This window comes from Kineococcus sp. R86509 (assembly GCF_042466365.1).
In the GTDB taxonomy this organism is placed as follows: Bacteria; Actinomycetota; Actinomycetes; order Actinomycetales; family Kineococcaceae; genus Kineococcus.
Genome location: NZ_JAXHCE010000001.1, coordinates 2177682 through 2293024, shown reverse-complemented (window position 1 = coordinate 2293024; position 115343 = coordinate 2177682). Strand labels below are relative to the sequence as shown.

Below are 115343 nucleotides of genomic sequence, written 5' to 3'. Positions count from 1 at the left end.
CGCGGACCAGGGCCGGTCGCGGTGCGGGCCCCGTCGCGGGGGGTGCCGTCGTCTGCGTGCTCACCCGCCGATCGTGGCACGCGACCCCCACCCCGGGGATCCCCCGAGCGCCGGAACCAGGGTCGACTCAGGGAAACCCCGGATGTGCCCGGGGTGTCCCGGCGAGCAGTCTCGAACCATGACCACGAACGAGAACACCCAGCAGACCGACCCCCGCCCCGAGACCCTGCAGGTCCCGGCCGCGCAGAACTCCGCCGACCGCTTCTTCGCGGCGATCCGCCGCTCCGGCCTCGTCCGCAGCCAGGACCGCTGGGTCGCCGGGGTCGCCGGCGGCATCGCCGGACGCCTCGGCATCGACCCCCTCGTCGTGCGGATCGCCTTCATCGTGCTGAGCCTCTTTGGGGGACTCGGGCTCGGCCTCTACGGCCTCGCCTGGGCCCTGCTGCCCGACGCCTCGGCGGCGGCCGGGCGCATCGAGGCCCAGGCGGCCCAGCGCGGCGACGTCTCCGGCGCCCTGGCCCTCGCGGTCGGGCTCGTCGTCCTCGACCTGATCCTCGGCCAGGGGCTGCTCGGCCTCGGCTGGATCTTCTGAGACCCCCTTCCCCCGTCCCGCTGCCTACCGGGAGAGTCGACCCGTGACCAGCACCACCGCCCCGCCGGAAGGACCCGCCCCCACCGGGCCGGTCCGGGACTGCCGGGCGACGTTCTTCCGCTCCGTGCGCGAGCTCGGGGTCGTCCGTGGCGAGGACCGCTGGTTCGCCGGGGTCTGCGGCGCCGTCGCGGCCCGCACCGGGTACGACCCCCTGCTGGTGCGGGGGACCGTCGCCGCCCTCACCGCCGTCGGCGGTCTCGGTCTGGCCTGCTACGGACTCGCCTGGTTGCTGCTGCCCGACGCACGGAAGTCCGGGCGCATCGAGGCCGAGGCGGCGACCCGGGGCGACGTCTCGGGAGCGGCCTGGCTGGCCGGTGCCCTCGTCGTCCTCGACCTGTTCGTGCCGCGGGCCCTGGTGGGGATCCTCACCACCGGCCGGGCCGGGCCGGGCTGGGGTTTCCTCATCACCACCCTCGTCGCGCTGCTCGGCTGGTGGGTGTTGCGCGACCAGCGCTTCACCCAGTTCGCGCCCCCGCGCCCCCGCCTCTCGCTGGTGAAGACCCCGAAGGCCCCGCCGTCGTCGGCCCACCGGGACCAGCCCGAGCCCCCGCCCGCCGTCGAACCGGGACCCGTCCGTGAACCCGTCGCCGGGTTCGGGTCCGCGACCGAACGCAGCGCCGCCGCCCGGGCGGAGAAGCACCGCCTCGTCCAGGAGCGCGCGCGGGAACGGGCGGCCGCGGCCAAGGCCCGCCGTCGCCCCGGATCGCCCCTGCTCACCACCGCCGTCCTCGGTCTCGCGCTGCTCGCCGCCGGGGCCGTGGTCGTCCTCGGCCTGCTGGTCGACCTCCCCGGTCGGACCGTGCCGCTGGCCTGCTGCGCCGCCGTCGCCGTGATGGGGTTCGGGGCCGTCCTCGCCGGGGTCCGGGGCCGGCGCACGGCCCTGGTCGGGCTCGCCTGGCCCGCGGCGTTCTGCGCCGTCGCCACCTCCCTCCTCCCGCCCGCGACGGGCTGGACCTGGCAGGTGCAGAAGACCTGGAGCCCCACCGGCGCGACGGCGCTGAGTTCCGCGGTGGGACAGCTCAGCGTCGACCCGTCCCGCCTCGACGGGGGACCGGCCCGGGCCACCATCGCCGCGGGGCGCCTCGACGTCCTCGTCCCCGACGACGCGACGGTGCTCGTCGAGGTGCGCGTCCTCGCCGGCTCGGTCCGGTGGCAGGACGTCGACGTCGTGGCGCTCGACGGCACGGCCGCGCAGCGCTCCGTCGAGGGCGCCGACCTCAGGCAGGTCTTCGCCGTCGGTCCCGACGCGGCCGCCCTCGCCGACACCGTGGTGGTCCGCGGTGACGACCCCGCCGACTGGACCGTCCCCGCGGGGACCCCGGAACTGCAGGCCGTCGCCTGGACCGGTGAGGTCCGCCTCGCCGCCGCCGGTTCGACCCTCCTGGAGGACCGGTGAACCCGCGGGGCCCCGACGTCGGGGCCGTCCTCGGTGGTCTCGTCCTGGTGGCCCTCGCGGCGGCCGTCGCGGCGCACGAGGTCCTCGACCGCAGCTGGGACTGGAAGTGGTACGCCGCCGGAGTTCTCCTGCTCACCGGCGTCGCGGTCGTCACGACCGCGGCGGTGGGGGCCCTGGGGGCCGCGCGGGCGGCTCCCCGGGCCGAGGACGACCCGCCCCGGTAACCTCGGGCGCGTGGAGAACCCGGTGGGAACCGTGACCGTCGAGCAGGCCTGGGGAACGTTCGAGGACGGAACCCCGATCGCGCGCTGGGTCCTGGACGACGGGAGGGTGCGGGTCGGCCTCGTCGAGCACGGCGCGAGGATCCAGTCGGTGCTCGTCCCCGACCGGGACGGGAACCTCGTCGACGTCGTCCTCGGGTTCTCCGACCTTGCGCCCTACACCGCCAAGGGACGCTCCTTCGGGGCGACGATCGGGCGGTTCGCCAACCGCATCCGGGGCGGGACGTTCACCCTCGACGGGATCAGCTTCGCCGTCCCGCCGACCGACCGCGGCAACGCGATCCACGGCGGACCGCACCCGTTCTCGGAACGGCGCTGGAGCGCCCACCCCGTCGAGGGGGCCTGCGGGGTCCGGTTCTCGCTGCTCAGCCCCGACGGCGACAACGGGTTCCCCGGCAACCTGTCGGTGCACGTCAGCTACGTCCTGCGCGGTGGTGTCCTCACCGTCCTCGCGAGCGCGACCACCGATTCGACGACCGTCGTGAACCTCACGAACCACGCCTACTGGAACCTCGCGGGCGACGGAGCGGGGACGGTCGACGCGCAGCTCGTGCAGGTCGCCGCCGACCGCTTCCTCCCCGTCGACGACAGCGGACTGCCGACGGGTGAGTTCCGTCCCGTCGAGGGCACCCCGTTCGACCTCCGCGAACCCGTTCCGGTCGGCTACCGCGTCGACCTCGAGGACGAGCAGCTGGCCCGCGGTAAGGGTTTCGACCACTGCTTCGTCCTGGCCGACGTCCCCGGCGGGCGCCGTGACGTGACGTTCGCGGCCAAGGTCGAGGAACCCGTCTCCGGGCGGACCCTCGAGGTCTGGACCGACCAGCCCGGGGTGCAGTTCTTCACCGGGGGCTCACTGGCCGGGACGCTCGTGGGCAAGGCGGGGCAGACCTACGGGCCGCGGGCCGGGTTCGCCCTGGAAGCCCAGGGTTTCCCCGACGCCCCGAACCACCCCGAGTTCCCGACGACCGTCCTGCAGCCCGGCGAGGAGTTCCGCACCGTCACCGAGTTCCGCTTCGGCCTGACCTGAGCGCTCCCGGACCCCGGTGGTCACCCCCGGGCCCGGCGGTAGGTCCGCGTCTTGTGGCGGTTGCCACAGACCTCCATCGAGCACCACCGTCCGCCACCGTTGCGGGAGGTGTCGTAGAACGCCCAGCGGCAGTCCTCGGACGCGCAGAGCTTCAGCCGGCTCCAGCGGCCCGAGGCGACGCTGACGGCCACCGTCTCGACGAGGGTGTCGAGACCGTCGACGCCGGTCTGCGCGGCCACCCGCAGACTCCCCGACGGGTCCGCGACCAGGCGCAGCGGGAAGCGGTCCAACGCGGGTTCGCTCCCCAGCAGGGCCGCGCGCAACGCTGAGCGCAGCGCCCTGGCCGTGGTCACGTCGGCCGGGCGGACCGGGTCCCCGGCGAGGTCGCGGTCGTCCAGCCAGGCCGACAGGTCCTCGGGCGAGGTGAGTGCGTCCCGACGGAGGTGCTGTTCGCCGTGCCGGCTGAACGTCCGTTCGTCGAGGGTGTTGAGGAACTGCTCCACGACCTCGAGGTCCACGACCGGTGCGTTCACGACACCAGCTTACGGCGTCACCGGTGTTGCCTCGCGGCGACACCGGCTATAGCCTCCACTGGTGTCGACTTCACGGCTGTCCCCGGACGCCCGCCCGCTGCTCGCCGTCCCCGACGCCGAGCTGGAGGACCTCCGATCGCGCCTGCGCGCGACGCGCTGGGCCGCGGCCTGGCCGCTCCCCGCCTGGCAGGCCGGCACCGACGGCGGCGAACTGCGCCGCCTCGTCGCCCACTGGGCCGACGGGTACGACTGGCGCGCCCAGGAGGCGGCGCTGAACGCCCTTCCGTCCCGGTTCGCCGAGATCGACGGGACGCTCGTGCACCACCTGGTCTTCGAGGGCGAGCGCGCCGACGCGTTGCCCGTCGTCCTCACCAACGGCTGGCCGAGTTCCTTCCTCGAGCACACGGAGTTCGCCCGGCGCCTGACGCACCCGTCGGAGTTCGGCGGGGACGCCCGTGACGCCCTCACCGTGGTCGTCCCGTCCCTGCCGGGGTTCACGTTCTCCGGACAGCGTCCGGACCTCGAGAACTCGCTGCCCACGCACGAGCTCTGGCACCGGCTCATGCACGACGAACTCGGCTTCGAGCGCTACGGCGCCCACGGCAGCGACCTGGGGGCCGGCGTCACCGGCCGGCTCGGTCAGGCGCACCCCGAGGCCGTCGTCGGCATCCACCTCCTCGACGTGGACTCCCGCCACGACGAAGCCGACGGGGAACTCGACGAGGACGAGCGGGCCTACCTCGACGGTCTCGCCGCGTGGCGGGAGGCGGAGGGGGCCTACGGCCACCAGCACAGCACCCGTCCGCTCACCCTCGCCCAGGGGTTGAGCGATTCCCCGTCCGGGCTGCTGGCCTGGATCCTCGAGAAGTACCGTGCCTGGAGCGACGGCGACGGCGATCCCGCCGCGAAGTTCGGTGACGAGTTCCTGCTCACCCAGGCCTCGTTGTACTGGTTCACGAACTCGATCTCCACCTCGTTCCGGCCGTACTACGAGAGCGGCAACGGATTCCTGCCCCCGCTGGAACGGGTCACCGTCCCGACCGCGGTCGCCCTGTTCCCCGCCGACCTCGGAGCCCCGCCGCCGCGGAGCTGGGTGGAACGCCGGTACCACCTCACGCGGTACACGCGGATGCCGCGCGGCGGTCACTTCGCGGCCCGCGAGGAACCCGGGCTGCTCGCCGAGGACGTCCTCGCCTTCTTCCGCGACACGGTGGGGTGACGGCGGTTCAGGACGTCCGGACGGGGAGGGTGACGTCGAGGTCGTAGAACCGGGTGGTCTGGGTGGGGCGCTGGTTGTCGTCGCTGACCAGCAGCAGGTGCAGGCGGCGGTCGCCCTGGTTCGACACCAGGGCCATGCCCTCGACGTTGTCCAGCAGCGGGTTCAGCTGCGGTTGTTCCGCGACCGCCCCGAGCGTCGGGCAGGTCACGAGGTCGGCCAGCAGGGTCTTGGCCAGCACGGGGCTGTCGGTGGTCAGGCTCTGGACGGAGCCCACGTCGGTCCCGGTCGCCGGGTCCGCGACGTAGAGGCGGACCGTGTTCCCGACCTGGGCGATGAACTCGCGTTCGACCAGGACCAGCCGGCCGTCGGGGGTCGCGATCAGCTCGGGAACGCCGAGACCCGGGTCGGCCTGGTAGGCGTACTGCGCAGCGAGGGCGAACGGAGCGGTCAGGTCGGCGCGGTGCCAGGTCTGGATCCGCAGCACACCGTCGGCGTCCCCCAGCAGTTCCTGCTCGTCGTCGGCGAAGAGCGTGAGCCCGTCGGCCGACAAGGTCAACCCCTCGAGGGACAGGTTCTCCTGAGCCCGCCCGGCGGGGGCGACCTGCAGTTCCGGGGGGAGCGGCAACGCACCCAGGAGCGTCCCGTCGGCCGTGTAGTGCCGGACCGAGGGACCGGACTCCGAGGACACCCAGAGGGTTCCGTCCCGGTCGGCGACCAGGCCTTCGCTGTCCAGTTCGGCGCCCTCCTCGTCGCGGAGCGCCACGACAGCGGTGGGGTTGCGGTCAGCGTCGAGGGTGAACAGCTCCGAGCGGTCCGAGAGGGCCAGCAGCGAGCCGTCCGGCCTCGGGGCGAGGGCCGACAGGTTCGCGACCGGCGTTCCCGCGAACGTGGTCTCGTCGAGGTGGTCGTCGAAACCCGTCAACGCGACGGCGGTGCTGCACCGGGCGGTGGTGGCGGCGGCCTTCCCGGTGGTGCCCGCGTTCGCGGCCCCGGACGCGGCGAGGGTGCAGACGGTGGCGAGGACGACGGCGGACGCGAGGGATCTCTTCACAGGCGAGCACGCTAGGAGCTGCGGGGCGGGGTCCTCGGCGACCTCCCGGGGAACGTCGGGCGAAACCTCGCCGACGCTCAGTCGATCGAGGAGTCGGTGGACCAGGCGGGGGTGGCGACGAGCGAACCCACCGCCGCCGCCCGCCGCTGCAGACCGACCACCGAGAACGACGACAGCACGGCCCCGGCGACGACGAACCCGATCCGCAGTCCCAGCGGCCACGGCCCGCGGTCGACGTCGCCACCCGCGACGAGCTGCGCCCGCGGCAGCAGGGCCGTCGCCAACGTCACGTCCCGCACCGCGTAGCGCGCGCCCGCCGTGGGCACCGACGCCCACACCGAGGTGTCCCCCTCGGCGAGGTCCGCGCGCAGCAGCCGCTGGTCGCCGTCGCCGACGGACGTCAGGGGGGCCGGGACGAGCAGTTCGGTCCGGGAGAGCCAGCCCAGGACCCGACCGCCGGAGGGCACCGGCGCGGGGACCACGGCCGTCGCCGCGACCGGGACGAACCTGACCTGGTCACGCACGTCGTCGAAGACGGCGAGCAGGGACCCGTCGGGGGACCAGGCGGCGCCCCCGGCGATCCGGGCGCGGTCCGGGGCGAGGAGCTGGTCCACCGTCCGCCCCGAGCGGTCCAGCACCCGGATCCGCGGTGACCCTGGGGACTGCACGGCGACCCGCGACCCGTCCGGGGAGAACGCGGCCGCGGTGACGTCGTCCGTGAGCACTTCCGAGCGGCCGCTGCGGGTGTCCAGGACGAAGAGCGGACCCGCGACGGCGGACTCGACGACGTTCGTGGCGTCCGCCCCGACGTAGGCGAGGTAACGGCTGTCCTGGCTCCACGCCACGGGCACGACGCCCCGTGCCGCCGGCAGTCGAACCACGCGCTCGGCCCCGGTGGCGGTGGTGATCTCCACGAGGTCCGTCGCGGCGGGGGTGGCGCGCCGCTCGCCGACGACGACGAGCGACCCGTCGGGGGACAGCGTCGCCGGCGCCGGGTCGCCGAGGACGTCTCCCCGTCCGCGGTCGAGGGCCACGTCCACCGTGCGGGTGCCGCGGCCGTCACTGCCCTGGACCAGGACCTGCGGGGTCCCGGCGATCCCGACGCCCGCGCCCTGCCGGTAGAGGGCGACCCCCCGACCGAGCGGGGACCGGGTGGAGTCGGCGGTGAGGTGGCTGGAACCGGGGAAGACCCGGGGGACCGAGACCCGGGCGGGGACGTTGCGTCGGCCGGCACCGGCACCGACCGCCAGCACGACCGCGATCCCGAGGACGAGGACCAGGAACCCCACGAGAGCGGGCAGCCGGCGCGAGGTCATGCCCCAGCTTCTCCCCGTGAGGCGGCCGTGGCCATCCCGTCGGCGTGCGGATCCGTCGCCGGACCCCCACCGTGGTCGGGTGCCCGAAGGAGACACCGTGTACCGGCTGGCCCGTCGCCTCGACGCGCAGCTGTCCGGGCACCGGCTGACCTCGGCCGACCTCCGCGTCCCCCGCTTCGCGACGCTGGACCTGACGGGTGCCGTCGTCCTCGGGACCGTCTCCCGGGGGAAGCACCTGCTCACCCGCTTCGACGTCGGTGGGAGTTCGCTCACCGGACCGACGACGTTGCACACCCACCTCCGGATGGACGGCGAGTGGTCGGTGCTCGGCCCCGGGAAGCGACTGCCGCAGCGGTTGCTGCCCGACGTCCGCGTCCGGCTGAGCACGGAGGGTCCGACGGCGCTGGCGTTGCGGATGCCGGTCGTCGAGGTCCTGCCCACCGACCAGGAGGCGAGCGTCGTCGGCCACCTCGGACCGGACCTGCTCGACGCCGCGACCCCGGTCGAGGACCGGGTCCGGGTCGCGGTCGAGAACCTCCGCCGGCGTCCGGAGCGCGGCCTCAAGGCGGCCCTGCTCGACCAGCGCAACCTGGCGGGGATCGGCAACCTCTGGGCCGACGAACTCTGCTACCTGCGCGGTCACGACCCCTGGACCCCGGCCGGGACCGTCGACCTCGAGCGCATCGTCCGCCTCGCCGTGAAGCTGCTGACGTTCTCCGTCAGCCCGACCGGCGCGATGCAGGTCACGACGGGGGACACCCGACCCGGCCACCGGCACTGGGTCTCGGGACGGGCGGGAGCGCCCTGCCGCCGCTGCGGCACCCCGATCGCGGTCCGCGCCGAGGTCCCGGGGGACCCCGAGCAGCGCCGCACCTGGTGGTGCCCCAGCTGCCAGCGCTGACGCCCCGGTGAACCGCCGGTGACGTGCGGGCACCCCGGGACGGGGTCAGGTGAACAGTCGATGTCCGTTGCCCGGAGGCCCTCCGGAATCGTGGGGCGGGCCCCCGGCGCGAACTAGTGTTCCCAACGTCCAGCTCACTCCTTCCTGGGAGGAGGTCGCCTTGACGACCCTCCACCAGGTTCCCGCCCAGCGCCAGCGCTCCATCCCCTGGCGCTCGTGGGGAACCTTCCTGCTCCTCGCTGGGCCCAACGTCGCGCTCCTGGTCCTGTTCGTCTACAAGCCGCTGATCCAGAACGTGCAGTACTCGCTGCTGCACTGGAACCTGGGTTCGGACACGGCGACGTTCATCGGCCTGCAGAACTACCTGAACTACTTCCACGACCCGAAGACGCCCGCGGTCCTGCTGACGACGGCGATCTTCGCGGTCGTCACCGTCGGCGGGTGCATGTCCATCGGTCTCGCGCTCGCCCGCCTCCTCGACCGGAAGCTGCACGGACGGACGTTCGTCCGCGCCGCGGTGTTCGCGCCCTACGTCCTGTCGGGTGTCGCCGTCGGCATGTGCTGGCTGTTCGTGTTCGACCCCCAGTACGGCCTCGTCTCGGGGTTGCTGCGGGGACTCGGGATCACGTCGCCGAACTGGTACAACGACCCGCAGTGGTCGCTGGCCATGGTCTGCATCGTCTACCTGTGGAAGTACGTCGGCTACGTCGCCATCATCTACCTGGCCGCCCTGCAGTCGGTCCCGGACGACATCCTGGAAGCCGCCCAGATCGACGGGGCCTCCCCGCTGCGGACGTTCTGGTCGATCATCTTCCCGCTGCTCTCGCCCACCACGTTGTTCCTCACCGTCACGGTGTTCATCGAGTCGAACTCCGGTGGCTCGTTCGACATCATCCGGGCGATGACCAAGGGCGGGCCCCTGGAGGGGACGACCACCATGGTCTACCAGGTCTACCAGGAGGCGTTCGTCGACGGTTCCGCCGGGTACGCCTCCGCGATCGCGACCCTGCTGTTCGTCGGGTTGCTGCTCGTCACCCTGGTCCAGATGGTCTTCGTCGAGCGGAAGGTGCACTACCGGTGAGCGTCGACGTCCCCCGCAAGACCTCCGCGGGCGCACCGCGGATCCCCGCCCAGCGCGGCGCCCGGCCGGCCGCCGGTGAACCCCGGCGCCGGGTCGACGTCGTCGGCTACGCCTGCCTCGTGGTGGCGGCGCTCATCATGGTCGTGCCGTTGCTGTGGATGGTGTTCGCGTCCTTCAAGCAGCGCAACGAGATCTACACGATCCCGACCCGGTGGCTGCCGGAGTCCCTGGACCTCGCGAACTACCTGGACGTCTTCGCGACCGTGCCCTTCGGGCACTTCCTGCTGAACAGCGTCATCACCACCGTCCTCGGCGCCGGGCTCAAGGTCGTCCTCGGGCTGATGTGCGCCTACGCCCTGGTGTTCGTGGAGTTCCCCGGGAAGCGCCTCGTCTTCCTGCTGGTCCTCGCGGCCCTGATGGTGCCGCCGCAGGTCACGCTCATCCCGAACTACACCCTCACCGCCCAGCTCGGCTGGTTGAACACCTACCAGGGGATCATCCTGCCGGGCCTGGCCAGTTCGCTGGGGACCTTCCTCTTCCGCCAGCACTTCCAGACGTTCCCGGTCTCCGTCCTGGAGGCCGCGACCCTGGACGGTGCGGGCCACTGGCGCCGGCTGTGGGGGTTCGTCGTACCGCTGTCCGCGCCGACCGTCTCCGCCGTCGCGCTCGTCTCCGTCGTCAGCGAGTGGAACCAGTACCTCTGGCCGCTGCTGGTGACCGACAGCGGGAGCATGATGACCCTGCCCGTGGGTCTGACCCTGCTGCAGAACAACGACGGCATCACCAACTGGGGCGTGCTGATGGCCGGCACGGTGCTCGTGATGCTCCCCATCCTGCTCGTCTTCGTCTTCTTCCAGCGTCGACTCGTGGCCGGTCTGGCCACGGGCGCGCTCGCGAACTGACCACCCCGTAGAACTCAGGAGAACCCCGTGAACACCTCGTCCCACGTGCTGCCCCGACGCGGCGTCCTCGCCCTGGCCGGAGCCGGTGCGGCCGCTCTCGGCCTCGCCGCCTGCTCCGGCCCCTCGACCGCCTCCACCGGCGACTCCGCCGCGTCCGTCGCGGCGAAGACCGACTGGACCAAGGTGACCCCGGCCGACACCGTGACGGTGTGGACGAACCACCCCGGTTCCTCGCAGGCCGTCGAGGCGGAGTTCCTCAAGCGCTTCGCCACCTCGAACCCCGACATCACGGTGAACTTCGTGACCGCGGGCGCGAACTACGACGAGATCTCCCAGAAGTTCCAGGCCGCCCTCACCGGTGACGACCTCCCCGACCTCGTCCTCCTCAGCGACGTCTGGTGGTTCCGCTACGCCCTCAACGGCCAGCTCACCCCGCTCGGCGACGTCCTGTCCGGCGCCGGGGTGGACGTCGCGAACTACAACCCGGGCCTCCTGGGGGACTACCAGTACGCCGACGCGCAGTGGGCGGTCCCCTACTGCCGTTCGACGCCGGTCTTCTACTACAACAAGGCGCACTGGAGCGCGGCCGGTCTGCCCGACCGCGGCCCCGACACCTGGGACGAGTTCCAGCAGTGGTTGCCGAAGCTGGCCGCCGCGGGTACCGGCGCGCAGGCGCCCTACGGTCTCGGCAAGGGCACCGGGAACGCGAGCTGGATCCACCAGAGCATGATCTGGGGCATGGGTGGCGCACTCAGCGACGACTGGAAGATGACCGTCGACAGCGACCCGGTCCTCAAGGCCAGCGACTACCTGCGCAACTACGTCACGCAGGGCTGGGCGGCCGTCTCCTCCTCCGACCAGGCCTCCGACTTCGGTGCGGGCCTGTACTCCTCCGTCATCGGTTCCACGGGTTCGCTGTCCGGCATCCTCAAGGCCGCGAACTTCGAGGTCGGCAACGCCTTCCTGCCCGGCGGCGCCGCGGGCCGGTTCACCCCCACGGGTGGCGCCGGCTTCGCCATCCCGGCCAAGCGGTCCCCCGAGCAGCAGCTCGCGGCGGCCACGCTGCTGAAGTTCCTCGCCGAGGACGACAACACCGCCTACTTCTCCCAGAACACCGGGTACATGCCCGTCACGACGGGCGCCGTGAACTCCTCCACCATGCAGGAGGTCTACGCGCAGACCCCGCTGTTCAAGACCGCCGTCGACCAGCTCGAGAACGTGCGCAAGCAGGACAACGCCCGGGTCTTCGTCCCCGGCGGCGACCAGTCCACGGTCACCGCGTGGGAGAAGGTCATGCTGCAGGGCACGGCGTCGAAGGACGCCTGGGGCACCGCCCAGGACGAGATCGAGCGCTCCTACGAGTCCGACGTCAAGCCTCTCGTGAAGGCCTGACCCGATGGCCCGCCCGCTCGTGATCGCGCACCGCGGGTACTCCGCGGTGGCACCGGAGAACACGCTCGCCGCCTTCGAGGCGGCACTACGGGCCGGCGCCGACCTGCTGGAGCTCGACGTCCACCTCGACGCCGACGGGGTGCCGGTGGTCGTGCACGACGGCACCCTGGACCGCACCACGGACACCCGCGGTTCCGTGGAGGAACTCGGCAGCGCGCGCGTGCGGGCGGCCGACGCCGGGGCGTGGTTCGCCCCGGCGTTCGCCGGCCAGCGGGTGCCGACCCTGCGGGAGGTCGTCGACGTGGTCGCCCGCTACCCGCAGGCCGGTCTCCTCGTGGAGTTCAAGGGGGCCTGGGGCCCGGCAGCGGCGTCCGGTGCCGTGGGGTCGTTGCGCCTCGCCGGGGTGGCCGGGCGCAGCATCGTCCAGAGCTTCGACCGGTCGAGCGTCGCCGCGTTGCGCGACGTGGCCCCGGACGTGCAGCGGGCCCTGCTCGTGTTGCAGCCCGGTCCGCCGATGGGTTGGGCCGAGCTGGAACAGTCCCTCCGCGACATCGCCCAGAACCCGTTCACCGCGTTGTCCACCCCCACCGGGGTGGCCTACGAACAGGCCAGGCGGGCGGTCGCGGAACTGGGGGTGGTGGCGGTCAACCCCTACGTCGCCAGCATCGTCGCCAGCCCCCACGTCGTCGCCGAGTACCACGCGGCCGGCGTCGCGACCTACCCCTACACCGTCGACGAACCCCGGTTGTGGAGCGATCTGCTGCACCACCGCGTCGACGGCATCATCACCAACGACCCCGGCCGCCTCCGCGGTTTCGTCGACGCCCGCGAGGTGCGCCTCGTCCAGGACGGCGCGACGGAGGAGCGGCAGGAGCTGACCGTCGCCGCGACCCGGCAGGGCCACGCCGCCCGCCGCCTCACCTCCGCCTGACGGTTCCCCGGACCTGCCTCAGGAGGTCGTGAGGTCGCTGGGGTCGCCGAACTCCAGGGTCCCGTCCTCGGCCACCCGGGCCCGCACGACCCGGGAGTACCCCTCGGCGACGAGCGCGTCGAAGAGGGGCTGCATCCGCTTGGCCTGCTTCACCAGGGCGACCCGGGCGCCTGCGGCGATGAGTTCCTGCTGCTTGCGCAGCAGTTCCCCGGGGTTCGCCCCGGCCGGGTGGACGAGGGCGATCGCGGGGGTCTCCTCGTCACCGGAGGACAGTTCGTCCACGATGCGCTCGAAACCGATCGAGAACCCCGCGGCCGGCAGGTCGCGGCCGGAGAACCGGCCGACCATGTTGTCGTAGCGGCCGCCGCCGGCGATCGAGGACGAGCTGCCCGGCATCGACATCTCGAAGATCGGGCCCGTGTAGTACCCCATCCCGCGCACCAGGGTGACGTCGAACTGCACGTCGAGGCCGGGGGCGGACAGGGCGAGGGCGTCGGCGATCTCGCGGAGCCGGACGACGACCTCGGTGGGGACGGCCTCGGGCAGCGCGGACTCGAGGACGCCCGGGGTGCGGACGTCGCGCAGCGGCAGCAGTTCGGTCAGCGACTTCTCCAGCGCGGAGACCGACCCCTCGTCGAACCCCTTGGACCGCAGTTCCGCGAGGACCCCGTCGAGCCCGACCTTGTCGGCCTTGTCGACGGTGATGAGCACACTGCCGTGGGTGTCCTCGGCGAAACCGCACCCGGTGAGCAGTCCCGTCAGGACACCCCGGTCGTTGAGGCGCAGCGTCGTGCCCGTGAGGCCGAGGCGTGTCAGCGCGGTGTGCGTCGCGGTCACGAGCTCGACCTCGGCCAGGCTGCCGGGTTCGCCGACGATGTCGATGTCGCACTGCACGAACTGGCGGTAGCGACCCTTCTGCGGACGCTCCGCCCGCCAGACCGGCCCGATCTGCAGCGCCTTGAACGGCATCCGCAGCGCCGCCGCGTTCGAGGCGACGTAGCGGGTGAGGGGCACGGTGAGGTCGAAGCGCAGACCCAGGTCCGCGGCGTCGCCGGGCAGCAGGGCCTGCTCGGCCGCGAGCCCCCGGCGCATGACCTTGAACAGCATCTTCTCGTTCTCGCCACCCTGCCCCGACTCCAGCCGGGACAGTTCCTCCAGCGCCGGCGTCTCGACCTCGTCGAAGCCGAAGGAGCGGTAGACCTCGCGGATCACGTGCAGCGCGTGCTCCCGGCGGGCCTTGTCGACGGGGAGGATGTCACGCATGCCCCGCGCGGGGACGACCTTCGCTGCCATGCCCCCATCGTAGGAGAGGCGACCGGAGGCTCCGTCCGCGCGCGTGGCGGGGTCAGGGCTGGGCGAGGACGGCGCGCGCCAGGGAGGTGTGGGTGATCAGGGTCGAGACGATGCCGCTGCGCAGCGCGGTCGCGGTGGCCTCGCCGCGCTGGTCGCCGCAGGCCATCGCGATGACGTCCGGGGTCGCCCGCAGCTGCGGACCGGTCACCCCGATGACGCGGTCGGTGAGGGCGTCCACCTCCTTGCCGTCGCGGTCCAGCAGGACCCCGGTGATCTCGGCGACGACCCCGGCCTGGGAGAGCGCGTCGCGATCGGCGTCCCCGAGGGAGTCCAGCGCCGTGGACTCACCCGGGCGCCAGGCCCCCACGGACACGACGGCCTTCGTCAGCCGGTCGAGTTCGGCCAGCGCCTCGCTGATGCCGGACTGCGAGCGCAGCCCGTCGGCGGTGGCGGCGTCGGGGACGGCGAGGGGTGCGTAGAAGGTCGTGGAGGAGGATCCCGTCGCCTCCGCCATCCGCCGGACGAGCTCGACGGCGCTCTCCTCCACGTCCGGGCGCGGCAGAGCACCGGAGAGCTGGACGAAGCGGCAGCCGATGTTCGCCCCGACGGAGGCGGCCAGCAGGGAGATCGTGCGGCCCCAGGCGAGCCCGACGACGTCCTCGGCCGTGACGCTCTCCTCCAGCAGGCCCGCGGTGAAGTTCGCGACGGCCCGGCGCTGACCCACCACGGTGTCCTCGTCGGGTTTCACGACGTAGACCGCCCGCACGCCGAAGCGCTCGCGCACCGCGTCGGCGAGCTCTCCGTCCAGGGAACTCGGGACGATCACCTCGATCTGCACGAGACCGGCCTCCTGGGCGTCCGCCAGCAGGCGGGCGACCTTGAACCGGCTCACCCCGAGCTGCTTGGCGATCTCGACCTTGGTCAGGCCCTCGACGTAGAAGCGCCGGGCGGCGGCCGCCGCGAGTGCGAGCGCACTCGTGGACATCCGTCGCGAGGCGGTACCGCGGGCCGGCGTCTTCGCCATGGCACCTCCTTCGCCGACCGTGGTGTCCGGCCGGGCTGACGTCGGGTGGAGAACGGGCAGTACGAGTTGACAGCTGTGTGCGACGCGGGTCACGATCAGCACAGCTGAGAGTAGCCCGCTCATTTGAGCGGTTGCAACGGCCGCGAGCCGGAGCACCTTGTCGACGAAGACACTGGAGGGGACACGATGGCTGGACGTCAGGGCCTGTCGAAGAAGGACGCCGCACCGGGCGCGTCCACGTCGGCGGCGAACTCGCCGCTGAGCCGCCGCGCAGCCACGACACTGAGCCGCCGCGCAGCCACCACACTGAGCCGCCGGGCAGCTCTGGGTGGCGCGGCCGGTGTCGGTACCGCCGCTGCGCTGAGCGCCTGCTCGGGCGCCGGCGGCGGGACCACGGGCGGCGGCGGTGGTGGCGGCGACAGCAAGACGATCAACGTCATCATGGTCAACAACCCGCAGATGGTGGACCTGCAGAAGCTCACCGCGGACAACTTCACCAAGGACACCGGCATCACCGTGAAGTACACGGTCCTGCCCGAGAACGACGTCCGCGACAAGATCAGCCAGGAGTTCTCCAGCCAGGCCGGTCAGTACGACGTCGCGTCGATCTCCAACTACGAGGTCCCGTTCTACTCCAAGAACGACTGGCTCGCCCCGATGGACGACTTCATCAAGGCGGACTCCGCGTTCGGTCAGGACGACATCCTCAAGCCGCTGGCCACCGCGCTCACCGGCGACGACGGCAAGGTCTACGGCGAGCCGTTCTACGGCGAGTCCTCGTTCCTCATGTACCGCAAGGACGTCTTCGAGGCCAACGGCATCACCATGCCGGACAAGCCGACCTGGGACGAGGTCGCGGGTTTCGCGGCCCAGCTCGACGGCAAGACGCCCGGCATGAAGGGCATCGCGCTGCGCGGCCAGCCCGGTTGGGGCCAGGTCTTCGCCCCGCTCACGACGGTCGTCAACACCTTCGGTGGCACCTGGTTCGACGAGGACTGGACCGCCCAGGTCAACGCCCCGGAGTTCGTGGCCGCGACGAAGTTCTACGTCGATCTCGTCACGGCCCACGGCGAGTCCGGCGCCCCGCAGGCCGGGTTCACCGAGTGCCTCAACGGCATGACCCAGTCGCAGGTCGCCATGTGGTACGACGCGACCTCCGCCGCCGGTTCGCTGGACGCCAGCGGTTCCCCGGTGGCCGGCAAGATGGGCTACGTCGCCGCGCCGGTCAACCAGACCGACTCCTCGGGCTGGCTGTACACCTGGGCGTGGGGCATCCAGAAGGCCTCCAAGAACCAGGAGAACGCCTGGAAGTTCGTCTCCTGGGCCTCCAGCAAGGAGTACGAGGAACTCGTGGGCAAGCAGGTCGGCTGGGCCAGCGTGCCCGCGGGCAAGCGCACCTCGACCTACGAGAACGCCGACTACCAGAAGTCGGCCGCCCCGTTCTACAAGGCCACCCAGGACGCCATCAACGCCGCGAACCCGGAGGACCCGGGTGTGCAGAAGCGTCCGGCCGCCGGCATCCAGTTCGTGGCCATCCCCGAGTTCGCCGACATGGCGACCCAGGTCTCCCAGCTCGTGTCCTCGGCCATCGCCGGTCAGATGAGCGTCGAGGACGCCCTCGACCAGGGCCAGGACCTCGCGACCAAGCTGGTCAGCGACAAGTACAAGAAGTGAGTCGTCGCCGCGACCCCCGGGTTCCCCGGGGGTCGCGGTCCCTCGTTCGGCCCCGGCCCCGTCAGTGGGTTCCCCTCCCCGGAAGCACAGAGGACGTCCTTCCATGAGCACATCGAGCACCACGGCTGACAACCTCTCCAAGGTGGGGCCGGACAGGCCCCAGCGCAACGCGGGTCAGGCGCGCAGAGCCGCCGACTGGGCCCGCCGGGCGCCCCTCCTCCCCGCGCTGCTGTTCACGATCGTCGTGACGCAGTTGCCGTTCCTGGCGACCATCGTCATCTCGTTCATGAACTGGAACTCCTACTACCCGCAGGACCGCGGGTTCGGTGGCATCTCCAACTACGTCTCGGTCTTCACGAACGCCCAGCTCCGCGGTGCGGTGTGGAACACCGTCCTGCTGACCGTCACCGTCGTCGCGGTCAGCCTCGTCCTGGGCATGCTCATCGCCCTGCTGCTGGACCGGAAGTTCATGGGCCGCGGGGCCGTCCGCACGATGATGATCGCGCCGTTCCTGGTCGTCCCGATCGCGGCTGCGCTGCTGTGGAAGCACGCCCTGTTCAACCCGAACTACGGCCTGCTCAACGGCACGCTCAACGCGATCTGGAAGCTCTTCGGCTCCGACGGCGCACCCCAGGTCGACTGGCTCTCGACCGCCCCGAAGATCGCCATCGAGGTCTCCCTCATCTGGCAGTGGACCCCGTTCATGATGCTGATCCTGCTCGCCGGCCTGCAGTCCAAGCCGGCCGACGCCGAGGAGGCCGCCCGCATGGACGGCGCCACCGGGTTCCAGATCTTCCGCTACCTGACCTTCCCGCACCTGCGCCAGTACCTCGAACTCGGCGGTCTGCTCGGGGCCATCTACATCGTGCAGAACTTCGACGCCGTGTTCACCATCACCGCCGGTGGTCTGGGCACCGCGAACCTGCCGTACACGATCTACCAGACCGTGTTCTCCGCCCACGACTACGGCCTCGCCTCGGCGATGGGTGTCGTCGTCGTCATCGCCACCATCATCGTCGCGAACTTCGCCCTGCGCGTCGTCGCGAGCATGTTCAAGCAGGAGGCCGGTCGATGAGCACCATCGCGAACAGTGGGACGCTCAAGGCGAACACCAACGCCCACGTCCCGACCTCGAAGCGGGAACAGCGTGCCCGCGAGATGAACCGCAGCAAGCCGATCTGGGGTCTCATCGCCTGGATCGTCGGCATCCTCTTCGTGCTGCCGGTCCTGTGGATGGTCCTCACCTCGCTGCACTCCGAGACCGACGCGGCGACCAACCCGCCGTCGATCGCCGCCGGGCTGACCCTCGACGGGTACCGCTCGTTCTTCTCCGCGCAGCCCGCCGCACCGCTCATCAACTCGGCGATGGCGTCGGTCATCTCGACCCTGATCGTCCTGGCCCTGGCGATCCCCGCGGCGTTCGCGCTCTCGATCCGTCCGGTCCAGAAGTGGACCGACGTCATGTTCTTCTTCCTGTCGACGAAGTTCATGCCGCTCGTCGCCGGGCTGCTGCCGTTGTACCTGTTCGCGACCAAGACGGGCACGCTGGACAACATCTGGCTGCTGATCGTCCTCTACACCTCGATGAACCTGCCCATCGCGGTCTGGATGATGCAGTCGTTCCTGGCCGAGGTCCCCGGCGAGATGCTCGAGGCGGCCTCCATCGACGGCGCCGGGCTGATCCGGATGCTCTGGTCGATCGTCCGTCCCGTCGCCATGCCGGGGGTGGCCGCCACGGCGCTCATCTGCTTCATCTTCAGCTGGAACGAACTGCTGCTGGCGCGGACCCTGACCGGGACGATCGCCGGCACCGCCCCGGTGTTCCTCACCGGTTTCGTCACCAGCCAGGGCCTGTTCCTGGCGCAGCTGTGCGCCGCGGCGACCGTCATCTCGCTGCCGGTCCTCGTGGCCGGGTTCGCCGCCCAGGACAAGCTGGTGCAGGGTCTGTCCATGGGTGCCGTGAAGTGACCCGCCCGTCCACCGCAACCCCTGGAGCGCTTCCGTGACCTCCACCACCACCGCACTGCCGCTGACCCCGGAGAACCTCGCCGCCATCGGCGAGCGCGTGCCCGTCCCCGGCTACGACCGGTCGCAGGTGACGCCCGGGATCGTCCACCTGGGGGTCGGTGGTTTCCACCGTGCGCACCAGGCGATGTACCTGGACCGCCTGATGAACGAGGGCAAGGCGCTGGACTGGGGCATCCGCGGCATCGGCGTGCTGCCGCACGACCGGCGGATGAAGGAGGTCATGGACGCCCAGGGAGGCCTGTACACCCTGGTGCTGAAGGACCCCGACGGTTCCCGCGAACCCCGCGTCATCGGTTCCATCCTCGACTTCATCCTCGCCCCCGAGGACACCGAGGGGGCGGTGGAGGCGATGGCCGACCCGCAGATCCGCATCGTCTCCCTCACGGTCACCGAGGGCGGCTACAACATCGACGCGGTCAGCGGCGAGTTCGTCCTCACCGAGGAGAAGGTCGCGGCGGACCTCGCCGACGACGCCGTCCCGCAGACGTCGTTCGGTCTGGTCACCGAGGCGCTGCGCCGTCGCCGCGACCGCGGGATCCCGCCCTTCACGGTGATGTCCTGCGACAACATCCAGGGCAACGGTCACGTCGCGCACCAGGTGTTCGTGGCGTTCGCGAAGGCCAAGGACGCCGAGCTCGGTACCTGGATCGACGAGCACGTGAAGTTCCCGAACTGCATGGTCGACCGGATCACCCCCGGCACCACCGACGACGACCGCGCCGAGGTGCGCGAGGCGTTCGGCGTCGAGGACGCCTGGCCCGTGGTCTGCGAACCGTTCGTGCAGTGGGTCCTGGAGGACGACTTCGGCCTCGGCCGGCCGCCCTACGAGGACGCGGGCGTCCAGGTCGTCGACGACGTCGAGCCCTACGAGCTGATGAAGCTCCGGCTGCTCAACGCCAGCCACCAGGCGCTGTGCTACTTCGGCTACCTCGCCGGTTACCGGCTGGTCCACGAGGTCGCCCAGGACCCGCTGTTCGCGACGTTCCTGCTCGGGTACATGGAACGCGAAGGGTCCCCGACCCTGGCCCCCGTCCCCGGGATCGACCTGGACGCCTACCGTCACGAACTCGTCAGCCGGTTCTCCAACGGCGAGGTCCGCGACACCGTGGCTCGGCTGTGCAACGAGAGCTCCGACCGCATCCCGAAGTGGTTGCTGCCGGTCGTCCGGCACCAGATCGCGCACGGCGGTGAGTTCTTCCGCGCCGCCGCCGTCGTGGCCAGCTGGGCCCGCTACGCCGAGGGGGTCGACGAGCAGGGCGAGCAGATCGAGGTGTCGGACCGCATCGCGGACCGCCTCGTGGCGACGGCCCAGCGCAACCGCACCGACCCGACGGCCTTCATCGCCGACCGGGCCCTCTTCGGCGACCTCGTCGACGACGAGGCGTTCGTCGCGGAGTACACCGCCACGCTGGCCTCGTTGCACGCCCACGGCGCCCGCGCGACCCTCGAGGCGATCGTCGCCCGCTGACCCCGTCCCGACTCCTGGGGAGCTCTCCACCCTTCCGGCGCTGCCGAAGGGTGGGAAGCTCCCCAGAAGTCGTTTCGGGGGGCGGGTGGGGCTTCAGAAGCCGGCGACCTCGTGGGGTTCGTAGGGGGCCTCGAGCTCGGCGACCTCGTCGGCGGTGAGCTCCAGCTCGATCGCCGCGAGGGCGTCCTCGAGGTGCTGGGGCTTGGTGGCGCCGACGATGGGGGCGACCACGACCGGGTTCTGCGCGACCCAGGCCAGCGCGACCTGGGCGCGGGAGACCCCGCGGCGCTCGGCGACCCGCGCCACCGCCGCGACCACGTCGGCGTCGGAGTCGCGGTAGAGGGTCTTGCCGAACTCGTCCTTCTCGGAGCGGTTCGTCGTGGCGTCCCAGTCGCGCGTGAGCTTGCCGCGGGCCAGCGGGCTCCAGGGGATGACCCCGACGCCCTCGTCGGCGCACAGCGGCAGCATCTCCCGCTCCTCCTCGCGGTAGAGGAGGTTGTAGTGGTCCTGCATCGTCGAGAACCGGGTCCAGCCGTTGAGGTCCTGCAGGTGCAGGGCCTTGGAGAACTGCCACGCCCACATCGAGCTGGCGCCGAGGTAGCGGACCTTCCCGGCCGCGACCACGTCGTGCAGGGCCTGCAGCGTCTCCTCGAGCGGGACGGTGGGGTCGAAGCGGTGGATCTGGTAGAGGTCGACGTAGTCCGTCCCGAGGCGGCGCAGCGAGTTGTCGATCTCGGTGAGGATCGCGTTCCGGGAGAGCCCCGCACCGTTGGGTCCCGGGCGCATGCGGCCGTGGACCTTGGTGGCGATGACGAGGTCCTCGCGGCGCGCGGCCTTGAGCAGGACGTCGCCCAGGATCTCCTCGCTGGAACCGTCGGAGTAGACGTTGGCCGTGTCGAAGAAGTTGACGCCGGCGTCGAGCGCGCGGTGCAGGAAGGGGGCGCTCTCCTCCGCGGGCAGCGTCCACCCGTGGTTGCCCCGGGCCGGGTCGCCGTAGCTCATGCACCCGAGGACGAGCCGGGAGACCTCGAGGCCGGTGTGACCGAGTTTCACGTAGTCCATGACGCGATCGTGCCCGATCACCCGTTCGGCTGCCTGCGCGGGCGGAGGAACGGGCGATCGAACGATCCGTGGTGATCGATCGATCTTGACCCTCGTCGGGGCGCTCCGGCACGGTGACGCCACTCGACGAGGAGTCCAAGCATGCCCCTTCCCCAGCACAGCAGAACCCGTTTCGCCGTCATCGGCGCGGGCGTCATCGCCCGTCAGCACGGCGCCGTCCTCGGCCAGCTGGCCGAGGAGGCCGAACTCGTCGCGGTGGTGGACCCGGTCGCGGAACGTGCCCAGGCCTTCGCCGCGGAGCACGGGGGTCAGGTCCACGCCACGCTGGCGCAGGCCCTGGCGGGCGTGCCCTTCGACGTCGCGGTCGTCTGCACCCCGACTGGTACCCACGGCGAGCTGACCGTGCAGGCGCTGGAGGCCGGCAAGCACGTCGTGGTCGAGAAGCCGGCGGAGATCTCGCCCGAGCGGATCGAGCAGATGGTCCGGGCCCGCGACCGCGCCGGCACCCTGGTCTCGGTCATCTCCCAGCACCGCTTCGACCCGGCGGCGGAGATCGTCGTGGCCGCGGTGGCCCGCGGGGAGTTCGGCCGGCTGACCTCCGCGACCGCCTCGATCGACTGGTGGCGCGGGCAGAGCTACTACGACTCCGGCGACTGGCGCGGCACGTGGGCGCTGGACGGCGGCGGGGCCCTCATGAACCAGGGCGTGCACACCGTCGACCTCCTGATCGCCACGATGGGCCGGCCGGTGGAGGTGTTCGGCTGGACGGCCGTCCGGGCCCACGAGCGCATCGAGGTCGAGGACGTCGCGACGGGTGTCGTGCGCTTCGAATCGGGGGCCATCGCGACCCTGCACGGTTCCACCGCCGTGTACCCGGGCCTGAGCACCCGGTTGCAGGTCCACGGCGACCGCGGCTCGGCCGTGATCGAGGACGACCGTCTCGTCTACTTCCACGCGACGCCGCCCGGTGGAGCACCGCAGGAGACGCTCATGGGCGCCCGCGGCACGGGCACCAACCAGGTCGAGCGCTTCGGTGGACCGGAGGCGACCGCGCCGGTGACCAGCCTCCCCGGCCGGATGTCCGACGCGCACCTGGCCCAGTACCGCAACGTCCTGGCCGCCCTGCGGGGTGAGGCGGAACTGCGGGTCGGCCTGGAGGAGAACCGCCTCGCGGTCGCCGTGATCACCGGCCTCTACGAGTCCGCCCGGACGTCGCGTCCGGTGACGCTGGCCCCCTCCCTGCAGAGAACCCCCTGACCGTCAGATCGAACGAGGAGAGACGACGATGACGTCTGGACGACCCGGCCGCAGGGTCGCGGCGAACCCCATCCCGTACTGGTCGCAGGCCGGGAAGACCCGGGAGGTCTTCGAGCAGGCCTTCCGCGACTTCCAGCAGATCGGTTTCACCGCGGTGAAAGCCGACCTCCCGGCCGGGATGAGCACGGGGGAGTACGCGGACTGGATCGCGGGTTTCGGGCTCAGTCCCTCGATCGGGCTCTTCAGCAGCGCGCTGGACGAGACCGTCGAGATGGCCGACGTGCTCGAGCAGGCCCGGCGCTTCGGCGCCGAACAGGCGGAACTCGGTCTCGACCGCACGATGCTCTCGTCGATGTCCCTGCCCGAACGCCTCGAGCGCCCGGCCGTCGGGGCCGAGTTCGACCAGGGCCGCCTCGACCGGGCGATCGAGAACGCCGGCCGGGTCTGCGCGGTGCTGATCACCGAGGGGGTCCGGCCGCTGCACCACTCCCACGTCGGGGGTGTGTTCGAGACCGAACACGAGATCACCTCCCTGCTGGACGACCTCGGACCCGACCTCATCGGTTTCGGGCCGGACACCGGGCACCTGCGGTGGGCGGGGATCGACCCCGTCGCCCTCGTCCGGCGCTACGCCGACCGCACCGGCGGGATCCACCTCAAGGACCTCTACCCCGACCACCTCGACGGGGCCGGCGGCGGTGGGACGTACCGCGAGAAGGCGAGCAGCGGGCGGTTGTGGGCGGAACCCGGACGGGGCGTGCTCGACCTCGGGGCGGTGCTCGACGCCCTCCCCGACGACTACGACGGGGACTACATGATCGAGGTCGACCACCCGAGCGTGGGTTCCCTCCACGAGTCCCACCGGATCTCGTGGGAGTGGGCGCGGGACCACCTCGCCGCGGTGACCGTTCCGTGACCTGAGGATCCCCGGATGCGTTGCGGCAGAGCATGACGCGCCTCGGGAAACCTTCCGTTGCGACCCCAGCCGTGCTAGCGTCGGAACGGCGATCGAGGTAAGCGTTTACCGCGGTGGTCGGGTCCCCAACGCCGGGAACCCGACCCGCAAGAACTCGGTACCCGAACTCGGACTGTCCGGCCAACCCCCGTGCAGGTGACGTGGCAGGAGCTCAATGGTGAGGTTCAACTCGACACGAGAGAAGACGGCGGGCGTGACGGCCTCGGCCGACCCGACCGTCTCGAAGTCGTCCGTGCCGGTGACGCGGAAACCGCGTCGGCGGCTGTCCCGCGACAAGTTGCTGCTGGTGGCGCTGGGGCTCCCCGGTGCGATCGCGCTGGTGGGGTTCCACTACGTCCCGCTGCTCGGCAACGTCATCGCGTTCCAGGACTACCAGCCCTACCTCGGCATCACCGAGGCGGACTGGGTGGGCTTCTCGAACTTCTCGTTCCTCTGGGACGGCAACCCCGAGTTCCGCAACGCGCTGTGGAACACGGTGATCCTCACCATCATCCAGACGGTGCTGATCTTCCCCGTTCCACTGGCCCTGGCGCTGGTCCTCAACAGCCTCGCCGGGGAGCGCCTGAAGCGGACGCTGCAGTCCATCCTCTACCTGCCGCACTTCCTGTCCTGGGTGATCGTCGTCGCGCTGTTCCAGCAGATGCTGGGCAACGCGGGGATGCTGAACACGTTCCTCGTCCAGCACGACTTCCCAATCGTCCAGATCATCGGGGCGCCCGAGCTGTTCAAGGCCCTCGTCACCAGCCAGGCGATCTGGAAGGACGCCGGCTGGGGGACGATCCTGTTCCTCGCGGCGATCTCCCGGATCGACCAGGAGCAGTACGAGGCGGCCGCCGTCGACGGGGCGAACGCACGACAGCGGTTGTGGTCCATCACGTTGCCGGCCCTCAAGGGCCTCATCATCCTGCTGCTCATCCTGCGCCTGGGCAGCAGCCTGTCCGTCGGTTTCGAGCAGATCCTGCTCCAGCAGGGCCCGGTCGGCCTGCAGGCCAGCGAGGTCCTCGACACCTGGGTCTACAACAACGGCATCCTCGGCGGGAACTGGGGGACCTCAGCGGCCGCCGGGCTGATCAAGGGGCTCGTCGGGGTGGTCCTGGTGATCGGCGCGAACAAACTGGCGCACCTGTTCGGTGAGAGAGGGGTGTACGAGAAGTGACCACCCTCGAGAACGCGACGATCGGTGACACCACCGAGGTACGCCGGGCGGACGGCAAGCGTCCCCCGTGGATGGAGAAGCCGAACGCCCTCACCCAGACGCTGAAGTTCATCGTCCTGGGCGTCGCGGTCGCCGTCGTCATCATCCCCTTCTGGTCGGTCATCGCGACCTCGCTGGCCGACCAGAAGACGATCAACGACGCCGGTGGCGGCATGGTGATGTGGCCCAAGGGGGTCAGCTTCGACGCCTACCACGCCGTCCTGTCCGGTGGGGTCGTCACCCGCGCGGTGGCGATCTCCGTGGGGGTCACCGTGGTGGGCACGCTGCTCTCCCTGGCGGCGACCGCCGGCCTGGCCTACTGGCTGTCGCGGCCGGGCGCGTTCGGGGCGAAACCCGTCCTGATGCTCGTCCTGGGCGCGGTGCTGTTCTCGCCCGGTCTGATCCCGAGCTACCTCGTGGTCAAGGAGTTCCACCTCCTGGACTCGTTGTGGTCGCTGATCCTGCCGGTGCTGGTCAACGCGTTCAACGTCATCGTCATGCGCGCGTTCTTCCAGGAGCTGCCCAAGGAGCTGTTCGAGTCGGCCGCCATCGACGGCGTGGGCGCGGTGACGACCCTCACCCGGATCGTGCTGCCGCTGTCCAAGGCCGTACTGGCCGTGATCGGGTTGTTCTACGCGGTCGCGTACTGGAACGCGTTCTTCAACGCCTTGCTCTACATCCAGTCCAGCGACAAGTGGCCGATGGCCCTGGTGCTGCGGACCTACGTCGTCAACCAGACGACGATCGGCGGCGACTCCGCCGGTGAGGCCCTGCCCCCGCAGCTGCCGTTGCAGATGGCCATCCTGGTCATCGCCATCGTGCCGATCCTGCTGGTCTACCCCTTCCTGCAGCGCCACTTCGCCAAGGGCGTGATGATCGGCGCCGTCAAGGGCTGAACGACCGCCCGCACCACCCACCAGCTTCGCAACGGGTCGAGGAGGATCCATGTCAGAGAGTGCATTCAGCCGCCGCAGTCTGCTCGCAGGGGCGGGGGGTGCTGCCGCCCTCGCCGCGGCGGGCGGCCTCGCCGGTTGCTCCAGCGGGGACAGCGGGTCCGGTGGGGGCGATTCGTCGGAGAACACCGCGGTCCTGCCCACCTACGTCGCCTACACGGGTCTGCAGCCGGACCTGCCGGGGACCGAGCAGGGCGTCGACCCGGCCTTCCGGAACTTCCCGGCCGACAACCCGAAGGCGGTGGCGGAGAAACCCGGGACCGGCCAGACCCTCACCGGGATGGCGAACATCTACTTCGCCGTCCCGCCCGGGGTGAGCAGCAACAGCTACTGGAAGGGTCTCAACGACCGGCTGGGGGTGGACCTGCAGCTGCAGATGGTCAGCAACGCCGACTACCTGCAGAAGTTCCCCACCACCATCGCCGGCAACGAGCTCCCCGACCTGCTGCAGGTGCCGAACGGTTCGCCGCCGCCCGTGCCGAACATGCCCCAGCTGCTCGAGAAGCGGTTCAGCGACCTCAGCGAGCACCTGTCCGGAGACGCCGTCAAGGAGTACCCGAACCTCGCCAACATCCCCACGCGGACGTGGAAGTCGACGGTCTACAACAACGGGATCTACGGCATCCCGATCCCCCGCGGGGCCATCGGCAGCTACCACTTCATCCGCGAGGACCTCTTCGAGAAGGCCGGGGTCTCGCCGGCGCCGCAGAGCTACGACGAGTTCGTCGACGCGACCAAGGCGCTCACCGACCCCAAGCAGCGCCGGTGGGCCTTCGGCCTGGTGAACCAGCCCCGCCAGCTCCTCGGCCGGATGAACGACGAGCCGAACATCTGGGCCGAGGAGGGCGGCAAGCTCACCCACATGTACGAGACGGAGCAGTACGCCCAGACGATCACCGACCTGATCGCGATGTGGAAGTCCGGCGTCATGCACCCCGACTCCTTCAACACGGCGAACCCGTTCAAGCAGTTGTTCAACGCCGGTACGGTCGCCATCAACGCCGCCGACGGGTACCCGGGCTGGATCCAGTACCAGCTCGACAACGCCTCGAACCCGGACTTCAAGCTGGGGCTCATGCCGGTGAACCTGCGCGACGGCAGCGGGCTGGCCCGCTGGAACTACGGCAGCGGCGTCTTCTCCATCACCCTGCTGAAGAAGCAGGACGACCCGGAGAAGCTGAAGCTCGCCCTGCGCGTCCTCAACTGGCTGGCCGCCCCGTTCGGCACCGAGGAGTACAAGTACCGCCTCTTCGGCCAGGAGGGCGTCGACCACACCGTGGACGCCGGCGGGAACCCGGTCCTCACCCCGACGGGGACGGCGAACACGGTGCTGCCGATCCGCTACCTCGCGGACAGTCCCTACAACATCTACGTCCCCGGCCGTCCGGACGACGCCGACACCCAGCACGAGTACCAGTCGCTGGAGATCCCCACCGGCGTCGCGAACCCCACGATCGGGCTGTACTCGAACACGGCCTCGACCGACAACGCGACCGCGGACAAGACGTTCAACGACAGCGTCAACGACATCATCCAGGAACGTCGTCCGTTCGCCGACCTCAAGACCCTGATCTCGACGTGGAAGAACTCGGTGGGGGACAAGATGCGCACCGAGTACCAGGACGCGCTGCAGAAGGCGGGGGCGATCGCCACGAGCTGACGACACGGAGGTTTCGCCGGGAACCCCGCCTCGACCAAGGTCCCGGGCGGGGCCCTTCCACCGTCGGCGAACGGGGGAAGTGAGTCGAGGGGACTCAGGTTGTGTCCCTCGAAGGCGCTCACCCCGAGCGCCGGGAACGTCCGAGGAGGACACTCATGAACACGCTGTCCGTGTGGCGCCGCAGCCCCTTCGAGACCCAGGCCCAGTTCGACTCGCTGGTCCGCAACAGCTTCGGGACCTCCACCGGGTTCCACCCGGCCGTCGAGGTCGGCCGCGACGGGGACGACGCCGTCGTGAAGCTGGAACTCCCCGGCATCGCCGAGGAGAACCTCCTGGAGGACGTCACCGTCGAGGTCGAGAAGGGCGAGCTCGTCGTCCGCGGTGAACGCAAGGACCCCCGCGAGGAGTCCGCGCGCCGCCGCACCGAGATCCGCTACGGCACCTTCCGCCGCAGCTTCACGCTGCCGACCTCCGTCACCGCGGAGTCGATCAGCGCGAGCTACGACGCGGGTGTCCTGACCGTCCGCGTCGCCGGGGCGCACACCACCGCGCAGCCGACCCGGATCGAGATCACCACCGTCTGAGCCGGCGCGCGCTGACGACCACCGGTCGTCAGCGCGCCAGCCGGAGGGAACTCGAGAGCAGTGCGGCGTGCACGAACGCCTGGGGGAAGTTCCCGCGCAGCTGGCGTTCGCGCACGTCCCACTCCTCGCTCAGCAACGCCGCCGGACCGCACGCGGCCCGGTTGCGCTCGAAGAAGCGGAACGCGTCGACCTCCTGGCCGTCGGCGTGCAGGGCCTCGGCGACGACGAAGCCGCAGAGCAGGAACGCCCCCTCGGTGGTGCCCAGCGGCATCGAGTCGGGGGAGTAGCGGTAGACGTGGTGGTCCTCGACGAGGTCGCGCCGCACCGCCGCGAGCGTCGCCCGCGACCGCGGGTCCTCCACCGCCAGGGCGCCGTGCAGGACGGGACGCAGCAACGCCGCGTCGACCCCGGGCTGGGTCGGGCTGCGCTGCCACCGGCCCTCGTCGGGGTGCAGGCAGTCCCGCGAGGTCCGCGCGAGGATCGTGTCCGCGAGCGCCGCGTAGCGCGCCGCCTCGCCGGGCGAGGACACCGCCGCGATGCACTTCAACCCGGCGACGCACTCCAGCCGGGAGTGCGTCCACCAGTCGTCCTCGATCTCCCAGATCCCGGCGTCGGGTTCCTCCCAGCGCTTCTCGATCGCGGAGACCGCGACGCCCACGGCGCGCCGGCCGTCGGTGTCCAGGACGTCGAAGCGCGCGGCGGAGGCCAGCAGTTGCAGCACCTCGCCGAACGCGTCGAGCTGGAACTGCCCGCGGACGTGGTTGCCCGCGATGTCCCACCCACCGGGGTAGCCGGGGACACCGGTGTGCCGTTCGTCGGGGACGGGAGCCCCCAGCACGGTGTAGGCGGGCACCAGGTCCGGCCCGTCGGCCAGGACCCGTCGGACCACGAAGTCCACGAGCGTCCGGTACAGCTCGCTCGGTTCCCCGCACTCGGCGAGGGCGAGCCCCGCGTAGCACTGGTCGCGGATCCAGGCGTAGCGGTAGTCGTAGCTGCGGCCCTTGTCGGCGTGCTCGGGCAGCGACATCGTCGCGGCGGCGACCATCCCGCCCGAGTCCGAGGTCAGCCCACGGATCAGCGCGAAGGAGTGCCGGGCCTCCTCGGGTGCGACCGAGTGCGGGATGTCGGGCACCGCCGACCTCCAGGTGTGCTCGGTGGAGGTCCAGGAGTGCACCGGGTCCGGGGGTTCCTCGCGCAGGCGGGTCCCGACCTCCAGCACGAGGTGGTGGGAGGTGCCGGCCGGGACGCGCAGGTGCGCCCGCAGCATCCCGTCCTCGACGTCGGCGGAACCCAGCCCGCTCAGCCGCACGTGCAGGTCGCCGGACCGGGCGCTCCAGCGGCCGGAGTCGTCGCGGCGCAGGTTGCGCAGCGCCTTGGACCCGAACTCGGCCCGCAGGTCGAAGAGGACGTCGACCTCGCCGTCACCCTCGACGGCGACCACCTCGCGCAGCAGGACCGCGCAGTGGGGGTCGCTGGGCATCGCCATGGCGTCGCGGCAGTCGATCGTGCCGTCGCCGCGCGAGGTCCAGTGGTGGCGGAACACCAGCGTCGCCGGTTCGTAGTGACCGCCCCAGACGAAGGGGTGCGACGGGGTGACGGAGAACGCGCCCCGGCCACCGAGCAGGGCGGCGAAGACGGCGTCGTCGTGCCAGTTCGGGGCGCACATCCACACGACGTCACCCCGTGGGCCGACGACCGCGCCGCGGGCGCCGTCGGCGACGACGGCGTAGTCGCGCAGGACGTGCGGCGGGAACTGCTTCGTGAACTCGTCGGGCGTCACCGGGGCGCCTGCGCCCCCGTCGTGAGCAGGAGCTTCCCCACGTGGGAGGAACCCTCCATGACCTCGTGGGCGCGCGCGGCCTCGGCCAGCGGGAACGTCTCGTGCACGACGGGACGCACCCCGCCGTCGGCGATCAGCGGCCACACGTGGTCGCGGACGCTGGCCACGATCGTCGCTTTGTCGTCGGCGTCGCGGTAGCGCAGTCCGGTGGCGTGCAGGGAGATCCGCTTGCGCATGAGGAGCCCCAGGTCGAGTTCGGCGTGGGTCCCGCCCTGGGTGGCGATCACCACGAGGCGACCGCTGGTCGCCAGCACGTCGAGGTTGCGGGCCAGGTACGGCGCGCCGACGAGGTCGAGCACGACGTCGGCGCCGGCCGGTTCGAACGCGCGGACCGCCTCGACGAAGTCGTCGTCGTGGTAGTTCACCAGCACCTGCGCGCCGAGTTCGGCGCACTGCTGCAGCTTCTCCGCCGACCCCGCGGTGACGGCCACCCGGGCCCCGACCTGACGGGCCAGCTGGATGGCCATCGTCCCGATCCCGCTGGACCCGCCGTGGACGAGCAGGAGCTCGCCGGGACGCAGCCCGGCGAGGGTGAAGACGTTCGACCAGACCGTGCAGGTGACCTCGGGCAGCGCCGCGGCCTCGACCACGCCGACGCCCTGGGGGACGGGCAGCAACTGCCCGACGGGGACGAGGACGCGTTCGGCGTAGCCACCGCCACCCAGCAGCGCGCAGACGGGTTCACCCACCGACCACCCGACGTCGGGCCCGGTCGACTCGATCCAGCCGGAGACCTCCAGGCCCGGGTTCTCGGGTGCACCGGGGGGCGAGGGGTAGTGGCCGAGGCGTTGCGCGACGTCGGCCCGGTTGACCCCCGCGGCGGCGACGCGGACCACGACCTCGCCCGGTCCCGCCACCGGGTCCGGCAGCTCGGTGGGGACGAGGACCTCGGGTCCCCCGGGACGTTCGACGATCACGGCTCGCACGTCGCGACACTACGTCGGGCCCGGCTCACCCGCCTCCGGATCCCCGTCCCCGTTCCCGTCCGCCAGCAGGCTCCGGGCCCGGTCGAGGTCCTGCGGCACGTCGACGTCCAGCGCCTCCCGCCCGCTGACCGCGACCTCCCCGACCCGGCCGCGGAACAGTTCCCGCAACGGCTGGCCCGCGATCGCCGGCAACCCGTCGAGGACCCGCTGGGCGCCGGTGCGCCGGTGCGCGGAGAGCAGCGGCTGACGCCGGCCGTCCTCGTCGACCCCGACGACGGCGTCCAGGTCCGGGTCCGCGGCGAGGGCGGCGAGGAGACGGGGCACGGCGCTCGCGGCGAAGGGCTGGTCCCCGCCCAGCAGCACCAGCACGGGCGCGGTGCTCGCGGCGAGGCCCGCGGCGAACCCGGCGAGCGGACCTCCCCCGGTCGGGCGCTCCAGAACCCCGCCCGGTCCGACGATGACCACGTCGTGACCGGCCAACTCGCGCAGCAGGTGCTGCAGGACCGTCCCGGGACCCAGGGGTGCGGCGAGCTTGTCCGCCCCCGGTCCCGTGCGGGCGGCCCAGCGGGTGCTCCCACCGCCCGCCACGACCACGACGACGACACCCTGCACCGGACCTCCTGGTGGCACGTTCGAGCGGAAGGGTCAAGCAACCACGCCGAGCTGCCGATGAGCCGAACGAGGGTTGTCCGGCTCCGAAGGTTCACCTTCCGGGTCCACGTCCCGATCACCACTGAGTCTGCTCGGCCAACGGTGGGCAGTTTCGCCCGCCCACCATCGCGTACGGAAGGTTGACATGCTGCGGAACCTGAGCATCCGAGCCAAGCTCGCGGTCCTCCTGGTGGTACCTCTCGTGTTGCTGCTCGTCGCCGTCGTCGCGACGGCAGCCCAGAACGTGACGTCCACGACGGAACGCCGCCACCTGGCCGCCTACGCGAAGTCGGCGCAGACGATCAACGGCTTCTTCACCGCCCTGCAGACGGAGCGACGGAGCACGCTGGAGTACCTGGCCGCGCCGGCCGACGACCTCAAGGCGCAGGTCGCCACCGACCGCGCCGCCACCGACGCCGCCACCGCCGGGGTGTCCCGGGCCATCCAGGACAGCGGCCTGGACCTGACCGCCGGGTCCAGCGCCGTGGTCTACGCCAGCGTGCAGAAGGCCCTCGCGGAGACCCTCCCGCAGACCCGCGCCGCCGTCGACAACGGCACCACCACCCCGCTCGCCGCGCTGAACAGCTACAGCGCCGTCGCCTCCGCCGCCACCGACCTCACCGTCACCGTCGCCGAGCAGGCCCAGGACCGCGACCTGGCCGACGACATCGCCGCGTTCGGGTACCTCCTCAAGCGCGTCGACGCGCTGTCGGTCGAGCAGTCCGCCGGTGACCTCATCGTCCAGGGCGACACCAACGTCGCGCTGGACGTCCTGCGCGGCAACGCCATCGAACAGGGCAACTACTTCGAGGCGCAGGCCCGCTACCGACTGCACGCCGACGGTGCGGCGGCCCTCGACGCCACCCTGAACAGCAGCCAGGTCACCCAGTCGCTGGCGTTCCTGAACCAGGACCGCAACATCTTCGCCGCTGCCACCGGCACCCCCTCCCTGCCCGAGAAGGGCTGGGAGGAGACCTCCAGCGAGGTCATCACCGCCTACCGCGCCGCCACCAACGAGATCGCGACCACCGTCGCCGACCGCGCCGACGCCGCGTCGACCCGCGCCCTCACCGGCACGGTGGTCCTGCTGATCGGCGCCCTGCTCGTCTTCGCCGCCGTCGCCCTCTTCGGCCTGCGCGTCGCCCGCGACATCGGCCGCCGCCTGCGCGCCCTGTCCGACGCGGCCATCACGGTCCGCGACGAACTGCCCCGCATGGTCGAGCGCATGCAGACCCCGGGCGAGGGTCCCGGCGTGGAGTTCACCCCGCTGGAGGTCACGAGCACCGACGAGATCGGTGACGTCGCCCACGTCATCAACGACCTCAACGAGACCACCTTCCGCATCGCCGGGGAGCAGGCCGCGCTGCGCGCCTCGATCGCCGAGATGTTCGTCAACGTCGCCCGTCGCGACCAGACGCTGCTCGCCCGCCAGCTGGCCTTCCTGGACCAGCTGGAGCGCACCGAGGAGAACCCCGACACCCTCGAGGACCTCTTCACCCTCGACCACCTCGCGACCCGGATGCGGCGCAACGCCGAGTCCCTGCTCGTCCTGGCCGGCATCAACACCGGGCGTCGCCTGCGCCGTCCGCTGCCGCTGTCGGACGTCGTCCGCACCGCGGCCGGCGAGATCGAGCACTACGACCGCGTGGACCTCGCCCTGCAGGTCGACCCGCCGGTCGTCGGTCACCTCGCGCTGTCGGCCTCGCACATGATCGCCGAGCTGCTCGAGAACGCGACGAACTTCTCCGACCCCGGCACCCGCGTCGTCGTCGGCACCGCCGAGACCGACCGCGGCGTCGAGATCACGATCAAGGACAGCGGCCTCGGCATGAACGCCGAGGAGGTCGAGACCGCCCACCAGCGCATCTCCGGTGGTCGCGCCTCGGAGTTCGTCGGGGCCCAGCGCCTCGGGTTCTACGTCGTCGGTCGCCTCGCCGGCCGCCTGGACGTCGAGGTCGAGTTCGTGACCTCCGAGGGCAACGGCACCACCGTCACCCTCGTCCTGCCCGCGGCGCTCTTCACCCCGGGCTCGGTCAAGGCCGGGGAGCCGGAGCTCGCGGCCCTCGACAGCGGCCTCCCCTCGCTCGGGGGTGGCGTCTCGGCCCTGCCCGACGGCGGTGCCTCGGCCCTGCCGGAGGCCCCGTCCGCCCTCCCCGCGGGACCGGGTGGTCTGCCCACCCGCACCCCGGCCGCACCCACCGGTGGCCCGAACACGATCGTCAGCAACCCGCTGGCGGCCGAGGGCCTGGGCGACGCGCTGTCCGCGACGCTGCAGAAGTCCGCGGCCGAGGCGGCCTCGAGCTCCGAGGTCAACGCCTCCGCGCCCACGTCGAAGGTCGAGGGCCGGCAGCTGCCGACCCGCCGCCGCACCGCTCAGGCGCAGGCCAAGGTGGAGGCGTCGCCCGTCCCCGTCGCTCCCACCACCCCCGTCGCCCCCACCGTCCCGGTGGTGGCGCCGGAGGAGGACTGGAAGCCGGTCACCGCGTCGGCCCCCACCACCTCGGCGATGCCGAAGCGCGAACGCAAGGCCGAGGCCCCCACGGCTCTGGCTGCGGCGCAGGACATCCTGCCCACCGCAGGCAAGAAGGCCCGCAAGGTCCGCGAGACCGTGGCCCCGCCGAAGACCGCCGCCGAGGCGTTCTGGACCTCCCGCAAGCGCAGCGAGGCGACGACCGCCGAGGCGTCCGCACTGGACGCCCTCGAGGCCGACCGCGCCGCGCAGCAGGCCGAGGAGGCCCCGCACGTCGAGGCCCCCGTCGCTGCGGCCGTCGAGGCGCCGGTCGTCGAGGCCCCCGTCGCTGCCGTGGTCGAGACCCCGGTGGTCGTCGAGGCCCCCGTGCTCGAGACCCCGGTGGTCGTCGAGGCCCCCGTGCTCGAGACCCCGGTGGTCGTCGAGGCCCCGGTGGTCGAGACCCCGGTGGTCGAGGCTCCCGTCGTCGAGACCCCCGTGGCCCCCGTGGCCCCCGTGGCCGCGGCCCCGGTCGCGATCCCCGCGCAGACTCGCACGGTCGGGGAGGCCCTCCGCCAGCGCAGCGCGCTGGCCGCCGACGCCCTCACCGCCCTCACCGACGGGCAGAACTTCACCCCCTCCCGGGGCAGCGGTTCCGCCCCGCTGGTTCGCCGCCAGGCCGGGGCCACCGCGGCCGCGGCCAAGCCGGTCCCGGCCCGCACCTCCGCGGCCAACCGCCAGCGCCGTGCCCCCGCCGACGTCCGCTCGATGCTCTCCGGCTTCCAGGCCGGCGTGTCCCGCGGCCGCACCGAGGGTGACACCCCCACCACCGAGAGCGGTGGCGATGGTGACGCCTGACCCGCCCCCCCGGACCTCCCGGGCCCCACGCTCCCGGACCCCACGGTCCCGCGGAGAACACCTCCCGCTCCACCACGACCAGCAGTCGACCCGACAGAACTGCGAAAGAAGAGGAATCCCACTGTGACCGTGCTCAGCTCCGAGGCCGCCGACTTCAGCTGGCTCCTCGACAACTTCGTCAAGAGCGTCCCCGGTGTCGCCCACACCGTCGTCGTCTCCGCCGACGGCCTGCTGATGGCGATGTCGGACAAGCTCGACCGCGAGTCCGGCGACACCCTCGCCGCGATCGTCTCGGGCGTCTCGAGCCTGGCTCGCGGCGCCGCCCACCAGCTGCAGTCCGGGGAGGTCCGTCAGGCCATCATCGAGATGGACGACTCGTTCTTCTTCCTGGTCAACATCTCCGACGGTTCCGTCCTGGCCGTCTCCGCGGAGGCCGGCTGCGACGTCGGGCTCATCGGCTACGAGATGGCCATGCTGGTCCAGCGCGCCGAGACCGTCCTGACCCCGCAGCTGGTGTCGGAGATGCGGGCGAACCTGCCCACCTCCGCGCCGGTCGCCTCCCGGTGGTGACGCGACGTGACAGCACCTGGTAGCGCGGACCTCTGGTCCGACGACGACGACCAGGACCTCGAAGAGTTCACCGTCCGCCCGTACACCGTCACCGGTGGCCGGACCCGGCCGAGCAACGCCGACCTCCCGGTCGAGGCGCTCGTGGAGGCCCTCGCCGAACCGGAGGTCGGGATGACGCCGGAACGGCGCAAGATCCTCGAACTCACCAAGAAGTCCTACCTGTCGATCGCGGAACTCTCCGCACACGTCCACCTGCCGGTCGGAGTCGTGCGCGTCGTGGTGAGCGACCTGTCCCAAGCCGGGAAGGTCCGCATCCACGGCCTCACGATGACCTCCGCCCCCCAACCCGCGACAACCATCAGCGTCCTGGAGAGTGTTCTCAATGGCATTTCCTCGCTCTGACGTGAGCCCCGCCGGAGCCGGAGCGCCCGCGGGAACCGCACCTCAGGCCCCGCCCACCGTCGTCAAGATCGTCGTGGCCGGCGGGTTCGCCGTCGGCAAGACGACCTTCATCGGCTCGATCTCCGACATCGAGCCGCTGCGCACCGAAGCCGCCATGACCGAGCACTCGGTCGGCATCGACGACGCGGGTCTCAACTCCGACCGCAAGACCTCCACCACCGTCGCCATGGACTTCGGCCGCATCGCGCTGCCGGGAAACCTCTGGCTCTACCTGTTCGGCACCCCGGGCCAGGACCGCTTCCTCTTCATGTGGGACGACCTGGTCAAGGGCGCCATCGGCGCCGTCGTGCTCGTCGACACCGACCGTCTCGACCAGTGCTTCCCGGCCGTCGACTACTTCGAGTCCCGCGGGATCCCGTTCGTCGTCGCCGTCAACTGCTTCGACGGTGTCGCCCAGCACGACCTCGACTCGGTCCGGGAAGCGCTCGGCGTCCCCGAGCACGTCCCGCTCGTCTACACCGACGCCCGCTCCAAGGCCGCGACCAAGCACAGCCTCATCACGCTCGTGCAGACGGCGCTCGCGCGCCTCAACGCCGGGGCCTGACCCACCCGCCCGCGACGCCGGTCCCCCTCGGGGGGCCGGCGTTCTGCGTTCCCGGGTCCCCGGCCCCGGACCCGGCCCCGCTCAAGGAACCCCGGCCCGGCTGCCGATGGCGGGAACGAGGGGTCCCCGCCACCGAGGACCCCGCCCCAGCTGAGGAGTCGTCCGTGACCCGCACCATCCGCAACCTCGGCGTCGGGCCGCGCATCGCCGCGGGCTTCGCCGTGATGACCGTCCTGCTCGCGGTCCTCGCCGCCGTCGGCCTGGCCCAGCTCTCCGCCGCCCAGCACCGGCTCGAGGTCATGAGCGGGCAGAACGTCGCCGCGCAGCAGAAGCTCGCCGAGGTCCGCACGATCTACAACCGGATGTCGAAGGACCTCCTGGCCGTCGCGCTGACCCCCTCCGAGGACACCCAGTCGGCCGTCGTCACCGACCAGACCGACGTGAGCGATGCCTGGGACGCGTTCAAGGCCGCCGGCCCCGGCGTCCCCGCCGACCAGCTCAGCGCCGTCGACTCCGCGCTGGCGGACTACCTCTCCGGCGCTCGCGTCCTGCTGGGCATCGCCCTGACGGGTGACCAGGCCGCCTTCGTCGCGACCCGCGGCGACGACAGCATCGCGGTCGCCGCCGGCGGCATCGGCCACGGCAAGACCAACGACGCCCTGAAGGTCGTCCAGGCGACCATCACCGAGAACGCCGTCGTGAGCACCCGCGAGGGCACCGTCGCCTACGGTCACGCCCGGTGGGCGCTGCTCGGCACGGCGCTCGCCGCGATCGCGGCCGCCGTCGCCCTCACCCTCGTCACCACCCGCAGCATCTCGGTGCCGCTGAAGCGCACCCGTGAGGTCGCCACCGCGCTCAGCGAGGGACGGCTCGACGTCCGCGTCGGGACCTACAGCCGCGACGAGGTCGGCGCGACCGCGCAGGCCCTCGACTCGGCCCTCGACACCCTCGCGGCCACGGTGCGTCGCATCCGGGGCGGGGTCGACGGGTTGCAGAACTCCTCTGGGCGCCTCGGTGAGGTGTCCCGGCAGCTGACGGCCGGCGCGCACGACTCCGCGAGCCAGGCCGACGTCGTCTCGCTGGCCGCCGCCGACATCTCCGCCAGCATCGGGACCGTCGCCGGCGCCAGCGAGGAGATGACCGCGGCCATCCGCGAGATCGCCTCCTCCACCGCCGACGCCTCCACCGTGGCCGCCGACGCCGTCCGTTCGGCCGGCGAGGCCAGCGAGACCATCGAGCGGCTGTCCTCCTCCAGCCAGGAGATCGGCGACGTCGTCAAGCTCATCACCTCCATCGCCGAGCAGACGAACCTGCTGGCCCTCAACGCGACCATCGAGGCCGCCCGGGCGGGGGAGATGGGCAAGGGTTTCGCCGTCGTGGCGGGCGAGGTCAAGGAGCTCGCGCAGCAGACGGCCCGCGCCACCGAGCAGATCACCCAGCGCGTCCTCGCCACCCAGGGCGACGCGGCCGCCGCGTCGGCGGCCATCGCCCAGATCGGTCTGGTCATCGGCAACATCGACAGCCTGCAGACGACCATCGCCGCGGCCGTCGAGGAGCAGTCCGCCACGACCGCGGAGATGGTCCGCAACGTCACCGAGGTCTCGACGGGGTCGCAGGAGATCTCCACGAACATGCAGGGGATCGCCGCGGCGTCCTCGCGCACCCGCGACGCCGCCGAGAGCACCCGGGACTCCGCCGACGAGGTCTCCCGCGTCGCGAGCGACCTCCAGGACGCCGTGGCGGGCTTCCGGCTGTGACGTCCGGACGCCCACGGCGACCCCGTCGCCGCGGGGTTTCAGCTCCGGCACTCGAATGCCGATGAGCAGACAGAGCACGTGAACGAGCAAGTGACACACCGTGGTCCCGCCCGGGATCACACCGCCGCGAGAAGTGGGAGTCCACGTGGACGACATGGACGAGATCGTCCAGGAGTTCCTCGTCGAGAGCTACGAGAACCTGGACCAGCTGGACTCCGACCTCGTGGCGCTGGAGCAGCAGCCAGGCTCCCGCGAGCTGCTCGCGAGCGTCTTCCGCACCATCCACACGATCAAGGGCACCTCCGGGTTCCTGGCGTTCTCTCGCCTGGAGGCCGTGGCCCACGTCGGTGAGAACCTGCTGGCCCGTCTGCGTGACGGCCAGATCGTCATGACGCCGGTCACCACCGACGTCCTGCTGCGGATGGTCGACACCATCCGTGAACTGCTCTCGAAGATCGAGGCGAACCACACCGAGGACGGTGTCGAGGTCGCCGCCGTCGTCGCCGCCATCCGCGCGGTGCTCGACGGTGAGGAACCCGTCCTGCCGGCCGCCGACGGCGCCGGGGTCGAGGTCGTCTCCGCACCCCCCGCCGCACCGGTCGCCGCTCCCGAACCCGAGCCCGTCGTCGAGACCCCCGTCGTCGAGGCGCCCGTCGCCGAGACCCCCGTCGAGGTCGCGCCGGAACCCGAACCCACCCCGGAACCCGTCGCCGAGGTCCCCGCTCCCGCTCCCGCCGCCGCGGCCCCCGCCGCGGCCCCGGCCGGTGGGGGCGGTGCTCCCACCGAGAAGGCCTCCGCGGCCGAGTCGACCATCCGCGTCGACGTGGAACTCCTCGAGTCCCTCGTCCGCCAGGCCGGTGAGCTCGTCCTCGCCCGCAACCAGATCCTGCAGCGGGCCGGAGCCCTGCGCGACGAGGACCTCACCCGCGCCTGCCACCGCCTGAACCTCGTCGCGAGCGAGATGCAGGAATCGGTCATGCGCACCCGCATGCAGGCCATCGACCACCTGTGGTCGAAGCTTCCCCGCGTCGTCCGCGACCTCGGGAACATGCTCAACCGCAAGATCAAGCTGGAGATGGAGGGCGGCGACACCGAACTCGACCGCACCCTCCTCGAGGCCGTCAAGGACCCCTTGACCCACATCGTCCGCAACGCGGTCGACCACGGCATCGAGTCCCCGGACGTCCGCCTCGCCGCCGGCAAGAACGAGGTCGGAACCCTCAAGCTGCGCGCCGCCCACGAGGGCGGCCAGGTCGTCGTCGAGATCCGCGACGACGGCAAGGGCATCGACCCGGTCATCATCGGGAACAAGGCCGTCGAGAAGGGCCTGGTGTCCGCGGCCAAGCTCGAGACGCTGACCCCCAACGACATCCTGCAGTTCCTCTTCCTGCCCGGGTTCTCCACCGCGGCGAAGGTCACGAACGTCTCCGGCCGTGGGGTCGGGATGGACGTCGTGAAGACGAACATCGAGCGCATCGGCGGTTCCGTCGACGTCGAGTCCGTCACCGGGCAGGGCACCGTCTGGCGTCTGCGGATCCCGTTGACGCTGGCGATCGTCCCGGCCCTGACCGTCGAGTGCGCCGGTCAGCGCTACGCCATGCCGCAGGTGAACCTGCTCGAACTCGTGAGCCTGGACACCGAGAAGATGGGCAAGGCGATCGAGGACGTCGGTGGCGCGAAGGTGTACCGCCTGCGCGGTGCGCTGCTGCCGCTGATCCGCCTCGAGGAGGCGCTGGAACTCAAGCGCCCCACCGACGTGGAACTCCCGACGAACCTCGTCATCGCCGTCCTCGAGTGCGACGGGCGCCGCTTCGGCCTGCTCGTCGACCGGGTCCTGGACACCGAGGAGATCGTCGTCAAGCCGCTCTCCGGGGCGTTGAAGGCCATCGGCGCCTACGCCGGCGCCACCATCCTCGGTGACGGTCGCGTCTCGCTGATCCTCGACGTGCAGTCGCTGGCGCGCCGCACGATGCGTTCCGACGGCATCGACCACGCCAACGACCAGGCCGCCGCGGAACAGGCCGCGAGCAGCGACGGGCAGCGCCTGCTGGTCGTCGGTCTCGGCGGGAACCGCCGCGTCGCGATCCCGCTGGACGTCGTCACCCGCCTCGAGGAGTTCAAGACCGACTCCATCGAACGGGTCGGGCGCCGCGAGGTCGTCCGCTACCGCGGCGAGATCCTGCCGCTGGTCCGCCTGGCGAACCACCTCGGCGGCGGCTCGCGCTCGTCGTACTCGGGGGGCGAGGCCGCCTCGGTCCCGGGTGTCGTCTACTCGGCCCGCGGGCGCTCGGTCGCGATCGTCGTCGACGAGATCGTCGACATCGTCTCCGGCCAGGACGCGCACAGCGACATCGACGACGCCGGTCTGGTCGGTTCCGCGGTCATCCGCGACCGCGTGACCGAACTCCTCGACGTGCGGTCCGCGATCCTCGCGGCCGACCCGAACTTCTTCTCCGAGCAGGCTCAGAACGAGCTCGCCGCAGCATCCACGCGACTGGGGGTCTGACGTGTCCACGCAGTACGCCACGTTCCACCTGGCCGGACACCTCTTCGGTGTCGAGGTCCGGCGAGTGCAGGAAGTGCTCACCGAGCAGCCGCGCACACCCGCGCCGCTGGCTCCGCGGGCCGTCGCGGGTCTCATCAACCTGCGCGGTCAGGTCGTCACCGCGCTCGACCTGCGCCGCCGGCTCAACATGCCCGACCGCGAGGAGGGGCGCGTCGCGATGAACGTCGTCGTCCGCGCCGGCGACGAGGTCTGGAGCCTGCTGGTCGACTCCATCGGCGGCGTCATCGAGGTCACCGACTCGACCTTCGAGCCGCCGCCGGACACGCTGTCCGGCCCGATCCGCGAACTCATCCGCGGTGCCTACAAGCTCGACGAGGCGCTGCTGCTCGTCCTCGACGTGGACAAGGCCCTCGAGATCGAGGGCATCGGCGCGGTCGTCGCGGCCTGACCCGACGGTGAACGGGGTGGGACCTTCCGGGTCCCACCCCGTTCTGCGTTCCCGGACCCCGCGAGCGGGGTTCAGCGGGGGCGGCGGTAGGCGTCGAGTTCCGCGCCCGAGAGCCGGGGGACCTCGGACGGTCGTTCCTCGACCGGTGGTTCGGGGCGGGGTTCCGCAGGTGGCTCCGCGACCGGTTCAGGGGCGGGTTCCGCGTCGGGTTCAGCGGCGGGTTCCGCGGCGACTCGGGCGGCGCCCGGGGCCTGCCACAGCACGAGGGCCGCCACGGCCGGCACGACCGTCATCACCACCAGCAACGCCATGACCGGCGCGATCTCGGGGAAGTCCCCGGTCGAGGGCAGCAGGTAGCTCAGCTGCAGGTTGCCGTAGGCGCTGCTGCGGGGTTCGTCGGCGAGTTCGACGAGCATCACCAGGCACACCAGGCTCTCGAGCGCGCTCAGCCCGGCGGCGCCCGCGACGACGCGGGCACCCCACCGCGGCGGGACGAGCCACTCCGGCCGCCCGGCCACGACGACGGCGGCCAGCCCCAGCACCACCGGCAGGGCCGCGATCAGGACGTCCGGCACCGGGACGCTCGCCCACAGCAACCGGAACCGGACGGTGAACGTGAAGTCGAGGCGCGCGCGGACGTCGGCCTCCGAGACGTAGGCCCCGAAGTAGCTCGCGTCGGCGCTCCCCGTCAGGAACCGCCGGGACACCTCGGCCAGGACCACCGGCGGGAGGACCGCGACGAGGACGAGCAGCCAGGAGACCCAGCCCAGGGGCAGCCGCCCCGCCTCGTCCTCCTCGTCCCCCGCCGGCCCCTCGTGCTCCCCGTCCCGCTCGTGCGTCACGCGCCCTCCCCGGAGACCGGCCGGCGGTAGGCGTCGAGGTCGTCGGCGGAGGGTTTCGGGACGTCGGCCACCCCGGCCTGCGGTGCGGGCCCGGGTTCGGGTGCCGGTTCGGGTTCGGGTTCGGGTTCGGCGTCGACCACGGCGGGGGCGGCGGGTTCCGCGGGGGCGGCGGGAACCGGCCCTACCGCCGGGTCCACGGCCCGCCACAGCACGAGGGCGGCGAGCGCCGGCAGGGCCGTCGTCACGACCAGCAGCGCGAGGACACCGAGGAGTTCCGGGAACTCCCCCGTCGAGGGGATGTAGTAGCTGATCTGGGAACCGCCGAAGGACTCCCGTTCGGGTTCCCCGGCGCGCGTGACCAGGCTGACCAGGCTGACCAGGCTCTCGAGCGCCGTGAGGGCCGCGGCCCCCGCGCCCACCCGGGCCGCCCAGCGCCGCGGGACCAGCCAGTCCGGCCGGCCCGCCACGACGAGAGCGGCCACGACGAGCACGCCGCACAGGGCCGCGAGCAGCACCTGCGGGACGGGGACCGTCATCCAGAGCAGACCGAACCGGTTGGACCAGCCGAGGTCGATCCCGTCGCCGTCGCCGGGGGCGGCGCGGGTCCCGACGTAGGCGGCGTCCGCCCCGCCCCCCAGGAACCGGCGGCCGAGGACGGCCAGCGCGAGCGGTGGGACCGCGGAGACGGCGACGACCAGCCAGGACGCCCACCGGCCGGGAGCCGACTCCCGCTCCCCGCCCCGCTCGGCCTCCCCGCCGGACTCCCCGTCGAACTCGTCGGGTCCCTCGTCGGCGAGCGGGTGGGTCCCCGGGTGCTCGCTGTGCTGGTGGTCCACGACCTGACGTTACGGCGGTCGTGCTCCCACGTCCCCCGGACGGCGCAACGCCGTCGCGGTGGGTGCGCCGCACGGGGGGTGCGGACCTCCGGCGTGCCGCCGGACGGCTGACGACGTGTGGCCCCCTCGTTCACCCGGTGTCAGGGTGGGACCACTCCGCCGGAACCGGCGGTGAGACACCACGCACCGGAGGCGACGACCGTGCACTACTCCCTGGTGAGTTCTCCCGTCCTGGGCTTCGACCTCGTGCGACTGCCCGCGGGCGACTCCGCGGCGGAGGTCCTGCTGCGTGCTCTCGACTCCGGCCCCCGCGAGATCGAGGTCCTGGCCGAGCGTCACGACCCGGCGACCCGGGCCTCGGCCTGGGACGCGGTCCGCACCGCCACCGACGCCGTCCCGCAGCTCGGCGACGTGCTGCACCAGGTCGCCAACGGCCTGGCCCACGAGGACTTCGCCGACGAGGTGTCCGGGGCCCGGGTCGAGGCCGGCATCGTCCGGGTCCTGCAGACCAGCACCATCGCCGACGCCGACGCCCTCGTCCGCCTGGTCCACCACGACGTCTTCGACTGGACCTGGTCGGCTCCGCTGGAGGGCGGGCCCCGGCTGCGCACCGAGGACGCGGGGCGCGCCGCCGACGTGCTCGCCGACGCCGCCGTCTCCGCCTACCTCGGCGACCGGCTGCCCGACCACGCGCGACGGGTCCTCGCGCACCCCTACCTGCAGGCCGCCCGCGACCTCGCCCCGCTGCCCGAGCACCCGACCGGTCTCGGGGAGGCGCAGGCCGGGGTGACCCGCGTCCTCGACACCCTGCGTCGCCTCGACGGCACCGACCGCGCCTGCCTGCGGGCGGTGGGGGAGACCAGCCGCCCGAGCGCGGGCGAGTGGGCCGGCGCCGTCCACGACGCCTCCTGGGCCGTGCACCTCTCCGACCGCGTCCGCACCGCCGCGGTGTCCCAGCTGCTCGCGGTCCGCGCCTTCCGGGCCGGTGGGCTCGACGCCGCCGACGGCGCGAACGGTCTGTGGAACGTCGTCAGCGGGGTCGTGCACGCCGAGGTCGTCGCCGACCTGCTGTCCTCCGACGCCCGTGCGGTCCTGATGCGTCCGTGGGAAGCGGCCTTCGGCGCCTGAGCCACCAGGACCACCCGGGAGCGCCCGGTCACCGGCCCGGTCGGTGACCAGGCGCTCTCGCGTCCGGCGCGCGGCGGTACGGTGCTGACGTGCCCAGCCCCCTGACGTCCGGCCCCGCCGGGCCGTCGCGGGGGTCGCTGCGGGTGCTGCGCGCCGGGGCCGTCGCCGCGAGCGTCGTGGGGCTCGCCGCGGGCGCCCACCTCGCCGGTGGGGGAGAGCTCCCCGGCCCGGCGCTGCTGCTCGCGGTCGTGGTCGTCCTCGCCGCGGTGACCCTGCTGCTGGCCGGTCGCCGCTTCACGTGGCCGGTCCTCACCGCTCTGCTGGGCACCGGGCAGGTCGTCCTGCACGAGGTCTTCGAGCAGTGCTCCGGGCCGGCCGCCACGGTCGTGGGCCACGGACACCACCAGACCCTCGCCCCGGCGCTCGGAGCGGGCGCCGCGACCGCCGCGGGATCCCCTGCGATGACGCTCGCCCACGTCGTGGCCACGGTCGTCGCGACGGTCCTGCTGCTGCACGGCGAGGCGCTGGTGTGGTCGTTGTGGGCGTGGTTGCGCCCGCTGGTCCGGGTGCTGCTCGCCCTGCTGGGCCCGGCCGTGGGAGTCCTGCCGCGGTTCCCGAGGACGACGGTGCCGCGACCGCGTTCGGTGCTCGCCCGTCGGGTTCGTCGACGTGGGCCACCGGGAGCGACCGCTCTCGCCACCCCATCGTCCTGACGAAACCCCGAGGATCCACCGTGAAGAGCTCCACCCTGCCCACCCGCGCCCTCGCCGTCTCCGTGACCGCCTGCGCCGCAGTGCTCCTGGGCGCCTCCAGCGCCTCTGCCCACGTGCACGCGACCCCCGACACGACCGCCGCCGACGGCTACAGCGTCGTGACGTTCCGGGTTCCGAACGAGTCCGACACCGCCGCCACGACGTCGGTCGCGGTGTCCCTGCCGACCGACCACCCCTTCAGCTACGTGGCCGTGCGGCCCCTCCCGGGGTGGACCGCCGTCGTCACCGAGGGCGCCCTGCCCGCCCCCGTCGAGCACGACGGGACGACCGTGACCAAGGCCGCCCTGAAGATCACCTGGACCGCCGCGGCCGGATCGCCCGGGATCGCCGTCGGGCAGTTCGAGGAGTTCGAGGCGAACGTCGGCCCGCTGCCCGACGCCGGCACGCAGGTCGTGCTGCCCACCGTCCAGACCTACGCCGACGGTGAGGTGTCGAACTGGACCGAGGTGGCCGCCGCGGGCGCGGCCGAACCCGAGAACCCCGCGCCCGGGTTCACCACCACCGCGGCCACCGACGACGAGCACGGCGGCGCGAGCACCGCGCACGAGGCGGCGGGCAACGGTGCGACGACGTCGACCACCGGTGGGTCGGACCCGCTGGCCCGCGGCCTCGCGGGGGGCGGACTCGTCCTCGGTCTCGCCGCGCTCGTGATCGTCCTGCTGCGTCGCCAGCGGTCCTGAGTCCGGCCCGTCCCGGGAGGGACGGGACCTGAGCTTCACCCGTGACCGCGGGTGGTGCGACCGAGCCGGTCCACCACCCGCGGTCCGCGGCGCGACCCGGTGCCCGTCGGCGACCTGTGGGCCGAGCGTCGTCCGACCCTGCACTCCCTGGAACCGCTGCTCGCGCTCGCCGACCGCGACGACGGGAACGGTCTCGGCGACCTCCGCTACCCCGTCGAGCGACGCGGCACCACTCGACGCGTGACGAATGGGGACGCACAGTAGCTGTGTACACGGAGTGACGACACGTGCGCTTCACCGTTCAGGGTTGGCCGCCGAGCGCCGATGGACAGGTAGTCGTCCGCCCCCGGACGGTGTTCACGGTGCGGTCCTCCGCACCGACGGCAGGAAGGCAAGGTGCGACGTGAGCCAACGCATCAAGGTGCTCACCGTGGACGACTCGGTCGTCGTCCGCCGACTGGTCACCGACGTGCTCGCGTCCGACCCGGCCATCGAGGTCGTGGGAACCGCCGCGAACGGCAAGATCGCGCTCGAGAAGATCGCCCAGCTGAAGCCCGACGTGGTCACCCTGGACATCGAGATGCCCGTCATGGACGGTCTCGAGACGATCAAGGAGATCCGCAAGATCGACCGGAGACTCCCGGTCATCATGTTCTCCACCCTCACCGAACGCGGGGCCACCGCCACGCTGGAGGCCCTCTCCTCCGGGGCGTCCGACTACGTGACGAAACCCGCGAACGTCGGCTCGGTCAGCGAGTCGATGGAGTCGGTTCGTCAGCAGCTCATCCCCAAGATCAAGGCGCTCGTCCCGCACCTCGGTCTGACCGCCGCGCCCGCCCCGGCGGCCCGGACGGCGACGTCCGCCCCGGCGGGCCACGCGAGCCCCTCGACGCCCGTCACGACCCGGGCCCGCAGCGGAGCCACCAAGGCTCCCCGCGCGCTCGTCATCGGGTCCTCCACCGGCGGCCCGGAGGCGCTCTCGGCCGTCCTGGCCAAGCTCCCCGCGAACCTCGGCGTGCCCGTGCTGGTGACCCAGCACATGCCCCCCGTGTTCACCCGCCTCTACGCGCAGCGACTGGACAAGGCCAGCGCGCTGCGCGTCGTCGAGGCCACCGACGGCGAGCCCGTCGTGGCCGGAACGGTCTACGTGGCCCCCGGGGACTTCCACATGGAGGTCGCCCGACGCGGTCCGCAGATGGTGATCAAGTTGCACCAGGGACCTGCCGAGAACTTCTGCAGACCCGCGGTGGACGTCATGGTCCGCTCGGCGGTCGCCGCGTTCGGTGGGGAACTCCTCGCCGTGATCCTCACCGGCATGGGCTCCGACGGGAAGCTCGGCTGCAAGGACGTGGCGGCGGCCGGCGGCCAGGTGCTGGCGCAGGACGAGGCCACCTCGGTGGTCTGGGGGATGCCCGGAGCCGTGGCCCGGGAGGGCATCGCGGACGAGGTGCTCCCCCTGTCCGGGATCGCCGACGCGATCCAGCGTCGACTCGGTTCCGCCGCCCGCACGACCGCAGCACCACCGGCCCCGCCCGCACGCCCCGCGGCCGGTGCCGGTTCCACCAGCACCTCCCGCTTCACCCCCAGCAGCACCGCACCGGCCCGACCGCCGGTGTCCCGACCCGCCGCCCCCGCGGCCCGTCCCTCTCAAGGCAGGTGGTGACATGGCCCTCACGACCACAGCCTTCGACTGGGTCTGCACGCTCGTGCGCAAGGAAAGTGCGATCGTCCTCGAAGCAGGCAAGGAGTACCTCGTCGAGTCCCGGCTCGTGCCTCTGGCACGTGCCGCGGGTGCGGCCGACGTCTCGGCCTACGTCGACGGCATCCGGTTGCGCCCCGACCGCCGCGCGCAGACCGCCATCGTCGAGGCTCTGACCACGAACGAGACGTCGTGGTTCCGCGACGGTGCGCCGTTCCAGGCGTTCTCGACCTCGGTGGTCCCGGCCCTCAAGCAGGCCCGCGCGGCGACGCGTTCGCTGCGCATCTGGTCGGCGGCCTCCTCCACCGGCCAGGAGGCCTACAGCCTGGCGATGGGGTTGCAGGACAGCCTGGTCGCCGAGGGCTGGCGCGCGGAGATCATCGGTACCGACCTCTCCAGCGAGGTGCTGGAGAAGGCCAAGGCGGGTCGGTACTCGCAGCTGGAGATGAACCGCGGACTGCCGGCGCCCCTGCTGGTGCGTCACTTCACGCGGGTCGGGACCCAGTGGCAGGTGAACGACAACCTGAAGAAGATGGTCCGGTTCCAGCAGCTGAACCTGACGAGTTCCTACGCCGCCCTCGGTCAGTTCGACGTGGTCTTCCTGCGGAACGTGCTCATCTACTTCGACCTCGCGACCAAGCGGGACATCCTCTCCAGGGTCCGCAAGTCGCTCAAACCCGGGGGATACATGTTCCTCGGTGGCGCAGAGACGACGCTCGGCGTCGACGACAACTGGGACCGGGAACTCATCGGACGGGTCTCGGTCCACCGTCCCAAGAACGGAGGTCAGGCATGAAGGCTCTTGTGGTGGATGACTCCCGCGCCATGCGGAAGATCATCGGAGGTGCCCTGCGCAAGCTGGGGTACGAAACGGTCGAAGCGGCCGACGGCGCCGAGGCGCTGAAGGTCCTCGAGGGCGGCCCGTTGCCCGACCTCGCGACGGTCGACTGGAACATGCCGGTGATGGACGGTCTCACGTTCGTCACCCAGGTCCGCGCGAACCGCGACTACCGCTCGTTGACGTTGATGATGGTGACCACCGAGGCCGAGCACGGGCAGATCGTCCGCGCCCTCGCCGCCGGTGCGCACGAGTACCTCATCAAACCCTTCACCGTCGACGCGCTGGAGGAGAAGCTGGCCCTGCTCGGGCTGCTGCCGGAGGTGAGCCAGGCGTGACCGAAACCATCGAGAACGTCAACGACGAGTCCATGGACTACGTCGAGGACGAAGCCCTGGAGCAGATCGTCGACCAGATGTGGGCGTCGTACTTCGCCCACACCGACTACCTGCTGCCCTCGTTCGACCAGCACGACATCGAGGGTGACATCTTCTGCGCCTCGGTGACGATCTCCGGCGGGCGTCCGGGCATCGTCACGGTCAGCGTGGAGAAGGCCGGCGCGGTGCCGTTGTCGGCCGCGCTGCTGCAGGAGGACGACGAACTGGCCGACGAGGACGTCTACGACTCCCTCGGCGAGCTGGCGAACATCGTCGGCGGCAACATCAAGGCGCTCGTCCCCGACGCCGGTCCGCTGGGTCTGCCCGTCGTGTCGACGGCCAAGCCCCTGCACGGTTCCTCCGGTCGCCTCGCGGCGCGCCTGGACGGGAACTGGCAGGGTCACTGGCTGACGTTCGAGGTGTGGCTCGCCGGCCCCGGCGAACAGTCCCAGTCTCAGGAAGGGTGATCCCGTGAAGGCCCTGGTTGTCGACGACAGTCGCGTCATGCGACAGATCGTCATCCGCACGCTGCGGCAGGCGGGCTACGACTGGGTCGAGGTCGTCCAGGCCGAGAACGGCAAGGAGGGGTTCGACCAGGTTCGCAAGGAGAACCCCGACATCGTCCTCTCGGACTGGAACATGCCCGAGGCGTCCGGTTACGAGATGCTGCAGAACCTGCGTGGTTCCGGGATCGACGTGCCGTTCGGCTTCGTGACCTCGGAGGGTTCGGAGGAGATGCGGGAGAAGGCGGCCGCCGCCGGTGCCCTGTTCCTCATCGCCAAACCCTTCACCCCGGAAGCCTTCGCGGCCGCCCTGGCGCCCGTGCTGGGTGGCGACGGTGGTTCCGCCGCCGCCGAGGCCTCGATCGTGCAGGGCGAGGTGAAGTTCGAGGTCAACCCGTTGCCCTCGAACCTCGCGATCCGCAACCTGCTCTCGGACCTGCTCAACCGTGACGTCGAGCTTTCCGACGGCCGGCCCCTGCCGGTCGGCGGGAAGCCCGGTTCGCTCGTCGGTCTGTACGTCGACGACCACCTGAAGTCCAAGGCCGTCGTCGTGTTCGACTTCGCCCTCGCCGCGCACGCCGGGGCGTCGATCGGTCTGCTGCCCCCCGGGGCCAGCGAGGCCGCGATCGAGGACAAGGAACTGCCGGACAACCTCGCGGTGAACTCCCGCGAGGTGCTCAACATCATGGCGTCGCTGTTCAACGTCGAGGGTGCCGCGCACCTGAAGGTGTACGCGTCCTACGTGCCCGGCGAGGTCCTGCGCCCCGACGTGGCCGACTGGGCCACGCGGACCGGCAGCCGCCTCGACCTCGTGGTCGAGGTGGCGCGCTACGGCAAGGGCGGGCTCAGCATCGTCACGTTCTGAGCTTCGCCGCACCAACTTCTGGGGGTCTTTCCACCCTTCCCGACCTCGGGAAGGGTGGGAAGATCCCCAGAAGTCGTTGTGCGGGGGTCAGAGGAGGACGATGCCCGTGGTGTCGTCCGGCCCGACGTCCCAGGTGGGGTTCGGGGTGGGCCGTCCCAGCAGGTACCCCTGGCCGCAGTCGACCCCGAGGTCGCGCAGCGCGGCGAGTTCGCCGGCGCGTTCGACGCCCTCGGCGACCATCGTCGAACCCAGCTCCGAGGCGAAACCCACGAGCGCGCGGGCGACGGCGCGGCGCGCGGGATCGGCGTCGATACCGCGGACGAAGGCGATGTCGAGCTTCACGATGTCGGGGGTCAGGTGCAGGACGTGCTGCAGGCTCGCGAACCCCGACCCGGCGTCGTCGACGGCGATGCGGACCCCGTGCGAGCGCAAGGACGTCGTCGCGTCGTTGAGGGCGTCGTAGGCGGCGACGGGGTCGTGCTCGGTGATCTCGACGACGAGACGATCGGGCCGGTCGGAGAGCAGCAGGTCGTGGGTCCGCTCGTCCAGCAGCGCCTCCGCGGAGGCGTTGACGCTGAGGTAGGTGCCCCACGGCATCGCGTGCAGCAGCGGCAGCGCCGAGGCGATCGCGGCCTGTTCCAGCCGCACCCCGATGCCCGACGAGCGCGCGTCCGTGAAGACCTGCTCGGGTCGTCGGGCCGCCCCCTCGGAACTGGTGAACCGGCTCAGGGCCTCGGCGCCCACGACCGTGCCGGCGCGCAGGTCGACGATCGGCTGGACGACGGTCTGGCGGCCCTGGCCGGCCAGCAGGGCGTCGAGGGAGGCCATCCGGTCGTCGTGCGCGACCCGGCGTCGCTCGCGGTGGTGCAGCACGCCGGCGACGAGCGCGGCCACCACGTGCAGGGCCTCGAGCTGGCGCGAGCCCAGCGCCTGCACGGGCTCGTGGTCGACCCCGACGATGCGCCCGTCGGGTTCACCGTCGGGCCGCACGACGTCGACGGCGAGCACGCAGCTGTCGAGGTCGGTGTCGGCGAGCAGGCGGACCGTGGCGTGCGGGTCCAGGGTGGACGCCGTCTGCTCGACGTGGTTCCGCTCGGTGTCGGTGACCCGGGTCAGCGCGGCCGCGGGCGTCCCGAAGATGTCCCGGGCGAGTTCCAGGAGTTGGGCGACGGCGTCGGCGTCGTCGTCCCGCACGTGCCCCTGCACCTGTCGACCTCCCGCGAACGTGCGTGTGGGCAGTCGGCACCGCGGTCCCGCCGGGGACGCACCGCGCGGGGACGGTACGGCCTCACCGTGACACTGCCGACTCCCCGACCCTCCCAGATGACCGGGGCTGAGGCAATCACGGGTCGGCCCCGGTCACCACCCGGGGTTCGCCCGGTGCTGCCGCGCCGGCGAACCGCAGGTCGGAGGGGGTCCGTGGACGCACCCGGCGCGGTAGCTTCGGGGAACCGGTCCACTCCCTGGAGGTTCCCGTGGCGTCCCGTCTGACCCCGTACATCACCTTCCCCGGCACGGCCCGCGAGGCGCTGACGTTCTACCGCTCCGTGCTCGGCGGCGAGCTGACCACCACGACGTTCGGCGAGTTCGGCGGCGGTGAGGGCGTCGACCCCGAGGGCGTCATGCACGGCATGGTCGACGGCCCCGCCGGGTTCGCGCTGATGGCGTCCGACGCGCCCCCGGGGAGGCCCGTCGAGGTGGGGAACAACGTCACGATCAGCCTGTTCGGTGACGACGTCGAGGAGCTGCGCGGCTTCTTCGCCGGCCTCGCCGAGGGCGGGACCGTCACGACCCCGCTGGAGGAGCAGGTGTGGGGCGACGAGTACGGCTCCTTCACCGACCGGTTCGGGATCAACTGGCTCGTCAACATCACCCTCCCCACCGACTGACCCGTGATCTTGCGGGAATCCCCGCGAGATCACGGATCGGAGAGGGTCAGCGGCGGCCGGTGGGACCGAAGCGGCGCATCCGGACGACGGCGAGCATCGCCTCGCCGATGATCTCCTTCGACATCTTCGACGTCCCGTGGGTGCGTTCGGTGAAGAGGATCGGCACCTCGCGCACCGTCGCGCCCTGCTGGAGCGCGGCGAGGGTCGTCTGGATCTGGAAGGCGTAGCCCGCCGCGGTGAGCTGCGAGAGGTCCAGCCCGCGCAGGAAGTCGGCGCGCCAGGCCTTGAAGCCGCCGGTGAGGTCGGCGACGGGTGCGCTCAGCAGCACCCGCGCGTAGACGTTCGCCCCGCGCGACAACGCCTTCCGGTACCAGGGCCACGCGTCGTCCAGCGCACCGCCGGGGACGTAGCGCGCGCCCAGGACGAGGTCGGCCCCGCCGGCGATCTCGGCGAGCATCCGGGGCAGGGCGTCGACGGGGTGGGAGCCGTCGGCGTCCATCTGCACGACGACGTCGTGGTCGCCGGTGGCGAGGGCGTGCGCGAACCCGGCGCGGTAGGCGGCACCGAGGCCGTCCTTCGTGGTGCGGGTCAGCAACCGCACCCTGCCCTCCGGGTGCCGGGCCGCGATCCGTTCCACGAGCGCGCCGGTGCCGTCGGGGGAGGAGTCATCGACGACCAGGACGTCCGGGGCGATCGGGCAGGCGAGCACTCGCTCGATCATCCCGGTGATGTTGTCGGCCTCGTCGTAGGTGGGCAGGACGACGACGCAGCGCAGGGCTTCGGCCAACGTGGACTCACTCGTGATCGGGGACGGACGGGCGCCCGACGCTACCCCAGTCCGCCCCGCGCACCGGCCGCTCACCCACCTGTGACTCCCCGTGCTGCGCCGGACGCGGAGTGCGAGGAGGATCCGTGGGTGGCCAACGGAGCGCGACGCGAGAGTCCCGCCGACGCGCCCGTCGCGACGGTGTCCGGGCCGCCTGTCGTCGACTTCACCTCGGCCGCCACCGCGACCCTCGAGCACCTGCACCGCCACGTCGGGATGGACACCTGGGCGATCGCCCGTCGCGACGGGGACGACTACGTGGTCCTCTCCGCGCTGGACGGGGGCGAGGTCGGTCTGGCCGACGGCAGCGTCCTGGCCTGGGCCGACACCTTCTGCGCCTCCAGCGTGGCCGGCGACGCGCCCCGGTTCAGCAACCGGGTCGACGAGGTCGCGGCCTGGGCCCACGCCCGCGAGGCGACCGGTTTCCCCTGGATCAGCTACCTCTCCGTCCCGCTCCGCGCCCCCGACGGCAGGGTGCTCGGCAGCCTCTGCGCCGGGGCCCGCGAGACCCAGCCCGACCCGGGGCTGCTGCTGGGCGAGGTGGAGCTCGCCGCGAGCCTGCTGGGCACCCTGCTGGCCTACGAGGTGCGGCTGCAGGCCGAGGCCCGGCGCGCGGAGCACGCCGAGGCCACCGCGGACCACGACGCCCTGACCGGCCTCGGCAACCGCCGGGCCTGGGACGCGGCGCTGGCCCTCGAGGAGGCCCGGGCCCGGCGGCTCGGCACCACCGCCTCCGTCCTGGTCCTCGACCTCGACGCGCTCAAGGAGACCAACGACACCCAGGGTCACGAGGCCGGTGACGAACTGCTGGTGCGCACCGCGCGGGCGCTGCGTGACCTGCTGCGTCCGGAGGACCTGGTGGTGCGCCTGGGCGGGGACGAGTTCGCGGCCCTGCTCCCCGACGTCGACGCGGGGGCCGTGGCCGACCTGGTCGCCCGGCTGCGGGCCGGTCTGCGCGTCGACCAGGTCCGGGCCTCCCTGGGGGTGGCGACCCGTCGAGCGGCCGAGGGTCTGCACACCGCCTGGCACGCAGCCGATTCCGCCATGTACGCGGACAAGGCCGCCCGGGCCGGGACGGCTGAACTGGCGACGGGGTCCGCCGCCCTCGACCTGACCTCCCCCGGGCCGGGACGCGTGGTGGGCGGCGCGGCGACCGGGCCGCACGCCCCGACCGTGCCCGAACGCATCGAGCACCTGCTGGACGCCGTCCGCCGGCAGCTGGGGATGGACGCGGCGGTGCTCGTCCACCTCGAGGGCGACGCCTGGCGGCTGCAGTACACCGCCACCGGACCGGGAGTGCGCGACCCGCGAGGTTTCGCCTGCCCCCGCGAGGAGTCCTACTGCCAGCGGCTGCTGGACGGGCACCTGGACTCCGTGATCCCCGACGCCCGGGCCCATCCCGCGACCGCGTCGCTGGGGCTGACCGAGGCCCTGGACATCGGGGCCTACCTGGCGGCCCCGGTCCACCTCCGGGACGGGTCGCTGTACGGAACCCTCTGCGCGATCTCGAGCCGGCCCCAACCCGACCTGCGTCAGCGCGACGCCGGGGTCCTCGAGGTGCTCGCGGAAGCCATGAGCGACCTGCTCACCCAGGAGGAGGCGCGCAACGGGCGACGTCGCCGGGTGCTGGCCCGCCTTGACCAGCTGCACCGCGACGGCGGCCCGCGACCCGTGTTCCAGCCCGTCGTCGACATGCGGACCCTGCGCCCCGTCGGGGTCGAGGCGCTGAGCCGGTTCCCCGAGGGGGAACCCGCGGCCTGGTTCGGGCAGGCGGCCGACGTCGGTGCCGGTGTGCAGCTGGAACTGGCGGCGCTGACGGCCGCGCTGCGCGAGGCGCCGGAGGCGGGTTTCCTCGCCCTCAACGTGAGTCCCGAGGTGGCGTCGTCGCCGGCCCTCGCGCGGCTGCTGCAGGGACGACGTCTCGACGCGATCGTCCTGGAGATCACCGAGCACGAGCAGGTGGAGGACTACGCCACGCTGCTGCGCCACCTCGACCCGCTGCGGCGCGACGGGGTCCGCATCGCCGTCGACGACGCCGGTGCCGGCTTCGCCAGCATGCGCCACGTCCTGGCCCTGGACCCGGAGTTCGTGAAGCTCGACATGAGCCTCGTCCAGGGCATCGACCGTGACGGGACCCGGCAGGCGCTGACCGCGTCGCTGGCCACCTTCGCCCAGCGCACCGGGGCGACGCTCATCGCCGAGGGGATCGAGACCCAGGCGGAACTCGACTGCGTCCTCGGCCTCGGGGTCCTGCACGGGCAGGGTTTCCACCTGGGCCGACCACGCGCCGCCGGCGGGGGCTGAGGCTCCGTCCCGCAGGCCGACGCCCCTACGATGGTCCCCGTCCGGCGGACCGTGCCAACGGTGCGCCGGGGGAGGGCTGGCAGAGCGGCCGAATGCGGCGGTCTTGAAAACCGCTGGGGAGGTAACCACCCCTTCCTCATGGGTTCGAATCCCATGCCCTCCGCACCAGCACGACCGGCGCCACCCGTCGCGGGGACCCGGCGCCACGCGCCTACGATGGGGCCGTGCACGAGGTAGGACGATGAGCGCGGTCGTGGGGCCCGAACTGCCCCCGCAGCGGCGGGTCAACGCCGTCCGGGCCTTCGAGGCCCTCCCGGTCGAGGACCGCAAGGACGTCCTGGCCCTGGCCCGTCAGGGCCGCCGCCACCCCGACGAACGCGTCGCCGCCGTGGCCTGGTGGTACGCCGCGGCCGTGCTGCAGCCCCGCTGGTACAACCGCATGCCCGTCGCGGTCCCCCTCGTGGTCGCGCTGGTGCTGCTGGCGCTGGCGGTCGCGCTGAACTTCTGGCCGCCGGCGTTCCTGGGCCTGGTTGTCGTGCTCGTCGGTGCCGCCCTCACCCGGCAGCGGCTGACGACGGCGCCCGTGCTGCGGCTGATGCGCCCGGCCGACGGGGAGTAGCGCCCGCAGTTCGCAGGGTGCTGCCGGACGGGTGACCCCACCCGGCTGACGGGTGAACGGGCGTCCAGTCGCCGCCCGTCCGGACCGATCGACCCCAGGTGCGGGACCGCTCGAGCAGGGGACGGGACGCGCTGGGCGCCTCGGGCCGCCTCGGCGTGGACTCCGTCGTCCTCGCCGCCCTCCTGGTGACGCTGGCGGTCCTCCAGCAGGTGCTCGGCCGCGGGAGCACGGGAACCCTGCTCGTCTTCGGCCTCGTCGAGGCGCTCGCCGCCCTGGTCGCCGGCGTCACCTACGCCTGGGTCTCCCGGAACGTGACCGCGGGGTGGACGCGGCGTCCGCGTCTGCTGTTCTCCGCGGCCTGCCTCTGCTGGGGCTCCGGGCAGGGGATCTTCGCGGTGCAGGACGTGCTGCACCTGCGGGTCGGCACCACCAACTGGGCCGACGTGCCCTTCTTGGCCTTCTCCGCGCTCTCGGTGGGTTCGGCCCTGGTGCACCTGCGCGGTCGCGTCCGTTCGCGCGCGGGGATCCGGGCGGCGATCGACGGGAGCCTCGTCGGCCTCTCGCTGCTCACCGTGCTCTGGGTGCTGTGGCTGGGGTCGGCCGTCCGCGGGTCCGGTCAGTCCCTGCACGAACTCGCCGTCCCCCTGGCCTACCCGGTGTTCGACGTCGTGTTCGTCACCGTGACCCTGATCTCGATCCTCCGCGCGGGTCTGACGCTCCCCGGGGTCCTCCTGCTGGCGGGGGGTGGGGTCTTCGCGTTCGCCGACGCGACGTACTTCTACGGGCTGCTGCGGGGTGGTTTCGAGACGGGCGGGCCGGCCGACGTCGGCTGGATCGTCGGGTTCGGGTTGTTCACCCTGGCCGCCCGCTACCGGCGCACCACCCGGGACCCGGGACGTCCGCCGTCCGCGGGGTCCTGGGGGTGGCTCGTCCCGTACTTCGCCCTCGTCCCGGCGACGGCCTTCGCGACGATCAGGTTGTGGAGTTCCACCGACCGGTTCGTCCTCGCCCTCCTGCTGACGATCGCCGTCCTGGTCGTGGTCCGGCAGTTCCTGGCCCTGCAGGACCACCGGGTCCTGCTCGCCACCGCCGAACGACAGCGCCGCCAGCTCGACCTGATGGCCCACGTCGACCCCCTGACGGGACTGGAGAACCGTCGCCGGTTCTCCGACCGGATCGGCGAGGCGGTCCGGGAGTCCCTGGTGACCGGGGTTCCCGTCGTCGTGGCCTTCGTGGACCTCGACGGGTTCAAGGCCGTCAACGACACCTTCGGCCACGCCGCGGGGGACGAGTTGCTGCGCGGGGTGGCCGAACGCCTGCGCGGTTGCGTCCGCGAGGGCGACTGCGCGGCGCGCTGGGGTGGTGACGAGTTCGCCGTCCTGGTGACCGAGCCGGGTCTGGAGGCGGGCGACGTGAGCGAACGGCTGCGCCGGGCGCTGCTGGAACCCTTCCTCCTCGCGGGGCGCCCGCTCACCGCGACCGCGAGCATCGGGGCCGTCCGCGAGGACCCGTTCCGGTTGGCCGCCGCGCTGCCCGCCTCGTGCACCGACGAGGTCGGCGGGCTCGTCGAGACGTTGCTGGCGGCCGCCGACGCCCAGATGTACCGGGTCAAGAAGGCCCGCCGGGGGTCGGTGCGCGTCGAGAGCTAGCCTGCCCGGCGTGGAGTTCGAGGAGCGGACGATCCCGGTCGACGGTGGGACCCTCGGGTTCGACGTGGGCGGCGGTTCGACGCCGGTCCTGCTGCTCGCCGGGCAGTCGCTGGGGCCGGAGGTGTTCCTGGGGTTGCGCTCCGACCTCGCCGCGGCCGGTCTCCGGGTCGTCGTCGTGCACACCCGCGGGACGGGGGCGGGACGGGTCGCCCCGGGGGAGTGGAGCACGTCGACCTTCGCCGACGACGCCGTCGCCGTGCTCGACCACCTGGGCCTCGACCGCGCCCACGTGTACGGGTTCTCGATGGGGGGCCGGGTCGCGACGGTCCTCGCCGCGCGCCACCCCGACCGCGTCGACCGCCTCGTGCTGGGGGCGAGCGGACCCGGGGGTGCGCAGGAGGTCCCGCGCGACCCGGAGGTCACCCGCTCGATGCGGCACACGGCCACCCCGGAGGGCCTGCGGGGGTTGCAGGAACTGTTCTTCACCCCCGGCTGGATCGACGCGAACCCCGGCGTCGCGCAGCGGTTCACCCCGCGCGGGACCCCGCGTATCCGTCGCGCGCACCACGCGGCCAGCACCACCCACGGCGGCGGCGAACTCCTGCCGGCGATCTCCGCACCGACGCTGGTCCTGCACGGCGCCGACGACGCGATGACGCCCGTCGCCAACGCGGAACTCCTCGCCCGGGCCGTCCCCGGCGCCCGGCTCACGGTGTTCCCGGGGGCCCGGCACGGTTACCTGGAGGAGTTCCGGGCCCTCGCCACCCCCGCCACCCTCGCCTTCCTCACCCCGCCCTGACGCCGGGAAACCACTGGACGCCGCGGGGGGACGGTGCGAGATGCTCACCCCGTGGAACCGGAACCCGTCGCCGCCCGGCTCGTCGGGATCACCGGGGTCGTGGGCGTCACCCTGGGCGGGTCGCGGGCCCGCGGTGAGCACACCCCGGACTCCGACGTCGACCTCGGCGTCCACTACCGACCGCCCCTGGACGTCGCCGCGCTCCAGCGCCTCGCGGACGAGTTCTCGCAGACGCCCACGGGGGTGACGGAACCTGGTGGCTGGGGTGTCTGGGTGGACGGCGGGGCGTGGTTGCGGGTCGATGGCACGGCCGTCGACTGGATCTACCGCGACGTCGACCGGGTCGCGCGGAGTTGCCGCGATGCGGTGGCGGGACGCTACGACTGGCACTTCCAGGTCGGGCACCCGTTGGGGTTCCCGGGCACGACGTACGCCGGGGAACTCGCCCACGGGGTGCTCCTGGCCGACCCGACCGGGGAACTGGCAGCGTTGAAGGAGACCGTCGCCGCCTTCCCGCCGGCGTTGCGGACGGCGGTCGCGCAGCGCCTCGACGAGGCGGAGTTCCTGCTGGGCGGCGTCGCGAAGGCGGTTCCCCGCGGGGACGCCGCCTACGTCGCGGCGATCCTCTTCCGGGTTCTGCTGCTGTGCGCGCACGCCCTGCACGCCGACGCGGGGCGCTACGTCCTCAACGAGAAGGGGGCACTCGCGGCCACCGGCCGGTTGCCGCGGGCACCCGAGGGTTTCGCCCGGCGGGCCCAGTCGGTGTTCTCCGAGGGCGGGGAACTCGCCCGCCGCGTCGGCTCCGCCCGGGAACTCCTGCAGGAGACGGTCGCCGTGGTCAGGCGACCGTCTGCAGGGCCAGGGGCAGGCAGCGGACGGTGACGCTGGTCCCGCCGTCGGTGTGGAACACCTCACCGTCGAGCTGCAGCGGCATCGGGGTGTGCGTGCGGAACTCGTAGGGCGTCGAGCGCGACCGGTACTCGTGCTGTCCGCGCAGGACGCGGGCGAACTCGGCGATGAGACGGAGCTTGCCGCGGTGCGGGATGAGCAACGTCTCGAACTTGCCGTCGTCGGGGGCGGAGCCCTCGGAGAGCTGGGCGTACTTGCCCATCCGGTCGATGTTGGCGAACACCAGGCTGTCGATGTCGATGTCGGTGCCGTCGTGGGTGATCGTCATCGGGCGGTAGCGCCAGAAGGCCTTGGCCACCAGGAGCGACTCCTTGACCGCGTCGAGGTCGTGCTCGTTCAGCGCGGCGGCCGCGACCGGGGTGATCCCGACGCCGACGTAGGAGTGCGCCACCCGGGTCCGCCCGGAACCGGAGACCTCGAGCAGGTCGATCCTCGTGCTCACCCCGGCAGTGGCGGCGTCCCGGATCGCTTCGGCGAGAGGCCGCTCCTGGGTCGCGGTGGCGTGGTCGTTGGCGTTGCCGGACGGCAGCACGGCGGCGGCGCCCCGGCCCGCGGTGATCACACCGTTGACGACCTCGTGGTAGCCACCGTCTCCGCTGGCGGACACGACGAGGGTTCCCGCCTCGGCCCGGACCGCGTCCCGGGCGAGTTCCTCCGCGTGACCGGCGCGCTCCGTCTCGACGAGTTCGACGGGCAGGTCCGGCGTCGTCGCGGCGAGTTCGTCGCGCAGTCCGCGGGCGTTGTCGGGGCCGTCACCGGTGCTGTTCGGGTTCAGGACGACGACGACACGACGCAGTGGTTCACTCACGACGCCACCGTAGGGGCTGTGACGTACCCGTGCGCCTTGTCGACGACGTGGCGCAGCGGTTCACCGGCGACGAAGCGGGCGACCTGGTCCCGCAGCAGCAGTTCGAGCCGCGCGGTGAACCCCGCCACGTCGCCGGCCAGGTGCGGGGAGACGAGGGCGCCTGGGGTGTCCCACCAGGGACTGTCGGCGGCCAGCGGTTCGCGGGTCCAGACGTCGAGGGCGACACCGCCGATCCGGCGCTCCTGCAACGCTTCCAACAGCGCGTCCTCGTCCACGACCGGCCCCCGGCCGACGTTGACGACGATCGTCCCCGGCCGCATCCGCCGCACGACCTCCCGCCCGAGGAGACCGCGGGTGCTCTCGGAGAGGGGGGCCGTGACGAGGACGAGGTCGTGATCACCGACCACGTCGGCCAGGGTCTCCGGGCCGGAGAACGACCCGAACGGAGCAACGGCCGGCCGAGCGCTGCGCACGATCCCGTCGACGCGGACCCCGAGCGCGGAGAACAACCGGGCGACCTCGGTGCCGATCGACCCCGCCCCGACGACCAGGGCGCGGCGCCCGGCGAGGCTGCGGGTCTCGCGGTGCTGCCAGCGGTGCTCGCCCTGGAGCCGCACCGTCCCGGGGAGGTCCTTGAGGAAGCCCAGGGCGCAGGCCAGCACGTACTCCGCGATGTCGGTGTCCAGGACGCCGCGGCTGCAGGTCAGCGTCGAGGGGTGGTGGCGCAACGCGGGGAACAGCAGCCGGTCCGGACCCGCGCTGCTCGTGTGCACCCAGCGGAGGCGCTGGGGTGCAGCGGCTTCCCAGGCCTGCGCGATCCGCGCGTCGAACCCGTCCCAGACGACGAGCCCGTCGGCGTCCGAGAGGGCCTGGGCTAGTAGGGGATCCTCCGGCCGCACGAGGCGGACGGTGGTGAGCTCCCGCAGCGGCGTGAGGTCCGGGGACGAACCGGCCGGGACGACGAGGAGGTCGTGGGTGGTGGTCACCGGACCATCCTGGCGATCCGGTCCTGCCCTCCGGCGGCGGGGACGGGGGAGTGCCCGGCCAGCCAGCCGAGGACGGCGGAGCCGGGCATCGGTCGTGCGTGGAGGTAGCCCTGCGTCTCGTCGACGCCGAGTTCGGCCAGGCGGCGCAGGGTCTCCGCGTCCTCGACCCCTTCGACGAGCATCCGCAGCCCGAGGCTGTGCGCGAGGTCGGCGGTGCTCGCGATGATCGCCGCCGTGCGGGGATCTCCCGTCAGGCGCACGGTGAAGGCGCGGTCCAGCTTGAGCTCGGCGGCGGGCAGGTCCTGCAGGTAGGCGAGCGAGGAGTACCCCGTCCCGTAGTCGTCGATGCTCACCGAGGTGCCGAGCAGCAGGAGGTCCTCGATCGTCTCCCGGCTGCGCTCGGGGTCGTCCATCAACGTCGTCTCGGTGATCTCGAGGACCAGCGCGGCGGGGTCGAGGCCGGACTCCTGGAGCACCGTCGCGACCAGGTCGGGCAGCGCGGGGTTCAGCAGGCAGCTCGTCGCCAGGTTCACCGAGATGCGCAACGGACGGCCGTGCCGGGCCCAGGTGGTGGCGTCGGCCGCGGCCTGACGCAGGACGGTCGCCGTGATCTCGGCCATCAGCCCGTGGCTCTCGGCGAGGTCCAGGAAGGCGGCCGGGGCGAGGGTCCCCAACCGCGGGTGCTGCCAGCGGACGAGGGCCTCCATGCCTACGGTCCGGCCGGTGCGCACGTCCACCTGGGGCTGGTAGTACGGCATGAGCTGGCCGGCCGTCATCCCGTGCGCGAGTTCCTCGGCCAGGAACCGTTGCGCCCGCGCGGCCCGGTCGGCCTCGTCGTCGTAGACCGCGAACCCTCCGCCGGCGCGTTTGGCGACGTACATCGACGCGTCCGCGCGGCGCAGCAGTTCACCCGCGGGGTCGGCGACGGGTCCGTGACCGCTCAAGGGCCACGACGCGATGCCGGTGCTCGAGGCGAGGGAGGTCCAGCGCGAGCCCACGAGGACGGGGTCACCGAGGACCTCCCCGATCCGGACGGCGACCGCGCTCGCCTCCGCCGCACCGCGTCCGGGCAGCAGGACGGCGAACTCGTCACCGCCGACCCGGGTCAGCAGGCCGCCGACGGGGACGACGCCGCGGACCCGCTGGGCCGTCAGCTGCAGCAGGAGGTCTCCCTGGGCGTGCCCGTGGGTGTCGTTGACCTCCTTGAACCCGTCGAGGTCGAGCAGCAGCAGAGCGGCGGGGGTGTCGTCCTCCTGGGTCCGCCGCAGCGCCGCCGCCAGGGCTCGGCGGTTGGGCAGACCGGTGAGGTCGTCGGTGAGGGCGAGTCGTCGGCTGTCGGCGAGGCGGAGCACCTCGCGGAAGACGACCGCACCCTTGAACCCCACTCCGACCAGGCCCAGCAGGGCGAGCTGGGCGGTGGGGGCGGGCAGCCGGTCGACGTGGTCGACGGCCAGCAGCGAGCAGCTGATGACCAGCACGACGAGCGGGGTGAGCATGGTCGACCACCCGGCGACGACCCGCTCCGCCACGTGCTCGGTGCCGCGCGCCCAGGAGGCCAGGCAGACCAGGGCGAGCGCCACGAGACGGCCGGCGTCGACCGCCGGGCTCAGGGCGGGCCCGGCGAACGTGCCGCACAGGCGGAACACGCCGGCGACGTCGGACAGCGTGAGCACCCCGAACGCCACGACCAGCAGCACCGTTCCGCGCTCGGTCCGTCGGCGCAGGATGGCGCAGGTCGCCAGGGCCACGGAGAACAGCAGCAGGTCGAACGCCGGTCGGCCGACGAGGGCGAGGGCCGCGAGGTGACCGACCCCGGTCGCCTCGGCGACGGGCTCGACGAGCACCGCCGAGGCGAACGCCGCGAGGGCGATCATGGTGAGCGCGCCGTCCAGCCAGGCGCTCGGGAGGAGGTCCTGCACGCGCCGGCGCAGCAGGCCCATCTGGGCGCTGTAGAAGACGGGGTAAGCCAGCAGTGCGAGCGAGGCGAGGACCTGGTGCTCGGTCAGGGCCGCCGCGGTGACGTCGCTCGCGCCGTGCGAGGACAGCAGGAGGACCAGGTGGGTCACGGCGAGCAGCACGGCGCCGGCCGCGAAACCGCCCCAGACCCACCGGCTCTCCGCCCGGACGAGGGGACGGACGACGAGGGCCAGGAGCAGCAGGACGAGGAGCACGACGTAGCCGGCCCTGGCCGACGGCGACGCGAGCCCGGCTGCGCCGAGGGCACACAGCAGCGCCAGCCCGGTCACCCTCCGTCGAGGAATCGTCTTCACAACGCCACCTTCGGCGCTGAACGGGTGCCGGAAGGGTGGTTCGACGTTCAACCACCCGGATGGCCGCGTCCCCCCGACGTGCGGAGGCCCACCTCCGCGAACGCGGGGTGGGCCTCCCGGCCACCGGGGTGAGGTCAGGCGCGGAAGTCGGCGGGGCGCTCGCGCGGCGCGGCGGCGAGGGCCGCCGTGATCGTCTCGGCGCTGCCCTCGGCCCCGTAGACGGGGGTGCCGGGCTGCTGGCGCCAGGAGTCGGCCAACGATCCGCCGTCGACGCCGTCGAAGCCCATCTCGTCCAGCAGGGCGATGACGGTGGCCTTGGCCTCCTCGTCGTCGGCGGCGACGGGCAGGGCCCGGCGTTCCATGTCGCCCACGGGACGGGTCGCGCTCAGCAGGTGCTCGGCCTGGATGCCGTTGAACGCCTTCACCCACCGCAGCCGGCCGGCCGGGTCGAGGTGCTGCGCGGCCCACACGGTCTCCGGGGTGCCGGCCTCGATCTCGGCGATCAGGCCGTCACGTTCACGGGGGTAGTAGTTGCCGGTGTCGATCACGACGGTGCCGTCGGGGAGGGCGTCGAGCAGGCCCGCGGGCAGGTCCGGCACCTTCTTCTGCGGCACGGTCACGACCACGAGGTCAGCGCCCTGCGCCGCCTCGCCCGCCGGCACGGCGACCGCGCCGGTCTCTTCCGCGAGGTCCGCGAGCGTCTCCGGTCCGCGGGAGTTGGCGATCCGGACCCGGTGACCGAGACCGGTGAAGGAGCGTGCGAGGTTTCCGCCGATGTTGCCGGCGCCGATGATGCCGATGTCCATGTCCGCACCGTAGGTCGCCGCTCGCCGGTGCGCTCCCCCGGGGGTCGAGGGCCGGGCACGTCCCGGCGCGCGAGGTGGCGCGCCGGGACGCAGCGGTCAGAGGGTGGCGGTGTCGATCACGAAGCGGTAGCGCACGTCGGAGGCGAGCACGCGTTCGTAGGCCTCGTTGATCTTCTCGGCCGGGATCGTCTCGATCTCGGACCCGAGGTGGTGCTCGGCGCAGAAGTCGAGCATCTCCTGGGTCTCGCGGATCCCACCGATGTTGGAGCCGGCGAAGCTGCGGTTGCCCATGACGACGGAGAACATGTGCAGCGAGATCGGCTTCTCGGGCAGGCCGACGTTGACCATCGCGCCGTTGACCTCGAGCAGCGAGAGGAACTTGTCGAAGTCCAGCTGCGCGCTGACGGTGTTGACGATGATGTCGAAGGAGCCCTTAAGGTCCTCGAAGGTCGACTCGTCGGAGGTCGCGTAGTAGTGCGCGGCGCCCAGGCGCAGCCCGTCCTCCTGCTTCTTCAGCGACTGCGACAGGACCGTCACCTCCGCGCCCATGGCGGCGGCGATCTTGACGGCCATGTGCCCGAGCCCACCGAGGCCGACGACGGCGACCTTCTTGCCGGGGCCGGCGCCCCAGTGGCGCAGCGGGGAGTAGGTGGTGATCCCCGCGCACAGCAGCGGCGCGGCCTCGTCGAGCTCGATGCCGTCGGGGATGTTCAGGACGAAGGCCTCGGTCACGACGATGGCCTGGGAGTAGCCGCCCTGGGTGGGCTGGCCGTCCTTGCCGACGCTGTTGTAGGTGCCGATGTTGCCCTTGAGGCAGAACTGCTCGTTGCCGGCGGTGCAGTTCTTGCACTCCCCGCAGGAGTCGACCATGCAGCCGACGCCGACGCGGTCGCCGACGGAGAACTTGGTGACCTCGGAGCCGACCTCGGTGACGATCCCGGCGATCTCGTGGCCGACGACGACCGGGTAGTTCGCGGGGCCCCACTCGCTGCGGGCGGTGTGGATGTCGGAGTGGCAGATGCCGGCGAACTTGATGTCGATCGCGACGTCCTTGGGGCCGACGTCGCGGCGTTCGACCTCGAACGGCGTCAGGGGCTCGGTCGCGGACGTGGCGGCGTACGCCTTGACTGTGGTGGGCACGACTTCTCCAGTGCTTGTTGCCGGGGGGTTCGGACACGCGTCGTTGCGCCGTGGCCGACGGTATCCCGACACCCGGGAAGGCGCAGAACAAGTGGTTGCACCTTCTACCAGACGCGGCCCACCCGTACCGGCAGCACCATGGTCCTGTGTGCGAGGCGATGCCCGAAGCCGAGCTCGACCTGCCGGCGGACCTGTCCGCGGCCCGTCGGGCCCGAGTGTTCGTGCGTTCGCGCATGTGCCCGGACCACGCCGGCGACGTCCTGGACCGGGCTCTGCTGGTCATCTCCGAGCTGATCGTCAACGCCGTCGAGCACGGTCAGCCCCCCGTCCGCGCCTGCGTGGACTGCCGCGCGGGGGTCCTGCACCTCGAGGTCAGCGACGGCAGCGAGGCCACGCCGCAGCTGTCCACCCCCGGCGCCGACGCCGAGTCCGGACGCGGGGTGGGGCTCGTCGCCGTCCTCAGCTCCGCCTGGGGTGTGCGCCCCGAGGTGGGCGGCAAGACCGTCTGGTGCGACCTCTCCGCCTGACCCCGCCGGGTCAGCGCGTGGGGTGCACGCGGAGCAGCAGGAGCGCGATGTCGTCCTCACTGCCCGGTGACATCCGCTCCAGCAGCGTGTCGCAGAACTGGTCCGCGGGCAGTCCGGCGAGCTCGACGGCGTTGCGCCGCAACCGGTCGAGCCCCTCGTCGAGGTCCTCGTCGCGGCGTTCCACCAGCCCGTCGGTGTAGAGCAGCAGCGTGTCGCCCTCGAGCAGGGCGACGGTGTGGTCGTGCCGTGGCAGGCCGGAGTCGAGACCCAGCAGCAGGTCGTGCGGGCGGTCCAGGAGTTCCGCCCCCCCGTCGGCGTGCACCACCAACGGGGGGAGGTGGCCCGCGCTGGACCAGCGCAGCACGCGCGTGGCGTCGGTGGGGCCCTGTTCGACCCGGGCCAGGACGGCCGTCCCGAGGGTGTCGACGGCGAGGTCGCGCATCGCCCGCTCCAGGGCCTCGAGGATGCGGGCGGGGGAGTCGCGGAGGGCGTGGGCCACCCCGCGCAGGACGTTGCGCACCTGCGCCATCGCGACGGCCGCACCCCGGTCGTGGCCGGTGACGTCGCCGATCACCAGGAAGGTGCTGCCGTCGGCGACGGTGAAGCCGTCGTACCAGTCACCACCGATCTGGGCGCCGTCGGCGGCGGCGACGTAGCGCGCGACGAGTTGCAGGTCGCCGAAGCGGGGGAGTTCCGTGAGGAGGCTCAACTGCAGTTCCTCGGCCAGACCGCGCTGCGCGGCGGAGAGTTGCGCGTTGTCCAGGCCGAGTCCGATCTGACGGCTGACCTCCTCCAGCGTGGCGGTGTCCTCGGCGGAGAACGGTTCGCGGTCCCCGGTACGGGCCACGGTCAGCAGTCCCCGGGTCCGGCCCCGACCGCGCAACGGCAGGACGACGGTGGTGGCGGGAGCCAGGTCGAGCAGGAGTTCGTGCGCGCGCCCGGGCTCCAGGAGGTGACCGGGGGGCAGGGCCGCCGAGTTCTCCAGGACGAGGGTCCCGTGGGTCAGCGCGTCACGGACCGGGGAGTCGTCGGCGAACGCCTCGACCCGCAGTCCGCGGTACTCCTCGAGGACCCCCCGCAGCAGGGGGTCGTGGTGCCAGGCCCCCACGTCGCGAAGGCGTTTCCTCCAGGGCGCCGTGCCCCCGTCGAGGGTGGACACGATGGTCCAGTCGGCGAACCGCGGTACCAGCGCGCGGACGGCGTCCAGCAGGGCCTGTTCGGCGTCGAGGGTCTCGGCGAAGGCGCCGGCGACCTCGGCCAGGGCGGCGGCCCGTTCCGCGTTGCGTTCCGCTTCCTGTTGCGCCGCACGTCGTCCGCTGATGTCCAGGAAGTAGATCCCGACCCCGTCGTCGACGGGTACGACCCGGACCTCGAACCACGCGTCGAGAGGAGGTGGGTAGTAGGCGTCGAAGGACACGTTCGCGCCGCCGTCCGCGACGCGGCGGTACTCCTGGAGCACCGGCGAGTCCTCGATCCCCGGGAACGCCTCGTGGGCCGTGCTGCCGAGGAACTCCGCCCGCGGGGTGGCGAGGACCCGTTCGGCCTCGGTGTTGGCGTAGGAGAACCGTCCGTCCCGGTCGAGGGCGACGTACCCCACGGCCATGGTGTCGAGGACGGTCCCGAGGCGCGCCTCCCCCCGGCGCAACGCCGTCAGGTCGGTCACCGCACCCACGAACCGGTCTATCCGGCCGTCCGGGCCGGGGGCGGGTTTCCCGCGGGCGGCGATCCAGCGCAGTCCGCCGTCGGGGCGCAGGATCCGGAACTGCGCCTCGTAGATCCCGCTGGAGGCGATGGCCTCGGTCAGCGCGCGGGTGACCTCGGGGAGGTCGTCGGGGTGGACGGCGGCGTTGAAGCTGTCGATGCGACCGCCGAACGTCTCCGGGGTGAGCCCGAACAACTCCAGCAGGACGTCGTCCCAGACGAGGGAATCGTCGGCGAAGTTCCACTCCCAGGTGCCGATCCCCGCCGCCGTGGCGGCCGTCCCGAGTTCCGCGGCCCGCTGCCGCCCCCGGTAGTCGTCGGTGAGGGCGGAGATCTCGAGGTGCCCGGTGGCGGCGTTCGCGAGCTCGGTGAGGATCTCCTGGTCGTGGGCCGTCCAGCCGCGGGGTTCGTGCTGGTGCACGCAGAGCGACCCCACGACGTGGCCGTCGTCGGCGACCATCGGGACCCCGAGGTAGGACCCGAGGAACCCCGTCACCACGGGCCGGCGGTCGCGCACCCGGACGTCGTGGACGGCGTCGGCGACGACGAGGGCCTGCCCCTCCTCCACGACGATGGCGCAGAAGGAATCGATGCGGGAGGTGCTCGAGCCGGCGTTCTGCGCCGTCTCGCCGGCTGCGGTGACGGTGTGGCGCACGTCGGTGATCAGCGAGACCTCGGCGGAGGTGGTATGCAGCATCTGCGCCGCCAACGACGTCACGACGTCGAGGGCGCCGAGCGGGGCGGCACCCAGCAGGCGCTCGGTCGCGGCGATGCGGGCGTCCTCGCCGGTCTGTTCCGTCACCCGTCGTCTCCCCTCGAAGGGGCGGCGTCGAATGCTCCCCGTCACACATCATGACGCAGAGTGGCCGATCTTGTGGGCCCGAGCGTCTAGAAGAGTCTAGAAGATGTGTGGGTCAGGTTCCGGTGACGCGGACCGCGACGATCGCCACGTCGTCGTCGCTGCCGTCGGGCAGCATCCGCACCAGCAGCTGGTCGCAGAGCGTCTCCACGTCCGCCCCCTCCACCCCGGCCACGGCGTGCACGACGTCGCGCAGTTCACCCAGACGGACGTCCATCGGACGGTCGCGCCGTTCCACCAGACCGTCGGTGTAGAGCAGCAGCGTCGACCCCCGCTCGAGGCGAGCCTCCTGCTGCACGCGCTGCTGACCGGCGCCGAGGCCCAGGACGATCCCCTCCCCGGCCAGGAAGCGCACCGACCCGTCCGGGTCGGCGACCACCGGGGGCAGGTGACCGGCCGTGCACCAGCGGATCACCCGACTGCCGTCGGCGGACTCGGGGTCGAGCTGCAGGACGACCGCCGTGGCCAGCGTCGTCAGGCCGAGGCCCGCGAGGACCTCGTCGAGACGCCGCAGGACCTCGTCGGGCTGCGCGGAACGGTCGTAGGCCAGCGCCCGCACCAGGGTCCGCAGCTGGCCCATCGCGGCCGCCGCCGACACGTCGTGACCCATCACGTCACCGATGACGACGACGGTCCGCCCGTCGGGCTGGGTGAACGCGTCGTACCAGTCCCCACCGACCTGCGCCGCCTCCGCCGCCGGGTGGTAACGGGTGGCGATGCACAGCCCGGCCGACTGGGTCGGCGGGCTCAACATGCTGCGCTGCAACGTCTCCGACGACGTCCGCTGCTGGGCGTAGAGCCGGGCGTTCTCCAGCGCCACCCCGGCCCGGGCCCCCAGGTCGCTCGCCGTCGCCAGGTCGTCCTCGGTGAAGGCGGCCCGGTCGGGACCCGACAGCAGCGTCAGCGACCCCGTCACCAGACCCCGCGCGCGCAACGGGACGACGATCGCGCTGCCCAGCCCGAGACGGCGCAGGACCTGTGCGGTCTCGGTCGTCGCGACGGCGTCGACGAGGTCGTCGGTGACGGTCACCAGCGTCGGCCCGAGCTCCCCGTGCAGCACCCGCATCGAGATCGAGCCGTCGCCCAGCCCGTCGTGCAGCTCCTGGAACCGGTCGGTCTCGGCCGTCATCACCGGGTTCGCGTGCGACGCGCGCACGTGGCGCGACCGGCCGCTGCCGTCGAGGAGGGTCGCGAACGCCCACTCGGCGAACTCCGGGACGACCAGCGAGGGCAGGAGATCCTGCGCGGCATCGGGATCCAGGACCTCCGACAACTGCTCGGTCACCGCGGAGAGGAACTCCAGCCGGTGCCGGGCGTCGCGGGCGTAGGCCAGTGCCGCGTCGCGTTCGCGTTCGGCCTGCACCCGCAACGTCACGTCGGACTGCACGCCGACGAAGTGGGTGACCCGACCCTCGGCGTTGCGGACGGGTGAGATCACCACCTCGTTCCAGAAGGCCGTGCCGTCCTTGCGGTAGTTCAGCAGCAGTTCCGTGATCGTCTCGCCCGTCGCCAGGGCGCTCCGGATCCGTTGGACCGCGTCGTGGTCGGTCTCCGGTCCCTGCAGGAACCGGCAGTTCGTCCCCAGCACCTCCCGGCCGTACCCGGTCACCCGCTCGAAGGCGGGGTTCACCCACACCAGCGGGTTGTCGGGCTGGGTCGGGTCGGAGATCGTGAACGACAGGTCGCTGGCCAGGACCGCGCGGCTGTGCAGGCGCTCCGCGGACTCCTTCGCGTCGCGGACCAGTCCCTCCTCGCGCAGCGGCAGCAACGCCACCAGGGCCAGCCCGCTGAGCTCGTCGACGGGCGCGTCCGACAGTGGAAGGCCGATGACCCACAACGCCTCACGGGCGCCCGACATGTCCGAGGAACGGGCCGCGGTGACGCGTTCGCCGTGCACGGGTTCGCCGCGGGCGATGCGCGACAACGGCGACGAGCCCGTCGCCGGGTCCGAGATGTCGATGCCGTCGGCAGCCTGCAGGCCCGCCGCCCGCGACCAGTCGTCCACCGCGCAGGGCAGGGACACCCCGGGGGCGAGCTGGTCGGCGAGGGGGTTGGCGAACAGGACCACGCCGTCGGCCACCCGCACCAGCAGCACCGCACCGGGCTGGCCGTGCAGGACCTGAGGCAACTGCGCGGCGGTCCCGGCGAACGCCGTCGAGTTCGTCCCGTCCATCGGAATGAGGTTAAGCCCCACTCCGGGGTGGCGCGAGCCTGGCGCGTGGGGCCCGGTGACCGTCCCCTCACACCACGGCGACCGCCGCGGCGCGACGCCGCTCCAGGACCCAGTGCAGCAGCTCCGCCGCCGGGACGGGACGCGAGTGCAGGTACCCCTGCGACTCGTCGCACCCCGTGCGCCGCAGCAGCTCCAGCGTCGCCTCGTCCTCGACCCCCTCCGCCACGGTCCGCAGACCCAGGTGGTGGGCCAGCTCCACCGTCCCCGCGACGATCGCCGCGATCCGCTCGTCGCTCAGCGCACGCATCGTGAACGAGCGGTCGATCTTCAGCTCCGTGGCCGGCAGGTTCGCCAGGTAGGCCAACGAGGAGTACCCCGTCCCGAAGTCGTCGATGCTCAGCGCGCAACCGCGCGCGGTGATCTCGTGGCACATCGCCAGCGCCCGCTCCGGGTCCCGCATCAGGGTGGTCTCGGTGACCTCGACGACCAGGCGGGAGGGGGCCGTGCCGCTGCGGACGACCTCGTCGAGGACTTCCAGCAGCTGCGGGTCCGACAGGTACGTCGTGGAGGTGTTGATCGACAACCGCAGGTCGAGCCCCGCCGCGCGCCACCGGGCCAGGTCGGCGCCCGCGGTCCGGGCGACGTGGGAGGTGAGGGCCGGCATCAGCCCGCGCTCCTCGACGATCGAGAGGAACGCGGCGGGGGCGAGCAGCCCGTGCCGGGGGTGCTGCCAGCGCACCAGGGCCTCGACGCCGACGACCTCGCCGCTGCGCAGGCAGAGCTGGGGTTGGTAGTGCACCTCGAACGGCAGGGCCTGCGGGCACTCGAAGGCGGCGTGCAGGTCCTCGGTCAGGTCGGCGCGCCCCCGCCAGAGCCGGTCGATCTCGTCGTCGTGCAGCGTGACGCCGCCCCCGCCGCCCTTCGCCACGTACATCGCGGCGTCCGCCCGGCGCAGCAGCTCCAGCCCGTCGAGGTCGTCGAGACCGGTGGAGGTGGCGACGCCGACGCTGGCGCCGACGTCGAAGGAGCGGCCCTCGACGATCAGGCCGCCGCCGATCGCCGCGGCGAAGGTCCGCGCGGTGCGCAGTGCGGCGGCCGCGTCGGCGCCGGTGAGGACGACGGCGAACTCGTCGCCGCCGAGCCGCGTCAGCCGTCCCCGCGGCGGGGTGAGTTCCTGCAGCCGGACGGCCGCGACCTGCAGCAGCCGGTCCCCGACGCTGTGACCGTGGTGGTCGTTGACCTCCTTGAAGCGGTCCAGGTCGAGCAGGGCGACGGCGACCGGAGTCTCTCCCGCGCAGGCCTCCTCGACGGCCGCGGTGAAGGCCCGGCGGTTGCCCAGCCCGGTCAGCTCGTCGGTGCGGGCGTCGCGGCGGTCGCGGTCCTGCGCGGTGATCTCGCCGACGAAGCGGAACAACCGCACGCAGGCCAGCAGCATCGCGAGCCCCGCCCAGACCAGCGCGGCGCGGGCCCCGGGGACGCTGAGGGCGGCGAAGGCCGTCACCAGACCCAGCCCGAGCGCCCCGAACGCGCTGAGCGCCAGCGAGAGCGGTGACGGCACCGAGGGGCCCCCGCGCGAGGGGCGCAGCAGCGCGCACCCGCCGAGGGTGGCGGCGAGCCCGGCCCAGGACAGCGAGGCCAGGACCTGAGCCGTCTCCGAGGGGTGCACCGCGAGGTGCGCCTGTCCCACCAGCACCACGGCGACGCTCACCACGACCACCCAGCAGCGGGCGTTGCGCACGGCCTGGGCCGAGATCATCACGACGAGGTAGGAGGCCAGGAGCACCAGCAGGGCGCCGAGGTGGAAGGCGTGCAGCTGCGTCACGAAGGTGCCCGCCCGGTGGCCGGTGGACGCGACCGCCGTCAGCAGGATCCCGGTGAACGCGGCCGTGCTCCCGACGCCGAGCAGCCAGTCCGCCCGGCCGGTGCCCGACGTCGAGGTGCGCTGGCGGTTCCAGTGCAGCAGGGCGCGGTAGAGGAAGAAGCACGTCGTCTGCGCGCAGGCGACGAACGCGACGCCCGTGACGGGGGACCGGATCCCGCCGGCCCGGACGACGGTGTCGAGCGCGGAGCCGAGGAGCAGCGTCCCGATGCCGAACTGGTAGGAGCGCCACACCGACCCCTCGCCGGCGGGGCGGCGCACCCGGAAGGTCAGGGCCGCGAACGAGGCGGCGATGACCGTCGTGCGGACGAGCGCGACCGCGGTGGCGACCGTGTCTCCCATGACTGCCCCCTCGGTGCTCGTGGCCCCTCCCGTCCGCCATCCTGGTCATCGACGCGGGTGATGACCAGATAGATCGGTCGAATGGATGAGCTGCAGGCCGGAACCGGTGTGCGGGACGGCCCGTCTCGTGGCGCGTGACCCCACCCTGGTGACGTAGGGAGATCGTGTGGTGACCGTCCGAGGTGGGTCCTGTCGGGTGATCCGGAGGTGGACGACCGGGGTGCACACTGACCGCGTGATCGCCTCCTTCGACGACTGGTTGGACGGGCTCGACCTGACTCTCCGCGCCGAGGCCGGGCACTGTCTGCTCGCGGGGACGTACTCCCGTCGCCTCCTCCTGTCGCTGCGCGCCACCGGCCCTCGGGTCTCCCGCCGCGAACGGGGCCTGGACGATCCCGAGAAGGCCCAACCCGGCGACCCGCTCGGCGCGAACCTCCAGACCTTCCTGCGGGAGCGGCTGATGAGCCGCGCGCTCGAGCCGTCCCGGCTGACCTCCGTTGGCGCTTCCCCCCGGCGACCGTAGGTTTCGTCGTGCGTTCCCGACCGCCGGGCGCAGCGCAGGAGGAACCCGTGGCCAAGCAGACCGTCCCGTTCGTCGTCGAGGCCGAGGGGACCGGGGTCGCCCAGACCCTCACCGCCCTCGGTGACGACCCGCACCAGTTCCGGGCCGACACCCTGCCCGCCTTCGGCGGCGCCGACGCCGAACCCAGCCCGCTCAGCTACGCCCTCGGGGCCCTGACCTCCTGCCACCAGGTCACCGGCAGCCTCGTCGCCAAGAGCCTCGGGCTCACCCTCGGCCGCTGGCAGCTGCGGGCCCAGGGCGACCTCGACCCGTCGGTCATCTCCACCGGCGCCGAGGGCAACGCCAACTTCGACGCCGTCACCGTCGAGGTGACCCTCGAGACCGACGCGACCCCCGAGCAGTTCGCGCGGCTGCAGGGCGAGACCGAGCGCCGCTGCCCCGTCACCCAGCTCTTCCAGCGCAGCGGCCTCGCCTTCACCAGCACCTGGAGCGCGGTCCCGCTGAGCGCCTGACGAGATGAGGAACGTTCGGCGGCTTCCCGGCCGGCGGAAGCCGCTGAACGTTCCCCTCCCGTCGCGTCCCGCCGTGCACAGGGGTGATTTGGACCGGTGCCTGTGGACGGTCCGGACCGTGGGCTCGACCGGATGTCCACCCTCGGTGGATGGACCTCCCCGAGCGCACCGCCGACCTCACCGCGGCAGGGATCAGCAAGGACGTCCTCGCCGGGCGCCGGTTCCGTCGGGTGCACCGTGGGATCCACGTCGCCGCGGACGTTCCCGACTCCCCGGACCTGCGCATCCAGGCCGCCTCCCGGTTGATGCGCCCCGGCGACGTGCTGGGTGGCTGGGCCGCGGCCAGGCTCCTTGGCGCGCGACACCTCGACGGCACCGGCCCCGACGGGCCCCAGGACGTCCTCATCCACCTGCCCAGGACGTCGAAGCTGCGCCCGAGGCCGGGCATCCGCTACCTGCGCTCGGGCGTCGAGGACGTCCGTGACGGCGCCGGTCTGCCCGTGACCAGCCCCGAGCAGACGGTCGTCGACCTCATCCGGTGGGCGCAGGACCCGAGGGAGGGGATCGCGGCCGCGGAGTGCCTGCTGGCGACGCCGCTGGTCTCCGTCGCGGACGTCCGGGCCTTCGCGACGGCTCACCCGGGGATGCGGGGACTGCCCGCGCTGCGCAAGGTCCTCGAGCTGCTGAGCGAGCACGCGTGGTCCCCGGGGGAGACCCGGTTGCGACTGGTCTGGCAGTGCGACGCGGGTCTTCTCCGCCCCCTGGCCAACGTCGAGGTGTTCACCGCCGACGGGCACCGGCTGGGTGTGGTCGACCTGCTCGACCCCGTGACCGGTCTCGTCGCCGAGTACGACGGGCGGACGTGGCACGAGCGGCGGGCCCGCGAGGACCACCTGCGGGAGGCGCGTCTCGAGATCGTCGGGCTACGGGTGCTGCGCTTCTTCGAGCCCGACGTCACCATCCGCCGACCCCGCACCGTCCACCGCCTCCACGAGGCTCAGCGGCTCGGGCTCGCCGGCGCCGGGTGGTTCGCGCGACTCTCCGACGGTCGAATCGTCCGACCGGGCGGAGGAGTGGAACCTTCGGCGGCTCCTCAGGCGCGAACGGCCGCCGAACGTTCCACTCCCTGGCGAGACCTCGGCGGTGCTGCCGCCGCGTTCACCTCGCCGGGCTCCTGGTGGTGACGTCGGCGCAGGACCCGACGACGGTGACGTTGCGGGTGTCCTTGCCCCGGTACAGCGCCCGGTCCGCGCCGGCCATGACCTCCTCGGCGTCCATCCCCGGCAGCCACTCGCAGACCCCGACCGTGCAGGTCTGGCCGTCGGGCACGGCGGCGCGGATGCGGTCCAGCACGTCGACGGCGTCGGCGGCGGCGCAGCCGGGCAGCAGCACGGCGAACTCCTCCCCGCCCCAGCGCGAGAGCGTGTCCAGCTCGCGCAGCTGCTCGCCCGCCGCCGCGGCGAAGGCCCGCAGCAGCTCGTCGCCCGCGAGGTGGCCACGGGTGTCGTTGTAGCGCTTGAAGTGGTCGAGGTCGAGCAGCGCGAACGTCAGCGGTGCGCGCTGCCGGGTCGCGCGGGCGATCTCCTGGCGGGCCACGTCGTCCCAGCGGCGGCGGTTGACCAGGCCGGTGAGGGCGTCGTGCTGGGCGGCGCGGGCGAGCTGGGTGTGCAGGTCGGCGCGGGCGAAGGCGTGCGCGGCCTCCGCGGCCAGGCCTTCGAGGACGGCGGTGGTCGTCGGGTCCAGCACCGCGACCCGGTGGCGCCAGATGATCCCGAGGACGCCCACGACGCGGCCGTCGGCGTCGACGACGGGCTGCCAGGCGCCCGACACCGTGCCGCAGGCCTCCGTGAGGGCCGGGCTGGCGTGCGGGTGGGTCTCGACGTCGGCCACGAACACGGGTTCGCAGAACAGGTAGCTGGTCAGGACCAGGCTGACGTCGTGGCGGACGTCGACGCTCAGCACCAGGTCCTCGGGCAGGCCGACGGTCGACGTCGTCACCAGCCGCCCCTGCCCGTCGGGCTGCATGAGGTAGGCGGCGTCGGCACCGGCGATCTCGGTGGCGGCGGCGCAGACGGCCTGGCGCGGGTCCTCGGCCCTCAGCACCGTCCGGGACGCCGCAGCCAGCTGCTCGACCTTGGTGGCGTGCGTCGCCAGCCGGGCGTTCGCCGCCGCGAGAGCGGTCTCGCGGGCCCGGAGGTCGCTGAGGTCGTGCATGGCGACGACGGCTCCGAGGACCTCGCCGTCGACGCCGACGACGGTGCGCCCGCTGCAGACCACGGGGACCGGGGGGCCGTCCGGGCGGGCGATGACGATCTCGGCGTTGCTCACCGTGCCCTCCGCGAGCGTCCGCAGCAGCGGGACGTCGGCGGGGGCCAGCGGGGTCGAGCCGTCGGGGCCGTAGAGGTGGTAGCGCTCGGCGTGCTCGGCGGGGTCGAGGCTGTCGTCGGCGTCGAGACCGTGCCAGGCGCGCGCGGTGTCGTTGAAGAGCAGCAGCCGCCCGTCCCGGTCGGAGACGACGATGCCGGAGCCGGCGCCGGCCAGGACGGCGTCGGTGAAGCGGCCGTGGCGCTCGGCCGCGGCGCGGGCCTCGACGGCTTCGGTGGTCGCGGCGGAGAGCCGGCCCATCAGCGAGGTGCGTTCGTCGCGTCCGATCGCCAGGGCGAGGCCCAGCACGGACAGGAAGGCGACGTGGACCTGGACGACCAGGACCTGGGTGAGGGCGTCGTCGATGGCGGCGAACGGGCCGTGGCCGGTGAGGGTCCCGACGATGGTGATCGCCGCCATCACCAGGTCGGTGACGACGACGATCGTGGTGTCGAAGCGCAGGGCCAGCCAGATCGTCGTGGCCAGCGGCAGGAACGACAGGGGCAGTCCCGCGACGCCCCAGAACACCCCGACGTAGGCCAGCAGGGACAGGCCCAGGGCGCCGACGAGTTCCGCGCCGCCACCGGTGCCGCGCGGGCGACGGACGGGGACGCGGTGGATCGCGCGCAGCAGCACCGGGGTGACCAGCAGGATCCCGGCCCAGTTCCGGGTGAACCAGACGGCGATCCGGATCCAGGTCACGGGCGAACCGTTCAGCAGCATCGTCACGATCCCGCCGAGGGTCCCCACGGCGCAGGCGGCGGTGGTCACGGCGAGCAGCACCGCGAGCTGGCGGCTGCCGAAGGAGGTCGCGGCGGGGGAGAAGAAGCGTCGACGCAGCACCGCGAACAGTTCCGCCTGCACCACGTTGGTCACGACGAAACCCGCGAGGAGGACGGGCCCGGCGCCGGTCGCCGCGTTCACGGCGACGGTGACCGCGGTGAGGAGGCCGAGGTCGAGCCAGCGCGTCCCGGCTCCGTGCTGAACGCTCAGCCACGCGGCGGCGACGCCGGCGGCGGGCCACACGACGCTCAGGCTGGTCCCGTCCATGACGGTGAGCCGCCCGAGGTAGACGGCGCCGAGGAACAGGGCGGCGAAGCAGACGCTCCGGGCCGACGCGGGCACGTCGACCCGCGGGAGGGGCCGGAGGGTCACCGTCCAGGCATCGGCACCTGGAGCGGCCGGGCGTATTCTAGATGCACCCGTTCAGGCGTCCACGACGGCTCGACGGACCTGGGCGACGAGTTCGACGGGAACGTCGACGAGGCCGTGGTCGGTGCGGGCGTGGGCGGACACGGCGACGAGGATCTCGTCGAGGGAGCCCTCGAACGCGTGGGTGCAACCGGGGACGACGTCACCGCAGCGGAACTTCTTCACCAGGAACTCCTTGTTCCTCGAGGAACCGGTGCGGGTCCGCACCGGGGTGACTCAGCGCGCGAGCGCCAGGAGCAGGTCGGAGTGCAGGACGATGCCCACCACCCGACCCTGGCCGTCCGTGCAGACCAGGGGAGCTCCCAGGTCCGCCGGATGGCGGTTCGCGGCCCGCCGGGCGACCTCCGCGAGGCTCGCCGACGGGGCGACGAGCAGCGGGCGGACCCACCGGAGGGGGAGGTCGTCCGTCGTGCCGCCCGTCCGGACCGCGCGGATCCGGGCGTCGGCGTCGAGCAGGACGTCGCACGTGGCGGGGTCGGTCCCGACCCGCGCGCTGCGCACGATGCTCAGCACGTGCTCGTCGAACTGCGTCCGGCCGGCCACGGTGCGGATGCGCTGGACGACGTCGTCGGTGAGCTGGGGCAGGAGGCCGACCGCAGGCCGGGCGAGGGCGAAACCCTGCCCCAGGGCCACCCCGAGGCCGACCACGGTGTCGAGCTCTTCGGGGGTCTCGATGTCCTCCGCGAGGAGCCAGCCGTCCATCCGGCCCACGAGGTCACCGAGGACCTCCATGAGCGAACGCTTCACGGGGTCGGTGTCGATGCCGTGGACGAGTTCCCGGTCGATCTTGACGATGTCCGGGGTCAGGTGCAGCAGCTGGCTGAGGCCCGCGTACCCCGTTCCGGCGTCGTCCATGGCGACGAGGCCGCCGCGTTCGCGGAGGCGGTCCAGCACGCGCCTCAGGGCGCGCGGATCCCCGGCGCGGGTGTGCTCGGTGAGTTCCACGACGAGGCGGGAGAGGTCGGCGTGCTCGAAGAGCGTCCCGTTGACCCGGTCGTCCACCAGCAGGTGGGGTTCGACGTTTACGGTGAGGAAGGTGTTGGGCAGCAGTACGTCTCGCATGTCGACGGCCGTCGCGAGGACCCGGGACTGCAGTTCGGCGTTGTGGCCGAAGTGGTCGGCGGCGGCGAACCAGACGTCCGGCGGGGCGACGATCCGCGATGCGTCGAAGCGGGACAGGACCTCGAACCCGGCGATCTGCCCGGTGCTCAGTTCGGCGATCGGTTGCGGGTGCAGGGTCAGGAGTTCCGGCCGCGCCAGGACCCGGCGGAGTTCGGCGTCCCAGCGCACGTCGTCGACCGCCGGTACCGGGGGGTCGACGACGGTCGTGCCCGCGTGCGTCCGCGGATCGGGGAGGACCGTCATGAGGGTTTCTTCGGCGGTTTCGGGACGCATCCGCAGACTCCGACCGGGTGAGAACTCCGGGAGCCCCGGGGGGCGTCGCTCAGACGCGGGTCTCGTCCTCGAGCCCCAGCACCCCGGGCACGGGGTAGACGTGGGCGAGCTGTTCGCCGAGCAGTTCCCGCGGCACGGCGGGGGAGTACAACCACCCCTGCCCGAGCGGCGCGGAGATGAAGCGGCAGATGTCGGCCTGCTGCTGGGTCTCGACACCCTCGACGACGACGCTCAGCCCGAGGCGGTTCGCGAGGTCGACGACGCACGTCACGACGGACTGGCCGTTGACGTCGTCGGTGAGGGACTGCGTCAGCGAGCGGTCGATCTTGAGCACGTGGACGGGCAGCCGGCCGAGGTAGCCGAAGGCGGAGTACCCGGTGCCGAAGTCGTCGATCGCGATCTGGCAGCCCAGGCCCGCGAGTTCGGTGACGACGCGTTCGGCGGGGGAGTCCTCGTCCAGGAACACCGACTCGGTGAGTTCCAGGGTCAGCAGGTGCGGGGCGATCCGGTACTGGTCGAGGATCTCGCGGACGATGTCGGCGAAACCCGGGGACTGCAGCTGCACGACGGAGACGTTGACGGCCAGGCCGACGCCGACGGAGAACACCCCGGCCTCGTAGGCCCACTGCACGGCGTGGCGCAGGACGTGCTCGCCGAGCGCGACGACGAGGTTGGACTCCTCGGCGATCGCGATGAACTCCACGGGGGAGATCCGGCCCAGCACCGGGTCCTCCCAGCGGGCGAGCGCCTCGAACTTGTCGACGCGCCCGGTCGTGAACGACACCACCGGTTGGTAGTGGACGTCGACGCCGCCCTCGGCGACGGCCAGGGCGAGGCGTTCGCGCATGAGGCTGCGGCGGGCGTGCTCGACCGCGACCGTCCCGGAGTACACCGACACGGCGCCGCCGCCGAGGTGCTTGGCGTCGCGCAGGGCGATGTCGGCCTGGACGAAGGACGCCATCACGTCGCCGACCGCGTCGGGGTCGGTGCCGTCGGGCGCGCGGCCGGCGATGCCGGCGACCGCGGTCAGCGGGAAGCGTCCGGCCCCGGCGACCTTCGCCGGTGCGGTGGTGATCGCGGCGATGAGGCTCTCGGCGTGGCGCAGGCAGTGTGCGGGGTCTCCGCGCAGGACGACGGCGATCTGGTCACCGCCGGTGCGGTAGGCGCTGCCCTCGAGGCCTCCGACGACGAGCAGGACCTCCTCGGCGGCGGCCCGGATGAGGGCGTCGCCGGCGCTGACGCCGAGGACGTCGTTGACGTCGTCGAGCCCGAGGAGTTCCAGCAGCACGAGCGACTGGTCGTGGTCGGGTCCGGTGAGGGCGCGCTCCAGCAGGGTGCGGTTGCCGAGGCCGGTGAGGGCGTCGTGCAGGGCCAGGAACTTCAGGTGCGCGGTGGTGCGGTCGATCGAGCGCGCCGTCGCGGCGTGCCGGATGGTGAACGTGACGAGCACGGTGATGAACGTCGCGAACAGCACGGGGTCGGCGCGCGGGAACACGACGAGCAGCAGGATGTCGACGAGCAGGATCGGGCCGGGGATCAGCGAGGCGACCTCGAGGCGGCGGGCGGCGCGTTCGGCGTCGGCCCCGCCGTGGCGGACGACCCCGTCGCGCGGCAGCGTCAGCAGCCCGACGATCCCGCCGGCCATCGCGAGGGCGGCGGCGACGCCGGCGACCACGGGCTCGTGCGGGAGGCAGACGGCGACCACCGCGGTGGCGACCCCGTTGACGGTGAGGCCGGTGGCCGAGACCCGCAGCCGGGGCTGCTCGACGCCGAGCGCGACGGCGGAGCCCGCGACGAGGGAGGCCGCGACGACGACCAGCAGCGTCGCGGCGTTCTCGCCGCCCGTCCCGCTGTGCCCGGTGCGGGCGAACGCGTCCCAGCCGAGGGTGATCAGGGCGCTGCCGAGCATCAGCGCGTCGACGACGAGGGGCGGGTCGTCGCTGCCCGCGCGGGCCCGGACGAGGAGCTGCAGGAGGACGGCCAGCGCGCCGAGCTCGCCGAGGGCGAACACGACGTGGGACAGCGGGAACGGGCCGACGTCGAGGTCCGGGAGGAGCCCGGCGACGACCGCGCCCAGACCCCACAGGACCCCGGCCGCGAGGTACTTGGCGGAGTTGCGCCCGCGGTGCAGCACGATCAGCGAGACCGCCGTCGCGGCGATGGACGCGACCCCGACGACGACGACCGCTGTGCGCGGCGTCCCGGGGACCACGGTCGTCAGGTGGGCGAGGACCGCGGCCAGCGCCAGCAACGCGAGGCCACCGACGACGCGGCCCGCGGTGGGGCGCGTCGGAGCGAGAGGTGCGGCCATGCTCGTGGTCTCGGACTGTTGATCTTCGGACTTGACGGTACGGGGTTCTAGAAGGTCGGTCCGACGTCCCGGAGTGCGAGACCATGGGGGCCGGCCCGTCGCGCAGCGGCGGGTGAGTCGAGGCAGCAGTGGAAGTGGTGGGTGGCGTGGCCAAGGGCAAGATCCGGTCGTTCGACGACGAGCGGGGGTTCGGCTTCATCAAGAGCTCGGACGCTCCCGACGACGTGTTCTTCCACATCAAGGACGTCGCGGGCGCCGAGAACGAGGACCTGTCCGAGGGCGTCTGGGTGGACTTCACCCTCACCGAGGGCGACCGCGGCCTGAAGGCGACCCAGGTGCGCCTGCAGTCCCCGTCGCGCACCGCCGGTGCCAGCACCGGTCGCGCCCCGGCCGCCTCCTCCGAGCGTCCCCGGACCTCCGCCCCCCGCAGCGGCGGGGTGCTGCCGATGGACCAGTACCGCCGCGAGATCACCGAGATCCTGCTCAGCGCCGTCGACGACCTCGAGGGCCGTCAGATCGTCGCGCTGCGCGACGTGCTGACCGACTACGGCATCGACCGCGGGTTCGTCTCCGAAGGTCGCTGACCTTCGAGCGTCGGGAGGGTGCTGCGGCCGGTGCCGCAGCCCCGTCCCCCCGGAGGTCCGGAGTGGAACGTTCCGCGTCCTTCCGAGCCCCGGTGGGCCGCTGAACGTTCCACTCCCCAGCCATGTGGGTCGAGTGGAGCGTTCCGCGTCTCCAGGCGCTCGCCGAGCCGCCGAACGCTCCACTCGACGACCTCAGCGCACCGGCTCCGCCGACACGGGGTACTCCCGCCCCAGCTCCGCGGAGATCCTGTCCGCGGTGACCGCCGCCGAGTACAGCCAGCCCTGCCCGAGCCCGGCGGAGATCTGCCGGCAGATCGCGGCCTCCTCGTCGGTCTCGACGCCTTCGACGACGACGGTCAGCCCGAGGCGGTTGGCGAGGTCGACGACGGCGGTCACGACGGACAGGCCGTTGCCGGCGCCGGTCATCGACTGCGTCAGCGAGCGGTCGACCTTCAGGACGTGGACGGGCAGCCGGTCCAGGTAGCCGAACGCGGAGTAGCCGGTGCCGAAGTCGTCGATGGCGATCTGGCAGCCGAGCGCCGCGAGTTCGGTGACGACGCGTTCGGCGGGGGAGTCGGAGTCCAGGAACACGGACTCGGTGAGCTCCAGGGTCAGCAGGTGCGGCGGGATCCGGTACTGCCCGAGGATCTCGCGCACGACGTCCGCGAAGCCCGGCGCCTGCAGCTGCACGACGGACACGTTGACCGCCAGCCGCGCACCGGAGGCGAAGACCCCCGCGGCGTGCGCGCAGGCGACGGCCCGGCGCAGGACGTGCTCGCCGAGGGCCACGACGAGGTTGGACTCCTCCGCGACGGCGATGAACTCGACGGGTGAGATGCGTCCGAGCTGCACGTCGTCCCAGCGGGCGAGGGCCTCGAACTTCTCGACGCGACCCGTCGTGAAGCTCACGATCGGCTGGTAGTGGACGTCGACCCCGCCCTCGGCGACGGCCAGCGCGAGGCGTTCGCGCAGCAGCAGGCGACGAGCGTGGGCGCTGGCGACCTCACCGGAGTAGACCGACCACCCGGGGGCACCCTCGGCGCGCGCGGCGCGCAGGGCCAGGTCGGCGTGGACGAGGGGGACCATCGCGGCGGCCTCCTGGCCGCCCGTGCCGGCTTCGACGCACGCGACCCCGGCGACGGCCTCGACGGGGAAGCGGCCCGCGCCGGTGACCTGCAGCGGCGCGGCGCTGATCGCGGCGAGCGCGGCGGGCAGGTAGGCGAGGACCTCGTCGGGGCGGCCCGGCAGCAGCACGGCGAACTCGTCGTGGCGGACGCGGAACGTGGTGCCGCCGTGGGCGCTGACGTGCTCGCGCAGGTTCGCTCCCGCAGCGGTCAGGACCTCTTCGCCCACGGCTACCCCGAGGACGTCGGTGACGTCGTCGAGCCCGCCGAGTTCGAGGATCACCAGCGACTGCGCGGAGTCGGGGGCCGTGAGCGCCTCCGCCAGGGCGGCACGGTTGCCGAGGCCGGTGAGGGAGTCGTGCAGCGCCTGGAACGACAGCCGCGCGTGGGTGCGGTCGATGGCGCGGGCGCTCGCGGCCTGACGGACGGCGGCCGTCACGATGACGACGGCGATGAAGACGAACTGGACCCCGTCGGCGCGGGGGGAGACCGCGAAGGCGACGGTGTCGGCCAGCAGCAGAGCCACCACGGGCAGGCTCGCGAGCCGCATCCGGCGCACGGCCTGCGTCGCGGCGGTCCCGCCGTGGCGGACCATCCCGCCGCGCGGCTGGAACGCGACGAGCATGGCCGCGGCGACGACCCCCATGACCGCGCCGACGTTGCCGGCCGCGGGGTCGCGCGTGGAGGTGATCGCGGTGAGGACGGTGCCGGCCGCGCCGATGGCGATGCCCAGGTGGGCCAGGCGCAACCGCGGGTGCTCGACCGCGAGGACCGCCGTCGCGGCGGCGACGAACGCGCCGACCGCGATGACGAGCGCGGCGCTCGCGTTCCACCACCCGTCGCCCCGGTACCCGCACCGGGCGAACACGTCCCAGGAGACGGACGCGGTGATGGCCCCGAACAGCAGGGCCTCCACGAGCAGCGACTCGTCGTCGCGCACGACCCGGGCGACCCGCAACTGCTGGACGGTGAGGGCCAGCATCCCCAGCAGCGAGACCGCGTGCAGCAGGTGCGGCGCGGGGAACGGCCCGATCAGCAGCGCCGGGTAGGCCGCCGCGACGATCGTTCCCACCGAGAACACCGACGCCGCGAGGACCCAGCGGGTCGTGCTCGACCTCGTGCCCCCCCGCACGACGAGGGGGAGGGCGACGCAGACGGCCAGGCAGACGAGCCCCAACAGGAGCTTGAGCTGGATCGCCTCGTCCCACCGGCGCGCACCGACGTAGGCCAACGGCACGAAGACGGCCAGGACGGCGGTCGAGAGCGCCGCCCGCCAGGCGAGCCGTGGGAACGTCATGGCGAGAGGTTCGGTACGGCGGGCCGACGGCTGGATGGGCCGAGTGCGTGACGTCGAGCCTGGACCGGGCCTGGAGTAGGCCCGTCGTCCCCGGAGATGTCCGTCGGCCGGCGACCCTCAGTCACCGCGCTTCACGAGTTCTTCGGTGCGTCCCCTGCAAGAGGGATCCGTAGCGTGATCCTTCTCGTCACACTCTGCGACGACGGTCCAGATGAACCAGGAGGGGATGGCCCAGAAGGGGTCACCCACGTGAGCCACTGCGTGTGATCACCCGTGCGTGGCTGGTGACTCCACCCGATGTGACTACTCCAGATGGGTTGCTGGGACCAGTGGTACAGGTGATGCTGCCCGTTACCAAACTGTAACTTTTACTTGCCGGACACAAACCCGCAGGTCACAGGCAGTGCACGGGTCGCGACACGCCGTGCCAGCTCTGGATCTTTCATTACTCCTCGTGTTGCTGGTGTGACTCTCGTGTACGTTCGGTTCTGTCACCGAGTCACTCCGCTGAGTAGCGGGGAGGGCGGGGTGGCGAGGCCCGAACTGGGCCGGCCCCTCACGGGGGGGAACTCACTTTCACATGCCTTGGAGGCAATCGTGACCGCAGCAACCTCCCGGTTGCGCCGGCGTGGTATCGGGGCCGGCGTCGCGGCTCTCGTTGGACTGTCCGGCCTTGGCTTCGCCGCCATGCCCGCTCAGGCCGCAGCTGGTTTCAACCCCGCCGCTACCCAGGTTTCTGGTGTTGACCGCTTCGACACCGCCGCGCAGATCGCCACGAAGGCGTTCACGACGGCCACCACCGTCGTCGTCGCCAACGGCGACCGCGCCATCGACGCTCAGGCCGGCGCGTACGTCGCCGGTCTGAACAACGCGCCGATCCTGCTGACGCAGAAGAGCAACGTCCCGGCCTACACCGTCGACGCCATCAAGAAGCTCGGCGCCACCAAGGCGATCGTGCTCGGTGACTCGAACTCCGTCGACGCCACTGCCCTTGCGCAGATGACCGCCGCCGGCCTCACTGTCACCGTCGTTGCCGGTGCCGACCGCTTCGAGACCGCGGCTGACATCTACAACCTCGGCACCACGAAGTCCTCCACGGTCTTCTTGGCCCGTGCGGACCTCCTCGCCGGCCAGGTCTCCCCGGACGCGCTGGCCGCCAGCCCGCTGTCCTACGACGGCACCCCGGTGCTGCTGACGAACGCGGCCTCGCTGCCGCAGGCGACCGCTGACGCCATCAAGAACGGTGGCGTGAAGAACGTCGTCGTCCTCGGCAACGCGATCACCGACTCGGTGAAGACCGCCGTCACCGCCCTCGGCGCGACCGTCACCACCATCGCCGGTGACGACCGCTCGCTGACCGCGCAGAAGATCGCGGACTACGGCATCGCGCAGGGCAAGTACATGAAGACCACGGCGACCATCGCCAACGGTGACAAGATCGACGCCCTCGCGGCCGGCCCCTGGGCCGCCAAGAACATGGCGCCGATCCTGCTGACGCTGGGCACCAACTCTCTCGGGACTGGTACCACCAACTACCTGACGGCCAACGCCTCTACGCTGACCACCGGTGTTGCCTTCGGTGACACGACCAGCGTTCCGACCGCCCTCACCGCTGCAGCGAAGACTGCCGCTGGTGGGGACGTGGTGAGCAACCAGACCCTGGCGGTTGCTCCGACCGCTGCAGCTACTCAGATCGTTTCTACGGCCACCACCGGTGAGACGAACCGAGGCGCCCGCACCTACACGGTGAGCGGCCTGGACAACACCAAGACGTACTCGCTCGCCCTCTTCCCGGCTGCGAACGTCGCTACGAATGCCTCTGGCGTGGTGACCTTCTCCAGCGCGACCGCGGCTGCTGCCAACTCCGGCACCTCCATCGAGACCGTGAACGGTGTTGCTCAGACGCTCGCGTCGGCCACCAACGTGGGTGTGACTCAGATCAACGGGGTCGCTCCGATCAGTGGTTCGATCAACTTCTCGGTCGACTCGTTCGTGTCCGGGGCCGTCGTGCCGGTCGTCTTCTCCGACGCCAACAGCAACGGTGCCCTGAACTTCGCAACGGCACCCACGTCCACCGTTCCCCAGGCGCCTTCCGAGGCGTTCGGTGTCGGGGGCACGCTCACGTGGAACCCCAGCGAAGCCGGGGACAACTCGAGCCCGGCGTCTGCCGAGACCATCAGCAGCGTCGACAAGACTGCCAAGCAGATCGTGACTTCCGCGGCGTCGTACAACTACGACTCCAACGACACGTTCTACGTCGGTAGTGTCGCTCCCGCCAACCAGGTGACGCTGGCCAACTTCGAGAAGGTCCTGAGTGCGGGCGACGAGCTGACGACGGCTACGGACTACCGCCGCGAGCCGACGTTCTCCTCGACCTTCGTCCTCGACAACCTGAGCCCGGCGGCTCCGGCGCCGACGGCGATCACGACCACCGACACGACTGCGACGGTGACGGTGAACCCGTCGTCCATCGTCAGTGGAGCGACCGTGAACGTCTACCGTGCTGCGGCCGGCGCGGCCTTCTCCACGGCCACGAAGGTCGCCAGCTCGGCTGTCGACGCTGACACGGCGACCGCTGGGTTCCAGATCGGCGTGACCGGTCTCACGGCGAGCACCACGTACGAGCTGTACGTGACGCAGACCATTGGTGCGGAGGAATCCGTTCCGAACGTGACCGTCGCTGGTGCCACCACGCACGCTCCCACGACTGCAGCCACGGATGCGGGTCTCACCGTTTCCAGCGTCACGGTCAACGACGTCAACGACGGTACGGGTTCGACCAGCGCGGTCATCGTCAAGTACTCGAAGGCCGTCACCGCGGCTTCGGCCGGTGCCCTCAACGTCTTCCCGACGGCTCAGACGGGGATCACCAACGTTTCGACTGCGGCGACCATCTCTTCGTCTGACGCAACTGTGGTCACCTACACCCTGACCACCGCACTCAACGACGCTTCGACGGACGTTGCTTACACGGCCTCGGTCACCGCTGGTGGTGTGACCGCTGCGAGCGGAGTCAACGCGAAGCTGAGTGGAACGTTCAGCTACTGAGACGACAACTCGTGTGACGAGTTGATCTGATCGAGAAGGGCCCGTCTCCAAGGGAGGCGGGCCCTTCTTCGTGTCTCATCCCTTGTGTTCCTGCCTTTTGCAGACGCGCTACTACATCGTGCGGACGATCTATTAATCTTTTGGACAGTTCGATCTGATGCCGCAACTCCCGCGTGGGTGGGGCGGACCGCTACGTCACGGACGCGTTCATCGCTCAGCAGACCTGGACTACGGTGTCGAAAGTGATCGTCGCCGATGGTGAGATGAACGGGATCGACGCGTTGTCCGCCTTCTACCTCGCGCGAGTCTCAAGGACGCTCCGGTCCCGCTGACCCGGTACGACGTCGTTCCGGCCGACGCCGCCGCGGCCCTGAAGGAGTTGAACCCGATGACCGTCACATGCCTTGTTCGTGAGGAGTTGGCCCGTCGGAAGGGACTCGGAGAACTCGCCTCACACGTAGTGACACATTGATCACTCTCAGATAAGTTGGTTCTCAGTCGCCTTGCCCACGCTGATCGTCCGGGCCGCGAACAGGAAGGCACCCCAGTGAGAGCACCCAGGAATGCCCTTGTAGCGGCGGTGGTCGCGTCCACCTTCGTCGCGGTAGCCGCCCCCGCGGTGGCGAGCCATTACCGCGCATCGTCCGGGAACGTTAGTTACAACTCCACTGCCAAGGTCCTGACGTGGACCATCGATTCCGCGTGGCGCAAGGGAAGCGCCAACCCCTTCGGGGCCGACGCCCAAGTGGTGGATGCTTCGTCGAACCCCGTCGTGGCGCCGGTCGATGTCGCGCAGGAGTCGGTCGACGATTCGAACCCGCTCTTCAGCGTCGATCACGCGGTCCTGGAGATCGACCTGTCGGCGGTGGTCGGAGTCGCCGGCACGTACACCGCCCGCGTCGAGGACTGCTGCAAGGTCAGTGTTGAGAACGCTCCTGGCGCTGACTTCAGCCAGCAGTTGACGTTCACGGTGGACGGCAACGGGGACGTCAACGTCGGCCCATCCTTCACCGCTCCCGCGCTGTACCGACCGGTTCCCGTCGACAACTCCGTCGTGGACGTCGACTTCGAAGCCGTCGACCCCGAAGGTGACACCTCGATCACTTACCAGTTGTTGGCGAACACAGGGTCACCCGACTACGGATCCGCTCCGCTCGCCTGTTCGACGTTCACCGGGGGCCACCTCCGGCTGGGTTCAAGCCTCTGTGCACCGGGGCAGGACTTCGCGGCGATCTACCAGTCGGGCGACTACTACCAGGTCAAGGTCCGCGCCGCGGACTCCGGGGGCAACTCGACGGACATCGACGCACTCCTCCGGGTTCCGGTCATTCCGGACCCGTACATCGACGGCATCACCGTCACCGGTTCGTCGGCCTCGGTCGACATCGGATTGAACGACGTCGACACCGTCGTCGACACCTACGGCGTGACCTGCGTGAACACGGCGAACCCGGCGGACGTGCACACCGCTGCGAACGCCACCACCCCGGTCACGATCACTGGTCTCGTCAGCGGGGCTGCCTACGACTGTTCCAGCACTGCGACGAACGGACTGGGGACGGGCACCGAGTCCGGTTCGTACTCGCTCGTGCCTCCCGCGCCGGCACTCACCGCCATCGCTCCCGCCACCGGGTACTCCCAGGGCGGCGCGATCGTGACCATCACGGGTAGCGGCTTCACCGGCGTCACAGCGGTCCTCTTCGGCTCGTCTCCTGCGACCTCGTTCGTCGTCGGCAACGACACGACGATCACGGCCACCGCACCGGTCGGCACGGTGGGGACGGTCCCGATCACTGTCGTCAACCCCGGTGGTGTTTCGCCCATCACCTCTGCCGGCGACTTCAGCTACGTCGCAACGCCTCCGCCTCCACCCTCAGTGTCCGGGGTCACGGTGTCCGCCCCCTTGGGGCTCGTCCTCACGCCGGGCGCGAGCAGCTTGCGCGGCCGATTCGTCGCTCCACTCGTCACCGGCGGGAGTGTCAGTCGGTACCAGTCCAGCCTCGATGGCGGTGCTACGTGGTCTTCCCTCGACACGACCGTCGCGGACGGTCTGCAGCAGTTCCTGTTGACAGGACTGACGGACGGTCTCCGCTACACGGTCTTCGTCCGTGCGCTGTCCGGTGAGGTGGCAGGCGCGGCCAGTGCACCTGCATCGGTGCTGGTGGGAACCCCTGCCGGTGAGACCACCGTGCAGCGAGTGGCGGGTGTCGACCGCGTCGCGACGTCGGTGTCTGTCTCGCAGCAGGTCTTCCCCGGTGCGAGCCGGGCGCCCGCAGCGGTGCTGGCCACCTCGGCGCGGTTCGCCGACAGCATCGGGGGTGCCCGGCTCGCGTCGGCCGTCAAAGGACCACTGCTGCTGACGGACGGCAACTCCCTCGCGGCTGATGTCGCCACCGAGGTCCGCCGGCTCGTCGAGACGGGTGGGGCGGTCTACGTCCTGGGTGATGAGTCGGCTCTGTCGGACGGGGTCGAGTCCGCCCTCTCCGACTTGAACAGGACGTACCGCGTCAAGCGGCTCGGTGGCGACAACCGCTACGCCACCGCCGTTGCGATCGCGGCCGAGGTCGAGGCGTCAGGTGGGGCGGGCCCGATCTACCTCGCGACGGGCACCGACTTCCCGGACGGTCTTGCCGTATCGGCTCTGGCGGCCCAGACCGGTGGAGTGGTCCTGCTCACTGACGGCTCGACGCTGCCTGCGGAGACAGCCGCTTACTTGAAGGCCAAGGACCCGGCGAGCGCGCGGACCATCCCCATCGGAGGTCGTGCCGCAGCCGCGTACCCGGCTGGAGCCTCCCGGGGTCTCGTGGGCGCCGATCGGTACGAGACAGCCGGCTTGATCGCTGATCGATTCAACGGTTCGGACGTGACGACGATCGGACTCGCCACCGGAGTCAACTGGCCGGACGCCCTCTCGGGGGCCGCCGCACTGGGGATCGTGGGTGGGCCGTTGCTCCTGACCCCTCCCGATGGACTCGGCGTGCGTACGGCGGCATCCGTGGACGCCATCAAGGCGAAGACGCGCGTTCAGAACGGTTGGGTGTTCGGCGGCCCGAGCACGCTGAGCAGCGAGGTCCTCAACCAGTTCTCGACCCGGGTGACGAAGTAGCTCCTCGGAGAGGCGCGGTGCGTTGATCGACGCGCCGAGACGGGTCCCGCGCTCCGCGCGGGCCCGTCATCGTCTTGAGGGAGTGGACCATCGATCTCGGCGCCGTCACGTTCAGCGCCCACGACGTCCTCGACCCGATCACCATCGCCCAGCGGCAGTTCGAGCATCCCCTTCCACGACCGGGCCTTGCTGCGCAACGGCCGATCGCGCGCCCGACCAGGCCGGGATAGTCCCCCGAGGGCCGACGACGGCCCGCTGACGCGCCCGCCTGCGCCTCTGCGTGCAGACGCGCCCCTACCCTCGGTGGCATGGAGTGGCCGTTGACCGATCCCGTGCGGGTCGCTGTGATCCTTCCCTGTCTCAACGAGGCCACGGCAGTGGGGCACGTCATCGACGAGGTCCGGGCGGCGTTGCCCGAGGCGACGGTCTACGTCTACGACAACCGCAGCACCGACGACACCGCGGCCGTGGCCCGCGCCCACGGCGCCCAGGTCCGCCACGAGCCGCGACCGGGGAAGGGCAACGTCATCCGTCGGGCCTTCGCCGACGTCGAGGCCGACGTCTACGTGATGCTCGACGGGGACGACACCTACGACGCCTCTGTCGCGGGGGAGCTCGTCCAGAAGCTGATCGCCGAGGGTCTGGACCACGTCGTCGGCACCCGTCGGGCCAGCAGCCTCACCGCGTACCGCCGGGGTCACGCCGCCGGCAACCGGGCCCTGAACCGCGTCGTGTCCACGGTCTTCGGGGAGCCGGTCACGGACATGCTCAGCGGGTACCGGGTCATGTCGCGTCGCTTCGTGAAGTCCTTCCCGGCCATCTCGCGCGGGTTCGAGGTCGAGACGGAGCTGACTGTGCACGCGGTGAACCTGCGGGTCCCGCAGGCCGAAGTGCCGGTCGGGTTCAAGGACCGGGCCGAGGGCTCGGCGAGCAAGCTGCGGACCTACCGCGACGGGTGGGCCATCCTCCGCTGGATCGTCCGCCTCGCCCGCTACGAGCGGCCGACGCTCGTGCACTCCACGCTCGGCGGTCTCATCGCCGTCGTCGCGCTCATCCTCGGCATTCCGGTGGTCATCGAGTTCTTCCGGATCGGGCTCGTCCCCAAGTTTCCGACGGCCATCCTCGCGTCGGCGCTCATGATGATCGCCGTGGTCGTCACGGCGGTCGGCGTCATCCTCGAGGCCGTCCGGCACGCCTCGGACGAGGCGTCCCGTCTGATCTACCTCCAGTACCCGAGCCCACACGGCCTGCTCGACGAACGAGCACCCGTGGAGCCCGCCCTCGACGTGCGTCGCGACAACGTGGCCCAGCGGTGAGCGGCGTCGTCCGGTTCGCGGCGAAGGCCTTCGCCGGGCTCGTGGCCCTGCAGGTCGTGTTCTTCGTCCTGCTGGTGGGGGCGCAGGCCGTGCCGAACCAGCCGATCATCGACCACCTCGCCCAGGCCATCCAGACCGGTGACTACGGCGACCCCTACGGCCCCGACGGGGTCGGCGGGACCGCCGACCGGTTCACCGAGTGCGCGGAACTCGGGTACGGCGTCACGACCCCGAACGATCCCCGCAGCCTCTGGAACCTCACCACCGGTGGGCCGCGGTTGTCCTCCTGCGACGACGGCAAGGGCGAGATCCGGCAGCTCGCCGCCGGGGACGACTTCCAGACGCCGGCCACCTACTTCCGCTACTGGAGCGGGTACTCGATCCTCACCCGCCCGGTGCTCGCGCTCACCGACGTCCCCGGGCTGCGCCTCGTCGTCACCGGGGTGTTCGCCGCTGCCGTCCTCGCGGCGTTCCTAGCCGTCGCCCGGAGGGTCGGGGCAGCAGCGGGTTTCGCCCTGCTCCTGCCGATCGCCGCGACGACGAACGCGCTCGCGATGCCCGACCGGGCCTTCACCCACGGCATCGCGCTGGCGAGCGTCGCGGCCGGGGTCGCGATCACCGCGGTCGCGGCGTCCCGGGGGTGGCGTGCGGCGGTCCTCGGGGCGGGTTTCTCCGCCGCGCTGTTCTGCTACATGGACCTGCTCACCGTCCCGCCGATGAGCTGGGCGCTGTGCGCGGGGGTCGCCGCCGCCGTCACCCAGGTGCGGACGCGCGACGCACGCGAGACGTGGCGCACCGTGCTCGCCGTCGGCGCCGCCTGGCCGATGGCCTTCGGGTTCACCTGGGTGTTCCGCTGGTTCATCGGGGCACTCGGGCAGGGGCTCTCGGTGTTCTCCCGGGTGCAGGAGGTCAGCCAGTTCCGCCTCGACGGGGGCGACGTGTCCCACGCCTTCGGGGCCGGGGTCGTCGCGAACTGGAACTACTGGACGCAGCACTCGGTGACGGCGGTACCGGTGGCCGTCGCAGCGGCCGTCGTGGTGCTCGTCCTCCTCGTGCTGACGGTCGCCCGCCACGGGGTGGGCGGTCTGTCGGTGTTCGCCGCGGTGGCGCTGCCCGCCCTCGTCGTGCCTGCCTGGTACTGCGTGCTGAGCAACCACTCCCAGATCCACGCGTTCTTCGTCTACCGCAGCCTGCCCGCCGCGGTGGGGGTGGTGCTGCTCGCGGCGGTCGTCGCCGCCCGCCGGCGTGTCCAGCGGGCGGACGTCCCCGCCTCGCACGAGGTGGAGAGTTCCCCGGTCCACTGACGTCGGGCTCGTCCGGCACGAAGAGCCCGGTGCACCGAGGGGCCTCGAAAGTGTTGCGTGGACGCAGCGGGAGCTGGGATCATACTTTTTCGCGCAAAAAAGTATGCCGACCGGCGTCAGGGGCAGCACGGTGACACTTTCCTTCGGTCCAGACCCGATCGGTGACGAGGTGCGGCACGTCCTGGAGGTCCTGGAGTCCGCGACCGGCCCTGTCGGCGGCCTGGAATCGCTGCACGTCGACCTCAAGGAGGAAGCGGGGAGACGCGCCGGGCGCACCATCCTTCCCGGGAGCACTGAGAACGACCGGGCGGCTCGCGTGCTGGCCGGCGAGGCGGCCTGCATGGCGAACACCCCAGGAGGGGGCGTGCTCATCGTCGGTGTCGCGGACGACGGAACGTTGATCGGCACGGAGCTCGATGCTCAGCTCCTGCGACGCAAGATCTACGACCTGACCGACCGGCTCCTCACCGTGGACGTCACACCCGTCACGTGCCGGGGCGTGCGCCTGCTGCTCGTCCGCAGTCCGGAAGCAGTCCACCCGGTCATGTTCGACCACAAGTACCACCACCGCGTCGCGGACAGCTGCGTCGAGGTGGACGCGACCAGCTGGGAGGAGCGACGTCGCCGTCACGCCGGTTGGGACTGGTCGGCTCAGGATTCCGGGGTCGCCGTCGACGCCGCGCGGAGCACAGCGCTGCAGCGGGCCCGCGACTTCCTCACCGCGGCCGGCGAGGACAGGAACCTCGACCTCGCAGCCGCACCCGTCGGTGACCTGCTACGACGGCTGAACGTGGTCACACCGTCGGGAACCCTCACCAACGCCGGCGTCATCGCCTTCGTCGGCCGCGGCGCCCCCGCCATCGACTACGTCCGACGTGAGGTCACCGGCGGGGACAGCGTGCAGCGCATCCGGGACGCAGGGCGGGGGCTGCTCGAAGAGCTGTACGAGGTCGACCGTGCCATCGAGGCGTCGAACCCGGTCCGACACCTGCCCCTGGGGCTCGTCAGCCGGCAGATCCGTTCGCTCCCGCCGCGTGCGGCCCGCGAAGCCCTCGTCAACGGTGTCGCCCACCGGGACTGGTCCAGTGCCGACCCCGTCCACGTCGAGCACATCGGTTCCCGACTGGTGGTCACCTCACCCGGAGGTTTCATCGGCGGAATCACCACCAGCAACATCATCACCCACCCCTCGCAACCGCGGAACCGGGCGTTGGCGGACCTGCTGGCGCGCTTGCGCGTCGCGGAACTCGAAGGCATCGGTGTCGACCGGATGGTCGGTGACATGGTTCGTCTGGGGTATCCCGCACCCTCCATCGAGGAGGTCCCCGGACCCCTGGTCCGCGCCGTCCTCGTGGGTACCCGCTTGGACGAGGGGTGGATGGCGTTCCTCCACGACCTGGAACCGGCCCCGACCGCGGACGACCTCAACGCCCTCCTCGTCATCCGGCACCTCATCGACCACTGGTGGATCGACGCGCGCATCGCGGCCCCCCTCATCCAGCGGTCCGGTGCCGAGGCGGCCGACGTCCTGCACCAGTTGGGCGACGTCCAGGTGGCTGACGTCCCCCTCGTCACCGAGGTCGAGGGATCCCCCGCGAACGAACCTCCCGCCTGGACGATCACCACCGCTGCCCTCGACCTGCTCGCCGCGTGCGACGAACGTGTGGGCGCTCCGAGACGCAGGCAACCGAGCCGCTCGGCCATCGCGAGGGCGTGGGCCGAGCACCGTGGTCGCATCAGTTCCAGCGAGCTGGCCGGAATCGTGGGTGCTCACCCGACCAACCTGCAACGAGTGTTGAAGGACCTGGAGGCCGAAGGGGTCTTGGCGCCAGGTCGCGAGGTCCGCCGCGGGGCCGGGTTCTTCTACGTCCCCACCGGCGGACCTCACCACTCGGTCTGACGCGGGAGCCGGTTCCTCGGTCCCGAACGGCCGTGGGCAGCGGGCTCGTCGGGCCCTCGAACCGGCTCCGACCCGGCACGCCCCCTCACCCCGACCGCGTCGCCCGCCCGGCCGATCACGGTCACCCCCCGCACCGCCGAAACCTCTCGTACCGGGCCGCCACCGCAGCCCCGACGAGGGTGAGGCGCTGTGCGTTTCCGACGGACGATGGCCATGACGTGCGTGCTGGCCGGGGTGGCGGTGGCGTCCGCCACGCCGGCGTTCGCGCAGTCGGGTCACCCCACGACGCGTCACACCGCGGCCCGACTGGCGGTGGCTCGACCCACCGCGGGCGTGGGCGCCGAGGCCGGCGTGCCCGCGACGGGCACGGCGCCGCAGCGGGTCGTGGCTCCGGGCCGGACCGCGGACGTCACCGGGACCGTGCTGCGCCTGGACGACGAGGACTCCGGTGCTGCGGGAACGCTCCTCAGGACCGCCACCGGTTTCGTCCCCCTGACCGGCGACGTGGCGAACCGGCTGACGAACGGCGCCAAGGTCACCCTGCGGGTCTCCGCGTCGATCGCGAACCCCGCTGCGGTGCAGGTCGAGGAGGTGCTCGGCTCCGCCGCCCGCACCCTGGCGGCCCCCACCGGCGGCAGCCGGGTCCAGCACCTCAAGGTGGCCCTCGTCGCGCCGAAGGGCACGAGTCCCGGTGACTACTCGGTGGCCGACGTGCGGGCCGCGATCGGCAAGGCCTCCACCTACTGGTCGTCGGTGACGAACGGGCAGGTGAGCTTCGTCGTCGACACCGTCGCCGACTGGACGAGTTCCCCCTACGGGTGCGGGGACTTCACCTCGATCTGGTCCGCGGCGGCGAACGCCACCGGCTACACGGGGGCCCCGGCCGAGCACGTCCTCACCGTGTTCCCCCGATCGGCCGGGTCCGCGGCGAACGGGTGCGCCTACGGCAAGGGGACCATCGGGGCCGACGCCTCCAGCAGCGGTGCCGCCTACGTCGCCGACATCTCCCAGTCGGTCATCGCCCACGAACTCGGTCACAACATGGGCTTCGACCACGCCAACGCCCGCTACGGCACGGCGAGCGCCCCCGACCCGGGCACCACCGGGGGCACGTACGTCCCCTACGGGGACGTCTTCGACGTCATGGGCTGGTCCGACGCCCAGGACGCCATCGGCACCGGGGCGCTCGACGTCGTCCACCGTGACCAGCAGCCCGCCCTCTTCCCCGGGCAGGTGCAGACCGTGACCGCGGCGGCGAACGTGACCCTGCAGGCCGTGGGCTCCACGGCGACGCCGGCGGTCAAGGGGGTCAAGGTCGTCGACGGCTCCGACGTCTACTACCTCGAGTACCGCGCGAACGTCGGGACCGACGCCCGGGTCTTCGCCAGCCCCTACGCTCCCGCTGCGGGGGTTCGCGTGCTGCGCAAGGACACCACCTCCCCCTACAACGCCTCCGTCGTGCTCGACCCCACCCCCACCGGGTCGACCCGCGACTGGAACCAGGTGATCCCCGTGGGCGCCACGTTCACCACCGCGTCCGGGCGGCTGCGCTTCACCGTGGGTTCCGCGGTGGGAGAGAACGCCACCGTGGCGGTGACCTTCGGCGCCACCACCCCCACGCCTGCCCCCACCGCCGCTGCCCCCGCCGCCCCGACGGGGCTCACCGCCATCCTCGACGGCGGTTCCGCCGCCCTGACGTGGACGGCTCCCGTCGGTGGTCCCGCCGTGACGGGGTACCGGGTCAACGTCACGTCGGGGACGACGGTGGTGTGGACGGGGACGAGCACGACCACGAGCACCCGGACTCCTGCCCTGCCGGCCGGTTCCTACACGTACACGGTGACCGCGTCGAACGGTGCCGGGACGTCGGCGGCCTCCGCACCCAAGGCGTTCACCGTCGCCCCCGCGCCGGTCGCGCCGGGTGCCGTGACCCTGACCGGCAGCGGTACCGGCGACCGTTCGCTCTGGGTGAGCTTCACCCCGCCCGCGGCTGTCGCCGGCGTCCCCGTCACCGGGTACCAGGTGACGATCTCCTCCGGTGGGACCGTGCTGCAGACCGGCACGATGGCCGCCAACGTCGGCAAGGTCACCGTCGACGGGCTGGTCAACGGCCGCAGCTACACGGTGGGGGTGAAGGCGCGCAACCAGTACGGGTTCGGCACCGAGACCACCAGCGCCGCCCTCGTCCCGCGGACCGTTCCCGGCCAGGTCGCCGGCGTCACCGCCGTCCGCACCGGGCCGAACGTCGCCCTGGCGTGGAAGGCGCCCGTCGACGGTGGGGCGCCCATCACCGGCTACACCGTGGCCGTGCAGCGCGACGGGGTGGTGCAGCGCAGCGTCTCGGTCACCGCGACGTCGGCGAGTTACCCCGTCGAGGCCAAGCACCAGTACGTGTTCACGGTGACCGCGACGTCGGCCGCCGGGACAGGAAGGGCGTCGGCGACGGTCACCGTCGTCGTCCCCGCCACCGGGCGCTGACCACACCGCGGACGGCGAGGACCAGACCACGGCCGGGGCCACCTACCCCGCCGCCACCGCAGGAGAACGGCTCCGGCGACCGACCACGTCCTCGTGGCCGGTCGCCGGAGTCGGATCACCTCAGGGGCTGAACGGTGCCAGCCCCGGCTCGAAGTGGTCGGTGTCGGCGCAGGCGTGGAGTTCCTCGGCGAGGAGGGCCTTGTCGGCGTCGCTGACGTGGTTGATGCCGACCGCTTCGCTGAGCCCAGCTCATGCCGGCTGACGCGAACGCGGGTGTGGGGGACGTGCGTGACGACGTCACGTCGAGGCGACCACAACCCGCGCTGCCTCCACCTCATCGTGCTCGAACGCCGGCGCCATGCGGCGCAGTTCCGCCTCCCGCAACCCGTGGGAGCGCCCCACCGTCCGCCATCGATCGGTGGCGGCCAGCACCTCGGACAGCACGCCCCTCGCCTGCTCCGGGGCCAGGCGGAACTCCCCGGCGATCTGGAGGAGGACGTCCACGCGGGCCCTGGGGTCGGAGACGTCGGCCAGTGCGGTGGCGAGTTGCTTCGGCCCAGGTGCAGGGTCGGGGTTGAGGTCGAAGGCGGGGGAGAGGGACCACGATCCCGCGGAGCGGTGCAGGAAACCGTGGTTTCGCAGGTGGTCGTCGGTGTTGGAGACGAGGACCCCGAAGGCCGCGCGACGCCAGAGCTGGTGCAGGTCCCGGGTCGCGTGGGGTGAGTTCTCCTCGATGGCGGCGCCGATGTCGAGGTAGGTTCCGCGCTCACCATCGCGGGTCTCGAGCAGCGTCATGGCGCTCGCGTAACCCACCCGGCCGTGGTCGTTCCTGTCGAAACGATCCACGACGAGGACGGAACGTCCGGTGATGTTCAGCAGCTGACTCCCCGGCACGTCGATTCCCGCGGATCCAGCCAGGTCCAGAGTGGTCTTCTCCCAGGCCATCACGTCGTGGGTGTCGCTGTTGGCGCTGGGGAACTTGGCGATCGCGATGCGACCGTCCAGTGTTCTGACGTGGGCCTTCGGGCGCGCGCCACCCAGGGAACTACCGGCCCGCAACAGCACGCGGAGGTCGCTCAGGGTCGTCTCCTCGTCCTCGATCCCGTCGGCCAGCGCGAGCAGGTCTCCGAGGTCGGTCAGGGCGGGGACGCCGGTCGACTCCTCGGCGAGGAACCGTCCCGTCGCGGGGTCTGCGAACCGCAGCGCTCCTTGACGTAGGTCGTCACGAACTCCCAGGAGGAGGGTCAGTTCCGTGAGTCGTCTGGAGGCGGAGCCGTCGGCTGCCGCGCGTCGGCGTTCGGCGCGCTCGACGAGTCGGCGGCCCCACCGATCGGGAGACGTGTCGCCGAAGGACCGGAACATCGCCAGACCGGCTGGTGTCTGCTGCGGGCCGGCCGTCAAGGGGAGGGCGGGTTCCAGTGCGTAGGCGCGGGGATCTGCGAGGTAGGTGTCGGCGTAGGTGAACGTCGCGGACTCGGCTCTGCGCCCGGCGTGTCCGTGGAGGCGGCCGGCCCGCAGATCGGCACCGTCGACGGCTACGTGGACGTCCACCGTCCGCGGCACGGGGCTGGTCGCGGCGTCGCCGTCAGGCATCGGTGACCGGCGGGGTGCGTGGCGTGCGGACCCGCTGCGGGAGCCGCTCGTCGGCGCGGGCGCGTCCGAGGTCCGTCTCGTAGGGATCGGCGGCTCCGACGATCAGGTCGAGCACGCCGACAGCGCGTGCGACGCGCAAGGTGTTCTCCAGGCTGGCTCCGCGGCCGTTCTCGAGAGCGCTGACCGTTCCGCGGGAGAGACCGGCCCGGTCTGCGACCTGCTCGACGGTGAGGTTGCGCAAGCGACGCCACGTCGCGAGCTGGGTGCCGACGGTCGTGAGCGCCCTGGCGACGGGCAGAGGGGTGCGTGTGCGTGCCACGGCTCCTCCTCGTGCTGGTTTTCGTGGTTCTTCGCGATGTTGCTGACCAGATTGTTGCACGTAAGGTCTCGCGGTGCGTCTGGTGTTGGATCTCTTCCGCGACAGGAACTCGGTGGCCTGACCGTTCGGCGTGGTGTCGGCGCAGGAGTCGCATGACGGCGCCGCTGTGAGTACTGCCCCCACGATCATGCAGATCGTATTCTCTCGAGGTACGTTTTGCGTGTGTCGAGAACCACCGGATCAGAGCGCAACCGCGCGGTGGGCTTGCCGATCGCCATCTCCCGCCGCTCGCCGCGTGTCCTGACCACGCGGGACGCTGCCGCCGTCTACAGCGCGCCCCGGCCCCAGCTGAAGCGCCTCACCGACGCCGGACTGCTGCTGCGCCTCACCGGCGGCGTCTACGCGGTACCGCCGTCGGGGCGTGAGGCGAGCGGGTGGACACCGGATCTCGAAGTGCTCGCCGGCGGGATCGGCGCGGCGGTGTTCGGCGCGGACCAGGCCGTGGTCGTCGGGATGAGCGCGGCCCGCCTGCACGGCGCCGTCCCACGCGCGCTCGGCGAAGCCCTCGTCGCGGTGCCCCGGCAGCACCGTGCCGTGGTCGTCGAGGGTGGGCGAACGGTTCGCTTCCTGATGCGCCGCACCGACCTCCTCGACGCGGAAGCCGTTCCCACCGAGATCGGGCCGCTGCTCGTCGGCACGGTCGAGCAGACCGTTCTCGACCTGGGCCACGGCCCGTTGCACGCCCCGGAGTTCTCGGCGGAACGGGAGGCCGTCTCGGCGCTCGCCCCTCGCCTCGACTGGACGGTGGCCCGGCAGTTGGCGACGGCACAGCGGCGGGCGGCAGCCCTCCGTCGGGTCGAGACCCTCCTCCGGAGGTCGCCCGGTGACGTTGTCGGATGACGACTTCCGGCGGGTGGCGTCGCTCGAGTGCGCGAACACCTGACGGCCCCGACGAGCTGGATCGCGTCCCCCGGCTACCGATAGAAGACGGTGAGCTTCCCCGGCATCCCCACCCGTCCCGCCCAGCCCGGCACCGCCCGCACCGGAAACCCCCTCTCGGCCTCGGTCGGCCGACGCCTCGCTCTGGGCTTCGGGGCCGTCGCCGCGTGCGTGGCGGTCGCCGGGGGTCTGGGCACCTGGGCGCTGGACCAGCAGGGGAACACCACCGACGACCTGCAGCGCCTCGACGCGGTCTCCCGCCAGGTGCAGTAGCTGCGCTACTACGACGCCGACGTCAGCGGCTGGCAGGGCTGGCTGTACGCGCAGGCGGAGGCCGAGAGCCCCGCTGCGGCCGTCGACCCGGCGGGCGCCAACGTCACGGGTCTCAAGACCGACCGCGAGGCGGGGACCGCCCTGCTCGACGGTTTCGACGAGGAGGCGTTGACGGCGTCGGAGCGCACGGTGCTGGACCAGGCCCGGACGGAGTGGAAGGACTTCTTCGCGGTCCAGGACACCTTCGTGAGCCAGGTGGCCCAGGGCACCCCGGAGTCGATGGCGACCGCTTGGGCCACCCTCAACGGGCCCCTCGACGCGTCGTGGAGCGCGCTGCTGAAGAGCACGGAGGCGCTGGCTGGGAGCGTCGACGCCCGCACCGAGGACGCCCAGGCGGCGGCGGCCACCCGCGAGGCGCGGCTCAAGGCCGTCCTGCTCGCGGCGACGGTCCTGGCCCTGGTGTTGGCCGCGGTCACCGCGCCCCTGGTGGCGCGTTCCATCACCCGCCCGCTGGCCCGCACCCTCGCGGTCGTGCAGGGTCTCGCCGCCGGTCGTCTCGACCAGCGCGTCGCCCTGACCGGGCAGGACGAGGTGGCCCGCCTCGCCGTCGCCCTCGACGCCACCATGGACCGTCTCACCGACACCGTGCGCCGCATCTCGGCGAACGCCGGCACCCTCGCGGGGTCCAGCGAGGAACTCACGACCGTCGCCACCCAGCTCTCCTCCGGCGCCGAGAAGGCCGCCGCGCAGGCCCAGGTCGTCTCCGCCGCCACCGAGGAGATCTCCGCGAACATCGGCACGGTCGCCGCGGCCGGGGACGAGATGTCCGCCGCCATCCGCGAGATCGCGACCTCCACCGCCGAGGCGTCCATGACCGCGGCCGGTGCCGTCGCCGCGGCGGGTGCGGCCGGGGACACCCTGGACCGCCTCTCCGCCTCCTCCCGCGAGATCGGGGAGGTCGTGAAGCTCATCACCTCCATCGCGGAGCAGACGAACCTGCTGGCCCTCAACGCGACGATCGAGGCCGCCCGGGCGGGGGAGATGGGCAAGGGTTTCGCCGTCGTCGCCGGTGAGGTGAAGGAACTGGCCCAGCAGACCGCACGCGCGACGGAGGAGATCGTGGCCAAGGTCGGTTCCACCCAGTCCGACGCGGCCGCGGCGGCCGGGGACACGGTCGCCCGCGGGCCCGGCGGTGGGCGCGCTGCGCACTTCGTGCGGCTGGAACCGCGGGAGGGCGACGGGACGTGAGTCCGGATCGGGGCCCGGCCGGGGGCTCACCCCGACCGGTCCCCGCTACCGCAGCCTCAGCCGACGAACGGTTCCAGCCACAGGTGTTCGGCCTCGATGCGGTCCGCGCGGCGCAGGTCGTCCTCGAAGTCGACCTCGACGATGTCGTAGCGCGACACGTCGATCGGGACGACGTGCAGGCCCCGGCGGGCGATGGCCGTCTCCAGCCCCCGCTCGAAGTAGTCGGTGTCGGCGCAGGCGCGGAGTTCCTCGACGAGGACGGCCTTGTCGGCGGCGCTGACGTAGTTGATGCCGACCGCCTCGCCGAGCCCGCCGGTGACGGTCTTGGACAGTTCCCGCACGAAACCCTCGGGGTCGACGGTGTACTTGACCTCCTCCTCGCCCACGGCTTCCGTGTTGACGCAGACGAAGGTCTCGTCGCGGTCCAGCCACGGCTGCACGTGGCGCAGGACGCGCGGGTCGAACACGACGTCGCCGTTCATCCACAGGACGCCGCCCGGGTGGGAGGTCTCCAGCGCGCGGAGCAGGCTCTTCGAGGTGTTGGTTGAGTCGAAGAGCTCGTTGTAGGCGAACCGCAGTTCCGGGTGCGCCTCCATGATCACGTTGGCCTTGAACCCGACGACGACGGCGACGCGCGCACCGTCGCCGAGCGCGGTCCGGACGTTGTCCAGCTGCTGCTGCATGATCGTGCGTCCGTCGCGGAGCACGGTCTGCGACTTCGGCAGGGGCCGGCCCAGGCGGGTCCCGAGACCCGCGGCGAGGACGACGGCCTGCACGTTCTGGGAGCGGCTCACGCACCCACCTCCTTGCGTCGGTACACGAGATCGAGGACGCGGTCGGCGGCGTGGCCGTCCTCCGCGTGGCTGAACATCTCCTGGAACGCCTCGTAGCGCTCCTTCGAGGCGGTGCTCACGGCGTCGAGGTCCGCGAGCGCGTCGAGGACCTCCTCCGAGGACCGCAGGACCGGACCGGGAGCGATCCCGGTCAGGTCGAAGTAGAACCCCCGCAGCACGTCGCGGTAGTGCTCCAGGTCGTAGGCGAAGACCAGGATCGGCTTCCCGGTCAGGGCGAAGTCGAACATGGCGGAGGAGTAGTCCGTCACCAGCACGTCGGCGGCCAGGTAGAGGTCGTTGATGTCGGGGTGGGTGGAGACGTCCACCACCCCGGGCACCTCCCCGCCGCGCAGCGCCTCCGGCACGAGGTGGTGCAGGCGCAGCAGCAGCGTCTGGTCGGCGCCCAGGCGCTCCGCGAAGCGGTCGGGGTCCAGGGGGAGGCGGTAGGCCTCGGCGCCCTCGAGACGGTCGTCGTCGCGCCAGGTGGGCGCGTAGAGGACGGCGGTGCGTCCCTCGGGCAGGCCCAGCTCGGCGCGCACGGCGGCGCGGCGGGCGGCCGCGTCCGGGGCGAGCAGCGCGTCGTTGCGCGGGTAGCCGGTGACCGGCACGGCACCCGTGTGGCCGAACGCGGCGCGCAGCGCGACGGCGCCGGCCTCGCTCGGGCCGACGAGGACGTCCCAGCGGGTCACGTCCTCGTCGAGCAGGTCCATCAGGGCCGTGTCGTCGGTCTGGAAGTGCGCGTCGCGGTGGATGCGCTTGAGCGGCGTCCCGTGCCAGGTCTGCACGTAGGTGGTGCCCGGGCCCTTGCGCCACCGCGGGAGGTGGTTGTCGGCGAACACGACGTCGGCGGACTCCAGCGCGGCCACGGCCTCGGGGGTGCCCACGGGGACGGTGCGGGTGCCGGTGGGGAACGAGTCCGCGTGGCGGGCGTGGGCCAGCCAGACGTGCTCGACGTCGAGCTCGTCCCGGGTCAGTGCGCGCTGGTGCAGGGCTCGCGGGTTGTCGGAGTAGCGCCCTCCGAAGCTGTAGTAGACGATCTTCACGTTCTTCTCTCTGTCGACGGGTCAGGCGGGCGCATCCCTGCGTCCCCTCTGCAGTGTGCGGCCTGTACGGCGCGAGGACGACACTCCGTGTCCGGGGGCCCGAGGTGCGGGACGGCCGTGGATCTGGTTGAATCTTGTACTACCTGACCAGCGGAGGACCGACGTGAGCTCGACCAGCACCGACGACGGCAACACGGGTTACGTGAACCCCACCGGCGACTTCCGCCGCGACCAGCGCTACATCGAGACCCGCATCACCGCGGACGGCCGGGACGGCTACCCGGTCGAGGCGGGCCGCTACCGCCTGATCGTGAGCCGGGCCTGCCCGTGGGCGAACCGGGCGATCATCGTGCGGCGCCTGCTGGGCCTCGAAGGCGCCCTGTCGATGGGCATCGCGGGACCGACGCACGACGAGCGCAGCTGGACGTTCGACCTCGACCCCGGCGGGCGCGACCCGGTGCTGGGCATCGAGCGCCTGCAGGAGGCGTTCTTCGCCCGCATCCCCGGCTACGACCGGGGGATCACCGTCCCCGCGATCGTCGACGTGACCACGGGGCAGGTCGTCACCAACGACTTCCCGCAGATGACGATCGACCTGTCGCTGGAGTGGAGCGAGTTCCACCGCGAGGGCGCCCCCCAGTTGTACCCGGAACACCTGCGCGACGAGATCGACGCGGTGAACAAGGACGTGTTCCGCGACGTCAACAACGGCGTGTACCGGGCGGGTTTCGCGGGCACCCAGGACGCCTACGACCGTGCCTACGACCGGCTCTTCACACGGTTGGACGCGCTGTCCGAGCGTCTGGAGACCCAGCGCTACCTGGTCGGCGACACCATCACCGAGGCCGACGTCCGGTTGTTCACGACGCTGGCGCGCTTCGATCCCGTCTACCACGGGCACTTCAAGTGCAACCGCTCGAAGCTGTCCGAGATGCCGGTGCTCTCGGCCTACTTCCGCGACCTGTACCAGACGCCCGGTTTCGGGGACACGACCGACGTGACCCACATCAAGGCCCACTACTACCGCGTCCACCGCGACATCAACCCGACCGGCGTCGTGCCCGCCGGCCCCGACCTGTCGGGGTGGTGGGAACCCCACGGTCGTGAGGCGCTGGGCGGTCGCCCGTTCGGGGACGGAACCCCGCCCCCGCCGCCGGTGGAGTCCGAGGTCGTCCCCCGCGACCACGCACCGCAACCCCGCTGAGACAACGGTTCAGAGGTCGCGGGTCGTCCGGTACGTCGTGACGCCCGCGGCCGGGTCGGTGCTGGTCACGCTGGTCGAGCGCAGGGTGCGGGGCCGGAACAGGGCGAACTCGAGGACGACGCCGAGGACGCCGACGACCATGAGGATGACCCCGACCGTGGAAAGGTCGAGGCCCGAGACGGAGAACGTCACGGCGAAGCTGAGGACCGCTCCGAGGGCGATGAGGAAGATGCTGGTTCCGAGGCGCATGGAACCAGCGTCCCGTCATCTCGCACGCACTGCGTCGCCGAAACCCGTCGGGTCACGCGGACGGCGCAACGCCACGGTCCGGGGTCAGGGTTGCACCAGGATCCGAACCGGGTTCCCCTGCCGTTCGTGCAGCCGACGGACCCCGTCGGCGACGTCCTCCAGGGGGACGACGGCGCTGACCGAGCGCGAGAGGTCGAGGCGCCCCCCGGCCAGCAACCGGACGAGCGTCCCGATGTCGGAGTTCCGGTAACCCAGGTGCCCCAGGGCCTTCTTGCGGGACAGGTTGAACTCCATCGACGTGCCCAGCGACAGGGGCTGCCCGCTGAGCCCCACCCCCACGACCCGCCCGCGCGGCGCCAGCATCGCCAGCCCCTGCTCAAAGGTGGAGGCGAGGCCCACGGCGTCGAAGGCGACGTCCAGCAGGTGGCCGCCGGTGGCCTCGGCGATGCGCTCGCGCAGGTCCGGGTCGTTCGGGTCCAGGGCGATGTCGGCGCCGACGGTCAGGGAGCGTTCGCGCACCTCGGGGTCGAGGTCGACGGCGACGACGGGCACCGCACCGACGAGTCGTGCGAGCTGCACCAGGTGGGTCCCCACCCCACCGACGCCCCAGACGCCGACGGCTTCCCCGGGACGGACGTCCGCGGTGTGCACGACGGCGCCGAACGGCGTGGAGACCGCGTCGGCGAGCAGCGCGGCCTGGTCGAGGGACACCCCGTCGGGAACGCGGGTCAGGCCGCCCGCCTCGGCGAGGGTGTACTGCGCCCAGGCGCCGTCGTAGGCGAACGCCATCAGCAGCAGCCGGTCGCAGTTCACGAGGTCTCCCCGGCGGCAGCGGTCGCACCGGCGACACGGCCGCCCGGCGGCCGGCACCACGCGGTCACCGACCTCCCACCCGGTGACGCCCTCGCCGAGGGCGGCGACGGTGCCCGAGGCCTCGTGGCCCTGGGTGATGGTCTCGGGCCCGCGAGGATCGGTGAACGAGCCGTCGAGCAGGGCGAGGTCGGAGTGGCAGATGCCGCAGAACGCGACCTCGATCAGCACCTGGCCCGGACCCGGGTGGGGGACGGGGACGTCCTCGACCGACATCGTGCGGGTCGGGACGTGCAGGCGCTGGGCGCGCATGGTGGTGGGCAGTTCGTTCATCGTCGTCCTCCGAGGGGGTTCGGTTCCGGCCAGAACTCCGCGAGCAGCGCCGCGAACTCCTCGGCCCGTTCGATCTGCGGCATGTGCCCGGTGCCGGGGAACACGTGGGTCCGGGCGTGGGGGAGTGCGGTGCGGGCGGCGTCGAGCTGTTCCACCGGCAGGACCCGGTCCTCGCCGCCCCAGACGACGAGCGTCGGGACGGGGTGGCGGGCGGCCGCGCGCAGCAGGTCCCGGCGCCAGCGGGACCGCACCCCGAGGACCGTCCCGAGGGACCGGGCGGTCTCGTGCATGACCCGCACCCCGTGCGGGCGTCGGCTCAGTGCGTCGGCGTGTTCCACCCGGTCGGCGGTGACGAGCGCCGCGTCGTGGAAGACGCCGCGCAGGGTGCGGCGGGAGGCACCGGGACGGGGCGCCAGCAGCCGTGGACCGAGCCACGGCACCGTGATGACCCGCAGGGCCGCGGTGACGCGGCGGCCGAAACCCGCGGGGTCGGCCAGGACGAGGCTGCGGACCCGTTCCGGAGCGTCCGCCGCGAACTGCAGGGCGACGGCCCCGCCGAGGGAGTTCCCGACGACGTGGAGGGGTTCCCGCAGACCGACCGCGTCGCAGAACGCGGCGACGAACGCCGCCAACCGCGGCACCGACCCCGGGACGGGCAACGGGTCGCTGCCGCCGAAACCCGCGAGGTCCACCGCCCAGCAGCGGTACCGCGGGCTGAGCAGCGCCACCTGCTCGTCGAAGTCCTCCAGGCTGCACCCGATCCCGTGCAGCAGCAGGACGGGCGCACCGCTGCCCTGCACGCGGTAGCGCGCGCGGATCCCGTGGGCCAGGGTGACGTGACGCGCGGGTTCGAGGGCCGGTGCGCTCACGAGAACTCCAGGGCGGTGTCGTCGACGCGGCGGTGGCGCAGCCCGACGACGTCGAGCGGGTAGTTCTGGTGCAGCCGCCACGGCGTCGCCCCACCCTGGGAGGGGAGGAGACCGGCGGCCCGGCGCACGTAGCCGGAATCGAGGTCGATGAGCGGTTCGCGCTGCCCCGCAGCCGGTTCCCGGGGGACGACGATGCGGTGCGAACGCCGCTGCATCAGGGCCAGCAACCGGCAGACGTGCTCGGTGACGAGGTCGATCTTCAGGGTCCACGACGCGTTCGTGTAGCCCAGGGCGAAGGCCAGGTTCGGCACCCCCGACAGCATCATCCCCTTGTAGGTGACGCGGTCGGCCGGATCGACGGGTTCGCCGTCGACCGACAGTGCCATCCCGCCGAGGAAGAGCAGGTTGAGGCCGGTGGCGGTCACGACGACGTCGGCGGGGAGTTCCGCACCGGAGGTCAGGCGGATCCCCGTGGGGGTGAAGGTCTCGATCCCGTCGGTCACCACCGACGCCCGTCCCGACCGCAGCGCCCGGAACAGGTCCCCGTCGGGGACGAAGCAGACGCGCTGGTCCCACGGGTCGTAGTCGGGGGTGAAGTGGCGCTCCACGTCGAAACCCTCGGGGAGGCGGGCCGCGACGCGTTCGCGCAGCACCTCGCGGGCCCGGCGCGGCCACCGTCGGGTGAACTGGTACGTCGCGGTGGCCAGGGCGATGTGCTTCGTCCGCACGAGGGCGTAGGCCAGACCCTCCGGAACCCGACCGCGCAACCGGTCCGCGAGGTGGTCGCGGGAGGACAGGGCCAGGACCCAGCTCGGGGAACGCTGCAGCATGGTCACGTGCTCGGCGTCCCGGGCGAGGTTCGGGACCAGGGTGACGGCCGTGGCGCCGCTGCCGATGACGACGACGCGCCGGCCCGTCGTGTCCAGGTCGGTCGGCCAGTGCTGCGGGTGGACGATCCGTCCGCCGAACTCACCGGCCCCCGGGAACTCGGGGGTGTACCCCTCGTCGTAGCGGTAGTAGCCGGTGCAGCTGAGCAGGAAGCTGCACGTCAGGCGCACCGTCTCGGAACCTCCGCCGGCGCGGGGCCGCTCCACGACGACGGTCCAGCGAGCGGTCGCGCGGGAGAAGTCGGCGGCCAGCACGCGGTGGTGGAAGCGGACGCGTTCCTCGACGCCGAACTCCCGCGCGGTCTCGGTCACGTACTCGCGGATGTCGGCGCCCTGCGCGATGGCCTTGCCGCCGCGCCAGGGGCGGAAGGAGTACCCCAGGGTGTACATGTCGGAGTCCGACCGGACGCCGGGGTAGCGGAACAGGTCCCAGGTCCCGCCGATCGCGCCGCGGGACTCGAGGACGGCGAACGTGTGGTGGGGCAGCTTCTGCCGCAGCCGGCAGGCCGCGCCGATCCCGGAGAGGCCGGCCCCCACGACGAGGACGTCGAGGTGTTCGAGCGGTTCGCCGTTGTCCACGGCGACTACCTTTCAACACCCTGTCGACTCTGTCAACAGGGTGTCGACGACGACGTCCGGGAGCGGTCGTCGCGGGTTAGGGTCGAGCGCGTGAGCACACCACCGACCGCCGTCGCGCGGGGACGTCGCGCCCCCCGTCCGCGCAGCGAGGACCGGGAGACCGCGATCCTCGACACGGCGGAACGGCTGTTCGGCGAACGTCCCTACGCCACCGTCTCCGTCGACGACCTCGCGCGGGGGGCCGGGTTGTCCCGGCCGACGTTCTACTTCTACTTCCCCTCCAAGGAGGCGGTGCTGCTCGCGCTGCTCGACGGGGTCGTCGCCGAGGCCCGGGCCCGTCGGGACGAGGCGCTGCGCGTTCCCGCGGCGGGCACCGCAGACCGCTGGCGCCAGATCATCCACGCGATCCAGGACCCGTTCCGCACCCACCGCGCGGTCACCCTCGCCGCCGCGGAGGCCCGGGCCACCAGCGGCGCGGTCCGCGACGTCTGGAACGGTGTGATGGAACGCTTCGTGGCGGAGACCGCGGCGGAGATCGACGCCGAACGCGCCCGCGGTGCCGCGCCGGCGGGTCCACCCGCCCGCGACCTCGCCATCGCCCTGAACTGGATGAACGAGCGGGTCCTGCACTCCTCGTTCACCGCTCAGCAGCCCGCGCTGGAACCCGGGGACGCCGTCGAGGTGCTGCTGACGGTGTGGTTGCGCACCATCTACGGACGTGCCGACCCGCAGTAGAGCGGGACGTCGAACGGCCCGGCACCCACGGGTACCGGGCCGAACGGCGGAACTGGTGTCAGTGCGCGTCGGAGGCGCGGATGTCACCGTGGACACCGTCGGGGAAGAACCCGCCACGGTCGGTCTTGCCGGGGTTGAGGAAGACCACGTTCAGCACCTGGCCGAAGGTGCGGGAGTAGGCCACACCGTTGACGTCGCCCGGGGCGACGATGATCGAGCCCTTGGAGCCGTTGACGCCCTGGTCGAGGTCGGTCGGCCCGTCGAGGGAGTCGCGGGCGTTGGAGATCGCGTCGGCGGCAGCGCCCTGTCCGCGCGCCACGAGCGTGGTGCGGATGGTGGCCGCGTGGTACGCCTCGAAGGCGAGGATGCCGGCGGCGGCGTCCAGGTAGGTCTTGTTCGTGATGAGCGGGGCGGCACCCTTGTAGGCGGTGACCCCGACGTCCTCGAAGAGGAACGCGCCGAGCAGGAAGCTGGCCTCGTCGGCGAACGGGTTGAAGGACTGACCGGCCTTGATCAGCCCGGCGGCCTGGGCGGCGGCGGTGAAGGAGCCGACGAGGTCGATGGTGGGACGGGCGACCTTGACGGTACCCAGCGCCGAACGCAGGAACTTGACGTGGGCGACCTCGTCGTGGGCGATGTCTTCCGCGATCTTGCGGACGGAGGACGACTTGAAGGGAACCTTCGAGCCACCGGTGACGGCACCGATGTTGTAGTTGCCGTCGATGTCGCTGTTCGAGAGGCCGTGGCCGAACGCGGCGTAGGAGTAGAACTCCGCCTCGAGGTACTCCAGGTTCAGGGCGAAGTTCAGGATGGTGGCGTCGGAGATGAGTTCACCGTTGGCCGTCTGACCGTTGGGCTGGGCGGAGCTGGGCGGGTTGCTGTCGGCGAAGGCGGACGAGGCGCCTCCGGTGCCCACCGCAGCCGCGCCGGCGACGCCCAGGCCGGCCAGACCTGCGGTGCGCAGGAAGTTGCGTCGGTCGGCGCCGGTCTCGGCACTGCGGTCGATCATGGTCTTGACGAGCTTGTTTCCGAACACGGTTCCTCCGGTGAATCGGGTGGGTCGCGCGAGCTCGGTCACGGTGTCTCGTCGTGACAGCACCGGACCGTCGTGTCGGCCGGCCTCGTGCGCCGGTCACCCGTCCTTCGGGGCACTGGGCCGAACGGATTGCTCTCCGGTGGAAGTTCATGCGTCAGAGCGGAAAACAATACTCTCCGTGTTCAGATGTCACGGATGGGCGTCAGCACGTGGTGGGCGGGGACGGGGGGCGCGTCCCGGAGCAGGATCTGCAGCAGTTCCCCGACCGGGAGGGGCCGGTGGAACAGGTACCCCTGGGCCAGCGGGCAGCCCAGCGCGACGAGTTCCGCCTCCTGCTCCGCGGTTTCCACACCCTCGGCGATGACCAGCAGACCCAGTTCGTGCGACATGCGCATCAGCCCGCCGAGCACGGCCCGGCGTCGGGGACTGACGGTGATCTGGGAGGTGAAGTCCCGGTCGAGCTTGAGGAAGTCCGCCGGCAGGGCGTCGAGCTGGCTGAACGCGGAGTAGCCCGTGCCGAAGTCGTCGATGGCGGTCCGCACGCCGATGGCGCGGAGTTCCTCCAGGGTCTCCCGGGTCGCCACGGACGCGGCCTCGACCGTGCTCTCGGTCACCTCGACGACGAGGTCGTGCGCGGACCAGCCCGTCTCGGCGAGGATCCGCAGCAGTTCCGCGACGAAGTCCGGGTCCACCAGGTGCTGCCCGGAGGCGTTCACCGTCAGCAGCAGGTCCCGGCCGAGGGCCTCCCGCATCCGGACGGCGTCCGCACAGGCGAGGGCCGTCACCGCCAGGTCCAGCTCCTTCACCAGCCCGTTCGCCTCGGCGAGCGGGATGAACTGCGTCGGTGGGACCGGACCGCGGGTCGGGTGGTTCCACCGGGCCAGGGCTTCGACCCCGACCACCTCGCCCGTCCCGGGGACGACGACGGGTTGCAGGGCGACGGACAACCCACCGGACAGGAGGGCGGCCCGGAGGTCCTCCACGAGACCGTCGTCGCCGCTGGCGGGCACGGCCACGCGGCCCCGTCCCGCCGCCTTGGCGTCGTAGAGGGCGGCGTCGGCACGGCGCATCAGGCTGCCGGCGTCCTCGTGGGCCCGTCGCTGGGCGACGCCGACCGAGAGCCCGGCGGGGAGCGCGGCGCGTCGCAGCGACTCGGCCACCGCCGCCGCGGCCTCCTGGTCGCACCCGGGGAGGACCAGCGCGAACTCGTCCCCGCCGTGCCGCGCGAGCACGGCTCCCGGGGGACCGTGGTCCGCGAGGCTCTGCGTGAGGACCTCGGCGAGGGAGACCAGCAGGGCGTCGCCGGCGGCGTGCCCACCGGAGTCGTTGACCTCCTTGAAGTGGTCGACGTCGACGACGGCGAGCGCCAGGGAGGTGCCGTTGCGGTGGGCCTTCGCCACGGCCTCTTCGAAGCGCTCGTCGAGACCCCGGCGGTTGAGGAGTTCAGTGAGGCTGTCGCGGGTGCCGTGCGAGGCCCGCTGGACCAGGCGCCCGATGACGGTGACGACCGCCACCTGGACGAGCACCAGCGCCGCCACGACGCCCGGGTCGATCCCGCGCCAGAGCAGGCTGCCGGCGACCGCGACGAGCAGCAGGGCCGTGTGGGCCACGGCGTGGTTGCGGGAGAAGAAGTACAGGTTGTCGATCGCGCAGAACACGAAGACCCCGGCGACGCCGAGCGCGGTGGTGTCGTCGGAGCTGAGGACCACCCCGGAGGCGAGCATGAGGGCCGCCTGCCCCACCACGACGTGGAAGGCCCAACGGGGTAGCCGGAGTCCACGGGTCAGGAGCATCGTCCCGACGACCACCGCGATCGTGGCCAGGCCGAGGATGGCTCCGCCCCGGGCACCGGGGTGCGGCCAGGTGCTCGTCGTGGTGAGGACGACCGCGGAGCCGCCGGCGACGTAGAAGGCGCCCGTGGTGAACGCCATGAGCCGGGGGGTCGCGACCTCGGGCACGGTCCCGGACGATGTGCTCACCGATCGATCATCGGAAGGCACCGGTTCCGACTTGACCTCACCCGGCGGTGGCCGCCGGCGGGTCCGTGCTCCGTCCGGCGGAGCCGGTGAGCAGCTGACAGGTCACGGCGGGCGGGACCCGACTATCGTGGCTGCATGGATCTGGAGCTCCAGGCTGACCAGGAGAAGCGTTCACTGGAAGGAAGCGCTTACTCAGAGGCTCGAGAGCGGGCGGACGACTTCCGCCGGGACGCGCTCGAAGACCCCGCCGCCGCGATCTACCCGCACGCCGACGTCTCCGACGTCGAGCTGACCGCGGCGATCGACGGCATCGTGCAGAAGCCCGTGGTGATCACCCGGCAGGGAGCTGAGGCGGCCGTGCTGGTGTCCGTCGACTTCTTCAACCGGGCGCACGCCGCGGTGGAGCTGCTCGAGGACGACGCGACCTTCGAGGACGCCTAGGCCCCCACGCGCGACGTCCGGCGGCTCCCGGGTGACCGGTGAGCCGCCGGACGTCGCACGTCCACGGAGTTCCGTCTCAGGACCGCAGCCCCGCGGTCACGCACGCCTGGCTCGCCGACCCGGCGCAGAGCGCCTCGACCGTCGTGAACTTGTCCGCGATGACGGTGGTGGCCAGGTTCGACGCGGTCACGGCGGTGGGCTGCAGCAGCGTCGTCGGCACCGCGCCGGCGCCGTTGTCGGTGGTCGTGGTGGTCGTGACGGCCTCCCCGCGTCCCAACGCCAGGGCCATGTCGGCCGCGGCCGCGGCGAGCTGCGGCATCGGCTTGTAGGCCGTGACGGCCTGCTCGCCGGTGAGGAGGCGCTGCATGGCCGCCACGTCGGCGTCCTGGCCGCTGATGGGTGGCAGGGTTCCCGTCCAGCCGGCCTCGCGCAGGGCCTTCGCGGCTCCCTTGGCGATGCTGTCGTTGGCGCCGACGACGCCCGCGATCGGCGTGCCGTGCAGTTGCTGGATGGCCTGCTTCATCGCGATCTCGGCGTTGTCCGCGGACCACTCCGGGACCCAGGCCTGGAATCCCGTGGTGATCTTGCCGTCGAGCACCGACTTCGCCCCCGAGGCCACCCAGGCCGCGTTGCTGTTGCCGGCGTCGCCGTCGAGCTCGACGACGACCGCCCCCGGGGCGGGCTTGGCGTCGAGGACGGCCTGGGCGCCGATCGCCCCGACCTTGCCGCTGTCGAAGGTGACGAACGCGTCGATCGCCGACCCCTTGATGAGGCTGTCGTAGGAGATCACCTTCGCCCCGCCGGACGTCGCCTGCTGGGCGATGGTCGCCGCACCCGCGGAGTCCTTGGGTGCGACGACGAGGACGGTCGCGCCGTCGCTCAGCGCCTTCGACGCCTGCTGGTTCTGCTCGTCCTGGGTCGAGGCGAAGTAGACGTCGACCGTGCAGCCGGGGCACGACTTCGCGACGTCGATCTGGAAGTTCGGGACGTCGGACGCCTCGTAGCGCAGCGAGGTCTTCTCCGCGAGGAACGCGATGTGAGGGGACGCCGTCGACGCGGAGCCGGCGGTCGAGGCCGTCGTCGGACCGTCCGAACAGGCCGTCAGCGTGCCGGTGGCCGCGAGGAGGACGAGGGCGGTGAGGGTGCGCGTGCGGCGCCGGCCGAGAACCTTGACCATGGGCTTCTCCTGATCTCGGGGCGCGTCAGAACTGGAAGCGGCTGACGGCGGTGGACATGCGGGTGGCCATCTCGGCGAGTTCGCGGACGGCGCGGTCGGACTCCAGCGCCCCGTTCCCGGCGGTCGTCGCGGCACCGGCGACGGAACCGATGTTCCCCGCGATGTCCTCCGCGCCGTGGGCGGCGTCGGCGACGCTGCGGCTGAGTTCCTGGGTGGTCGCGGCCTGTTCCTCGACGGCGGCCGCGATGGTCGCCTGGTAGTCGCTGATCTCCGCGATCACCGAACCGATCGAGCCGATCGCGCCCATCGCGGAGGTGACGTCGGACTGGATCGCCTCGACGCGGTGGGAGATGTCCTCCGTCGCCCGGGCGGTCTGCTGGGCGAGTTCCTTGACCTCGCCGGCGACGACGGCGAAACCCTTGCCGAGTTCCCCGGCGCGGGCGGCCTCGATCGTCGCGTTCAGGGCGAGCAGGTTCGTCTGTTCCGCGATCGCGGTGATCGTCTTGACGACCGTGCCGATCTCACCGGAGGAGGTTCCCAGCGCGTCCATCGTCGCCCGGGTGGTCTCGGCGAGTTCCACGGCCCGTTCGGCCACCGCGGAGGCGTTCGAGGCGTTCGAGGAGATCTCCCGGATCGAGACCCCCATCTCCTCGGTACCCGCTGCGGCACCGGCGATGTGGGCGCTGACCGCACCCGCGGTACCGGCGACCTCGGCGGCCCGCTGGGAGACGCTGCCGACGCCGTCGGCGATCCCCTGGCTGGTCGCCGTGAGGCGGTCGGCGGACGACGCGAGGGCCGAGGCCTCCGCGCTGAGGGCGGCGACGGTGCGGCGCATGCTGCTCGTCGCGGAGGTGAGGGCGCTCGCCATGGTGCCGACCTCGTCCCGCTGGTCGATCTCCGCGGTGGCGGTGAGGTCGCCGTTGGCGACCCGCTCCAGGACCTCGCTGACCTTGCGCAGCGGCCCGACGATGCGGCGGACGATGATCCGGGCGAGCACGGCGGTGAGCACGAGCCCGACCACCATCGTGAGGATCATCGCGAGCCGCGCCTGGCGGTACGTGTCCTGCGCCGCGGCCGACGACGCCTCACCGGTCTTCGCGCCGAGCGACTCCAGGGTCGAGAGTTCCGACGACGCGTTCGCGGCCAGCACGGACAGGTTCCCCAGGTAGAGCGTCTGGAAGCTCTCCCGGTCACCGGACTCGGCGAAGGGCAGCAGGAAGTCGTCGCGGGTGTTGCGGTACGCGCTCCACCAGACGTCGAAGCGCTTCAGCGCCTGCCGCTGCGCGGTGGTGAGGGAACGTCCCTCGAAGCTCTTCACGCGGGCGTCGAGCTGCGTGTCGTCCTCGCCGATGCGGGTCTTCAGGTCGGCGTAGGCGACGTCGTCCGAGGCGAGCGCCAGGTTCGCGAGGTCGCGCTGGGTCTGCAGGCTCGCGGCGCGGACGCCGGCCAGCTCGGCGTTGGGAACCGTCGACCGTTCGTAGGTGGCGCTCGCGCGGTCGCTGACGCTGTGCAGTCCCGTCAGCCCGACCCCCAGCACCGTCCCGGAGACGACCGTGCCCAGCACGACCACCGCAGTGATCTTCGTGCCGACGGACCGGTCGGCGAACCACGAACGCCGGCCGGGCTTCCCCGTACCGCTCTCGTGCTCGAGTCCTCGCGACACCGCAATCCCCTTCGAACGGATCGGTCGACCAGGGTTGGACGACCGCGTTGCTGCCCTCTGGTTGGACCTTCGGCGTCGGCACCGTCGATGCTGAGTTCCGGGACCGCGCGAATTTGTGAGGGTTGAAGTATCTAGAAGTTTCGCCGGTGCGGTCCTGGGCCCTGCGCTTCACGTCCGCCCGGCCGCTGCCGATGGACCGGTGTGACCCCTGCCTCCACGCGCACCCCCGTCCCGCGTCGACTGCGCCGGACCGCCACCTGGCTGCTCGCGATGTCGTTGCCCGCGGCCGCTGTGGCCGGTGGGGCGAGCGCGCAGGCTGCGGCCGATCCGGGCTTCAAGGTCGTCATGGGGAGCCGGACCGCGAGCCTCGACAAGCCGAGCGCTGTGGTCGTCGACGCGAACGGCGTCGTCTACGTCGCTGACGCAGGGAACCACGTCGTGCGGAAGATCGTGCCGAACGGCACGCCGGCCCCCGCCGTCAGCGTGGTGGCTGGCGTGTCCGGGACCTTTGGGCTCCCGTCCAATGGCTTGCTCGACAAGCCGTCGGGCCTCGCTCTGTCCACGAACGGGAAGATCCTCTACGTCGCAGACAAGGGCAACCACGTCGTCGTCAAGATCGACACCACGGTGATCGCGCCGACCCCCGCTCCGGTTACACCTCCGGCCACGCCTGCCCCGCTGAACGTGATCGTCGGGCAGGCGGGTGTCCCGGGGGCGCCGACCAACGGGACCACCAGCGGCACCGCCAACGCGAAGGGAGCGCTG

General features: G+C 72.1%; 100 protein-coding genes and 1 tRNA gene (2 of these 101 cut by a window edge). 62 read left to right on the top strand and 39 right to left on the bottom strand.

Annotation, left to right across the window (positions count from 1 at the left end; all coding sequences use genetic code 11):
- On the bottom strand, nucleotides 1–64 hold the 5' end (the start) of the coding sequence (locus SJY07_RS11040) for a sensor histidine kinase (protein WP_380159076.1). It extends 1166 nt beyond the left edge of the window; 64 of the gene's 1230 nt are visible here — the first part of the coding sequence; its start codon is at nucleotides 62–64; its stop codon lies off the left edge, out of view.
- Between the two features lie 114 nt (nucleotides 65–178).
- Here SJY07_RS11040 and SJY07_RS11035 point away from each other — a divergent pair, with 114 nt between their 5' ends.
- The 4 genes from SJY07_RS11035 to SJY07_RS11020 are packed head-to-tail and all read left to right on the top strand — an operon-like array spanning nucleotide 179 to nucleotide 3356.
- A complete protein-coding gene (locus SJY07_RS11035) occupies nucleotides 179–592 on the top strand; it encodes a PspC domain-containing protein (protein WP_380159074.1) in 414 nt (137 codons plus the stop codon).
- A gap of 43 nt (nucleotides 593–635) precedes the next feature.
- Nucleotides 636–2048 (top strand): PspC domain-containing protein, encoded by a 1413-nt coding sequence (locus tag SJY07_RS11030; protein WP_380159072.1) that lies wholly within the window; start codon nucleotides 636–638, stop codon nucleotides 2046–2048.
- On the top strand, nucleotides 2045–2272 hold the full coding sequence (locus SJY07_RS11025) for a hypothetical protein (RefSeq protein ID WP_380159070.1): 228 nt from the start codon (nucleotides 2045–2047) through the stop codon (nucleotides 2270–2272). The genes SJY07_RS11030 and SJY07_RS11025 overlap by 4 nt, the downstream gene beginning before the upstream one ends.
- A 10-nt stretch (nucleotides 2273–2282) precedes the next feature.
- Nucleotides 2283–3356 (top strand): aldose epimerase family protein, encoded by a 1074-nt coding sequence (locus SJY07_RS11020; protein ID WP_380159068.1) that lies wholly within the window; start codon nucleotides 2283–2285, stop codon nucleotides 3354–3356.
- Nucleotides 3357–3376: 20 nt separating this feature from the next.
- Here SJY07_RS11020 and SJY07_RS11015 read toward each other — a convergent pair whose 3' ends face one another.
- Nucleotides 3377–3889: a CGNR zinc finger domain-containing protein gene (locus SJY07_RS11015; protein ID WP_380159066.1), complete on the bottom strand. Its 513-nt coding sequence runs from the start codon at nucleotides 3887–3889 to the stop codon at nucleotides 3377–3379.
- Nucleotides 3890–3950: 61 nt separating this feature from the next.
- Between SJY07_RS11015 and SJY07_RS11010 the strand changes: the two genes are divergently transcribed.
- Nucleotides 3951–5108, top strand: coding sequence for an epoxide hydrolase family protein (locus tag SJY07_RS11010; RefSeq protein ID WP_380159064.1), 1158 nt, complete (start codon nucleotides 3951–3953; stop codon nucleotides 5106–5108).
- Between the two features lie 7 nt (nucleotides 5109–5115).
- Here SJY07_RS11010 and SJY07_RS11005 read toward each other — a convergent pair whose 3' ends face one another.
- Both SJY07_RS11005 and SJY07_RS11000 read right to left on the bottom strand, forming a co-directional pair.
- Nucleotides 5116–6159 carry an esterase-like activity of phytase family protein gene (locus tag SJY07_RS11005; protein ID WP_380159062.1) on the bottom strand — a complete coding sequence of 348 codons (1044 nt, stop codon included), beginning with the start codon at nucleotides 6157–6159 and terminating at the stop codon, nucleotides 5116–5118.
- A 77-nt stretch (nucleotides 6160–6236) separates the two neighbouring features.
- Nucleotides 6237–7475, bottom strand: coding sequence for a TolB family protein (locus tag SJY07_RS11000; RefSeq protein ID WP_380159060.1), 1239 nt, complete (start codon nucleotides 7473–7475; stop codon nucleotides 6237–6239).
- A 79-nt stretch (nucleotides 7476–7554) separates the two neighbouring features.
- On the opposite strand from SJY07_RS11000, the gene SJY07_RS10995 reads away from it, so the two are divergent.
- From SJY07_RS10995 to SJY07_RS10975, 5 genes are all read left to right on the top strand, one after another.
- Entirely contained in the window at nucleotides 7555–8376 is an 822-nt protein-coding gene (locus tag SJY07_RS10995; protein WP_380159058.1) for a DNA-formamidopyrimidine glycosylase family protein, read from the top strand.
- A gap of 160 nt (nucleotides 8377–8536) precedes the next feature.
- A complete protein-coding gene (locus tag SJY07_RS10990; protein ID WP_328294232.1) occupies nucleotides 8537–9457 on the top strand; it encodes a sugar ABC transporter permease in 921 nt (306 codons plus the stop codon).
- Nucleotides 9454–10359 carry a carbohydrate ABC transporter permease gene (locus tag SJY07_RS10985; protein ID WP_328294233.1) on the top strand — a complete coding sequence of 302 codons (906 nt, stop codon included), beginning with the start codon at nucleotides 9454–9456 and terminating at the stop codon, nucleotides 10357–10359. Before SJY07_RS10990 ends, SJY07_RS10985 begins: the two co-directional genes overlap by 4 nt.
- A gap of 27 nt (nucleotides 10360–10386) precedes the next feature.
- Nucleotides 10387–11751 carry an ABC transporter substrate-binding protein gene (locus SJY07_RS10980; protein ID WP_328294234.1) on the top strand — a complete coding sequence of 455 codons (1365 nt, stop codon included), beginning with the start codon at nucleotides 10387–10389 and terminating at the stop codon, nucleotides 11749–11751.
- Nucleotides 11752–11755: 4 nt separating this feature from the next.
- A complete protein-coding gene (locus tag SJY07_RS10975; RefSeq protein ID WP_380159055.1) occupies nucleotides 11756–12682 on the top strand; it encodes a glycerophosphodiester phosphodiesterase in 927 nt (308 codons plus the stop codon).
- 18 nt (nucleotides 12683–12700) lie between these two features.
- On the opposite strand, the gene hisS is transcribed toward SJY07_RS10975, so the two are convergent.
- Both hisS and SJY07_RS10965 read right to left on the bottom strand, forming a co-directional pair.
- The gene (hisS, locus tag SJY07_RS10970; RefSeq protein ID WP_380159053.1) at nucleotides 12701–13975 is read right to left on the bottom strand and encodes a histidine--tRNA ligase; all 1275 of its coding nucleotides are present in this window, start codon (nucleotides 13973–13975) and stop codon (nucleotides 12701–12703) included.
- 52 nt (nucleotides 13976–14027) lie between these two features.
- On the bottom strand, nucleotides 14028–14999 hold the full coding sequence (locus tag SJY07_RS10965; RefSeq protein WP_380159051.1) for a sugar-binding transcriptional regulator: 972 nt from the start codon (nucleotides 14997–14999) through the stop codon (nucleotides 14028–14030).
- A 186-nt stretch (nucleotides 15000–15185) separates the two neighbouring features.
- On the opposite strand from SJY07_RS10965, the gene SJY07_RS10960 reads away from it, so the two are divergent.
- From SJY07_RS10960 to SJY07_RS10945, 4 genes are all read left to right on the top strand, one after another.
- Nucleotides 15186–16673, top strand: coding sequence for an ABC transporter substrate-binding protein (locus tag SJY07_RS10960; RefSeq protein ID WP_380159049.1), 1488 nt, complete (start codon nucleotides 15186–15188; stop codon nucleotides 16671–16673).
- A gap of 103 nt (nucleotides 16674–16776) precedes the next feature.
- Nucleotides 16777–17748 carry a carbohydrate ABC transporter permease gene (locus SJY07_RS10955; protein WP_380159047.1) on the top strand — a complete coding sequence of 324 codons (972 nt, stop codon included), beginning with the start codon at nucleotides 16777–16779 and terminating at the stop codon, nucleotides 17746–17748.
- Between the two features lie 83 nt (nucleotides 17749–17831).
- Entirely contained in the window at nucleotides 17832–18641 is an 810-nt protein-coding gene (locus tag SJY07_RS10950; protein ID WP_380162266.1) for a carbohydrate ABC transporter permease, read from the top strand.
- Between the two features lie 34 nt (nucleotides 18642–18675).
- Nucleotides 18676–20169, top strand: a complete 1494-nt coding sequence (locus SJY07_RS10945) for a mannitol dehydrogenase family protein (RefSeq protein ID WP_380159045.1) — start codon at nucleotides 18676–18678, stop codon at nucleotides 20167–20169.
- A 93-nt stretch (nucleotides 20170–20262) separates the two neighbouring features.
- Here the strand turns inward: SJY07_RS10945 and SJY07_RS10940 are convergent, their stop codons facing one another.
- Nucleotides 20263–21231: an aldo/keto reductase gene (locus SJY07_RS10940; protein ID WP_328294242.1), complete on the bottom strand. Its 969-nt coding sequence runs from the start codon at nucleotides 21229–21231 to the stop codon at nucleotides 20263–20265.
- Nucleotides 21232–21372: 141 nt separating this feature from the next.
- Between SJY07_RS10940 and SJY07_RS10935 the strand changes: the two genes are divergently transcribed.
- From SJY07_RS10935 to SJY07_RS10910, 6 genes are all read left to right on the top strand, one after another.
- Nucleotides 21373–22488: a Gfo/Idh/MocA family oxidoreductase gene (locus SJY07_RS10935; RefSeq protein ID WP_328294243.1), complete on the top strand. Its 1116-nt coding sequence runs from the start codon at nucleotides 21373–21375 to the stop codon at nucleotides 22486–22488.
- Nucleotides 22489–22516: 28 nt separating this feature from the next.
- Nucleotides 22517–23404, top strand: coding sequence for a sugar phosphate isomerase/epimerase family protein (locus tag SJY07_RS10930; RefSeq protein ID WP_380159042.1), 888 nt, complete (start codon nucleotides 22517–22519; stop codon nucleotides 23402–23404).
- A 214-nt stretch (nucleotides 23405–23618) separates the two neighbouring features.
- Complete coding sequence (locus SJY07_RS10925) at nucleotides 23619–24620, top strand: ABC transporter permease (RefSeq protein ID WP_380159040.1); 1002 nt, start codon at nucleotides 23619–23621, stop codon at nucleotides 24618–24620.
- Nucleotides 24617–25555, top strand: a complete 939-nt coding sequence (locus SJY07_RS10920; RefSeq protein ID WP_380159038.1) for a carbohydrate ABC transporter permease — start codon at nucleotides 24617–24619, stop codon at nucleotides 25553–25555. The genes SJY07_RS10925 and SJY07_RS10920 overlap by 4 nt, the downstream gene beginning before the upstream one ends.
- A gap of 49 nt (nucleotides 25556–25604) precedes the next feature.
- A complete protein-coding gene (locus tag SJY07_RS10915; RefSeq protein WP_380159036.1) occupies nucleotides 25605–27272 on the top strand; it encodes an extracellular solute-binding protein in 1668 nt (555 codons plus the stop codon).
- A 155-nt stretch (nucleotides 27273–27427) separates the two neighbouring features.
- Complete coding sequence (locus SJY07_RS10910; protein ID WP_380159034.1) at nucleotides 27428–27856, top strand: Hsp20/alpha crystallin family protein; 429 nt, start codon at nucleotides 27428–27430, stop codon at nucleotides 27854–27856.
- 28 nt (nucleotides 27857–27884) lie between these two features.
- Here the strand turns inward: SJY07_RS10910 and SJY07_RS10905 are convergent, their stop codons facing one another.
- The 3 genes from SJY07_RS10905 to SJY07_RS10895 are packed head-to-tail and all read right to left on the bottom strand — an operon-like array spanning nucleotide 27885 to nucleotide 31234.
- Entirely contained in the window at nucleotides 27885–29636 is a 1752-nt protein-coding gene (locus tag SJY07_RS10905; RefSeq protein WP_380159032.1) for a glycoside hydrolase family 15 protein, read from the bottom strand.
- Nucleotides 29633–30622, bottom strand: a complete 990-nt coding sequence (locus SJY07_RS10900; protein WP_328294250.1) for an NAD(P)H-quinone oxidoreductase — start codon at nucleotides 30620–30622, stop codon at nucleotides 29633–29635. Before SJY07_RS10900 ends, SJY07_RS10905 begins: the two co-directional genes overlap by 4 nt.
- Nucleotides 30623–30631: 9 nt before the next feature.
- The gene (locus SJY07_RS10895; protein WP_328294251.1) at nucleotides 30632–31234 is read right to left on the bottom strand and encodes an NTP transferase domain-containing protein; all 603 of its coding nucleotides are present in this window, start codon (nucleotides 31232–31234) and stop codon (nucleotides 30632–30634) included.
- 184 nt (nucleotides 31235–31418) lie between these two features.
- Here SJY07_RS10895 and SJY07_RS10890 point away from each other — a divergent pair, with 184 nt between their 5' ends.
- The 7 genes from SJY07_RS10890 (at nucleotide 31419) to SJY07_RS10860 (ending at nucleotide 40867) form a co-directional block, all read left to right on the top strand.
- On the top strand, nucleotides 31419–34580 hold the full coding sequence (locus SJY07_RS10890) for a nitrate- and nitrite sensing domain-containing protein (RefSeq protein WP_380159029.1): 3162 nt from the start codon (nucleotides 31419–31421) through the stop codon (nucleotides 34578–34580).
- Between the two features lie 123 nt (nucleotides 34581–34703).
- Nucleotides 34704–35150: a roadblock/LC7 domain-containing protein gene (locus tag SJY07_RS10885; protein ID WP_328294253.1), complete on the top strand. Its 447-nt coding sequence runs from the start codon at nucleotides 34704–34706 to the stop codon at nucleotides 35148–35150.
- A gap of 6 nt (nucleotides 35151–35156) precedes the next feature.
- Nucleotides 35157–35552: a DUF742 domain-containing protein gene (locus SJY07_RS10880; RefSeq protein WP_328294254.1), complete on the top strand. Its 396-nt coding sequence runs from the start codon at nucleotides 35157–35159 to the stop codon at nucleotides 35550–35552.
- Entirely contained in the window at nucleotides 35533–36156 is a 624-nt protein-coding gene (locus tag SJY07_RS10875) for an ATP/GTP-binding protein (protein ID WP_380159027.1), read from the top strand. Before SJY07_RS10880 ends, SJY07_RS10875 begins: the two co-directional genes overlap by 20 nt.
- 164 nt (nucleotides 36157–36320) lie before the next feature.
- Nucleotides 36321–37913: a methyl-accepting chemotaxis protein gene (locus tag SJY07_RS10870; RefSeq protein WP_380159025.1), complete on the top strand. Its 1593-nt coding sequence runs from the start codon at nucleotides 36321–36323 to the stop codon at nucleotides 37911–37913.
- A 145-nt stretch (nucleotides 37914–38058) separates the two neighbouring features.
- Nucleotides 38059–40419, top strand: a complete 2361-nt coding sequence (locus SJY07_RS10865) for a chemotaxis protein CheA (protein WP_380159023.1) — start codon at nucleotides 38059–38061, stop codon at nucleotides 40417–40419.
- 1 nt (nucleotide 40420) lies between these two features.
- Nucleotides 40421–40867: a chemotaxis protein CheW gene (locus tag SJY07_RS10860; protein WP_380159021.1), complete on the top strand. Its 447-nt coding sequence runs from the start codon at nucleotides 40421–40423 to the stop codon at nucleotides 40865–40867.
- A gap of 71 nt (nucleotides 40868–40938) precedes the next feature.
- Here SJY07_RS10860 and SJY07_RS10855 read toward each other — a convergent pair whose 3' ends face one another.
- Complete coding sequence (locus tag SJY07_RS10855; RefSeq protein WP_380159019.1) at nucleotides 40939–41709, bottom strand: hypothetical protein; 771 nt, start codon at nucleotides 41707–41709, stop codon at nucleotides 40939–40941.
- On the bottom strand, nucleotides 41706–42545 hold the full coding sequence (locus SJY07_RS10850) for a hypothetical protein (protein WP_380159017.1): 840 nt from the start codon (nucleotides 42543–42545) through the stop codon (nucleotides 41706–41708). Before SJY07_RS10850 ends, SJY07_RS10855 begins: the two co-directional genes overlap by 4 nt.
- 201 nt (nucleotides 42546–42746) lie before the next feature.
- Here SJY07_RS10850 and SJY07_RS10845 point away from each other — a divergent pair, with 201 nt between their 5' ends.
- The 9 genes from SJY07_RS10845 to SJY07_RS10805 all read left to right on the top strand — a co-directional run bounded on the left by SJY07_RS10845 (nucleotide 42747) and on the right by SJY07_RS10805 (nucleotide 49408).
- On the top strand, nucleotides 42747–43673 hold the full coding sequence (locus SJY07_RS10845) for a hypothetical protein (protein WP_380159015.1): 927 nt from the start codon (nucleotides 42747–42749) through the stop codon (nucleotides 43671–43673).
- Between the two features lie 89 nt (nucleotides 43674–43762).
- Complete coding sequence (locus SJY07_RS10840; protein ID WP_328294261.1) at nucleotides 43763–44386, top strand: hypothetical protein; 624 nt, start codon at nucleotides 43763–43765, stop codon at nucleotides 44384–44386.
- Nucleotides 44387–44406: 20 nt separating this feature from the next.
- Nucleotides 44407–45126, top strand: a complete 720-nt coding sequence (locus tag SJY07_RS10835) for a YcnI family protein (protein WP_328294262.1) — start codon at nucleotides 44407–44409, stop codon at nucleotides 45124–45126.
- Between the two features lie 51 nt (nucleotides 45127–45177).
- Nucleotides 45178–45390, top strand: coding sequence for a hypothetical protein (locus SJY07_RS10830; protein ID WP_380159013.1), 213 nt, complete (start codon nucleotides 45178–45180; stop codon nucleotides 45388–45390).
- 139 nt (nucleotides 45391–45529) lie between these two features.
- A complete protein-coding gene (locus tag SJY07_RS10825; protein ID WP_328294264.1) occupies nucleotides 45530–46789 on the top strand; it encodes a chemotaxis response regulator protein-glutamate methylesterase in 1260 nt (419 codons plus the stop codon).
- 1 nt (nucleotide 46790) lies between these two features.
- Complete coding sequence (locus tag SJY07_RS10820; protein WP_328294265.1) at nucleotides 46791–47621, top strand: protein-glutamate O-methyltransferase CheR; 831 nt, start codon at nucleotides 46791–46793, stop codon at nucleotides 47619–47621.
- Nucleotides 47618–48001: a response regulator gene (locus SJY07_RS10815; protein WP_380159010.1), complete on the top strand. Its 384-nt coding sequence runs from the start codon at nucleotides 47618–47620 to the stop codon at nucleotides 47999–48001. The genes SJY07_RS10820 and SJY07_RS10815 overlap by 4 nt, the downstream gene beginning before the upstream one ends.
- Nucleotides 47998–48507, top strand: a complete 510-nt coding sequence (locus SJY07_RS10810; RefSeq protein WP_380159008.1) for a chemotaxis protein CheX — start codon at nucleotides 47998–48000, stop codon at nucleotides 48505–48507. Before SJY07_RS10815 ends, SJY07_RS10810 begins: the two co-directional genes overlap by 4 nt.
- A gap of 4 nt (nucleotides 48508–48511) precedes the next feature.
- Complete coding sequence (locus SJY07_RS10805; RefSeq protein ID WP_380159006.1) at nucleotides 48512–49408, top strand: response regulator; 897 nt, start codon at nucleotides 48512–48514, stop codon at nucleotides 49406–49408.
- Between the two features lie 87 nt (nucleotides 49409–49495).
- Here the strand turns inward: SJY07_RS10805 and SJY07_RS10800 are convergent, their stop codons facing one another.
- Nucleotides 49496–50602: an EAL domain-containing protein gene (locus tag SJY07_RS10800; RefSeq protein ID WP_380159004.1), complete on the bottom strand. Its 1107-nt coding sequence runs from the start codon at nucleotides 50600–50602 to the stop codon at nucleotides 49496–49498.
- 281 nt (nucleotides 50603–50883) lie between these two features.
- Here SJY07_RS10800 and SJY07_RS10795 point away from each other — a divergent pair, with 281 nt between their 5' ends.
- Nucleotides 50884–51297: a VOC family protein gene (locus SJY07_RS10795; RefSeq protein ID WP_380159002.1), complete on the top strand. Its 414-nt coding sequence runs from the start codon at nucleotides 50884–50886 to the stop codon at nucleotides 51295–51297.
- Between the two features lie 46 nt (nucleotides 51298–51343).
- On the opposite strand, the gene SJY07_RS10790 is transcribed toward SJY07_RS10795, so the two are convergent.
- Nucleotides 51344–52084 carry a polyprenol monophosphomannose synthase gene (locus SJY07_RS10790; protein WP_380159000.1) on the bottom strand — a complete coding sequence of 247 codons (741 nt, stop codon included), beginning with the start codon at nucleotides 52082–52084 and terminating at the stop codon, nucleotides 51344–51346.
- 129 nt (nucleotides 52085–52213) lie between these two features.
- On the opposite strand from SJY07_RS10790, the gene SJY07_RS10785 reads away from it, so the two are divergent.
- The 6 genes from SJY07_RS10785 to SJY07_RS10760 all read left to right on the top strand — a co-directional run bounded on the left by SJY07_RS10785 (nucleotide 52214) and on the right by SJY07_RS10760 (nucleotide 58376).
- A complete protein-coding gene (locus SJY07_RS10785) occupies nucleotides 52214–54427 on the top strand; it encodes an EAL domain-containing protein (protein WP_380158999.1) in 2214 nt (737 codons plus the stop codon).
- A gap of 70 nt (nucleotides 54428–54497) precedes the next feature.
- Nucleotides 54498–54590: transfer RNA gene (locus SJY07_RS10780), tRNA-Ser, on the top strand.
- Between the two features lie 78 nt (nucleotides 54591–54668).
- Nucleotides 54669–55046 carry a hypothetical protein gene (locus tag SJY07_RS10775; protein ID WP_328294273.1) on the top strand — a complete coding sequence of 126 codons (378 nt, stop codon included), beginning with the start codon at nucleotides 54669–54671 and terminating at the stop codon, nucleotides 55044–55046.
- A 98-nt stretch (nucleotides 55047–55144) separates the two neighbouring features.
- Nucleotides 55145–56695: a diguanylate cyclase domain-containing protein gene (locus SJY07_RS10770; protein ID WP_380158996.1), complete on the top strand. Its 1551-nt coding sequence runs from the start codon at nucleotides 55145–55147 to the stop codon at nucleotides 56693–56695.
- A 10-nt stretch (nucleotides 56696–56705) separates the two neighbouring features.
- Nucleotides 56706–57494, top strand: a complete 789-nt coding sequence (locus tag SJY07_RS10765; RefSeq protein WP_380158994.1) for an alpha/beta fold hydrolase — start codon at nucleotides 56706–56708, stop codon at nucleotides 57492–57494.
- A 51-nt stretch (nucleotides 57495–57545) separates the two neighbouring features.
- Nucleotides 57546–58376 (top strand): nucleotidyltransferase domain-containing protein, encoded by an 831-nt coding sequence (locus SJY07_RS10760; RefSeq protein ID WP_380158992.1) that lies wholly within the window; start codon nucleotides 57546–57548, stop codon nucleotides 58374–58376.
- Here the strand turns inward: SJY07_RS10760 and SJY07_RS10755 are convergent.
- The 5 genes from SJY07_RS10755 to SJY07_RS10735 all read right to left on the bottom strand — a co-directional run bounded on the left by SJY07_RS10755 (nucleotide 58333) and on the right by SJY07_RS10735 (nucleotide 64413).
- Nucleotides 58333–59211, bottom strand: coding sequence for a diacylglycerol/lipid kinase family protein (locus tag SJY07_RS10755; protein ID WP_380158990.1), 879 nt, complete (start codon nucleotides 59209–59211; stop codon nucleotides 58333–58335). The two genes, SJY07_RS10760 and SJY07_RS10755, sit on opposite strands and share 44 nt — an antisense overlap.
- A complete protein-coding gene (locus tag SJY07_RS10750) occupies nucleotides 59208–60197 on the bottom strand; it encodes a D-2-hydroxyacid dehydrogenase (protein WP_380158988.1) in 990 nt (329 codons plus the stop codon). Before SJY07_RS10750 ends, SJY07_RS10755 begins: the two co-directional genes overlap by 4 nt.
- Entirely contained in the window at nucleotides 60194–62443 is a 2250-nt protein-coding gene (locus tag SJY07_RS10745; RefSeq protein WP_380158986.1) for a putative bifunctional diguanylate cyclase/phosphodiesterase, read from the bottom strand. Before SJY07_RS10745 ends, SJY07_RS10750 begins: the two co-directional genes overlap by 4 nt.
- Nucleotides 62444–62601: 158 nt before the next feature.
- Nucleotides 62602–63273 carry an NADPH-dependent F420 reductase gene (locus SJY07_RS10740; RefSeq protein ID WP_380158984.1) on the bottom strand — a complete coding sequence of 224 codons (672 nt, stop codon included), beginning with the start codon at nucleotides 63271–63273 and terminating at the stop codon, nucleotides 62602–62604.
- Nucleotides 63274–63369: 96 nt separating this feature from the next.
- Entirely contained in the window at nucleotides 63370–64413 is a 1044-nt protein-coding gene (locus tag SJY07_RS10735) for an NAD(P)-dependent alcohol dehydrogenase (protein WP_328294281.1), read from the bottom strand.
- Between the two features lie 146 nt (nucleotides 64414–64559).
- Here SJY07_RS10735 and SJY07_RS10730 point away from each other — a divergent pair, with 146 nt between their 5' ends.
- Nucleotides 64560–64940, top strand: a complete 381-nt coding sequence (locus SJY07_RS10730; RefSeq protein WP_380158982.1) for an ATP-binding protein — start codon at nucleotides 64560–64562, stop codon at nucleotides 64938–64940.
- Nucleotides 64941–64950: 10 nt separating this feature from the next.
- On the opposite strand, the gene SJY07_RS10725 is transcribed toward SJY07_RS10730, so the two are convergent.
- The 3 genes from SJY07_RS10725 to SJY07_RS10715 form a co-directional block, all read right to left on the bottom strand.
- Nucleotides 64951–67443 (bottom strand): SpoIIE family protein phosphatase, encoded by a 2493-nt coding sequence (locus tag SJY07_RS10725; protein WP_380158980.1) that lies wholly within the window; start codon nucleotides 67441–67443, stop codon nucleotides 64951–64953.
- 112 nt (nucleotides 67444–67555) lie between these two features.
- On the bottom strand, nucleotides 67556–69673 hold the full coding sequence (locus tag SJY07_RS10720; protein WP_380158978.1) for a SpoIIE family protein phosphatase: 2118 nt from the start codon (nucleotides 69671–69673) through the stop codon (nucleotides 67556–67558).
- Between the two features lie 67 nt (nucleotides 69674–69740).
- The gene (locus tag SJY07_RS10715; protein WP_380158976.1) at nucleotides 69741–71894 is read right to left on the bottom strand and encodes a putative bifunctional diguanylate cyclase/phosphodiesterase; all 2154 of its coding nucleotides are present in this window, start codon (nucleotides 71892–71894) and stop codon (nucleotides 69741–69743) included.
- Nucleotides 71895–72129: 235 nt separating this feature from the next.
- Here SJY07_RS10715 and SJY07_RS10710 point away from each other — a divergent pair, with 235 nt between their 5' ends.
- The 3 genes from SJY07_RS10710 to SJY07_RS10700 all read left to right on the top strand — a co-directional run bounded on the left by SJY07_RS10710 (nucleotide 72130) and on the right by SJY07_RS10700 (nucleotide 74113).
- Nucleotides 72130–72417, top strand: coding sequence for a hypothetical protein (locus tag SJY07_RS10710; RefSeq protein WP_380158974.1), 288 nt, complete (start codon nucleotides 72130–72132; stop codon nucleotides 72415–72417).
- Between the two features lie 47 nt (nucleotides 72418–72464).
- Nucleotides 72465–72929: an OsmC family protein gene (locus SJY07_RS10705; RefSeq protein WP_380158972.1), complete on the top strand. Its 465-nt coding sequence runs from the start codon at nucleotides 72465–72467 to the stop codon at nucleotides 72927–72929.
- A gap of 149 nt (nucleotides 72930–73078) precedes the next feature.
- A complete protein-coding gene (locus SJY07_RS10700; RefSeq protein WP_380158970.1) occupies nucleotides 73079–74113 on the top strand; it encodes a DUF559 domain-containing protein in 1035 nt (344 codons plus the stop codon).
- Here SJY07_RS10700 and SJY07_RS10695 read toward each other — a convergent pair.
- The 4 genes from SJY07_RS10695 to SJY07_RS10680 are packed head-to-tail and all read right to left on the bottom strand — an operon-like array spanning nucleotide 74088 to nucleotide 80211.
- Nucleotides 74088–76448, bottom strand: a complete 2361-nt coding sequence (locus SJY07_RS10695) for a diguanylate cyclase domain-containing protein (RefSeq protein WP_380158968.1) — start codon at nucleotides 76446–76448, stop codon at nucleotides 74088–74090. The genes SJY07_RS10700 and SJY07_RS10695 overlap by 26 nt on opposite strands.
- A 51-nt stretch (nucleotides 76449–76499) precedes the next feature.
- On the bottom strand, nucleotides 76500–76712 hold the full coding sequence (locus SJY07_RS10690) for a DUF1059 domain-containing protein (RefSeq protein WP_328294290.1): 213 nt from the start codon (nucleotides 76710–76712) through the stop codon (nucleotides 76500–76502).
- Nucleotides 76713–76721: 9 nt separating this feature from the next.
- Nucleotides 76722–77900 (bottom strand): EAL domain-containing protein, encoded by a 1179-nt coding sequence (locus SJY07_RS10685; RefSeq protein WP_380158965.1) that lies wholly within the window; start codon nucleotides 77898–77900, stop codon nucleotides 76722–76724.
- A gap of 49 nt (nucleotides 77901–77949) precedes the next feature.
- Nucleotides 77950–80211, bottom strand: coding sequence for a putative bifunctional diguanylate cyclase/phosphodiesterase (locus tag SJY07_RS10680; protein WP_380158963.1), 2262 nt, complete (start codon nucleotides 80209–80211; stop codon nucleotides 77950–77952).
- Nucleotides 80212–80357: 146 nt separating this feature from the next.
- On the opposite strand from SJY07_RS10680, the gene SJY07_RS10675 reads away from it, so the two are divergent.
- On the top strand, nucleotides 80358–80795 hold the full coding sequence (locus SJY07_RS10675) for a cold shock domain-containing protein (protein WP_328294293.1): 438 nt from the start codon (nucleotides 80358–80360) through the stop codon (nucleotides 80793–80795).
- Between the two features lie 192 nt (nucleotides 80796–80987).
- On the opposite strand, the gene SJY07_RS10670 is transcribed toward SJY07_RS10675, so the two are convergent.
- Complete coding sequence (locus tag SJY07_RS10670) at nucleotides 80988–83216, bottom strand: putative bifunctional diguanylate cyclase/phosphodiesterase (RefSeq protein ID WP_380158961.1); 2229 nt, start codon at nucleotides 83214–83216, stop codon at nucleotides 80988–80990.
- 372 nt (nucleotides 83217–83588) lie between these two features.
- On the opposite strand from SJY07_RS10670, the gene SJY07_RS10665 reads away from it, so the two are divergent.
- The 7 genes from SJY07_RS10665 to SJY07_RS10635 all read left to right on the top strand — a co-directional run bounded on the left by SJY07_RS10665 (nucleotide 83589) and on the right by SJY07_RS10635 (nucleotide 96368).
- Nucleotides 83589–86264, top strand: coding sequence for a cell wall-binding repeat-containing protein (locus tag SJY07_RS10665; protein ID WP_380158959.1), 2676 nt, complete (start codon nucleotides 83589–83591; stop codon nucleotides 86262–86264).
- A 173-nt stretch (nucleotides 86265–86437) separates the two neighbouring features.
- Entirely contained in the window at nucleotides 86438–86596 is a 159-nt protein-coding gene (locus SJY07_RS10660) for a cell wall-binding repeat-containing protein (RefSeq protein WP_380158957.1), read from the top strand.
- A 416-nt stretch (nucleotides 86597–87012) separates the two neighbouring features.
- Nucleotides 87013–89370 (top strand): cell wall-binding repeat-containing protein, encoded by a 2358-nt coding sequence (locus SJY07_RS10655; protein WP_380158955.1) that lies wholly within the window; start codon nucleotides 87013–87015, stop codon nucleotides 89368–89370.
- A 308-nt stretch (nucleotides 89371–89678) separates the two neighbouring features.
- Complete coding sequence (locus SJY07_RS10650) at nucleotides 89679–90686, top strand: glycosyltransferase (RefSeq protein ID WP_380158953.1); 1008 nt, start codon at nucleotides 89679–89681, stop codon at nucleotides 90684–90686.
- Nucleotides 90683–91990 carry a hypothetical protein gene (locus SJY07_RS10645; RefSeq protein WP_380158951.1) on the top strand — a complete coding sequence of 436 codons (1308 nt, stop codon included), beginning with the start codon at nucleotides 90683–90685 and terminating at the stop codon, nucleotides 91988–91990. The genes SJY07_RS10650 and SJY07_RS10645 overlap by 4 nt, the downstream gene beginning before the upstream one ends.
- 130 nt (nucleotides 91991–92120) lie before the next feature.
- Nucleotides 92121–93890, top strand: a complete 1770-nt coding sequence (locus SJY07_RS10640) for an ATP-binding protein (protein ID WP_380158949.1) — start codon at nucleotides 92121–92123, stop codon at nucleotides 93888–93890.
- Between the two features lie 189 nt (nucleotides 93891–94079).
- Nucleotides 94080–96368 (top strand): M57 family metalloprotease, encoded by a 2289-nt coding sequence (locus SJY07_RS10635; RefSeq protein WP_380158947.1) that lies wholly within the window; start codon nucleotides 94080–94082, stop codon nucleotides 96366–96368.
- A gap of 297 nt (nucleotides 96369–96665) precedes the next feature.
- Here the strand turns inward: SJY07_RS10635 and SJY07_RS10630 are convergent, their stop codons facing one another.
- Nucleotides 96666–97961, bottom strand: coding sequence for a type II toxin-antitoxin system HipA family toxin (locus SJY07_RS10630; RefSeq protein WP_380158945.1), 1296 nt, complete (start codon nucleotides 97959–97961; stop codon nucleotides 96666–96668).
- On the bottom strand, nucleotides 97954–98280 hold the full coding sequence (locus tag SJY07_RS10625; RefSeq protein WP_328294301.1) for a helix-turn-helix transcriptional regulator: 327 nt from the start codon (nucleotides 98278–98280) through the stop codon (nucleotides 97954–97956). The genes SJY07_RS10630 and SJY07_RS10625 overlap by 8 nt, the downstream gene beginning before the upstream one ends.
- Before the next feature lie 222 nt (nucleotides 98281–98502).
- Here SJY07_RS10625 and SJY07_RS10620 point away from each other — a divergent pair, with 222 nt between their 5' ends.
- The 3 genes from SJY07_RS10620 (at nucleotide 98503) to SJY07_RS10610 (ending at nucleotide 100740) form a co-directional block, all read left to right on the top strand.
- Nucleotides 98503–99180 carry a type IV toxin-antitoxin system AbiEi family antitoxin domain-containing protein gene (locus SJY07_RS10620; RefSeq protein ID WP_380158943.1) on the top strand — a complete coding sequence of 226 codons (678 nt, stop codon included), beginning with the start codon at nucleotides 98503–98505 and terminating at the stop codon, nucleotides 99178–99180.
- 90 nt (nucleotides 99181–99270) lie between these two features.
- On the top strand, nucleotides 99271–99492 hold the full coding sequence (locus tag SJY07_RS10615; RefSeq protein WP_380158941.1) for a hypothetical protein: 222 nt from the start codon (nucleotides 99271–99273) through the stop codon (nucleotides 99490–99492).
- Nucleotides 99493–99660: 168 nt separating this feature from the next.
- Entirely contained in the window at nucleotides 99661–100740 is a 1080-nt protein-coding gene (locus SJY07_RS10610) for a methyl-accepting chemotaxis protein (RefSeq protein WP_380158939.1), read from the top strand.
- Between the two features lie 56 nt (nucleotides 100741–100796).
- On the opposite strand, the gene SJY07_RS10605 is transcribed toward SJY07_RS10610, so the two are convergent.
- Together SJY07_RS10605 and SJY07_RS10600 are read right to left on the bottom strand one after the other, a co-directional pair.
- Entirely contained in the window at nucleotides 100797–101534 is a 738-nt protein-coding gene (locus SJY07_RS10605; protein WP_380158937.1) for an NTP transferase domain-containing protein, read from the bottom strand.
- Nucleotides 101531–102616 (bottom strand): CDP-glycerol glycerophosphotransferase family protein, encoded by a 1086-nt coding sequence (locus SJY07_RS10600; RefSeq protein WP_328294306.1) that lies wholly within the window; start codon nucleotides 102614–102616, stop codon nucleotides 101531–101533. Before SJY07_RS10600 ends, SJY07_RS10605 begins: the two co-directional genes overlap by 4 nt.
- Nucleotides 102617–102779: 163 nt before the next feature.
- Between SJY07_RS10600 and SJY07_RS10595 the strand changes: the two genes are divergently transcribed.
- Nucleotides 102780–103820, top strand: a complete 1041-nt coding sequence (locus SJY07_RS10595) for a glutathione S-transferase family protein (RefSeq protein ID WP_380158935.1) — start codon at nucleotides 102780–102782, stop codon at nucleotides 103818–103820.
- Between the two features lie 9 nt (nucleotides 103821–103829).
- On the opposite strand, the gene SJY07_RS10590 is transcribed toward SJY07_RS10595, so the two are convergent.
- From SJY07_RS10590 to SJY07_RS10575, 4 genes are all read right to left on the bottom strand, one after another.
- Nucleotides 103830–104069: a DUF6458 family protein gene (locus SJY07_RS10590; protein ID WP_328294308.1), complete on the bottom strand. Its 240-nt coding sequence runs from the start codon at nucleotides 104067–104069 to the stop codon at nucleotides 103830–103832.
- A gap of 84 nt (nucleotides 104070–104153) precedes the next feature.
- On the bottom strand, nucleotides 104154–105203 hold the full coding sequence (locus tag SJY07_RS10585) for a zinc-binding dehydrogenase (protein ID WP_380162264.1): 1050 nt from the start codon (nucleotides 105201–105203) through the stop codon (nucleotides 104154–104156).
- Nucleotides 105204–105208: 5 nt separating this feature from the next.
- The gene (locus tag SJY07_RS10580) at nucleotides 105209–106081 is read right to left on the bottom strand and encodes an alpha/beta fold hydrolase (RefSeq protein ID WP_380158932.1); all 873 of its coding nucleotides are present in this window, start codon (nucleotides 106079–106081) and stop codon (nucleotides 105209–105211) included.
- The gene (locus SJY07_RS10575) at nucleotides 106078–107547 is read right to left on the bottom strand and encodes a flavin-containing monooxygenase (protein WP_380158930.1); all 1470 of its coding nucleotides are present in this window, start codon (nucleotides 107545–107547) and stop codon (nucleotides 106078–106080) included. Before SJY07_RS10575 ends, SJY07_RS10580 begins: the two co-directional genes overlap by 4 nt.
- Before the next feature lie 90 nt (nucleotides 107548–107637).
- Between SJY07_RS10575 and SJY07_RS10570 the strand changes: the two genes are divergently transcribed.
- A complete protein-coding gene (locus SJY07_RS10570) occupies nucleotides 107638–108282 on the top strand; it encodes a helix-turn-helix domain-containing protein (RefSeq protein WP_328294312.1) in 645 nt (214 codons plus the stop codon).
- Between the two features lie 58 nt (nucleotides 108283–108340).
- Here SJY07_RS10570 and SJY07_RS10565 read toward each other — a convergent pair whose 3' ends face one another.
- Nucleotides 108341–109318, bottom strand: a complete 978-nt coding sequence (locus SJY07_RS10565; RefSeq protein ID WP_328294313.1) for a ferritin-like domain-containing protein — start codon at nucleotides 109316–109318, stop codon at nucleotides 108341–108343.
- 182 nt (nucleotides 109319–109500) lie between these two features.
- On the bottom strand, nucleotides 109501–111297 hold the full coding sequence (locus tag SJY07_RS10560; RefSeq protein ID WP_380158928.1) for a putative bifunctional diguanylate cyclase/phosphodiesterase: 1797 nt from the start codon (nucleotides 111295–111297) through the stop codon (nucleotides 109501–109503).
- Nucleotides 111298–111432: 135 nt separating this feature from the next.
- Here SJY07_RS10560 and SJY07_RS10555 point away from each other — a divergent pair, with 135 nt between their 5' ends.
- Nucleotides 111433–111738 (top strand): hypothetical protein, encoded by a 306-nt coding sequence (locus SJY07_RS10555; protein ID WP_328294315.1) that lies wholly within the window; start codon nucleotides 111433–111435, stop codon nucleotides 111736–111738.
- A gap of 76 nt (nucleotides 111739–111814) precedes the next feature.
- Here the strand turns inward: SJY07_RS10555 and SJY07_RS10550 are convergent, their stop codons facing one another.
- Together SJY07_RS10550 and SJY07_RS10545 are read right to left on the bottom strand one after the other, a co-directional pair.
- Nucleotides 111815–112915, bottom strand: coding sequence for a substrate-binding domain-containing protein (locus SJY07_RS10550; protein WP_380158926.1), 1101 nt, complete (start codon nucleotides 112913–112915; stop codon nucleotides 111815–111817).
- Nucleotides 112916–112940: 25 nt separating this feature from the next.
- Complete coding sequence (locus SJY07_RS10545) at nucleotides 112941–114578, bottom strand: methyl-accepting chemotaxis protein (protein ID WP_380158924.1); 1638 nt, start codon at nucleotides 114576–114578, stop codon at nucleotides 112941–112943.
- Between the two features lie 201 nt (nucleotides 114579–114779).
- On the opposite strand from SJY07_RS10545, the gene SJY07_RS10540 reads away from it, so the two are divergent.
- On the top strand, nucleotides 114780–115343 hold the start of the coding sequence (locus SJY07_RS10540; RefSeq protein WP_380158922.1) for a cell wall-binding repeat-containing protein. 2109 nt of this gene lie beyond the right edge of the window; the window shows 564 of its 2673 coding nt (coding positions 1–564); the start codon lies at nucleotides 114780–114782; its stop codon lies off the right edge, out of view.

What these genes read in the sequence shown, in the direction of transcription:
- SJY07_RS11035 (WP_380159074.1), top strand. Translation starts at nt 179, where the DNA reads ATGACCACGAACGAGAACACCCAGCAGACCGACCCCCGCCCCGAGACC.
- SJY07_RS11000 (WP_380159060.1), bottom strand. Translation starts at nt 7,475, where the DNA reads ATGACCTCGCGCCGGCTGCCCGCTCTCGTGGGGTTCCTGGTCCTCGTC.
- SJY07_RS10975 (WP_380159055.1), top strand. Translation starts at nt 11,756, where the DNA reads ATGGCCCGCCCGCTCGTGATCGCGCACCGCGGGTACTCCGCGGTGGCA.
- hisS (WP_380159053.1), bottom strand. Translation starts at nt 13,975, where the DNA reads ATGGCAGCGAAGGTCGTCCCCGCGCGGGGCATGCGTGACATCCTCCCC.
- SJY07_RS10965 (WP_380159051.1), bottom strand. Translation starts at nt 14,999, where the DNA reads ATGGCGAAGACGCCGGCCCGCGGTACCGCCTCGCGACGGATGTCCACG.
- SJY07_RS10960 (WP_380159049.1), top strand. Translation starts at nt 15,186, where the DNA reads ATGGCTGGACGTCAGGGCCTGTCGAAGAAGGACGCCGCACCGGGCGCG.
- SJY07_RS10955 (WP_380159047.1), top strand. Translation starts at nt 16,777, where the DNA reads ATGAGCACATCGAGCACCACGGCTGACAACCTCTCCAAGGTGGGGCCG.
- SJY07_RS10950 (WP_380162266.1), top strand. Translation starts at nt 17,832, where the DNA reads ATGAACCGCAGCAAGCCGATCTGGGGTCTCATCGCCTGGATCGTCGGC.
- SJY07_RS10940 (WP_328294242.1), bottom strand. Translation starts at nt 21,231, where the DNA reads ATGGACTACGTGAAACTCGGTCACACCGGCCTCGAGGTCTCCCGGCTC.
- SJY07_RS10935 (WP_328294243.1), top strand. Translation starts at nt 21,373, where the DNA reads ATGCCCCTTCCCCAGCACAGCAGAACCCGTTTCGCCGTCATCGGCGCG.
- SJY07_RS10930 (WP_380159042.1), top strand. Translation starts at nt 22,517, where the DNA reads ATGACGTCTGGACGACCCGGCCGCAGGGTCGCGGCGAACCCCATCCCG.
- SJY07_RS10925 (WP_380159040.1), top strand. Translation starts at nt 23,619, where the DNA reads ATGGTGAGGTTCAACTCGACACGAGAGAAGACGGCGGGCGTGACGGCC.
- SJY07_RS10915 (WP_380159036.1), top strand. Translation starts at nt 25,605, where the DNA reads ATGTCAGAGAGTGCATTCAGCCGCCGCAGTCTGCTCGCAGGGGCGGGG.
- SJY07_RS10910 (WP_380159034.1), top strand. Translation starts at nt 27,428, where the DNA reads ATGAACACGCTGTCCGTGTGGCGCCGCAGCCCCTTCGAGACCCAGGCC.
- SJY07_RS10890 (WP_380159029.1), top strand. Translation starts at nt 31,419, where the DNA reads ATGCTGCGGAACCTGAGCATCCGAGCCAAGCTCGCGGTCCTCCTGGTG.
- SJY07_RS10875 (WP_380159027.1), top strand. Translation starts at nt 35,533, where the DNA reads ATGGCATTTCCTCGCTCTGACGTGAGCCCCGCCGGAGCCGGAGCGCCC.
- SJY07_RS10820 (WP_328294265.1), top strand. Translation starts at nt 46,791, where the DNA reads ATGGCCCTCACGACCACAGCCTTCGACTGGGTCTGCACGCTCGTGCGC.
- SJY07_RS10815 (WP_380159010.1), top strand. Translation starts at nt 47,618, where the DNA reads ATGAAGGCTCTTGTGGTGGATGACTCCCGCGCCATGCGGAAGATCATC.
- SJY07_RS10775 (WP_328294273.1), top strand. Translation starts at nt 54,669, where the DNA reads ATGAGCGCGGTCGTGGGGCCCGAACTGCCCCCGCAGCGGCGGGTCAAC.
- SJY07_RS10740 (WP_380158984.1), bottom strand. Translation starts at nt 63,273, where the DNA reads ATGGACATCGGCATCATCGGCGCCGGCAACATCGGCGGAAACCTCGCA.
- SJY07_RS10720 (WP_380158978.1), bottom strand. Translation starts at nt 69,673, where the DNA reads ATGGACGGGACGAACTCGACGGCGTTCGCCGGGACCGCCGCGCAGTTG.
- SJY07_RS10715 (WP_380158976.1), bottom strand. Translation starts at nt 71,894, where the DNA reads ATGGGAGACACGGTCGCCACCGCGGTCGCGCTCGTCCGCACGACGGTC.
- SJY07_RS10700 (WP_380158970.1), top strand. Translation starts at nt 73,079, where the DNA reads ATGGACCTCCCCGAGCGCACCGCCGACCTCACCGCGGCAGGGATCAGC.
- SJY07_RS10685 (WP_380158965.1), bottom strand. Translation starts at nt 77,900, where the DNA reads ATGCGTCCCGAAACCGCCGAAGAAACCCTCATGACGGTCCTCCCCGAT.
- SJY07_RS10680 (WP_380158963.1), bottom strand. Translation starts at nt 80,211, where the DNA reads ATGGCCGCACCTCTCGCTCCGACGCGCCCCACCGCGGGCCGCGTCGTC.
- SJY07_RS10670 (WP_380158961.1), bottom strand. Translation starts at nt 83,216, where the DNA reads ATGACGTTCCCACGGCTCGCCTGGCGGGCGGCGCTCTCGACCGCCGTC.
- SJY07_RS10650 (WP_380158953.1), top strand. Translation starts at nt 89,679, where the DNA reads ATGGAGTGGCCGTTGACCGATCCCGTGCGGGTCGCTGTGATCCTTCCC.
- SJY07_RS10630 (WP_380158945.1), bottom strand. Translation starts at nt 97,961, where the DNA reads ATGCCTGACGGCGACGCCGCGACCAGCCCCGTGCCGCGGACGGTGGAC.
- SJY07_RS10590 (WP_328294308.1), bottom strand. Translation starts at nt 104,069, where the DNA reads ATGCGCCTCGGAACCAGCATCTTCCTCATCGCCCTCGGAGCGGTCCTC.
- SJY07_RS10555 (WP_328294315.1), top strand. Translation starts at nt 111,433, where the DNA reads ATGGATCTGGAGCTCCAGGCTGACCAGGAGAAGCGTTCACTGGAAGGA.
- SJY07_RS10550 (WP_380158926.1), bottom strand. Translation starts at nt 112,915, where the DNA reads ATGGTCAAGGTTCTCGGCCGGCGCCGCACGCGCACCCTCACCGCCCTC.